Below are 115,343 nucleotides of genomic sequence, written 5' to 3' on the forward strand. Positions count from 1 at the left end.
CTTAAGCCTGCCGGAACCGTCGCATCGATAGTCATCTGGCCGACTTCGGCCAGCAACGCCTCATCGCGTGCAATGACTTTCGGCAGGTGTGTGCGCAAGAATTCAACCCATGTCCGTGTCTTCGCGTCGATAAACTTGCGTGACGGATACAGCGCGTAAACATTCATCTTCTGTAGCGTATATTCGGGTAAAACACGCAATAACGTGCCGTCACGCAATCCCGAAATCGCCGCGTAAAGCGGCACCATGCCGATCCCCATTCCCTCTCGAATCGCCACAATCAGCGATTCGGCGATGTTGACATGCACCGGCCCATTCACTTCCATCATCTCGCTGCCATTCGGGCCGTCGAGCAGCCAATCGTGAGGCGGAAATGCCGGCGTGTGCAGAATCAGACACTCGTGATGCGCGAGGTCTGCAGGCTTCTGCGGCGCGCCATGCGTGCGCACATAACCCGGCGACGCGCACAAAATGCTAAAAGTCGTCCCCAGCGGTAGCGACACGAGATCCGAATTGGGTAGCGTCGACGCACCGATCACCGCGACGTCGGCACTGCCTTCGAACAGATCCGGCATGCGCTGCGACAACGTCAACTCGACGGTCACCTCCGGATATTGCGCGCGATAGCGCGAAATGGCCGGCAGCACGTAGTGTTGGCCGATGCTGGCAAAACTATGCATGCGTAGCGCGCCGCTTGGTCGTTCGTGTGCGCAACTCGCTTCTTCTTCTGCAGTGCCGACATCGGCGAGTATCTGCTGACATCGTGTCAGATAACGCTCGCCGGCCGTGGTGAGGGCGAGTCGTCGCGTCGAACGGTTTAGCAAGCGGGTGCGTAGGTGAGCTTCGAGTTCCGAGACCGCGCGCGACATCGCGCCGGTCGTCGAATTAAGCGACTGCGCGGCGCCGGTAAAACTACCAGCTTCGACCACGCGTACGAACACTCGCATATTTTGTAACGTATCCATCGATCCTTCTATTTCACGGCTGAGGCCGTATTGTCCGCCTGCCGGGCAAGCGCATTGTTGTTCGTTCTGGAAGGGACGTTTAGCCGCAGTCCTCTTAATGTGCGCATTGCATGCTCCTACAATCGGCGCCTGGCTTGCCGGTGCGCATCTGCATCATCCTGTTCACCGGCGCTTCTCTTTGTGGCAAACCGGAGCGCACAGCTTTCCGATGAAACGTCAACATGCGATCAGACCGACGGCGGACTTCCGCCGGCAGTGGAACGTCATGTTGCACAGGCTTAGTCCGGCGCTTCGCGATTGGGCAAACAGCGACGGTCTGATCTGGCTGCATCTGCTGAAAACGGTCACCGCGGGTCTGTTGGCGCTGGGCATTGCGATGCTGCTGGATCTGCCGCAACCGCGCATTGCCATGACGACGGTGTTCGTGCTGATGCAACCGTTCAGCGGCATGGTGCTCGCGAAGAGTTTCTACCGGATTCTCGGCACCGCGGTGGGCACGCTCGCCGCGCTGGCGCTCGGCGCGCTGTTCGTCCAGCAGCCCGAGTTGTACATGCTCGGCATGATCGGCTGGGTAAGCGCGTGTATCGCGGCGGCGGTCCGGTATCGGCATTTCAGGTGGTACGGCTTCGTGCTGGCGGGTTATACCGCCGCGCTGATCGGTATTCCGAACGTCACGGCGCCGCATGATCTGTTTCTGGCGGCGCTCACGCGCGCGGCGGAGGTGGCGGTTGGCATTGTGTGTTCGAGCGCGGTGAGCGCGTTGATCGTGCCGCAGCGATCCAGTCTCGCGCTGCGTCGCGCGCTGCAAACCCGCTACGCAAATTTTACTGCGTTCGCCGCCGATGTGCTGAATCGCGGCATCGAGCGAGGTCAGTTCGAGCGGCGTTTTGCGGACCTCGTCGACGAAATCGTCGGCTTCGAAGCGACCCGCACGTTCGCCACTTTCGAAGATCCGGCGATGCGTTCACGCAGTCAGCATCTCGGCCGTTTGAACGGCGAATTCATGGACGCCTGCGCTCGTCTGCATGCCCTACATCAACTGCTTAAACGTCTGCGAGCCAATGGTTCGGAGTCGAAAGTCGGCGCGATAAAGCCGTATTTCGATGAGCTGGCCGGACTCCTTTCGCCGCCCTCCGGGACACTCGCCATGGCCGATGCGACCGGCGTCGCTAGCCGTTTGCGGCGCTTTCAGGCGACCTTGCCACGTCGCGTGCGTGAAACGAGACGGCCGCTGGAGGCCGCGCCCACGGAATCGCTGGCGGACTTCGATACGTCGGCGGAACTGTTGTACCGCTTCGTCGACGAATGGATCCGCTATTCGGAGACTTACGCGTCGTTAGCCGCGCGGCGCAAACCGGCGGAGACGCGGCAACGCAACGCTAGCCGCTACGTGAGCCGGACGAACGGCTTTGTCGTCGCGTTCACGTTTATCCGCTCCGCCGCGGTCATGGCGATCGTCGGCTGGTTCTGGATCGAGACCGATTGGCCGAGCGGCGGTCTTGCCGTGATCGGCGCGGCATTGGCTTGCGCGCTGACGTCCACTGCGCCGAATGCATCGAAGATGGCCATGCAGATGGCGGCCGGCGCCGTGCTGGCGACCATGACGGGTTACCTCTTCACGTGCTACGTGTATCCGAATATCGACGGCTTTCCGCTGCTCTGCGCGATGCTCGCGCCCGTGCTGGCGCTCGGTGCGTTCATCGCGACGCGCAAGCGCGCGGCGGGGTACGGCATCGGCTTTTCGGTGTTCTTCTGTCTGCTTGCCGGACCGGACAATGTCGTGACGTACGCGCCGGATCTGCTGATCAACAACGGCATCGCGTTGACAGCGTCGATGCTGGTCGCGGCGTTGGCTTTTGCGGTGATTTTTCCCGCCGATATGCCCTGGCTCGTTGAACGGATCATGGGCGATTTGCGCGCGCAGGTCGTGTCCGCATGCAAGGACGAATTGCCCGGTCTCAACCAGCGGTTTCAGTCGAGCACGCATGACCTGACCGCCCAGTTGCGCATGCTGCTGACGCGGCGTTCGAGGCGTCGACGGGATGCGTTGCGCTGGATGCTCGCCACGCTCGAAGTAGGCCACGCGGTCATCGATCTGCGCAACGAAACGGCGCGTGCTGCTTATGCGGCGGCGCTTCATCCGCGCTGGAACGCTTCCCTCGAGCGTACTTGCGACGATCTCGCGCGGCTCTTCGCGCGTCCGAACGCGCAGGCGCTCGAACGTGCGCTGGTGTCTGTCCGCGCGGCGACCTGGATCGCGCAGGATGTTCTAGGCATCGTGCATGTCGAGCGCGATAAACGTCATGACGTGCAGCGGATTCTGAGCTGTCTGCACTTCATTCGTACGGCATTGCTCGATAAGGACGCGCCTTTCAATGCGTGATGATTGCGGCGCGTAGTTCGCGCGGTTTAACGGTGTGCATCGGTACACAGGGTACTGTCAGCGCTCAGCGAGACAACCTCCGCGACACAACGCCAACCACACGCATCGCCACGAGCCCGCTTCGATCCTTCCACCAGATGGAAATATCACTTCCGCCTAGCCCCGTTTATCTACAGGGACCGCAGCCATATAGTTTGATCACTGCCACGCAGTCACCACAAGTCACCGCCGAGCAGTAACCGTAAGCCCTGGAGAACGAAATGAACGTGTTGAAGATTGCCCTGATTGCCTGCTCTTTGTCCGCAGTTGTCGCCCAAGCACAAACGGCGCCGGCCGCCCCCGAACAACAGCTTGCCCAAGCGAGCGCCCAGCGCGCGAACGGCGTCGCCGAGCAAGGCCGCGTCGCGGTGCCGGCCGCTAAAGCGAATGTCAGGGCCGAAGAGTGCGTCGGCCCCGTGAGCTTCTGCAATCTCTACTTCGGCAGCTAAACAGCGCCACGTGCAACACACGCCGTACCTGCAAGACCCGTCGCGCGATTGATCGAGCGACAAAAAGCCTGACCGCGACGCCGTTGCACCTTGACGCCGCGGTCGGTGCGACAATCCGGCTACCGAGCGGAGCGTACCGCAGATGTACGCACCGGTAGACTGGACTGGTGACTATGGAGAGACTCAGTTTCATGTACCAAGACCGGATTCGTTGTGCCGCGTTGCGCGGAAAAATCACGTCGGCGGCTGAGGCAGCGCTGCTGATCAAGGACGGCATGCGCGTCGGCGCCAGCGGCTTCACGCGCGCGGGCGACGCGAAGGCCGTTCCCGTTGCGCTCGCCGAGCGGGTGCGCCAGGAAGGCAAGCCGCTGCAGATCACGTTGATGACCGGCGCATCGCTCGGTCACGACGTGGACCGCATGCTCACCGAGGCGCACGTGCTGGCGCGTCGCTTGCCGTTCCAGGTGGACAAGACCTTGCGCGACGCGATCAATCGCGGCGAAGTCATGTTCGTTGATCAGCATCTATCCGAAACCGTCGAGATGCTGCGCGCGAACCAGCTCGGCAAACTCGACCTCGCCATTATCGAAGCCGCCGCGATCACCGAGACCGGCGGCATTGTGCCGACCACCTCGGTCGGCAATTCGGCGAGCTTCGCGATCCTCGCGGACAAGGTGATCGTCGAACTCAATCTCGCGCAGCCGCTCGCGCTCGAGGGCTTGCACGACATCTGGATTCCGGGCCGCCGGCCGCACCGAGAGCCGCTGCCGATCATGTCTCCGCGAGACCGGGTCGGCACGCCGGCTATCGAGATTCCGTTCGAAAAAATCGCGGCAATCGTCATCACCAACATGGCCGACAGTCCGTCCACCGTGCTGCCGGCTGACCAGGAAACCGAGCTGATCGCCGGTCATCTGATCGAATTTTTCCAGCACGAAGTGGCGCTTGGGCGCATGCCCAAAAACCTGCCGCCGTTGCAGGCCGGTATCGGCACGATTGCGAACTCGGTGCTGGCCGGTTTCGTCGACGCACCGTTTGAGCCGTTCGAAATCTACTCGGAAGTGCTGCAGGATTCCACCTTCGATCTGATGGACGCCGGCAAGGTCACCTTTGCGTCCGGCGCGTCGATCACGTTGTCGGCCGCGCGCCAGGCGCAGGTGTTCGGCGAGCTCGAACGTTATCGCGACCGTCTCGTCCTGCGTCCGCAGGAAGTCAGCAACCACCCCGAAGTGATTCGTCGGCTCGGTTTGATCGCGTTGAACACCGCGCTGGAATTCGACATTTACGGCAACGTGAATTCGACCCATGTGGGCGGCACGCACATGATGAACGGCATAGGCGGTTCGGGCGACTTCTCGCGCAATGCGTCGTGCGCGATCTTCGCCACCAAGTCGATGGCGAAAGGCGGCCGCATTTCCAGCGTCGTGCCGATGGTGCCGCATTGCGATCACAACGAGCATGACGTCGACGTCGTCGTGACGGAGCAGGGCCTCGCCGATCTGCGCGGATTGGCGCCGCGGGAACGGGCGGTGTTGATTATCGAGAACTGTACGCATCCGCTCTATCGCGATCTGCTGCGCGACTACTATCGGGACGCTTTGAAGCGGGGGGGACAAACGCCGCACCAGTTGGACCAGACATTTGCCTGGCATATCCGGCTGCGCGATACCGGCTCGATGTTGCCAGCGGAAGAGGCGGGACTTTAAATCAGTTGGCCTGGCTAACTTTGCAAGCCATGTCGGCGTCAGACGGCTTTCGCCGCTGACGCCGTTATGTCAGATGCGCAGATGCGGTACTCAGGTGCCGCGTCGGATGAGCCGGATAAGAAACAGCAGAATGACCGCGCCGATCACCGCCGTGATGATCGAACCGATCCAGCCACCGCCCAGCGAAATATGCAGCACGCCGGCGAGCCAGCCGCCGATAAACGCGCCGACAATCCCGACGATGATGTCGACGATCAGGCCGAAGCCGCCGCCCTTGACGAGCACGCCTGCCAGCCAGCCAGCGATCGCGCCGATGATGAGCCATGCAATGATGCCGTGTTCCATAATCGAGACTCCCTAGTTGAGTGTGAAAAATTCACGGTGACAGAGCTTAGTCGAAGCTTATGGGACAGTCCATATTCAGGACGCGGAATTAACATTGTCTGAATCTATTGCAAGCTAAGTGTAGACGATGCGCGCGAATATGGGGGACTTACACGCGGCGCTCATTCAGGCCGCTCATTCAGGCGTCGGCTCCGCTTCCCTGGCGGTCCAACTGACGCTGGACACGCTCTTTTCCATGCTGATGCGGCTGGCCATCTGTTCGAGCTTCGACTGATCTTTAGGATGCAGCTTGACGATCGCGGTGACGCGAATGCGTTGTGAATCGTCGTCGACGTCTTCGCTCGTCAGGCTTTGAAACGAGAGCGGCGTCGAATACATCGAGTTGGAGACGGCGGTGCGAATGTGGATCTCATCGGCTTCGCGACAGACGATTGTCAGCACATACTCGCGCACCAGATCCGCGTTGGACACCGGCGTGGCGTTGATCATGCGGCTCACTTCGCGCAACACCGTGTTGGTCAGCAGCACGACCGCCGTGCCGGCCAGCGCCGGTCCGTAATGACCCGCGCCGCACAGCACGCCGACCGCGGCCGAGCACCATAAGGTCGCCGCGGTGTTGATCCCCTGAATGGAACCCTTGTCGCGCATGATCACGCCGCCGCCGAGAAAACCGACGCCGGACACGACATACGCCGCGATCTGCGTAATACCGGCCGTGCCGTTGCCGGTCAGCACGCCGAGCGTAACGAACAGGCACGCGCCGCTCGCGACCAGCGTGATGGTGCGCAGGCCGGCATTGCGCTGCCGCATCTGCCGCTCGAGGCCGATCGCGACGCCGCAGGCGAAAGCGGCGAAGAGCCGCCAGACGAATTCAATTGTCATCGTAAAGAAAGGTTGAGGCGCGTGTTCGCACAGTGTGAACCCAACGCATGACAGCAGCACGCTTTCCTCGATGGAATGCGGCGGCGGACAGGCGTGACGAAGCACGCAAGCGAGGCTTGCGGCGCTGTAATGCATCCGTGTCGGCATGGCGTCGAGCCACGCGACACTTCACTGGCAGTACGAGGGTATCAACGCGAGAATATCAACGCGAGGGTATCAACGCGAGGGTATCAACGCGAGGGTATCAACGACGTGCACCGTCGGCCCGAAGGCAAGACGGCGACAGAAAAAGACTGACGCGGAAATCTTGCCGATCAGGCGATCGGGCGAATCGAAGCTCGACTGGTACAACTGCTACTGTCCAAGATCGTGATTCCGGTTAGATGAACTGGCCGAATTTTAGGCAGCTCTGCAAAGTTAAGTCAAGCTGTGACGACGTGTGATGGAGAACGTTTTGTCGTGGGCCTGGGAAGAGTGGGGTGGTGTGTGCGGAATTATCCATGCATCAATACGGACTCCGAATATTGACGGAAGCCGTCCTGGAAAACAGACTATTCGCTCGCTTCGAAACGAGTCGTGCTCGCGCCGTGCTCGCGTCGCGCAATGGCGACGGCGCAATCCATCCGCACGGCGTTGCCCGTTAATCGCCCTTCACCCCAATCGAGGAATCTATGAAAGCTAAAGCTCTTGGCGTCATTGCCGGTGCGTTGATCGCAGCCGCTCCGCTCGTGTCGTTCGCCGCCGGTCTGCCCGCGCCGTTTGAAGGCAGCAGCACGCTGCAGGCGGACGGTCTCGTGAAATCGGTCGACCAGGTGAAACATTCGGTGACCGTGCTCGACGCGCAAGGCGGCGAAGCGTCGTTCGATATCACCGACCCGGCGAACCTCGCGCAGATCAGACAGGGCGGCAAGGTCCACATCCGTATGGTGCGCAATGCGGTGGTCAGCGTGACGCGCGGTGCGGACGGTCACAGCGCCGGCGCGCAAAGCGCGCAGCCGAACACGGTTCACAACGTGACGGCCGAGGTCCAAAGCATCGACCATGCGTCCGGCATCATGGCGCTGAAAAGCCCGAACGGCGCGGTGTTTCATATCCAGGGCCGCGAACCGGCCAATGTCGCCGGTGTGACGCCGGGCATGCAGGTAATGGTGGCGTTCGCGCAGCAGGTCGACGTGGCGGTCGCGCCCGCGCAGTAATCGACGGGCGACGTGTTAGTCCGGCTCGCCGGGCACGAGGCGCAGGCGTGTGATTTCAGACGGTGCGCCTAAGCGCTTCGGCGGGCCCCAGTAGCCGGTGCCGCGACTCGTGTAGACCCATAGACCGTTCAGGCGGGCGAGGCCGGCGGTGAACGGCTGCTGGAACCGCACGAAGAAGTTCCATGGGAAGAACTGGCCGCCGTGCGTATGCCCCGACAGTTGCAGCGTAAAACCCGCGGCGGCCGCGGCTTCGGCTGAACGTGGCTGGTGAGCGAGCAGCACCTTGATCAGTACATCGCCTGGTGCGCCGGCTAGCGCCGCAACCGGGTCGCTACGATGCAACGGATCGTGATGTCCCGCCGAATAGTCGGTCACGCCGGCAATCACGGCGCGTGCGCCGTCGTGATCCACGATTACGTGCTCGTTGAGCAGCACCTTGAGGCCAAGGCGCCGGAACTCGGCGATCCACGCGTTCGCGCCGGCGTAGTACTCGTGATTGCCGGTCACGAGGAACGCGCCATGACGCGCGCTGAGACGTGACAACGGCTGGGTGTGCCGGGTCAGTTGCGGCACGCTGCCGTCCACCACATCACCGGTCACGGCGATCAGATCCGGCTTCAACCGATTCACCGCGTCGACGATCGCATCGACATAGCGGTGCTTGATGGTCGGACCAACGTGAATGTCGCTGATCTGGACGATCGTGAAGCCGTCGAGCGCGGGCGGCAAATCGTCGATCGGTACGTCGATCGTCACGACTTTCGCGCGGCGGCGGGCGTTGAAGAGACCGACTAGCGTCGAGAGCAGGGCGAGCAAGGGCACGGCCGCCGCCGAGCCCGTACGCCAATGCGCAATGCTGATGGTGTACGGCCAGATCGCATCGACGGTGAGCAGCGAGGCGAGCATCAGATCGCGGGCGAAGGTCAGCACCAGCAGCGACGAGAAGAAACCCATCGCCAGCAGGCCGACCCAGGCGAGCCGGTCGCCGAGCGGCTGGCGTTTGATCGTGCGCGCCAGCATGCCGAGCGGAATCAGAAAGATCGACAGCACGAGCCACAGCGCGCACAACCAGCGGCCGGTGGTGTCGACCGGCATGTCCGGAATCAGACGCAAGCCGACGTAGATATGCAGCAGGATGCCAATCAGGATGATGCGGACAAGAAACGATGAGCGGCGCATAGGGACCACGGAGGCGGGAAGGGGCCGGCACGAGCAGAGGACCGGCGGCGACTCGTGGGCCGCGGTAACGCCATGCCGAACGAGTCGAATCATTCTACCGGCATGCGCAGCGGTTTGCCGGCGGTGCCAAATTCACCGCTACAGCGCCTCGGTCGCCGTTTCCGGATACGGTCCAAACGCCTGGCGCATTGCAGCATTCGCGGCGCTTCCTTAGCGGGATCTGATTGCCGTGGCAACCTAATTAAATGGGCTTTGAATTGTGTCCGCGCGTGGACTATGCTCAAAAAGAACCGTCTTGTAACAGGGCGACCGCGCGCGCAGACGCGGCCATGCGGCGGTTTGCGTCCGTTGGGTGGGGCGCCGGAAGAGGGCAAAGCGGGAGGGGCATCATGAGACTACTCAGATCAGACAACGAGTTGCATCACGGGCACCACGCCCATCATGTCGGCCGTGAGGGCAAGCGCGTGATGCTGCCGCTCGTCGTCATCTCGCTGATGGCGATCGGCCTGTACTACAGCGTGCGCGGTATCGACTTCTCGGAGCTGGGCAGGAGCGCGCTGTTCGATGTCGTGATGCTCTGCGTGGCGCTGGGTATCGCGGGGTTGTTCGGCGTCGTCGGCGCATGGGTGCGTTCGAATGGCGACGACGCCGGCGAAGGCTTCTGCTTCGTCGGCGCGTTGATCGGCGCCGTGGTGTTCTACGTCGCGCTCTTCAGTTGAGCGCGACGGCGCTCGGTACGTATCAGACGATCTGGGCGGCTTCGTCGAAAGCAAAGCGCGGGCTGCGCGCGAACAGTTTCGACGGGTCGCCATAGCCCAGATTGATCAGGAAGTTCGACTTGACGGTCGTCCCGGCGAAGAAGGCTTCGTCGACCTTGGCGGCGTCGAACCCGGACATCGCGCCCGTGTCCAGACCGAGCGCCCGCGCGGCGAGAATCAGGTAGCCGCCTTGCAGCGTCGAATTGCGAAAGGCGGTGTCCGCGATCGACTTGTCGTTGCCGACGAACCAGCTGCGCGCGTCCGCGTGCGGAAACAGTTTCGGCAGATGCTCGTAAAACGCCATATCCATCCCGACGATCACCGTGACCGGCGCGGCCATGGTCTTGTCAAGATTGCCCGCCGACAACGCCGGGCGCAGCTTTTCCTTAGCCTCCGGCGTTTTGACGAACACGAAGCGGCCGGGGCTCGAATTCGCCGAGGTCGGGCCGAGCAGCACCAGTTCGGTCAGTTGTTTGAGCACGGCATCGTCGACCGGTTTCGCCTGCCAGCCGTTATGCGTGCGCGCTTCGCGAAAGAGTTGATCGAGTGCCTGGTCGGATAGCGTCATGGTGAAGTCCTTGAAAGGTCTAAGAATTTAAAGGCATGAACCGAAAAGTCCGGATGAAGCCGCCGGATGACAGCGCAAGCCGCGCGTATCAACGACGTCTTCGGTGCCGCCATAATAGCCAAGGTTTCCACCCGCGCGCTTCGCGTACGCCATCGTTTCAGCTTCATTCAGCATTCGCATTGGTATCAGACCATCTCATGACGGATCTTTTCGCGGGTTCTGCCGATGACCTGCCGACGCCCGACGTCGACTGGTATCCCGACTGGCTGACGCCCGCCCTCGCGGCGCAGGTTTTGACGCAACTGATCGACGAAGTCGCCTGGCGTCAGGACGTGATCGGCACACCCGCCGGTCGCGTGCCGTTGCCGCGCTTGACGGCCTGGCAGGGCGAGCCGGATGCCGTCTATGTCTACTCGGGCATTCGCAACGTGCCGCAGCCGTGGACGTCGACCGTCGCCGAACTCAAGGCCTCGGTGGAAGCCGTCTGCGAGACGCGCTTTAATAGCGTGCTGCTCAACCGCTATCGCAGCGGCGCCGACAGCATGGGTTGGCACGCGGATCGCGAGCCTGAACTCGGCGTGCGTCCGGTGATCGCGTCGGTGAGCCTGGGCGTCGCGCGCACATTCGATTTGCGCCACAACAAAACCGGTGTCGTGCAGTCGTTCTCGCTGAAGGGCGGCAGCCTGCTCGTAATGAAGGGCGACACGCAGGCGGACTGGCGGCACCGGGTGCCGAAGGAGCCGCGCGCGGCCGGGGAGCGGGTCAATTTGACGTTTCGCTGGGTGACGCCGCGGTGAGGTGCCGCTCCACTGGGCGGGCTCGCTGCGCCTGCTGCTAAGGCGAGCAATTGGCGGCAGCGTGTCTGGCTGCGGCCATTCGGCAAACATTCGGCAAATACTCGGAAAACCCCACCAACCGGCCTCGAACCCGATCCCGTCGCTCATACCAAAATTGGTATCGCGAACGCGAATCATAGGATTGGACGGTTAACGCCCCACACACTACGCTACATCACGATCCACGCACCGTGAGGGCCGCAAACACCGGCCGGTTCGATGGGTCGTCGACACTACAACGATCAGGAGACAGTCATGGCGAATACACGACGCGCCGCATGTCGTGCGTTGGGCGCGCTCGCACTCTGCGCGGGCATCGGTACGCTAACGCTGACCGCGCCGGGCGCTTACGCGCAAGACAAACAGATCACCCTCGGTTTCGCGCAGGTCGGCGCGGAAAGCGCATGGCGAACCGCCAACACCGAGTCCGTGAAGTCCGCGGCGGCGGACGCGAAGATCAAGCTCAAATTCTCGGATGCCCAGCAGAAGCAGGAAAACCAGATCAAGGCGATCCGCTCTTATATCGCGCAAAAAGTCGATGTGATCGCGTTCTCGCCGGTCGTCGAATCCGGCTGGGAACCGGTGCTGCTGGAAGCGAAAGCCGCGAAGATTCCGGTGATCCTGACCGACCGCAATATCGACGTGAAAGACACCTCGCTCTACGTGACCATGATCGGCTCCGACTTCATGGAAGAAGGACGTCGCGGCGGACATTGGCTCGAAGATCACTATAAAAGCGAACAAGGCCCTATCAACATCGCCGAACTGCAGGGAACGGTCGGCTCGGCGCCTGCCAATGACCGGCATTCCGGCTTGCTGGAAGTGATCAAAAACGATCCGAAATTTAAGATCATCGCGTCGCAAAGCGGGGATTTCACGCTGGCCGGCGGCAAGCAGGTCATGGAAGCGTTTATAAAAACTTATGGAAATAAAATAAATGTAGTTTATGCGCATAACGACGATATGGCGCTCGGCGCGATCCAGGCGATGGAGGAGGCCGGTATGCATCCGGGCAAGGACATCACCGTCGTTTCGTTCGATGCCACCAAGGGTGGCTTCCAGGCGATGGCCGCGGGCAAGATGAACGTCGACGTGGAGTGCAGTCCGTTGCTGGGACCGCAGTTGATGTCGGCGGTGAAAGATGTCGTGGCCGGCAAGCCGTTGCCCAAGCGCATTCTCACGCAGGAGACGGTGTTCCCGATGAGTGTCGCGGCGCAGACGCTGCCGACGCGTAAGTACTGAGGCCGATGCCACAAAGTACTCAGGGTTACTGAGGAAACGGCGGGGCATGGCGAGTGAAGTTCGGATTGAGCGACAAGGTTTCTCCAGCGGTGCCTGGCCGCCCGGTTGCTTCGGCAGCGGGCGGTCTATTTTCCGGTGAGGGTTGCTGGAGGCCGCCGAGTGACGCCAAATGCCGCTGACCGCCGTTGCCTATCACCGGGCGCTTCGAGATTTAGAAGCGACGCAGCAAGCCACAGGCGTCCATCGAACGCTGTACCACCGATCGAGCGAGGTCTATGACGCATCCCGCTTCCGAACCGAATCCGCAGGCTATGGGCGCAGCCGCTCATCGAGCGGGCGATGCAACCAGGGCGGCCAACGCGAGCAACGCCGACGCCCGCGCCCCCATCCTCGCCACCACCGCGGTCACCAAGACCTTCCCCGGCGTCAAAGCGCTGCAGCGGGTCGATTTTCGTCTGTTCCCCGGCGAGATCCACACGTTGATGGGGCAGAACGGCGCGGGCAAATCCACCTTGATCAACGTGCTGACCGGCGTGGTCGCGCCTGACGCCGGCACGATCCGTCTCGGCGGTGAGGTCGTGGCGTTTGCTTCGCCGCAGGAAGCGGAAGCGGCCGGCGTGCGCACCTTGTACCAGGAAGTGAACCTGTGCCCGAACCTCTCCGTGGCGGAGAACATTTTCGCGGGGCGGCAGCCGCGCCGCTTCGGTGCGATCGACTGGCCCACTATCAAGCGCCGTGCGCAGGCTGCGCTTGCGCGCCTTGACGTGTCGCTCGACGTCACCCGTTCGCTCGACGCCTACCCGATCGCGGTGCAACAGATGGTGGCGATCGCGCGGGCGTTGTCGGTCGACGCGCGCGTACTGATTCTCGATGAACCGACTTCGAGTCTCGACGATGGTGAAGTGAGCCAGCTTTTCAAAATACTTCGTCATCTTAAGCAGTCGGGTATCGCGATTCTGTTCGTCACGCATTTTATCGAACAGACGTATGCCATTTCCGACCGCATCACGGTCATGCGCAATGGCGAGCGAGAAGGCGAGTATCTGGCGCGTGATCTGCCTGCGGATCAACTGGTCGCGAAGATGGTCGGCCACGAGCGCATGAGCGCGCGCTTGCGCGAAGCCGCGCATGAAGGTCATGGGAGTTACGAGGGCCAAGAGGGCCAAGAGGGCCACGACAGGCCGCTGGTCAGACAGCAGACCGTAAACGCAACCCAAGCAACCGAGGCAACGCAGCCAACCGAGGCAACGCAGCCAACCCAGGCAACGCAGCCAACCCAGGCAACGCAGCCAACCCAGGCCACCCCAACCACCCACCCCTTCATCGAACTCCAAGGCGTCGGCCGCCGCGGCACGCTGCAGCCGATTGACCTCGACCTGCAACGAGGCCAGATCCTGGGACTCGCCGGCCTGCTCGGCTCGGGCCGCACGGAAACAGCGCGATTGCTTTTCGGCGCAGATCGCACCGACAGCGGCGTGATCCTCATCGAAGGCCGCGCCGTGAAACTACGCTCGCCGCGCGATGCGGTCCGTCACGGCATCGGCTATTGCGCGGAAGACCGCAAGAAGGAAGGCATCGTCGCCGAACTGTCGATCCGCGAAAACATTCTGCTGGCGCTGCAAGCAAGGCGCGGCTGGTGGCGCAAGATCAGCCGGCAACGTGCGCGCGAGTTGGCCGACCTATGGATCGAGCGGCTCGGCATCAAGGCCGCGGACGCCGAGCAACCGATCGGCTTGCTGTCCGGTGGCAACCAGCAGAAAGCGCTGCTGGCGCGCTGGCTCGCCACCGATCCCACCCTGCTGATCCTCGACGAACCCACGCGCGGCATCGACGTCGCCGCCAAGTTCGACATCATGGACCGGCTGCTGGCGCTGTGCGCGAGCGGTCTGAGCATCCTGTTCATTTCGTCGGAGATCAGCGAGGTGCTGCGCGTCAGCCATCGCGTCGTGGTGTTGCGCGACCGTCGCAAGATCGCCGAGGTCGCGGGCAAGGCCTCGAACGAAGACAACATCTATCGACTCATCGCGGGGAGCGGCGAATGAAACTCGCGAACTGGTTCGTACGCGACGGCGCCGAGCGTCCGTTGATCTGGCCGTGCGTCACGCTGGTGTTGTTGTGCGGCCTGAACCTGTGGGTCAATCCGCACTTTCTGTCGCTGCGCATGCTCGACGGTCACCTGTTCGGCGCGCCCATCGACGTGCTGAATCGCGCCGCGCCGCTGGCGCTGGTGGCCACCGGCATGACGCTGGTGATCGCCACGCGCGGCATCGACATTTCGGTCGGCGCGGTGGTGGCGATTGCGGGCGCCGCGGCGGCCACGATACTCGCGACGCAACCCGAGCCGAGCGCGCAGCTCGTCGCAGAGGCGTTGGCGGCGGCGTTGTTCGTCGGCGTGTTGAGCGGCATGTGGAACGGCTTGCTGGTGTCGTTCGTCGGCATGCAGCCGATCATCGCAACCTTGATTCTGATGGTGGCCGGCCGCGGCGTCGCGCAATTGCTGACGGCCGGGCAGATCATTCCGATCGGCGCGCCGGGCTATCTGTTCGTCGGCGGCGGGTATTGGCTGGGCGTGCCGTGCTCGGTCTGGATCGCCACCGTCGCGGTACTCGCCACCGCGGCGCTCGTGGAAGGCACCGCGCTCGGCCTGTTCATTCGCGCGATCGGCATCAATCCGGTTGCGACGCGTCTGGTCGGGCTGCGCTCCAAAGCGCTGGTTTTCGCGGTCTATGGGTTCTCGGGATTGACCGCGGCCATGGCGGGCATTCTCATCAGCTCGAACGTGCGCAGCGCCGACGGCAACAACGCCGGCCTGCTGCTCGAACTCGACGCGATTCTCGCGGTGACACTTGGCGGCACCTCGCTGCTCGGCGGCCGCTTCAGTTTCGCGGGCACCGTACTGGGCGCGTTGATCATTCAGACGCTCACGTACACCACGTATTCGATCGGCGTGCCGCCGGAGGCGACGCTGGTCGTCAAGGCGGCCGTGGTGCTCGCGGTGAGCGTGATCCAGTCGCCGGCGGCGCGCGCGCTTGCCGTGTCGTTCGGCAGATCGCTGCTCAGGCAACGCGGGGTGGCGCGATGAGGCGACTCTTCGACGCGTTGGCTCATCTGGTCGATCCGCGCACGCTGCCGATCGCCGTCACGATTCTGCTGTTCTGCGCGCTATTCGGTTTCGGCTCGGTGATGTACACCGGTTTCTTCTCGTGGCAGGTACTGCTCGATCTGCTGATCGACAACGCGTTTCTGCTGATCGTCGCGATCGGTATGACGTTCGTGATCGTGTCCGGCGGGATCGATCTGTCGGTGGGCTCCGTCGTTGCATTGACCACTATCGTCGAAGCGGTGCTGTCCGAACATCTGCATCTATCCGTCTGGCTCATCGTGCCGATCGTACTGCTGATGGGCACGGTGTTCGGCGCGGTGCAGGGCGCGCTGATTCACTTCTTCCGTTTGCAGGCGTTTATCGTGACGCTGGCGGGCATGTTCTTCGCGCGCGGGTTGTGCTTTCTGATCACGACGCAGTCGATCACGATCACCGATCCGACCTTCCAGAAAATCTCCGCGTTCCGGCTCGATATCGGCGTGGGCTCGGTCACGGCGAACGTGCTGATTGCGTTGGTCGCGCTGCTGGCGGCGATTTATGTCGCGCATTTCACGCGTTTTGGCCGCAACGTGTACGCGGTCGGCGGCAATGCGCGTTCGGCGTTGCTGATGGGCTTGCCGGTCGCGCGCACACGCATCGGCGTGTACGCGTTGAGCGGTTTCTGCTCGGCGCTCGGCGGCGCGGTGTTTACGTTCTACGTGCTGTCGGGCTATGGCTTGCAAGGGCAGGGCATGGAACTCGATGCGATCGCGGCGACGGTGATCGGCGGCACGCTGCTGACGGGCGGCGTGGGCTATGTGATCGGCTCGCTGTTCGGTGTCGGCATTCTCGGCACGATTCAGACGCTGATCACGTTCGACGGCACACTTAGCTCGTGGTGGACCCGTATCGTGATCGGCGCGCTGCTGTGCGCGTTCTGCCTGCTGCAGCGGCTGATCGAGCGGCACGCGAAATCGGTGCGGCGGCCTGGCGGCACCGATGCGGCGGTGGTCACGGCGGGACGTGAACGTGGACATAGCGACGGACCGGCGTCGTCGGATTCCCATGTGATTGGCCGCGCGCCGGAGCAGGCTTGAATCAGGCCGCAAGCTCCCGCCCTTTGGTCTCGGGCAACGTCAGCGCGGCGAGAATCACCACCCCGTACGCCGCCGCGGCGAACACGCCGATCGCGTGACCGAGCGTCATGGTTTGCGATACGTAGCCGATCAAAAACGGAAAGGTCGCGCCGACCGCCCGGCCGACGTTATAGCAAAATCCCTGACCGGAGCCGCGAATCCGCGTGGGAAACAACTCGGTGAGAAAGGCGCCCATACCCGAGAAAATGCCCGATGCGCAAAACCCGAGCGGAAAGCCGAGCACGAGCATCGACAGATTATCGAGCGGCAGTTGCGTGTAAAGCAGCGCGATCGCGCAAGACGCCAGTGCAAAGCCGATGAACGCACGCTTACGGCCGAACCGGTCGCTGACATACGCGCCCGTCAGATAGCCGCAATACGAGCCGACGATCACCACGCCGAGATAGCTGCCGGTGCCGATCACGCTCAGATGCCGTTCGGTTTTCAGATACGTCGGCAGCCAGGTGGTGACCGCGTAGTAACCGCCTTGCACGCCGGTCGCGAGCACCGACGCGCGCAGCGTCGTCCAGACGATCTCGCCGCGAAAGATATCGAGCAACGAGGTACGCGTTTGCGTGGCGGCCTGTGCCGCTTTCTGTTGCCGATGCACGTCCGGCTCGTCGACGAAGCGGCGAATCCAGATGACGAACGGCGCCGGCGCAATGCCGATCGCGAACAGCACACGCCACGCGTAGTCGGCCGGCACGAGTGAGAAAACGGCCATGAACAGCAGCGTCGCGATGCCCCAGCCGATCGCCCAGCCGGCCTGCACGAGGCCCACGGCCTTGCCGCGGTCGCGCGCGCGGATCACCTCGCCGATCAGCACCGCGCCCGCCGTCCATTCACCGCCGAAGCCGAGCCCCATCAAGCCGCGCGCCCACAGCAGCTGCGAAAAATTTTGCGCCAGCGCGCAAGCCAGCGTGAAAATCGCGAACCAGAGAATCGTGATCTGCAAGGTCTTCACCCGGCCGATGCGATCCGACAGCACACCCGCCGCCCAGCCGCCCACTGCGGAACTCAATAGCGTGACCGTGCCGATCAGACCGGCGTCGCCGCGTGTGATGCCCCATGTCGCGATCAGCGTCGGGATCACGAAGCTGAGGAACTGCGTGTCCATCGCGTCGAGCACGTAGCCGATCTTGCAGCTCCAGAACGCGCGCTTCTCGCTCGCGGAGGTCTGCCGATACCACGCGAACGGGCCTTTCCCTGTGCCGGATGCGTCGTAGCGCTCGGCGTCTGCGGTCAACTGCGCTTCGGTTTCCATGCTTGAACTCCGGTCGTCATGGTTGGCCGCGCGTTGTGCTGGCGCGCGGCTTGGGGTTGAGGCGATCAGGCCGATGGGGCCAATGGGGCCAACAAAACGCCGCGCTTACAGCACCGCGAGCGAGGTGTTGGGAATGTCGGTCACGAGCATGTGCCCAGGCTTGTGTGCGATCGCGAACGGCAAGCGCGCGCTTTCGATCGCGACTTGCGGCGTCACACCGCAAGCCCAGAACACCGGCAGTTCATCGCTGCGCACCTCGACTGCGTCGCCGAAATCGGGCCGCGCCAGATCGCGAATACCAATCAGCGACGGGTCGCCGATATGAACCGGCGCGCCGTGCACCGCGGGGAAGCGGCTGGTGATCTGGATCGCGCGGATCGCGTCGACGGCTTTCATCGGCCGCATCGAGACGACGCGGTTGCCGCCGAACACGCCGGCCGGCACGTTGCGTTCGCGCGTGCGATACATCGGCACGTTGACCTGTTGTTCGATGTGGCGCAGCGCGATGCCTTCGCGTCGCAGCATTTCTTCGAAGGAGAACGAGCAGCCGATCGCGAACACCACCAGATCATCGCGCCACAATTCGTCGAGGCTGCGGACTTCCTCGGCGCGTTCGCCGTGGCGGTACACGTAAAACGCGGGTACGTCGTTGCGGATATCCAGACCGGCGCCGAGCGCGGGCACGCGCCAGTCGCCCGATTCGCCGATGCCGAGCAGCGGACATGCTTTCGGGTTGAGCATGCAGAAGCGCAGGAAGTCGCCGGCGGACTCGCTTGGGAGGATCGCGAGATTGGCTTGCGCGTAGTCGCCGCAATAGCCGGCGGTCGGGCCGGACAGGCGCCGCGTGCGAATCTGCTGACGAAACTCGGATGGGGTGTAAGGCATGGACGTGCTGGCTCCAGGTCGATGACGTCGCCGATTTGGCCCGATCAATGGGCCAGCGATAGAGCCAGATTAGTAACGTCAAAAATATCCTTCCAGCGAGTTTTTATTGCGTTTCGTTAAATTAAACTTAACGCCATCGGCATGACTCGCGGCGTGTTTGCGGCGATGATCGCGTGCCCGATCGTCGCTAACTGGAGAGCGTCCGCAATGAATACCCGCTTCGTCGAAACGTTTCTGACGCTCGCCCGGCTGGGCAGTTTTCGCGCGACCGCGGCAGCGATGCACGCCACGCCCGCGGCAATTTCGCTACGTATCAAAACGCTGGAGGCCGAGCTGGGTGTCGAGTTGATCGAACGCGAGGCGGCGGAGTTTCGGCTCACGCCGAACGGCGAGCGGCTGCTCGCGCATGCGCGCTCCGTGGTGCAGGCCACGCGCTCGCTGCAACTGGCCGCGCAGGACGAAACGCAACTGGCCACGCGGCTTCGGCTCGGCGTCATTGAAACGGTGGTGCATAGCTGGCTGCCGGACTACATACGGATGCTGAACGCGGAGTATCACCGTATCGTCGTGGACCTCACCGTCGATTCGAGCGCGGTGCTCGGTCCACGACTGCGGGCGGGCGAACTGGATCTCGTCATTCAGGTGGAGGAAACCGCCGAGCACGAAACGTCGATCGTGTCGGCGTTGCTGGCGAGCTACCCGGTGCGCTGGATTGCGCGCCGCGACCTGATTCCCGCCGGCCGCGCGAAACACGTTCAGACGCTGTTGAGCAAACCGGTGCTGACGTTCGGTCGAGGCACGGCGCCGCAACTCGCGGTCGAAGCGATCGTGCAGATGCTCGCGAAGCGGGCGGGAGTGCCGCTCGCCGGGACGCAGGTGACGTGCATGCCGTCGGTGGCGGTGATCGTGAAGTTGCTACGCGATGGCTATGGGATTGCCGCGGTGCCGGCGCTGTTCGTCGAGCCTTACCTGAGTAGCGGCGAGCTGGCGCAGTTGCAGGTGCGCCCGTTGCCGCCGCCGATCAACGTGGCGATGTATTACCGCGACGATGCGGATGTCGGCGTGCTGGCGGCGTCACGGGTGGCGCGAAGCGCGTGCGATCGGTACGCGAAGGCGATGGGGCGGCAGTTGATCGAGAAGCGGTGAGGCAAGGGAGCATTGCGACAGCGGGCATCCACGCTCGACTCAACGCATTTCCATCCGCCGCCGCGCGGTTGCCACCAGTCGTTCGAACGAAAAACCGCTTGCCGCAAGCGCCGCGCTATCCGGAAAGTACTCGCGCACGATATCCGTTGATACCTGCCCGGGCGGCGCTTCGATCAGCACGCGGGCGCCCATTTCCTGCATCACGGTCAGCGCGTCGAACCAGCGCACGGTGTGGCGCATATTGGTCGCGAGATCGTCGCGGATGGCGTCCGCTGTGTGCAGCGAACGCGCGCCGCGATTGCCGATGTAAGTGCTGCGCGGCGCGTGAAACGGCACCTGCTGTGCGTAGGTCACCAGTTCATCCGTGGCATGGGCGAGCAACTCGCAATGCGACGGCACGCTCACCGCGAGCCGGGTGGCTTTGCGCGCGCCTGCCGCGAGCGCGCGCTCAATGAACCGGTCCAGCGCGTCGTTCGCGCCCGCCATCACGATCTGGCGCGGCGCGTTGACGTTGCCGATATACACGCGTTGTTGCGCTTCGTCCGCGTGCTGCGCGGCGAGTGTTTCCAGTTGGTGCTCGGTCAAGCCCGATACCGCCGCGAGACCGTAGCCCGACGGGTACGCCGTTTCCATCAATTCGGCGCGTCGTCGCACCATCTTCAACGCGTCGTCGAAGCGCACCGCGCCGCAACTCACCGCCGCCGCATAAGCGCCGACCGACAAACCCGCGCTGATTTCAGGGGCGAGCTGTTCGGCGGCTAACGCACGGGTGACGGCCACGCCCGCGATCGTCAAACCGATCTGCACGGCGACCGTCGAGCGCAATGCGTCCGGTGTGTCGAGCGTCAGCACATCGGCATCGAGCACGTGGGAAGCTTCGTCGAGCGTGTCGCGTACGGCAGGATGCGACGGCAGACGGTGCAGGAATCCGTCGGTTTGCGCGCCCTGGCCGGGGAAGATCAGCGCGAGCATCAGGCAAGCTCGCCGCGATGAGCGACGCTCCACGGATCGGCGATCAGGTGCGGGCCGCTTGCATGACGCGCCATCACGCGGGGTTTGTCGGTTGCCCATTCGGCTAGCGCGACACCGCCAGCGGGAGTGTCGAGTTGTGCATCCACGCGAATGCCGGCGTTTTTCGCGTGCGTTTGCAATTGAGTCAGCAACGCAAGCGCGTGGTCTCGCGTGAGCGACTCCGGCGTGCGGATCAGCAGATCCAGATCGCTCGAAGCGGTCACCGTGGGCACTTGCGTCGCCAGTTCAAATCCGGCGCTGCCTGTCGGGCCCCAGACGAATCCGTGCAGCGGACCCGCCGCATCGCATTGCAACGCGGCGAGCGCGACGAAAGCAGCCAGATCGCCTCGCACGGCAAGCGGTTTGGATTGCGCAAGCGCCTCCGGCGGCACCGCCGTTTCGATGTCCGCGACGCGCGCCCACGTGCCATAACGCTGCGCGCGTCCTACACCCCGTACACCGATTGCGACGAAACCGTCAGCCGCCAGCGCTCGTCTCACGACCGCAACCGGCGCGCGTGCGAACGCTTCGCGGACCCACGGCGGTTCATCGTCGACGCTCTGCAAATGGCGCAGGCGCAACAGATCGTGCGGCTGCCATCGCGTATCGCACGACAACGCGTGTTCGATGGCGAAAGGCGGGGCCGCGAACGTCTGCATCAGGCGGCATCCCATTGTTCGGCGAGACGCCGACGCACTTCGATCGACGCCGCGCGATTCTTCTGCGCCGCCGCCGATTCCAGCCGATGCGACAGGCCCTTGCTCCGATCGTTGCGCGCGCTACGAATCTGTTCGCTCAACACCTGGCGTACGTGTTCGATTTGCGCGGCGTCCGGCGCATCGGCATCGACGCCGTCTATCAGTTGATCGAGCAGGCCGAGTTTCGCGAACGACGCCATCGAATACGACATCGGTACGATGGTTTCGCCGAGCTTGTCGAGCTCTTCGACGGTACGACGCGTGACGCGCGCGGCCGCTTCCTTGCCCATGGCGTGGACCATCGTGCCGGGCGCGTCGAGCGCGACGATGCGGTTGGCCTGATAGCCGTGCGCGAGAAATGCGCCCGACATGGCCGGCCCGACGATCAGCGCAACCACGGGATGCCCCGCGTCGCGAGCCGTTGCGTACGCATCGACACCGGCCGCGCAGGCGAGCTGAATGCCGAGCATTTCTTCACGATAGCCATACGCCTGGCTTTTCACGTCGACGATCGCGACGATCGGGCGGCGCGTACCGCTCGCCGCGTCTTGCGCGATCGCTTCGCGTACGGCACGTGCAAGCAGCCAGCCCTGTTCGAGACCGACGACGTTATCCGTCGCGCGCGGGAAGCGGTTGGCGGGATCGGGCACGACGGTCACGAAGCGCGCGGTCTCGCCGCCGAGCGACGCGTCGCCGCTCCACACGGGCGCGGCACTGGACGGTTCGCCGGCCAGCGCGTGAAACCAGCGCGCGCCGCGGCTCAACGGGGTGAGAGTGGTATCGCTCATGCTTGCTCCTTGCGCGGCTCGGTCGCGGCCTGCTGGTTGAAGACCTCGCGCATGCTTTCCGGCGTGACGCTGGCGGGATCGATTTGCGCGAGGCGGTTCAGAAACAGGTCGACCTGTTCACTGCGATGCGCGGCCGGCACGCCTTGAACGAACGCGGCATGCACCGCGGCGCGCACGGCGTCGGCATCGTCTTCGACCAGTTGATCGGCGAGCGCGGTCGCCGCGCGTTGTTCACCGCCGATCAGTTGCCACACGCGGCGGCGATCGCTCGCATCGAGTTCGTCGATGCCGGCTTCCTGTTCGATCACTTCGGGGCCGTTCATGCCGAGTCGCCCCTGCTTCGTGACGACCAGATACGAACACAGCGACGCCGCGAGCGACATGCCGCCGAAGCAGCCGACCATGCCCGCGATCACGCCGACCACCGGCACATGCCGGCGCAACGCGACGATCGCCGCCTGCATTTCGGCGATCACCGCGAGGCCGAGATTGGCTTCCTGAAGCCGCACGCCGCCGGTTTCGAACAGCACGACCGGGCGCACGATCTTGCCGCGCTCGCAGTCGCGCAGCGCCAGTTCGAGCGCGGCGGCGATCTTGCTGCCCGATACTTCGCCGATGCTGCCGCCCTGGAACGCGGACTCGATCGCGGCGACCACGGCGGGCTCGCCGTCAATGGTGCCGCGCGCGATCACGCAGCCGTCGTCGGCCTGGCAGACGACGCCTTGCAGCGGCAGCCACGGCGATTCGATCCGGTCGAACGGGCCGAGCAGTTCGCGGAAGCTGCCGGCATCCAGCAGCGAGCGCGCGCGTTCGCGCGCCGGCAGTTCGATGAAACTGTCGCGCAACATCGGCGCGGGTTGAAGATTCGCGACGGTATTCATGCGGCGTCTCCTTCTTCGGCGGCTTCGACGGCTTCCGCGAGTCTTAACGCGACCACGCCGGGCGTCGCGCCGAAGTCGTTGATTTCGATTTGCGCGGCGCCGTCGTAGCGGGTGAAGAAGCGGTCGAGTACGCTTTTCCAGATGTGGCTGTAGCCGTCGACGCTAGTGCGCACCACCACATGCGCACTCAACGCGGCCGCGGCCGCGGAGGAATCGGCGGGCGACAGCAGCACTTCCAGATCGCCCGAACCCACCACGCCGACATGCGCGCGGGTCGTGACGGCGCGTTGCGCCGGATAGTCGAAGGTCAGATGTTCCATGAGTCCTGGCTCCCGCCGGCTTCGTGATGCGCCAGCATGTCGAGAAAAAGGGTGGCGGCGAGCAGATCGGCTGCGCCGCCGGGCGATGCGTTGAGGGACAGCAATTCGTGTTCGAGCGCGGCGAGGGCGGCACGGCCTGCCGGCGCGGAACTGCCGCCGGCGTTTAGCACGCGTTGCGCGCCACGCTGGCCGGCGTGCAAGCCCGGCAAACCCGCGCGATGCAGCAGGCAGGTGTCGTCGAGCGAGGCCATGATCGCGAGCAGTGCGTCGACACGCGCGGCGTTTTCGTCGACGCCTCGCGCGCGCGCCGCGAGCAAGGCGGGCAGGCCGACGTCGATCACATGCGGGAAACCGTCCTGCGCTTCGCGGCGCGCGCCGCCTACCTGATAGCGTTGGCGTGCGCGTTCGCCGTGACTGTCGGAGGGCGCGGCGAAGCGGTCCGGAAAGCAGGCGATTTGCGCGGCGTTTGTGCAGATTTGCGAGGCTTGCGGCCGGGTCGTTTCGCCGCCGCTGATCGTCATCGTTGCGCCCGCAACCAGCAGGCCGACGATCCAGATCGCGCCGCGATGCGCGTTGCTGCCGCCGGTGGCCTGGAGCATGTCCTGCTCGCCGCTGCGGCCGATCTGCGCCAGTTCGGCGCGCAACAACGCGGACGGCTCGCCGCGGCGGCGCGCCGCGTGCGCGAGCGCCGCGAAGGTCGGTTCGAGCGAGTGCGCCGAGCGCAGCATGAGCGCGAGATCGAGGTCGCGATGCGCGCCGCTGCCGCGCTGATCCACCAGCGCGGGCTTGGGCGTGAGCTGGACTTCATCGATCAGCGCGTTGACTGCGTAACGGGCGAGTTGCGCATCGGAAGGGAATGCGTGGAGCAATGCGGCGCGCGATTCGGCACGCGCGGCGGGCGGGGACGATACGTCGACGCATCCGAATCGTGCGCCGCGCTCCCGCACGGCAACCCGCGCGGACGACCGCTCGACACGCTTCAACAACGCAGCGGGCGCCATGCTTACCAGCTCCTGAAGCGTGCCGGCGGCGTGTACAGACCGCCCGACCACGTCACCAGATCGTCGATGCTGCGCGCCGCCAGCAGCGAACGCTTCGCTTCGCCGCGTCGAATGCCGAGGTCCTCGGGATACGCGACGATGCCGCGCCGGCGCAACTCCGCCGTCTTCTCCGGCTTCGCGCGCAGCCCGATGGGCGTAACGCCGGCCACGGCGGCAATCGCCGCGCGCCGCTCGTCGATGCCTTCGGCCTTGTGCAGATGCGCGATACCTTCCTCGGTGACCACATGGCTGACGTCGTCGCCGTAGATCATCACCGGCGCGATCGGCATGCCGCTTTTCGCGCCGACCGCGACCGCGTCGAGTTCATCGACGAAGGTCGGCTCGCCGCCTTTCTTGTACGTCTCGGCCATTTGCACGACGAGCTTCTGCCCGCGCGACACCGGGCCCTGATCTTTCAGCAGTTTGAGCCAGGCTTCGCTCGAATGACGCCGGCCGCGCGGATCGTGGCCCATGTTCGGCGCGCCGCCGAAACCGGCCAGACGGCCGCGCGTCACGGTGGATGAATTCGCGTCCGCATCGATCTGCAAGGTCGAGCCGATGAACAGGTCGACGCCGTATTGCCCGGCCAGTTGGCACAGCACGCGGTTCGAGCGCAGGCTGCCGTCGTTGCCGGTGAAGAACACGTCGGGACGCGCTTCGATATACGCCTCCATGCCCACTTCGCTGCCGAAGCAATGGATGCTGTCGACCCAGCCCGATTCGATTGCCGGAATCATGGTGGGATGCGGATTGAGCGTCCAGTTGCGGCAGATCTTGCCCTTCAGGCCGAGCGCTTCGCCATACGTGGGCAGCAGCAGTTCGATCGCGGCGGTGTCGAAGCCGATGCCGTGATTCAGCGACGTCACGCCATACGGCTCGTAGATGCCGCGGATCACCATCATCGCGGTCAACACCTGCAGGTCGCCGATATGGCGCGGATCGCGCGTGAACAATGGCTCGACGGCGAACGGCCGGTCGGCCTGCACGACCACGTCGATCCACGAACCGGGAATGTCGACGCGCGGCAGTTCGTCGACGATCTCGTTGACCTGCACGATCACGATGCCATGCCGGAACGCGGCGGCCTCGGCAATGGTGGGGGTGTCTTCGGTATTCGCGCCGGTGTACAGATTGCCGTGACGGTCGGCCTTTTCCGCGCACAGCAGCGCGACGTGCGGCGTCAGATCCACGAACATGCGCGCGTACAACTCGACGTAGGTGTAGATCGAGCCGATCTCGAGCTGGCCGTCTTCGAGCAGTTGCGCGACCCGCAGACTCTGCGGCCCGGCGAACGAGAAGTCGACCTTGTGCGCGATGCCGCGCTCGAACAGCGTCAGATGCTCAGGGCGCCCAATGCTCGAAATCAGCAGATGCACGTCGTGAATTTTTTGCGGATCGACCTGCGCGAACGAACGCGACAGGAAGTCGGCCTGTTTCTGGTTGTCGCCTTCCAGCGCAACGCGGTCGCCGGGCTGGATCAGCGTTTCGAGGGCATCGACGATGCGGTCGGTGGGCAGTACGCCGTCTTGCAGCCAGGGCGCGATGGCCGCGAGGCGGCGGTTCTTTTCGTCGCGGCGCGTGGTCCACGAGCGTGCGGCAGGCGGCGATGCAGCGGCTGAAGCAGCAGTGATTTCGGCAGGTCGGTTCATCGGCTCAGTCAACTCCCGGTGGCAAGACGCGGGCGTCGGCCGCGCGGCTTGGGTTGATTTGCGAGCGCGGCTTCGGCCTGCGCACGTTCGGTCAGAAAACGGTGAAGCAGGTCGCCGGTGCCGAGCAGATGCGCGACGACCTGTGCCTGCGCGGCGGGAATATCGCGGCGCTGCACGGCGTCGAGCAGGGCGGTGTGCTCATGGTCCGATTCGCCCTTGCGCGACGGCAAGTCCAGCTTCAGCCGCAGATAGCGTTCGCCGCGCCGATGCAACGTGCCGATCATGTCCTCGAGTTGCGGACGGGCGGCAGGCGCATACAGGCTCATATGGAACGCGACGTTGCGCGCCACGTACAGCGCCGGGTCCGGTTCGCGTTCGGCGGCGCGGCACAGCTTCGCAGATTCGCGCAGCGTGGCGGCCGTGTGATGGGGAATCGCGAGACCGATGGCCAGGCTCTCCAGTGCCGAACGGATCTCGTAGATTTCGCGCGCTTCATCCGCCGACAATGGTGCGACCGTCGCGCCTTTGTGCATGGCGGCTTTCGCCCAGCCTTCGGTTTCGAGCAGGCGCAAGGCCTCGCGCACGGGAATTGCGCTGACCGAGAAATGCCGCGCGATTGCGTCCTGCCGCAGCGGCGCGCCAGGCGCCAGCGTGCCGTCGACAATCGCGGCGCGCAGCGCCTCCGCGATCATGCGGGACGTGCTCTCACGGGGCGCCGCCGCCGGTAAAAGCGGGCTGCGCGCGGAGGCGTCCAGGGGAAAACCATCTATTGCGTCGCTCATAATATTGAATATTATATATAAAAAAGCGCACTTATAGACGGGCAAATCCGGAAAGTTTTTCCCGGCTCGCCGCGCACCGTTCCTCTGTGTTGTATGAGGACGGCGCGGTTCGTTCAAGCCGCCGCGCGTCGTTTCATCGATTCCCTTTATGGACGCCAACCCGTACGTCAACTGCAGGGCCGGAGGAGCATGATGAATTCACTAACCGATCGCACGTCGGTCACGCGGCGGCGCACGCCGCTCAATCGTTCGCAGATCGCTGGGTTTTGGGGCGCGTGGGCAGGCTGGACGCTTGACGGCATGGACTCGTTCATCTACGCGCTCGTGCTGACACCCGCCTTGACCGAGTTGTTGCCGCGTTCCGGTTACGCGGCCACGCCGGCGAACGTCGGCCTCGCCGGGTCGATTCTGTTCGCGCTGTTTCTGGTCGGCTGGGGCCTGTCGTTCATCTGGGGGCCGCTGGCGGATCGCTTCGGCCGCACCAAGGTGCTGGCCGGCACGATCTTCACGTTCGCGATCTTTACCGGGCTCGCCGCGACGTCGCATAACGTGTGGGAACTGGGTATCTACCGCTTCATCGCGGGGGTGGGGATTGGCGGCGAGTGGGCGCTGGCCGGCACCTATGTGGCGGAATCCTGGCCGGAAGACCGCCGCAAGATGGGCGCGGGTTATCTGCAGACGGGGTATTACGCCGGGTTCTTCCTTGCGGCTGCGCTCAACTATACGGTCGGCGTGCACTACGGCTGGCGCGTGATGTTCCTGACCGGCGCGGTGCCGGTGGTGGTCGCGATTCTGGTGTTGCTGCGCGTGAAGGAAACGGACAAGTGGCAGAAGGCCGAAGCCGGCGCGGCGCGTGCGAGGCCGCTGCGCGAAATCATGGGGCCGGCGTACCGGCGTCGCACGTGGGTGGCGTGCATGCTGCTGACGATTGCGATTATCGGTTTGTGGGCCGGCGCGGTGTATGAGCCGTCTGCGGTGATTCAACTGGCGACCAAGGCCGGCATGGCGAAGAACGACGCGATCAGAACCGCTTCGCTCGCCACGGGGCTGCTGTCTATCGCGACGATTCTCGGCTGTCTCGCGTTGCCGCCGATGGCCGAACGGATCGGTCGCAAGAAGACGCTGGCGGTGTACTTCGCGGGGATGGCGATCGCGATCGTCGGCAGTTTCGGCTGGGCCTTCTATCTGCCGAACGGACTCGCGCCGTTTATTGCGTGGCTCTTCGTGCTGGGTTTCTTCGGCGGTAATTTTGCGCTGTTCAGCTTGTGGCTGCCGGAGCAATTCGAAACCCGTGTGCGGGCTACAGCGTTCGCGTTCTGCACGTCGTTCGGGCGTTTTGTCGGGGCGGGGGTCAACTTTCTGCTCGGCGCGGCGGTGTTGCATATGCATACGCTCGGCGTGCCGGTGGCGTTGACGGCGCTCGCGTTCGTGATCGGGCTGTTCATCATTCCGTTCGCGCCGGAGACGAAGGGGGAGGTGTTGCCGCAGTGATCGCCTGCCGCTTCCACTACGACGATTAAACAAAAAAACCAGCGCCTCTCCCGAAGCGCTGGTTTTTTCATTCTCACCCTCGGCGCGCCCAGCGCGCCGACCCCCTTACATCTTCCATCTCACCGACGCCGTCAGCGTGCGCGGTGCGCCCGGCATGTTGTACATATCCGCATTGCCGTGCGCCGCGATGAAGTACTTGCGGTCGAACAGGTTATCCAGCGTCAACGCGACGTCGACGTTCTTGCCGTGATAACCCGCGCCGAGATCGAAGGTCACGAACGACGGCAACGTCACCGCGTCGCTAGCCGACGTATAACGCGCCGACTGGAATTGCGCGCCGCCGGCCGCATAGAAACCGTATTTCAGATCGCGCTTGATCCACACGCTCGCGCTGTGACGCGGCATCAGCCCCGGCGTGTTCTGGTTCAGTAGCAGCCCGGCCGAACTCGCTTGCGGCGAGCCATCCACATTGCCGTTCAGGTACGCGTAGCCTGCGTAGACGGACCACTTCGGCGCGATTTCGCCTGTCATCGACAGCTCCAGGCCGCGTGTGTGCTGCGTGCCGCTCGGCAGCGCGTAGGTCGGGTTGGCCGGATCGGCGATCTGCTGATTGGTCTGCTTCATATCGAACAGCGCGACGCTCGCGCTCGCGCGGCCCAGGTCGAATTTCGAGCCGACTTCGAAGGCGGTGGTCTTTTGCGGCGCCAGCGCCGAACCGTTCGCGAACGCGCCGCTGCTGATCAGCGTATCGGCGAGCGGCGAGAACGACTGGCTATACGACGCGTACAGCGACACCCAGTCGAGCGGCTCGTAAATCAAACCGACGCGCGGACTCCACGCGCGATCCGTACGGTCCAGATTGACGTGCGCCGACGTGTAGTCGTTGCGCGTCTGCGTCAGATAGTCGAAGCGCAGGCCGGCGAGAATCTTCCAGTGCTCGGTCAGCGAGATCAGGTCCTGCGCGTAGACGCCGGCCAGCCCCAACACCGTCGCCGCATTCGTCTTGGCCGGCACACCCGGCGTTACGCCCGGCAGATTCACCAACTGCGGGTTGTACAGGTTGTAGGTCGCGACCTTGGTGGTCGAGTAGATGGTGTCGAACTTCTGCTGTTGCGAGAGCTCGACGCCATACAGCAGCTCGTGCTTCATGCCGAACAGCGTGGTTTTCTGCGTCAACTCGAACAGACCGTCCACGCCGTGATCCTGACGGAAGCGGGTACTCTGATCGAGCGTCACGACCGGATTCAGCGCGGTCTTGATCGGCTCATACGTGACGTAGTTTTTGCGTTCGAGCGAAAAGTCGTACGCGCGTACGGCGGTGTGCAGCGACAACGAATCGTTGAAGCGATGATCGAGCGACGCGGTCGCGCTCTTCGCATCGACATCGTTATACGACGTGTTCGCCGCATTCGACGAGCCGTAATACGTGTTGATCGGCACGTTGACCGGGCGGCCGAGATAGGCCGGCAAGCCCTGATCCGACGTGCGGCGATCGTGCAGATAGTCGGCTTCGAGATTGAGGGTTGTGTCTTTATCGATCCGGAATTGCACCGACGGCGCCACGGCCTGACGATTCAACTGGAACTGGTCGCGAAAGCTGTTCGAGTTCTCGGCCGCGCCCGTGATGCGAAAACGCGCGGCGTCGTTCGCATTCCAGCCGAGATCGAATTCACCGCGCCGTTCGCCTTCGGTGCCGAGCGTCACGCCGACCGACTGCTTGGGATTCGCGCCCGGTTTCTTCAACACGCGATTGATCAGGCCGCCGGCCGAGCCGCGTCCATAGAGCACGGCGGCCGGTCCCTTCAACACGTCGATGCGTTCCACGTTCGACAGATCGCGGTAGTAGAGCGCATCGTCGCGAATACCGTCGACGTATTGATCGGTGATGTTGTTGAAGCCGCGCAACGTGATCTGGTCGCGCTGGCCGTCGCCGACGGAAAAGCCGATGCCCGGTACGTTGCGCAACGCGTCCTGCAACGAGGTCGCGTTCTGCTCGTCGAGCAGCGCGCGCGGCACGACGTTGACGGTTTGCGGCACGTCCATCAGCGACATGTTCATCTTCGTCGCGGTGTTCGACGTGCTGCTGTCGTACGAGCGATCGGCGGCGGCCTTGACGGCGATCGCGGGCAGCGTGTTGTCGGCCGGGCCGGCGACGGGTGCGGCTTCCTGAGCCAGCAAAGGCCGGGCGCTGGCAAGCGAGGTAGCGAGCAGCAGCGCGCGGTAAGTTTTCTTTTTGACGTTCATGAAGACGTTCTTGGCGTGTGGATCGGTGGAGTTATCGATTTGGGGTACAGCAAAAGCGCACGCATAAGCGCGCGCGCACGGCAAAGCAGCCCGTCGTGTGGTCGGTCAATTAAAACGAAGGTGGTGAATTCCCCTGAAGCGATCGGATGAGTTCGAAATTGAAACGGCCGGGGCGCCGTGCGTCAGCGCACGAAGGGTGCGGACGTGACATCGGCTGCCTCGGAATGGCATGTCGATGTGGGGTTGGGAGATACAGCAGAAGCCGGATCAGTGTCCGTGTCCGGCTTGTAATATCCTGAAATTATAAACGAGAACGATTCTCGACTGTGCTAATTGAATGGAAAAACACAGGTTTTTGTAATTTCAATCCGCATGGCGCCGCGCTCGCGCGCCGGGCCGCAGCAACGTCAGCAGCGGCCAGCCGAGATTAACCCCCAGACTCGCGACGACGATCAACACCATGCCCGCCAGTTGCGGCATCGACAGCGCGCGTCCGTAGACGACCGCATCGACCACGATCGCGGTCAGCGGATAGACGAACAGCAGCACGGCGATGATCGGTGTGGTCAGCTTCGGCAGCGCGCCGTAGATCAGCACGTACGAGAGTCCCGTATGCAGCACGCCCATGCCCACCAGCCAGAACCATTGCATCGGACCGATATGCACAGCGGTGAGCGGCGCGATAAACGGCAGGCACACCACGCCGACCGCGCACTGCGCGAGCGTCAGCAGATGCGGGCGCAACTCGCCGAGTCCTTTGGCGATCAACGTGACGCTCGCATAGAGCACGGAGCCCGCGAGCGCCTCGCCGATCCCGATCAGATAGCTCGTATGGCCTTGCAGATTCTCCGTGGCCGCCACGCCCGACGCGAGCACGAGTCCGACGAAAGCCGTCGCGATCCAGCCGAGCCGGTCGATGCCGAGACGCTCGTTGAACAGGGCGGCGCCGATCAGCACGACCCAGAACGGCTGCACGTGAAACACCACGGTCGCGACCGCAATGCTGGTGCGATGGATCGCGTCGAAGAAGCCGACCCACTGCGTGACCATCAGCACGCCGGAGATCAGCGCCAGCACGACGGTGCGGCGCGTGAAATGCGCGCGCGTGAAATAGCCTTTCCACGCGCAATACGCGGCGAGCGACAGAAAGCCGAACAGGCAGCGAAAGAACACCAGGGTCAGCGCACCGAGCCGCGCTTCCTCGACGAAGACACCGATCGTGCCCATCAGAAGCCCGCCGCTGGCCAGCGTAATGGCGCCTTGTTGACGTTGGGTGAGGGACATGCGAAGGGGTCTCCATGAGTTGATGCCGTCAAGTATTGCGCGGCTTGCATGGCACCGACAAACGAATTAAATTGAGCAATTCCATAAGCTGGATTGATAAATCATGCATCCCGAATTCGACGTCGATTTGCTGCGCAGTTTTATCGCGGTGGTGGAAACGGGCAGTTTCACGAAGGCGTCGGCGACGGTGCACCGTTCGCAGGCGGCCGTCAGCATGCAGATCAAGCGCCTCGAAACCATGCTCGGCACCACGCTGTTCGCCCGCAACACGCGCAATCTGTCGCTGACGCGGCCCGGCAATACGCTGCTCGAATACGCGCGGCGCGTGCTGGCTTTGCATGAGGAGGCGTGGTCGGCGATCGTGCGGCCCGAGGTGAGCGGGCGCGTGGTGCTCGGCGCGCCGGACGACTATGTGTCGTCGCTGCTGTCGCCGGTGTTGCGGCGCTTTTCGACGCTGTATCCGCATGTGGAGATCGAAATTGTCTGCGCGCAGAGCACGTCGCTCGCGCCGATGCTGGCGGACAACAAGATCGATCTCGCGTTCGTCACGCGCGACCGCAAACTGCGCGGCGAATTCGTGCGCAGCGAGCCGATGGTGTGGGTGGGGGCGTCGGTGGATACGCCGGTGCTGGCGGCGTCGCCGTTACCGGTGGGGCTGTACGAGCCCGGCTGTGTGGCGCGGCAGCATACGCTGGCCGCGCTCGATGGCGCGCGAATCCGCTATCGCGCGGCGTTCAGCAGCGCGAGTTTGATGGGGCTGGTGGCGACCGTGGATGCGGGTTTGTCGGTGATCGCGGTCACGCGTTGCAGCGTGCCGTCGCGGCTGGCGATTCTCGGCGAAGCGCAAGGCTTGCCGAAGATCGCGCCGCTGGAAATCGTAGTGGCCCGCAGCGCCAAATCGGATCGGCCGACCTGCGATTATCTGGCCGCGCAGATGATGCAGGATTTGTCGCTGGGGTCACAGACGCAATCGCCGACGCCGAACCCTTCGCAGTCGCGCTCGAAGGGTTCAACCGCGGCGCAGGCTTAAGCGCGCGGGTAGGCCGTCACTTCGCCGTCCACCGACAGCCGCACGCGTTCGCCGGGTTGCGGCGACAGGTAGCCCGGCACGCGGGCGCGCACCATGGTTCGCGTGCCGGACTGCATTTGCAGCGCAACACCGGCGTCCTGCCCCTGGAACGTCACTTCGGTGACGATAGCGTCGTAAGCCCGGGTGTCGTTGACCAGCCGATCTTCGTCGCGAAACAGGCGGATCTGCTCGGGCCGCACCATCACGTCCACGGCGCCCTGGCCGATCGGCGTGGACAACGGCAGATCGCCGAGTTCGCAACTCACCCGATCCTGGGTGACCGTGCCCGGCAGCAACACCGCTTCGCCGACAAACGAAGCCAGCTCCCGCGTGACCGGCAGCCGGTACAAGATCTGCGGCGTCGCCGTCTGAATCAGGCGACCGTTCCACAGCACCGCGACCTCGTGGCCCAGCGACAAAGCCTCGGATTGATCGTGCGTGACCAGCACCGCCGTGGCGCCGGTCGCGGCCAGCGCGCTCGCCACCGCCTGGCGGGTTTCGAGCCGCAACGCAGCGTCGAGCGAGGAAAACGGTTCGTCGAGCATCACCAACGTAGGCGACGGCGCGAGCGCGCGGGCCAGCGCGACGCGCTGCTGCTGACCGCCCGACAACTGCTGCGGCGCACGCGTGCCGAAGTCCGCCGGCAAGCCGACCAGTTCCAGCAACTCGGCCACACGATGACGCGCGCGCCGTTGCGTACGCGGCAAGCCGAACACGATGTTGTCCGCTACCGACAGATGCGGAAACAGCGCGCCTTCCTGCGGCACATAACCAATGCGTCGCTGTTCCGACGGCACATGCAGGTTATCGCCGACCACGCTGCGGCCGTCGATTTCGACGCTGCCGCCATCCGCGCGTTCGAAGCCGCACAACAGACGCAGCAGCGTGGTCTTGCCGCTGCCGGACGGGCCCAGCAGCGCGAGCAGGGTGCCGCGCTCGACCGAGAGATCGATGCCGTGCAGCACCGGGTGACCGTCGAACGATTTTTGCAGTCCGCGGATACGAAGTTCGCTCATGAAAATCCGATGATTAAAGCAGGTAGAGCATGGGCATCAGCATGGAATCAGCCGCGTTCGCCGAGCAGCGCCGATTTGCCGAGCAGCGCGAACAGCAGGCCCGACGCGAACAGCGAAATGCCGGTGAGCAGCGCAGCATAAGGCGCGGCGGCGGCGAACGCCATGGTCGACGTGTCGGCCCAGACCTGGGTGGCGAGCGTTTGCGTGTCGAGGGGGGAGAGCAGCAACGTCGCGTTCAGCTCGGTGACGACCGAAATGAACACCATCGACGCGGCGGCCCCGAGTCCCGGACCCGCCAACGGCAGCACCACGCGGAACAGCGTCTGCGACCAGTTCAGGCCGAGCGCACGCGCGGTTTCTTCGAGGCGCGGCTGCGCCTGCATGAAGGCGGCGCGTACGCTGACCAGCGCGACCGGCATGAACAGCATTGCGTAGGCGACCACCAGCAGCGTCGCGCTTTGATAGAGCGGCTGCAACGCATGCACCGCGAGCGACACGATCGCCAGCGCGATCACCAGACCCGGCACGCCTTGCGCGAGAAACACGGTGCGCTCGAACAGCGTCGCGAAACGGGTCGGGTAGCGCACCAGCAGGAACGCGAGCGGGATCACCAGCAAGGTGGTCAGCGCGGCCGCAGCGAGGCCGAAGCCGACCGACGACAACGTTGCGTTGAACAGCAGTTCAGGCGACACGTCGGCCGGTGTGACGGCCGCCGCACCCGGCTGCGTGAGCCAGTAGCCGATCATGCCGAGCGGCACGCCGAGCGTGGTCATCGTCAGCAGCGCAAAGCCGGCGACGACGATCCAGCGCCACGCGCCGAGGTCGTAGCGCAGCACCGCGCGACGTGTGCCGCGATCGACGCGTTCATAACGCGCCGCGCCGCGCACGCGAAACTCGAACGCGAGCACGATCAGGCAGATCACGATCAGCAGGCAGGCAAGCAGCGAGGCGCCGCCGCCGTCGAAACTGGTGCGGAATTCCGCGTAGATCTGTGTTGTGAAGGTGTGAAAGCGCAGCAGCGTGAACGCGCCGAATTCGGACAGCACGCCGAGCGCTACCAGCAGCATGCCGCCGAGCAGCGCCGGCCGCAGTTGCGGCAGCACCACCCGCACGAAGCTGCTCCAGCGGCTGCAGCCGAGCGCGCGCGCGCTTTCTTCGAGCGCCGGGTCCATGCTGCGCAGCGCGGCGGCCACCGGCAGATAGACGAGCGGGAAATATCCACAGGTCAATACCAGCAGCGCACCGTTGAAGTCCTGCAAATCCTGGCTCAACGACACCCATGCATAGCTCGAGATGAACGCGGGCATGGCGAGCGGCGCGGCGGTGAGCACGGCCCACACGCGACGGCCAGGCACATGCGTGCGCTCGACGAACCACGCGGCCGCCGTGCCGAGCACCGCGGACACCAGCGTGGTCGAGACGGTGATCAGCACGGTGTTGACCAGCAGTTCGCCGACCAGCGGGCGGAAGATCAGATCGACCGCTTCACCCGCGCCGAAGCTCGCGGCGCGCCAGAACGTAAACGCAATCGGCAGCAGAACCAGCAAAGCGCTGATTGCTGCTGCCGCGAACAAACCGCGCGGCGCGCGCGAACGGGCGCGCGCCGTGACGGTAGATACAGCCGGTGGACCGGCTGACAAGGCTTCACTCATTTACAGCAGGCCTGCCTGACGCAACAGTTTGCCGGCCTGGCTGTCGTCGCCGAGCTGCTCGATGGTCAGCGCCGGCGGCTTCAGTTCGGTGAACGGCTTGAGGATCGGGTCCGACGCGACACCTGCGCGCAGCGGATATTCGAACATCACGTGGCTATTCGCCATCAGTTGTTGCGCGCGATCGCTGACCAGATACGCGAGGAACTTCTGTGCGCCGTCCGCGTTGTGCGCGGACTTCAACACCGCCGCGCCCGACACGTTCACCGCTGCACCGGCGTCGCCGTTGCTGAAGTGATAGATCGCGCTGCGGGTCTTGCCGTCGCCGATTTCAGCGTGCAGGCGAGCCCAGTAGTAGTTGTTGATCAGACCGGTCGCGACACCGCCGCGATTGACGGCGGCCACCACGCCTTCGTCGTCGTCGAAAAGTTGCGCGTTGGCTTTCAGGCCCTTGAGCCATTGCACGGTTTGCGCTTCACCCTTCAGCGCGAGCACGGCGCTCACCAGCGGCAGGAAGTCGCCGTCGCTCGGTGCGATACCGACCTTGCCTTTCCATTCCGGCTTGGCGAGATCGAACAGCGATTGCGGCAGTTGCGACGGTTGCAGCTTGGTGGTGTTGTAAGCCAGCACGTTTTCACGCGCGGTGACCGCAACCCATGAGCCTGTGGGCGAGCTGAAGCGTGCCGGCACGGTGGCGAGCGTGGCGCTGTCCACCTTGTTCAGCAGGCCCTTCTCTTCGAGCAGCATCAGCTCGGGCGAGTTTTCCGTGAAGTACACGTCGGCCGGCGTGGCCGGGCCTTCCGCGAGGATCTGCGCGGCCATGGCCGGGCCTTCGCCGTTGCGGATCTTGACCGAGATGCCCGACTGTTTTTCGAAGTCTTTGGCGAGCAGGTTGACGACCTGTTCGTGCTGCGCGTTATAGACCGTGATCGACGCAGCTTGCGCCGCCGAAGGCACCGTCGCGAAAGCCGCGAGCGTGAGCGCTGCTGCGCTGCTGATAAGGCGCACGCGGGTGCCAAACCATGATTGAGCCATGATCCTGTGTTCCGTTGGTGATGTTGTTGTTGATCTTTCGATGCGTCGCTTGCTTGTTCGCCGTGCCGGCGGTCCGCCGGCACGGCATGCTACCCGGCCTTTATTACGCCTCGAACAGCCCGGCGCCGATATACGAACCCGGCTTCGCGCCCGGCGGCACCGCGAACACCGCGCTGCCTACGTGGGTCGTGAACTGGTTCATCATGTCGAACTTCGCGAGCCTGTCGTTGATCGGAATGAAGCCCTTGCGCGGGTCGCTCTGGTGAGCGACAAAAATCAGCCCCGCGTCGTACTCCGTTTCCTGACGCCATGGCGGCCAGCGCTCGATGTAGAAATCCGTGCTGTCGTTGTATGAATACGAGCGGCGCAGAATCTGCGCACCGTTGTTGCTGGCCTGATTCGACAGACGCACGTGCGAGTTCTCCGGAATCACCGGATTGCCGTCCTTGTCTTCTTCCTTCAGGTCGACCGCGTCGAACTCGCTCTTCTTGCCGATCGGCGCACCGCTGTACTTGTGACGGCCGAACACCTGTTCCTGGAAGTCCACCTCGGTGTTGTCCCAGTGTTCCAGCGTGATACGGATTCGTCGCACGACGGTGTAGGTGCCGCCTTCCATCCACGGCGCGTCCGCGGTGGCGCCGGCCCACACGAACTCGTTCATCAACTGCGGCTTCGCGGTGGACGGGTTGTTGGTGCCGTCCTTGAAGCCCATCAGATTGCGCGGCGTCTGACCGCGCGGACCCGACAGGAAACCCGCCTGGCCCCAACGCATGGCGGCGGTGCCGTAAGCGAGGCGCGCCAATTGGCGGACCGCGTGAAACGCGACCTGCTGATCGTTCGCGCACGCCTGGATGAACAGGTCGCCGCCGGTTTTCTGCTCGATCAGTTGATCGCCGTTGAAACGCGGCAGATCGACGAGCGCGGCGGGGCGGCGCGCGGCGAGGCCGTAGCGGTCCTTGCCGTCTTTCGTGAACAGGCCCGGGCCGAAGCCGAACGTGATCGTCAGGCCGCAAGGGCCGAGACCGAGCACGTCGCCGGAATCGGGCGCGGCTTTCGCGTTGACCGGGCTGTAGGCGCTGCCGTCGTCTTTAGCGCCGGATTTGCCGTTGGACGCGCTGTTGGCCGTGTTTTCGACCATGCCGTCGGCCTGCGCGGCTTTGGCCGTCGAGGTGGTCGACAGCGGGGCGGCCGTGTTGCCTTGCGTCAAACGCGCGGCTGCGTCGGTCCAGGCGCGCAGCAGCGCGATCACGTCGTCGCGTTTCTCGGTCGTCAGATCGAGCGCGGCGACGTACGTGTGACTCTGCTGCGCCGTGACGACGCCGCCTTGATGCAAACCGTAAAACGGCTCGACGGCCAGTTGCGGATCGGCGCTGTGCGCCGGTGTTCTGGCGAGCGCGGCCTGAGCGACCTGCGCCGCACCGAGACTCGCGCCGGCGGCGACCGCGGCGCCGCCCGCCTTCAGAAATCCGCGCCGTGAGGGCCGCGGGGGTTGATCGTGTGCCATGGCTACTTCACCTTCATTACGCTGTGGGGTGTTTTGCTTACTTCGCGAGAACCAGCGTGTTCACGTCGTCCTGCACGTAGTAGAAACCGTCGCCTTCGGGCGTCAACGCGAGACCGAACAGGTCGCCGTTGCCCGGGGGCGATTGTGCCTTGTCCGTGTCGATCCAGCGAGCGTAAATCTGCTTGCCGGTGGCCGGGTCGATCTCGACGATCTGACCGTTCAGCGCGTTCGTGACCAGCAGGTGGCCGTTAGGCGCGGTGAGCATCGCGAGCGGGCGGTGCAGCAGGCCGTCGGCGGTCAGTTGGCGGCCCACGCCGGCGCTGGTGTCGCGCGTCATCGGTTCGTCGATTTCCGTCACGCGGTTGCCGATCGCGTCGGACACGTACAGCAGTTTCTGGTCGCCCGAGAGCGCGAGGCCAGTCGGACCGACGAGGAACACGCCCTTGTCCGCCTGCGCGCCGAAGCCGCTGCCCACCACGGTTTCCTTCTTCACGACCGGCGGTTTGTCGGCCGGCACGTCGAGGTCCAGACGCAACACGGTGGCCTGCTTGAACACCGGCGGTTCGCCCGCCGCGCTACCCACGCCGAAGCCGGCGTTGCTGACGAACAGCGTGGCGGTCGAGCCGTTGTCGACGACCGCCATGTTGCCCCACGGGTCGTTGATGTTCGGGCTCGTGATGGTCGAGGCGACCTTGCCCTGCGGATCGATCACGATCAGGCAGCCGGCGCCCTTGGTGCCGGTGGTGCCGTCATTGCTCGGCGTGCTGCCGACGATCACGTAGCCGGACTTCAGCATGGTCATTGCCGTGGACAGGCCGATGCCGCCGGGGCACGCTTTCAGATCGCGCGGCACCGTCGCGAACACCGTCATCTCCTTGGTGTCCGGATGGTAGTTGATGATCGTGCTGCCGGTGCCTTGCAGGTTGGTCGAGTTGTTGAAGTTGCCGACCAGCACGTCGCCCTTCTTGACGGTGCCGACGCTGACCGGCGCGACCACGACCGCGTACGGGTTCTGGTCGCCGTTGCCCGGCACGGTGTTGATCAACGTGGTGTGGTGCTTGATGGTTTCCAGGAAACCTTGCGGCTCGGCATAGGCGCCGGCGGCGGTTGTCAGAGCGGCGGCGGCGATCAGGGCCCGCGCGGCGCGCGGCGAGAACTTGCGCGTGGGTTGGTTCATGATTGGATCTCCGTGCGGGCGCACAAAGCATTGATTGCGGTCATGATCGAAAGCATGGGATTCGATTTGTCGGTAGCGTGTAAGTTAGGCGAGCGCGGCATCAGAACGTGATGTTGGTCCGCACGCCGATGACGAACGTGTTGCGCAGCGGCTGCGTCGGGTCGCTCGGGTTCTGGCCGGCGCCGGCGTTGAACGTGTATTGTGCATCCGCCTGCAGTTGCCACCACGGATTGACCTGATACTGATAGGTGGCTTCGAGCGTGGTTTCGCTGGTGCGCACGCCGTACGGGCCGCCGCTGAACGCCTGATTGTCCTGATCGAGACCGTTCACGTGGTTGCCGATCTTGATGTACGTCAGCGCGATGCCGGCGCTGTCGTTGTCGCGGCCGGCGAACGGTGCCTTCAGCACGACACCCAGGTTCGCGGCCACGCTGACCAGATTGCGGTCGCCGGGCGCGCCCATCACGCGGGCAAACACGTTCAGGCTGCGCGGTTCGTCCGGATCCGGGCGCCAGATCATCTGGTCGGCGACCGCGTAGAAGCTGTAGTCGCCATGATGATTCTGGGCAATGCCGCTGGAGGCCGGATTCGCGAGCGACAGACCGGTGTTGTCGAAACGCTGGTCGGCGAAGCTCTGGTTGTTGTACCAGAGGCCGAGCTTGTAGGTACCCGGCAAGCCGCCGCCGCCCGCGCCGACCATTTCGCCGTCAGACGGCTGGTTGATCGCGTACTGCAACTCGCCGATGAACAGCGTGCCGTTGTGCAGGTTGAAGTTGGTGCCGCTCTTGTTGTTCGGGCTATTGCCGAGCGGATCGCCGTCGAAGACACCGGCGAGCGCCGTAAACGAAGGCGTGATCTGGCCGCGCACGCGCACGCCGAGATCGGCCAGCGGATACGCCGGGCCGCCCGACGGCATGTCGTACGAAGGCAGCGCGGGCCAGCCGAACATCGTGTTGACGAACAGCGCCGAGTTCGTGCTGGTGATGAATTCCTGGTCGATACTTTGCTGACCGATCTTCACGTCGATACGCTTGTTCAGGAACGACTGCTGGTACCACAACTCCCACAGGCGGGTGGTGTCCTGCGCTTCGATACCGCTCGCCGTGTTCAGCGTGCCGAGCTTGTTGGCGCTCAGGTTGGCGCCGTGAATCTGCAGCGCGCTCACGTTGAACAGACCGCCCGGCAGACCGAAGGCCTTCTGCGTATCCATCTGCACGGTGGCGGTCGTCAGGCCGTCGTAGTCCGCGCCTTTCGAGAGGCCGCCGCGCACGTTGGCCAGCACTTCGCTGGTTTCCGTGAGCTGCAGGGTCACGCCGTATTTGCCGAGCCACGGACGCAGACCGCCGATATCGCCGAGCAGCGTCGCGCGATTCCAGACACCCGTCCACTGATTGGTCTGGGTGGCCTGAATGTTCAGGTCGGCCTCAGGGGCTTCCGGGGTCGCGTCGGGATTGGTTTCAGCCATGGCAACGCCGGCTGTCATCGAGGCCCAGGCCAATGCCGTGAAGAGCGCGGCGCGCCGCAAGGAGGGCAGACGCGAGCGGCTGATAACGCCGGCACGCCTGGCGGAATCGCGAAGCGGACGCGCTTGAACAGCGGGTCCGTTGAGTTGGGCGAACTTCATCGAAATCCTTGTTTGTGTTGTATCGACTGAATTGATCACCGCGGTATGACGTTGCTGTCACGACTGCGATTTGCTGTGACGGGTCGCGACGCCGGGCACAGCAGATGGCGAGATCGTACGCATGCGAAATGGGTGCGTCAACACAAATGAGAACGATTCGCATCAATATTACTGACATGTAACTTTGATCTTTACGGACTGCTATTAATGGCTATTTGCGCGTAATGAAAAGCGAATTAAAACGTAATTAAAACGTAGGGTTGTGGTCTTATCGAATGCGTTTGCAATAACACAGGTCGGCGTGCTTAAGCGTTGCGATTGCTCAACCGTTATGATCTTTTTCCGAAGCCGCCTCGCGGCACAAAATCGATCAACGTTCAGCGCCTCAGACCTAACCGGGACCATGCCGATGTCAAACACCGTGAATCTGGACCATTACTTCACCCGTATCGGCTACGACGGCCCGCGCGCGGCCACGCTGGAGGTGCTGCAGGCGCTGCACCGGCTGCATCCGCGCGCCATTCCGTTCGAGAACCTGAACCCGTTCACGCGCCGCGCGGTGAAGCTCGACCTCGAATCGGTCGAGCGCAAACTCGTCACGAATCATCGCGGCGGTTACTGCTTCGAGCAGAACGCGCTGCTCGCGAACGTGCTGATGCAACTGGGCTTCAAGGTCACGCCGCTGCTCGCCCGCGTACTGTGGGGCCGTGAGTCCGACGAGGTGCCGCCGCGCACCCATATGGTTCTGCGGATCGACCTCGAGAACGAGGCGTGGATCGTCGACGTCGGTTTCGGCAGCGTTACGCTGACCGCGCCGTTGCGTCTCGCCGCGGGCCTCGCGCAGCGCACGCCGCTGGGCACGTTCCGCCTTGCCGATGCCTCGCACAACGCGCTTTACCTCGACGTGCAGGCGCGCGACGAAAGCTGGACGCGCGTCTATCGCTTCGATCTGCACGCGGTCGAGTGGGTCGACTATGAAACCTCGAACTGGTACACGTCGACGGCGCCGGAATCGATTTTTGCCACCACGCTGATTGTTTGCCGCGTGCTCGACGACACCCGGCTCACGCTGCGCAACGACCAGTTGAACGAACGCGGCGCCGACGGCGAGATCGTCAGCGAACGGCAACTCGCCAGCGCGGACGAACTCGCGGCCTGCCTGCGCGATCAGTTCGGCCTGAATACCGGCGACATCGATCTCGTCGAGGTGTTCAACCGCGTGCACACACCGGCGCACAGCGCTTAGACACTGGCCCGCATGATCACGCGTCTCCTTCTGCAAACGACGCTCTGGCTCGCCGCCATGGGCGTGCTGCTGTTCGGCGCGGCCGGCACGCTCGCGTGGCCCGCTGCGTGGTGGTATCTGATCGAGACGGGCGCGCTGAGTCTGTGGGTCGGGCTGTGGCTCGCGCGGCACGATCCGGGACTGCTGGCCGAGCGGCTCGCGCCGATCGTGCAGGCGCAACAAAGCCGTTGGGACCGCGTGTTCATGGTGAGCGTGTCGCTGGTGTGGAGTGCGTGGCTGGTCCTGATGGGCGTCGACGCCGTACGCCTGCATTGGTCGCCGCCGGTGCCGGTGGCGCTCGTGAGTCTCGGGTCGCTGTGCATCGTCGTTTGTCTGGTGATGTGCCGCGCCGTGTTTCGCGCTAACAGCTATGCCGCGCCCGTCGTGAAGATCCAGGCGAGTCGTGGCCACAAGGTGATCGACAGCGGTCCCTATGCGTACGTGCGTCATCCGATGTACGCCGCCGCGCTGTTTCTGTTTGTCGGCACGCCCTTGCTGCTCGGCTCGTGGTGGGGACTTGCCTGCGTGCCGATCATGGTGCTCGGCATCGGCTGGCGCGCGGTACGTGAAGAGCGCCTGCTGAACGCCGAACTCGACGGTTATCCCGCCTACACCTCCCGCGTTAAATACCGCTTCGTACCGCGCATCTGGTAGCGCTGGCTCGTGAGTCGTCGCTCGATGCGTGAGGTCAGGCGCGGCTCACGCGCGTGTCCGCATCTCCCACCTTGGTTCATCACGCACCAACCTGTCTAGACAAAGCGCATCACGCTGACGCGCGCATTCCATGCGTCACGACGCTTCTGTAATCAACGTTCTGTCCCGCAGAACCCCGCCAGAAGGCATTGGTAGGGGCTTACCCGATGATCTGCGGATTTTCCCGCCGAACCCCTTGCGACGGCTTTTTGACTCATGCAGACTTGTCTATACAAATTCAGCGATGGTTAGAACATCCAGTTCGACGGTTTCCTCAATCAAAGGAGTTTCGACGTGAAAGTGAAGCACACGACGTTAGCAAAAGCATTGATGGGCGCCGTGCTCGGCGCGGCGACAATTTTCGCGGCACCGGTGCAGGCTAAAGACTGGAAGACCGTGACCATCGCGCTGGAAGGCGGTTACGCGCCGTGGAACCTGACCTTGCCGGGCGGCAAGCTGGGCGGCTTCGAACCGGAGCTGGTCGCGAATCTGTGCGAGCGCATCAAGCTGCAATGCAACCTCGTGGCGCAAGACTGGGACGGCATGATCCCGGGTCTGCAAGCGGGCAAGTTCGACGTGTTGATGGACGCGATTTCGATCACGCCGGAACGTGAAAAGATCATTGCCTTCTCGAAGCCGTACGCCGCCACGCCGGCCACCTTCGCGGTGGCCGACGCGAAGGTGCTGCCCAAGGCAGCGCCGGGCGCGGGCGTGGTCAAACTGTCGGGCGATCCGAAAACCGATCAGCCGACCGTCGACGCACTGCGCAAGCAACTGAAGGGTAAGACAATCGGCATCCAGTCGGGCACGGTCTACACCAAGTTCATCAACGACGGCTTCAAGGACGTCGCCACGATCCGCGTCTACAAGACCTCGCCCGAGCGCGATCTGGATCTGGCCAACGGCCGCATCGACGCGTCGTTCGACGACGTGACGTACTACGCCGCCAACATCGACAAGAAAGAAACCGCGTCGATCGTGATGGCCGGTCCGAAGATCGGCGGCCCGATCTGGGGTCCGGGCGAAGGCCTCGCGTTCCGCAAACAGGACGCCGATCTGAAAGCGAAGTTCGACACCGCGATCAGCGCGGCGCTCGCCGACGGCACCGTCAAGAAGCTCTCCGCCAAGTGGTTCAAGACCGACGTCACGCCTTGATTCGCTGAGCGCTCAGTGAGTCCCGCCGGTCTTGCATCGCGGAAGTGATGCAAGGTCCTTCGCAGGGATTCTCCGAGTACGGCCTGCGCGGCGTGTGTGACCCACGCGCCGCGCACGTCCACGGATTCGATCCGACGTCATGGATGAGGGGTAGGGAATGGCACTGATACAGATGCTCGGCTTCGGGCCGGATGGCTGGGGCGGCGTGATATTGCTCGCGGCCTTGATGACAGTCGCGCTGACGCTCGCCGCGCTCGCGGTCGGCGCCGTATTCGGCGGCCTGATCGCGACGGCCAAGCTGTCGCGGTTTCGCACGTTGCGCGTGATCGGCGATATCTACACCACGGTGTTTCGCGGCGTGCCCGAACTGCTCGTGATCTATCTGTTCTATTTCGGCGGCTCCACGCTGGTGACGACCATCGGCCAGTGGTTCGGCGCGGACGGTTTCGTCGGCGTGCCGCCGTTCGTGATCGGCGCGCTCGCGGTCGGCATGATCTCCGGCGCGTACCAGGCCGAGGTGTACCGCGCCGCAGTGCTGGCGGTGTCGCGCGGCGAACTCGAAGCCGCGCGCTCGATCGGCATGCCGACGCTGACCATGGCGCGCCGCATTCTGATTCCGCAAGTGCTGCGCTTCGCGCTGCCGGGCATCGGCAATGTCTGGCAACTGAGCCTGAAGGATTCGGCGCTGATCTCCGTCACGGGGCTCGCCGAACTGCTGCGCACCAGCCAGGTGGCGGCGGGCTCCACCCATCAGTACTTCACGTTCTTCGTGGTGGGCGGCGCGCTGTACCTGGTCATGACCAGCATCTCGAACCGGGTTTTCAACCGCGCCGAAGCGCGCGTGGGCCGGTCCTTCAAGCGCAACTTCGCGCGCAACTGACGAGGACGGTCATCATGCATTTCGATTTCGACTTCCTGTTCGACACGCTCAAGCAACTGCTGGCCGCCGTGCCGACCACGCTCGGGCTGTTCTTCTGTTCGCTGATTCTGGGCGGCCTGCTGTCGCTCGTGATCGTCACGATGCGGGTGTCGCCGCACTGGCTGCCGAACCGTTTCGCGCGCGCTTATATCCTCGTGTTTCGCGGATCGCCGCTGCTGATCCAGATGTTCCTCGTGTACTACGGCATGGGTCAGTTCGGCGTGATCCGCGAGAGCTTTTTGTGGCCGGTGCTGCGCGAGCCTTACCTGTGCGCCGTTTTATCGCTGGCTTTGTGTACGGCCGGCTATACCGCTGAAATCATTCGCGGCGGATTGATAGCCGTGCCGGTCGGACAGATCGAGGCGGGCTATTCGATCGGTCTGTCGGGCTTCGCGCTGTTGCGCCGCGTGATCGGGCCGATCGCGTTGCGCCAGTGTCTGCCGGCGTATTCGACCGAAGCCGTGCTGCTCGTCAAATCGACCGCGCTCGCGAGCCTCGTGACCGTGTGGGAAGTGACCGGCGTCGCGCAGCAGATCATCCAGCAAACCTATCGCACGACCGAAGTATTCATCTGCGCCGCGCTGATCTATCTGTTCCTGAACTTCGTCATCGTGCGCCTGCTCGGCATGCTGGAGACGCGTCTGTCGCGCCATCTGCGCGCCGCGCCCGCGCAAGCCGCGCCGAATCGCGCGGTGTCCGCGAAATCCGAAGCACGTCGCGCCGCGTCCTGAGCGGCCGGCCATCCCGAATGAATCTGGAGAATTCCATGAACGCTACGGCTCCCGTCGCACTGTCGGTCAAGAACATTCACAAGTCGTTCGGCGAGCACCACGTGCTCAAAGGCATTTCGCTCGACGCGCATCAGGGCGACGTGATCTCGATTCTCGGCGCGAGCGGCTCGGGCAAGAGCACGTTTCTGCGCTGCCTGAACCTGCTCGAAACGCCCGACGACGGATCGGTCGCGCTGGGCGGCGAAGAGTTGAAAATGAAGCGCCGCGGCGACGGCAAGCTGCAACCGAGCGACCGCCGCCAGGTGGACCGCGTGCGGTCGCAACTCGGCATGGTGTTTCAGAACTTCAACCTGTGGTCGCATATGACCGTGCTGGAGAATCTGATCGAAGGGCCGATGCGCGTGCAAAAGCGCAGCCGCGCGGAATCGGTCGAAGAGGCCGAAGCGTTGCTCGCAAAAGTCGGCCTCGCGGAAAAACGCGGCCACTATCCGGCGCATCTGTCGGGCGGTCAGCAGCAGCGTGTGGCGATTGCGCGCGCGTTGGCCATGCATCCGAAAGTGATGCTGTTCGACGAACCGACTTCGGCGCTCGATCCGGAACTGGTGGGCGAAGTGTTGCGCGTGATGCGTTCGCTCGCGGAAGAAGGCCGCACCATGCTGGTCGTCACGCACGAAATGGGTTTCGCGCGCCACGTATCGAATCGCGTGATGTTCCTGCATCAAGGCCAGGTGGAAGCCGACGGCACGCCGGACGAAGTGTTCGTCGAGTGCAAGTCGGATCGCTTCCGGCAATTCGTGTCGAGCCATCAGGACCGCACTACCAATTGAGCCGCATTGCCGGGCGGCGTCGCCCGGTTGCGTGAGCATGCTGTATTCGCCCGGCCGCGTCGCCGGGCTCACCACTGAGCAGAGCACTACCATGGCCGTGATCCGTTCCGATCGTCCTCTCGACTGGGCTCAGGTGGCGGCTGTCGCCGCCGGCGAACCGCTCGAACTTGCCACCGGCGCCCGCGCGCGCATCGCCGCGGCGCGCGTGCTCGTCGAGCAGATCGTCGCGCGCGGCATTCGCGCGTATGGCGTGAACACGGGTGTGGGCGCGTTGTGCGACGTGATCGTCTCGCCGGCCGAACAGCGCAGCTTGTCGCGCAACATTCTGATGAGCCACGCGGTCGGCGTCGGCGCGCCGCTCGGTGTCGCCGAGACACGCGCGATCATGGCCGCGGCCGTCAACAACTTCGCGCATGGGCACTCCGGCATTCGCCTCGAAGTGGCGGATCAACTGGTGGCCCTGCTCAATGCCGATTGTTTGCCGGAAGTGCCGGCGTTCGGCTCGGTCGGTTATCTGAGTCATATGGCGCATATCGCGCTCGTTTGCATTGGTGAAGGACACGTGCGCTATCGCGGCGAACGGCTCACGGGACGCGACGCGTTGCAGCGGCTCGGGCTCGAACCGCTGGTGCTCGAAGCGAAAGAAGGCTTGAGTCTCGTCAACGGCACGCCGTGCGTCGCGGGTCTGGCCGCGTTGGCGCTGGCGCGCGCGGCGCGTCTGCTCGACTGGACCGATCTGGTCGCTGCGATGAGCTTCGAGAATCTGCGCGGCCAACTCGCCGCGTTCGATGAAGACTCGCTCGCCTTGCGCATTTCGCCGGGCTTGACCCAGGTGGGCGAACGCATGCGCACCGCGCTCGCCGACAGCGGCATTCTGGCGGCGGTGGTCGGCCAGCGCACCCAGGACCCGTTGAGCATGCGGACCATTCCGCACGTGCACGGCGCCGCGCGCGACGTGCTCGCCGCGACCGCCGACGTGGTCAATCGCGAACTCGCTTCGATTACCGATAACCCGATCGTCGCCGGGACACCGGACGCGCCGCGCGTCTATTCGCAGGCGCATGCGGTGGGCGCGTCGATCGCGCTGGCCATGGACAGCCTCGCCACCGCGATCGCGCAAGTCGCGGCCATGGCCGAGCGGCGCCTCGACCGCCTCGTCAATCCGCTGGTGAGCGGCTTGCCGGCGTTTCTCGCGCAGCCGGGCGGCTCGTGTTCCGGCTTCATGATCGCGCAGTACACGGCGGCTTCGCTGGTCGCGCAGAACCGGCGTCTGGCATTGCCGGCGAGTCTCGACGGCGGCATCACCTCGGGCTTGCAGGAAGATCACCTGTGCCACGCCACGCCGGCTGCGCTGAAGGCGCTGGAAATCGTCGACAACGCCGGGCGCATCGTCGCGATCGAATTGCTGGCGGCCGCGCAAGCGTACGACCTGCAAAGCATCGACGCGCCGCGCGCGCCGCACACCGAGGCGCTATGGCAACGCGTGCGGCGCGTCGTGCCGACCTATCGCGACGACCGGCCGCTCGCGCACGACATGAGCGTTGCGTTTCGCCTGATCGCCGATCAGACGCCGCCACCGCTGCCGAACCCGGGTAACATTGGGCCTCGGCCGGTCACGTCGGCGGAGGGCGCGAATCTGGTTGCGCCTGCAACCGTCACGAATCTGGCGGCGGCGGGCAAGGTGCGCGCCGCCGCGAACGTTGCGAACGTCCCGCTCATGTCGCTCGACAACGGGCACGGCGGGGCGCGTACGGCTTGATCAACCCGCGTACCACCCACGAGGTCGCAGTGAACACAACGATAAACGCGCAACCCGCAGAGACGCAGGAACGCTGTCAGGAGACGCCGGCGAAGGCCATGCCCGCGTATGAACAGATCAAGCGCTACGTGATCCGGCGCATTAGCGAAGGCGACTGGAAACCGGGCGGCCTGATTCCGTCCGAAACCGAACTCGTCAAGGAATTCGGCGTGGCGCGCATGACGGTCTCGCGCGCACTGCGCGAACTGACCACCGAACGCGTGCTGACGCGCGTGCAAGGGTCCGGCACTTTCGTCGCGCCGCAGCGCTACGAGTCGACCGTGCTGGAGATCCGCAATATCGCCGACGAAATCGCCGCACGCGGGCATCGTCATTCGGCGCGCGTGCTGACGCTCGAACCGAGCGACGACCCGGAGGCGCTCGAAGCGCTCGGCCTCGCCGGCGGCCCGGCATTTCATTCGTGCATCGTGCACAGCGAAGAGGGTGAGCCGATCCAGTACGAGGACCGCTACGTCAACCCGAAGGTGTTCCCCGAGTACCTGCAACAGGACTTCACCGTCGAGACGCCGAACCACTACATGGTGCGGCTCGCGCCGATCCAGCGCGCGGAATTCCGCATCTATGCGCAGAAGCCCGACGCGTACGTGCGCCGTCATCTGATGATGGATATCGGCGAGCCGTGTTTGCAGCTATGGCGACGGACGTGGGTGGGTGACCATGTCGCGACGTCGGTGCAGTTGTGGCACCCGGCGTCGCGTTTTCATCTGGCGGGGAACGTTTAGCGCGCTTGGGGCGCTTTGAGTGTTTTCAGCGCCTGGCGTCCTGCATCTGACGTCTTGCGTCTTGCATTAGCCCTGGCGCTGCGACAGATCCGGCGAAAACCGGCAACCCAGCCGGTAGCGCGAACCCGGATGCACGAAGCGCGCGAAGGTCACCGCCACGCCGCTCGTCCACGTTCGGCGCATTAGCGTAAGACAGGGTTCTTCGGCGCGCATTTCGAGCAGTTCGGCTTCGGCGCGCGTCGGCAGACCCGCGTCGACAACGTGCTCGACGTCGTGCGCCGGCACCACGGCATACAGATACTCGGACGGCCTGACCGTGGCGAAATCCTGCTGCAAGAATTCGGGCGCGGTCGCGGGATTCACGTAGCGGTCTTCCAGTTGCACCGGCAAGCCGTTCTCGCGGTGCACGCAGATCACATGAAACACCGACGCGCCAGGCGCGAGCCCCAGCGCGTTCGACACCATCACCGACGCCGTTTCGCGTTGCGACAGCACCGTGTCGTAGCGGTATTCGTGACCCCGTGAACGGATTTCGTCGCCGATATGGGCGATCATCAGCAGCGTGGATTGCGGCTTGGTTTGCGCGACGAATGTGCCGACGCCGGATACGCGCGTCACGAGCCCTTCGTCGGCGAGTTCGCGCAGCGCGCGATTCACCGTCATGCGCGACACGCTGAGCGTCGCGACCAGATCCAGTTCGGAGGGCAGCCGGTCGCCCGCCTGGCGCTCACCCGATTCGATGATGCGGCGAATGTGATGCTTGACCTGTTCGTAGCGCGCGGCCGGCGCCGTGGCAGCGCGCGTGTTCATGGCGTCGGCGCGTCGTCGGGACCGCGCGCCCAGAACGCGTTGCGGTCGAAGTAGTTTTGCAGGAACTGCCGCAAGCGCGGCTGGCCCGCGTCGTGAAAGACTTCGCGTGGCGCGCCCTGCACGGCGATGCGGCCTTGATCGATGAACATGACCTTGTCGGCGACCTGCGCGGCAAAGCCCATTTCGTGCGTGACCACGGCCATCGTCATGCCGTCGCGCGCGAGCTGCTTCATCACCTGCAGCACTTCGCCCACCAGCTCCGGATCGAGCGCCGAGGTCGGTTCGTCGAACAACATGATGTGCGGCTCCATGGCCAGCGCGCGCGCAATCGCCACGCGTTGCTGCTGACCGCCCGAGAGTTTCGCCGGGTAGGCGTCGCCCTTGTGCGCGAGGCCGACGGTGTCGAGCATCGCATTGGCGCGGCGGCGCGCTTCGTCGCGCGATAGATGCCGAACGCGCAGCAGCGCTTCCATCACGTTGCCGAGCGCTGTCATGTGCGGCCACAGATTGAACTGCTGAAACACCATGCCGACGTTGCGCCGCACGCGATTGATCTCGCCTTGCGAGGCTCGCACGCGTTTGCCGTTGCGCTCGCTATAGCCGAGCAATTCGCCTTCTATCCGCACGTCGCCCTGATCGTAAGTCTCGAGTGCGGCGAGGCAGCGCAGCAGCGTGCTTTTTCCCGAACCCGACGGCCCGATGATGCACACCACTTCGGAGCGCGCGATATCGAGATCGACGCCGCGCAGTACCTGGACTTCACCGAAGCGTTTGCGCAGGTCGCGCACTTCGATCAGCGGCGCGGCTGCGCTTGTTGCCGTGGTGGCGGAGGACGTGGAGGAGGGCATGTCGGCGATAGCGTTCATCAGGGAGTCCGGAGTGCGTTCATGCCATGAAACGTGCGACGCGGGTCTCGGCCCACATGCCCGCGCGCGAGGTCAGCTCGACCAGCGCGAGATAACACACGCACAGCGCCAGCAAGGTTTCGACGAAAGCGAAAGTAGCCGAGCCGATGCCGGTCAGCACGAAGGTGAGTTCGGGCACGGTGACGATGGACAGCACCGCCGTCTCCTTGCTCAGCACGATGATCAGGTTGGTCAGCGCGGGCACGATCAGCACCAGCATTTGCGGCGCCTGAATGCGCAGCACCGCTTGCCAGCGCGTGAGCCCGAGACACGACGCCGCTTCGAGATGACCCGGCGGCACCGACTGAAATCCGGAGCGGAACGCCTCGGCGAAATACGCGCTGCCGTAGAGACCGAGACCCAGTACGCCGGCGGTCATCGGTTCGAGCGTGAGGCCGAACGACGGGCCGCCGTAGTAGAGCAGAAACAGTTGCACGAGAAACGGCGTGCCGCGAAACAGTTCGATATAGAAGCGCAATAGGCCGCGCACCCAGCGTCCGCAAAAGAGTTGCAGCACGGCGATCAGAAAGCCGATCAGCAGGCCAAGCACGACGCCCGCGATCCACGTGCCGAGCGTCGTCGCGAAGCCCGCGGCGATCGGCTGAAGGTTGTGCGTGATGACGGTCGGATCGAACTGTTGCATGACGTGGGTCCGGAGTCGGTCAGGCGTGTTGCAGCCGGTATTCGGCGGCATGCGCGACGAGCGCGAGCGTGCCGCAGATCGCGAAGTAGATCAGCCCGGCGGCCAGATACGCTTCGAGCGGCCGGTACGTGCTGGCGGCAATGTTCTGCGCGGTGCGCGTCAACTCGGCCACACCCACCACCGAGATCAGCGAAGAAGCCTTGATCAGCAGCACCATTTCGTTGACGAGCGAAGGCAGCGTCAAACGAATGGCTTGCGGCACGAGAATGCGCCGCAGCATGTCGAACGGCGAAAGGCCGAGCATGCGCGCGGCTTCGAGATGACCGGGCGGAATACTGAGGAAACCGCCGCGCAGGATTTCGGCGATATACGACGCGGAGCACAGCGACACGGCGCTGATCGCGGCGACGATCGGCGACACGTTGATGCCCGCGAACGGCAGCAGGTAGTACACCAGCAGCAGTTGCACCAGCATCGGCACGCCGCGAAAGAAGAACACGTAGGCGCCGCCGAACAGGCGGGCGGCGCGCTTCGGCGAGAGTCGCGCGGCGCATACGCCGATCGCGACGAAGAAGCCGATCAGGAGCCCCGTCAGCGAAATGCCGATGGTGGCGAGCGCCGCGTGCAACAGCAGCGGCAAGCCCTGAACGAAGACGGTCGTGCTGAACATAAGCGTCGCACTCTCACGCGATCAATAGTTCGGCATCGGCATCGTGGTCGGCGCATCCATCGCCACGCCGAACCATTTCTTCTGCAACGCCGCGAGGCGGCCGTCGTTGTGCATTTTCACGAGCGCGGCGTTGAACGCGTCGGCGAGCGGCTTGCTGTCCGCGTCTTTACGCAGGCAGTAGGCAAAGTACACCTTTGCACCGAACGGCGGCTGCACCACGGCGAACGTCTCCGGGCGCTGCTTGGCCACATACGCAATGTTGGTCATGGAGTTCGCGACCGCTGCGATCCGGCCGGCGGCGAGGTCGGCGTAAGCCTGATTGTTGTCGACGTATTCGCGGATTTCAGGCGGTTTCGGCAGCGTCGCGACGTAGGTCTTCAGCTGGTCGAGCTGCGCCGAGCCCTTGCCCGCGCCGACCGTCTTGCCGGCGATATCCGACGATTGTTTGAGCGCGGTGTCGTTCGCGCGTTTGAGCAGCGCGTCGGTGGCGTCGGCGATGGGCAGCGTGTACGTATAGCGTTCCATGCGCGCCTTGGTGACCGTCAGCGGGCCGCCCACCATGTCGAATTTTCCCGCTTCCAGACCCGGCAGCACGCTCGGCCACGGCAGGTCGATAAAGCGCACCTTCACGCCCATTTCCTTGCCGACCTCGGCGAACAGATCTTTATTGAAGCCGGATTGCTGACCGTTTTCGAGGAAGTCGAACGGCGCGAACTGCATCTCGGTGCCGACCACCAGTTCGCCGGCTTTCTTCACTTTGGCGAGTTGATCTTCCGCGTGCGCGGTGACGCTTGCCGCGCACAACGCCAACATCAACAGACGACACTTCCAGCCTGCAAGGATACTCATGGGATTCTCCGGTGGGCAAAGCGGTGTCGCGCGAAATCGGTGAGCGATGAGCGGTCAGCGTTCAAGCCCGGCGCGAGTCATGCGAGGCAGTATATACCGCGTTTTTCCCGCGAAAAAAATAAACCGGCGACTAGAGAAAAGCCCTAACCCAGCGCATTGCAACGCAACTTGCGGGGGTGCTTTTGGCGGTATATACAACTGCACATGCACGAAGCGCGCGGCGCTTTTTCGTCGGTATTTTCGTCAGTAGATTGCAACGGCCTTTCAGGGAGCCACGCGATGCCTGTGACCCGCATTCCGATCATCGATCTTGCCGGCGTTCGCGCGGGCGACCCGCAGGCCTTGCAGCGCGTGGCGGGTGAAATTCACGAGGCGTGTACGACGATCGGCTTCTTTTACATCATCAATCATGGCGTGCCGCAAACGTCGATCGATGCCGCGGAACAGGCGGCGCGCGAATTCTTCGCGTTCCCCGTGGAGACCAAACGGCGCGCGGCGGTCAATCATCGGCATCGCGGGTTCAATGCGTTGGGCGATGCGACCATGTACCAGGCCAAACGTCCCGACTACAAGGAGTTTTTCAGCATCGGTCTCGAACTGCCGGAGGACGATCCCGACGTGCTCGCCGGTCAGGCGCTGCGTGGCCCGAATAACTGGCCGGACTTCATGCCTGAACTGCGTCCCGCGTTGTACGGCTACTACGAGTCGGTTGCGGCCTGCGGCGCCGATCTGCTGCGCGCGGTCGCGGTGAGCCTCGGCGTCGACGAGCATTTCTTCGCGCCGCGTTATACCAAGCGGATGCAGCGCACGCAGATGGTCTACTATCCGCCGCAACCGCCCCAGTCGGACGCGGATCAGTTCGGCGTCGCGCCGCATACCGACTACGGCTGTATCACGTTGCTGTGGCAGGATCAGGTGGGCGGCCTGCAGGTGCGCGAAATCGCCAACGATACGTGGGTCGACGCGCCGCCGGTGGAGGGGAGCTTCGTGGTGAATGTGGGCGATCTGCTGGCGCGCTGGACCAACGACCGCTTTCGCTCCACCTTGCACCGCGTGATCAATGCGTCGGGTCGCGAGCGCTATTCGATCGCAACGTTCTATGATCCGACTTACGGCGCGAGCGTCGATCCGCGCGAACTCGGCGCTAACGAAGCCGAGATCGGCTATCAGCCGGTCGCCGCGGGCGACTATATTCTCGGGCGCATTAACGATTCGATGGGCTATCGAAAGAAACGCGCGGAAGAAGCGCAAAGCTGAAGGCGCGCAAGGAACTCCTGCATGACAGATAACGGAAAGACAAACGACTCGGCGCCGCTGGCGTCGACACTCGACGCACTGCGCGCCGCGTTAGGCGACGACGCGGTCCGCGTGGGCGAGCAGATCGGCGAACGCGCATTGACCGACTGGACGCGTCACGACCCAACGCGCCCGGCAGCGTTGCTGCTGCCGCGTACTACCGAAGACGTATCGCACGCGCTGGCCATTTGCCACGCGGCGCATCAGCCGGTGGTGCCGCAGGGTGGCATGACGGGCCTCGCGGGCGGGGCGATTGCGCGGGCCACGGATATCGCGTTGTCGCTGGAACGATTGAACGGTGTCGAGGAAATCGACGCCGCGTCGGCCACGCTGACCGTGCGCGCCGGCACCACCTTGCAAACGGCTCAGGAAGCCGCGGCGGAAGCCGGCTTCGAACTCGCGCTCGATCTCGGCGCGCGCGGCTCGTGCCAGATCGGCGGCAATCTCGCGACGAATGCGGGCGGCAATCGCGTGATCCAGTCCGGCACCGCGCGCGATCAGGTGCTGGGGCTCGAGGTTGTGCTTGCCAATGGCGATGTGCTGACGTCGCTCGGCAAGATGGTGAAGAACAACACCGGCTATGACCTGAAGCACTGGTTTATCGGCTCGGAAGGCACGCTCGGTGTGATCACGCGCGCGGTGTTGCGGCTGCATCCGCCGCGCGCCGCGCGTCATACGGCGCTGGTCGCGCTCGACGATTACGACGCCGCAGTGAGCCTGCTGCGCCGTCTATCGACGCGTTTCGGCAACGACATCGGCGCGTTCGAAATCATGTGGCCGGATTTCTACGACTTTGGCGTGAAGCTGACGGGTACACGTTCGCCGTTCGCCGAGTCTCATCCGCTGTACGCGTTGATCGAGCATGCGAGTTTCGATGCCGGCGACGACGGCGAGCGTTTCGCCGCCGTGCTGACCGAAGCGCTCGATGAAGGCGCAATTCGCGATGCGGTGATCGCGCAATCGGTGGCCGACGTGCGCGCGTTATGGGCGATCCGCGAATGCACGGCGGAGTTTCCGGTGCGGCTCGACGCGATCAATTTCGATGTGAGTCTGCCGATCGGCGGCATCGGCGCGTTCGTCGACCGGTGCCGCGCCGCGCTCGATCAGCGCTGGCCCGGCAATGAATCGTATTTCTTCGGGCATATCGGCGATTCGAATCTGCATGTGACCGTCGACGGTCATTCGATTCCCGGCGTCACGCATCATGCGGTGTACGCGTTCGTCTACGAGATGCTCGGGCCGTTGCACGGCTCGGTGTCGGCGGAACACGGAATCGGTTTGCTCAAGCGCGAGTTCTTGCCGATCTCGCGCTCGCCGGCGGAGCTGGCGGCCATGGCCGCGATCAAACATGCGCTGGACCCGCACGGGATTCTGAATCCGGGCAAGCTGTTTTGATGGGATAAGTTGCGGGTTGAGTGGGTGAGGGCGCAATGAGCGCCCCCGGCCCACCGTGGCGTCAGGAATGACCTCAGTGCGCGGGCACCGAATCCATGCCGGTCGACCTGACCGCCGCCTGCGCATCCGGCGACGCCAGATACTCGAGCAGCGCTTTCGCTTCCTGCGGATGCGGCGCGCCGACAGGAATACCCGCGGCATAGCGCGTGACGGATTGCACCGATTCCGGAATCTTGCCGACGAACGTGGCGCCCGCCACCGGCAGCAACTCGCTGACCTGCTGAAAGCCGACTTCATAGTCGCCATTGGCGACGACCGACGCGACCGGGATCTTCGGAATCATCTTCGCTTTGGCCTTCACCTGGTCCTCGATGCCCAGCCGCTTGAAGAGTTCGCGCTCGATATAGACGCCGCTCGCGCTATCCGAATAGGCAATCGACTTTGCGTGCAGCAGGGTGTTTTTCAGCCCCTCGACCGAACCGATATCCGGCTTGGGCGCACCGTCGCGCACGGCCATGCCGATCCGCGAATCCGCCAGTTCGACACGCGAGCCGGGTATCACCTTGCCTTGCTTGATCAGATCGTCGAGCGCGTAGCCGACCATGATGACCACGTCGGCGGGTTCGCCGCGTGCGAGGCGGTTGGGAATGGCTTCCGGCGATTGACCCATCGACGGTCCGAGGATCGTGTCGAGCGTATTGCCGGTCGATGCGGTGAACTTTGGACCGAGCAGCTTGTAGGCGGCGGTGAAGCCGCCGGAACTCATGACCTTGAGTTCGGCCGCCTGGACGTTGGCGGCGGCCACGGTGCTGCCCAGCAGCCCGGCGGTGAACATGGCGAGAAAGAAGGATCTCATCGGCATCGGCATTGAAATGACAGTGTGCAGTGTTGGGAGGATGACGGGGTGAAGCGTGTCATCGCCCCGTCATCCGTACCATACCTGAACGAGCCCCTGTCGTGCCGCGCTCGCTCGCCGTCAATGCGCGTCGAGATACTTCGCGATCACCGGGTACACATCCACCACGGCATCCTTGCCGAAAATGCAGTCGATATGTCCATAGTCGGGAATCAGATGCCGTTCGTAAGGCTGCTCGGGAAAGGCGCGCGTCAGCATGTCGAACGTGAGCTGCGTACTTTCGGGCAGATAGGTTTCGTTTCGCTCGCCGTGAATGAAACCGAGCGGCAGACGCATTCCCTCCAGTCCCTTCGAGCCGTCCGTTCCGCCCAGATAAACATCGCGGCCTTCGGCATCGACAACCTGGCCGGCCCGCACCATCGCGGCGAGATGTTTGAATACCTCCATGTCGTGAATGCCGAACAGTTCCTGCAGGTTCTGATGCAGCGTCTCGTTCAGTTTCGCGTGTTCGTAGAGCAGGCCGTAGAGAAACGTCGCGCGATGGCAGATCGGGTTGCCGCAGCCTTCGTCGTGATCGAGCGGGTAGAACTTGAGCGCTTCGTCGAACAGGTTCTTCGGCCATGAACGGTGCTGCGTGTACGCGGTCAGATCGCGCACGCCGAGATGCTGCATGATGCCGGGAATATGCAGGCCGGCCTTGATCTTCTGCAACGTGCCCGGCACCGGATGCGTCGACACCTGGGAAATCACCGCCGAGCGCACGCCTTCGAGGCCATATAGCAGCGACATGCTCAACGCCAGGCCGCCCATGCAGTGGCCGAGCACCTGAATCTTGGGCACGCCGCTCACTTCGCGTATTTTGGCGATGGCGGCCGGAATGTCTTCGCGCGCGACCTTGTCGACATTGGTCGGCACCAGCACGCTGGGTAACTCGATACTGACGCGCAGATCGACGAGCCACACGTCATAGCCGCAAGCGCACAGATATTCGACGAGGTTGGTCGCGATCAGGTCGGTGGAAAAGATCCGGCTGGAAACGCCCGAGCCGTGAATCAGCAGCAACGGGCGCGAGGTTTTATTCGCCGGATCGAAGTAACGGGTCAGCCGCAAGGTCGTGCCGTCGGGCGTATCGAAGTACATGATCTGCGGCGCGGGCGCGCGCAATGCCCGCTTCAGACGCGGCGCGGCCTTGGTGTCGAAGAATTCCAGTGGCGCGGCCACGCCGCCGTATTCGGTGAACAGCACGCCCGCAAAAAACTTGCCGAACTTCAGCGTCCATTCGAGGCGCGTTTCCAGGTCGGGCGTGTTGGTGACTTCAAGTGTGCGTTGCTGCTTGAGGAAGTTCTCAGGCGTGATGATCAGCGTTGCTTTGCCGAGCACGGGTCCGGTGGTTTGCGCGCCCGCGCGAATCTCGGCGTACAGCGTGTTGGTCTGCGCCCAGAGATTGATCGGCGAGGTGCGCGTGATGATTTTTTGCCCCGTCAGGCAGTACGTATTGCCTTCGGTGGAGGCAAGCGTCATCCGGTAGTTCATGTTGCGTTCGTCCACATCGGACTCGCTGACCACGAACAGATTGAACGTGCCGTCGACGATCGTCAGCGGTTGCGCGGAAAGCGCGGGACAGGTCAGCGTGCCGGCGGTGTGAGCCAGGTGTTGCGGGTTGCTGAGCATGTCGGCGAGATCGTCGGATTCGACAGTCAGCGTGAATTCGATCGGACTCGTAGCGGCTTGTCCCGCGATCGCGACTGCCGGCGTGTACGTGCCGATCATCGTCTCCGTGAAGCGCAAGCCGATCTTTGGCGCGGGCGGCGTGGCGGCCGTGCCCTTGGCCGTATAGTCGATCTGCCGGTCGCGCGACGCGGCGAGCAGCGCACAGTTACGCTCGGCCAGCGCGGAAATGGTCAGCAGCGGATTGACGCCGAGCGAGATCGGCATGACGGCGCCGTCCATCACATAGAGGCCTTCGTGCACCGCCGTGCCCGCCGCGCCATTGAAAACGCGGCCCAGGTGATCGACCACGCCGTGCTCCGCATCTTCGCCCATGCCGCAGCCGCCAAGCGGATGCACGGTGACGGTGCGATTGCCGGCAATGTCGGTGGAAATCGGATTGCGCAGATATTTGCCGCCGAGCGGCACCGTTGCCTGTTCGAGGGTTTGCTCGACCGTTGCAAAGATCGGCTGCTTGCCGGCGTTTTTCCATACGATGCGCGGCTGGCCCTTGTCGTCGACGTGAATCTGACCGCTTTCGTCGTCGTGCGCCATCACGAGATAGCTTTGCGTGTGGTTCAGCGCGCCACGATACGGACCGCGCAGAAAGCTTTCGAGCACGCGGGCGTCGTACGCGAGTTGTCGCTCGGCGCTCGGCGCGCCGCCAACATCCACGCCTTCGAGCGGCGCGGCGGCGCCGAGCAGGCCGACGAGCGCCGCGCCGACCGGGCCGGCGAGCGAGCCTTCTTCGATCACGAAACCGTCTCTCACATTCGCGGTATCGCGATGATCGATCAGGCCGGTAATGGTCGGCCCGACCGGCGGAATTTGCCCCGGCGTGTGCGTGCCCCAGCCAACGCCGTTGATGATGTCGTCGGTGTTGTACGCGAAGGAGAGCACGTCGCCGTTGCCGGTGAAATGTTCGCCGAGCAGGGCCGACACGCTCAGGCCCGCTTCACGCGAGCGCAACAGCAGCGCGGTCGAACCGATCGTGCCGGCCGACACGATGACGAGATCGGCGCTGACGAACAGATCGGGCGCGCCGTAACTTTCGCGGCCGAGACTCACCAGCTGATAGCGCACCGTCCATTGCTGCGTGGCCGCGTCGCGCAACACCGAATGCACGGCGGCGCCCGTGAAAATCTGCGCGCCGTGCGCAACGGCATCGGGCAGATAGTTCATATGCGTCGAATTTTTCGCGTCGTAATTGCAGCCCGAATTGCAATCGCCGCAGCCCACGCAGGCCTTCTGTTCAACGCCCGCGGCGTTCACGCGATTCTCGAACGTGACGGTGATCGGCGGGCGGCTGAAGCGGTCCGCCATGCCGAGCGCCCGGGCCGATTTTTCGAGCGCCTGCAGTTTCGGCAACGCCGGATAACTGCCGGGCACCGGCGACGGTTGCAGCATCGCGCGCGCGAGCGCATAGCCGTGCTCGCGGCCCGCCGCATCGTCGCGCAGCGCCTTCGGCCAGCGCGGATCGTCCCACAGGCGCGGATCGGCTTCGAGCGCGACATTCGCGTTGATCAGCGAGGTGCCGCCCAGACCGCAGCCGACCACCGCGTTGACATCGTCGTTCACGTGCACTTCAAGCAGCGCGAGCGGCGAGCCGACGTGCGCGAGGGCCGTGTTGTACTGCACCTCTTCGGCGCCCTGAAACGGTGTGCGAGGGTACTCGCCCGCCATGAATTCGCGCCCGCGTTCCAGCACGCAGACGCTGAGTCCGGCGCGCGCCATGCGGCTCGCGGCGATCGCGCCGCCGTAGCCCGAACCCACTACCACTACGTCGTAATGCGCTTTCATCGCCGTTACGGCGCTCGATAAGCGATTCATCAAGACCACCTCGTCAGGAACGGAATGCGGGGAAGGGCGGGCAGCGTGCGCAATTACGCGGCTGCTTCATTCATTTCGCTGTCGCTCGATTCGGCTGCCAGCAGGTTCAGTGCAAGCAGAATCGCCGAGCGGTTCTCGATCTCGATCTCGATGCCGAGTTGGTCCGTCAACCAGCGGCCGATCTTGGTATTGGAAAATTCGTCGGCGCCGGCCGTCTTTTTCATGGTGACGCCGAGTTTGACGGCGCGATAGTGATAAGAGGGCACCCGATGCTGAGCCGCAACCGCCGACAGACCGCCTTTCCCTTCCGAACACCAGCCGAGACTGCCGGCCAGTACGATCCGCTCGGGCTCGTCGAGCCCCTCGATGAACGCGCGCGCGGCGCTGCGCACGCGTTGCTCGTCGAGGCCGTATTGCAGCAGCACGCTAGCCACCGGATCTTCCAGCGCCTGTGCGTGCAGATCGATTTCGTGCGCCATGCCTTCGTTTTCCATCGACACGTTGCGCTGATGGCCGGCGCTGCGCAGGCAATCGATCAGATAACGGCGGAAATACGCGCACAATGCGTAACCGTTGGACGGCGCGCTCTCGGCGCACGCGTTGGTTTCCGTGTGACCTGGCGCGAGCCGCAGCACCTTGGCGTAAATGAACTGGGCGACCAGTTCTTCCTTATCGTCGCCGAGCGCCTGCAACTCCAGCGGATGATAGGTCCGCAAAGCCCGCTTGACCAGTTCGACCATCGACACCATTTCGTCGGCGGACAACTGGGTGCGCCGGCGCCACAGATCGGGCAGGACCGCGTCGTCGAGTGTGCGGACGAACGCGTGGCTCGGAACTACGCCCATAACAACCTCCGTAGGGGGTAAGGCAAGGAGCGCGGTGAGCCCTGACAACAGGCGGAGAAGCGAAAACCGGGAAGGTGAAGCCGCGCTGGAATGTGAAGCCAGTATGGTTTCCGGCGACGGCTTCGCCTATATGGATTAAGTGGTAGCTGATGGGTAAACTGCCGGGTAAACCATCCGGCATAAAAACGCGATTCGGCATGACACGCTTGTCATTCATCTGAAGAAACGGAGACCGCACGATGCGGGCCGACCCTATCCAGCGTGCGATCGACGAAGACCTTGTGCGCGTGCTTTACGCGCAGGATCCGATCGCCTTTTTTTCGCACTGGTTTTCGATCGCGGTGCTGGTGGCGATCTACTGGCCGGCGATTCCGTCGCCGCCGCTGTTCGTCGCGTGTTTCGGGTTCTATGCGGCGGCCAATTGCGGCAGCCTCGCGTTATGGATCTGCAATCGCCGCTATCCGCATCTTGCGTCGCCGCGTGGCTGGATCGTGCTGCATGCGGTGCGCGGCATGTTGCTGTACAGCGCGCCGGGTTTCGCGATCTGGTTCGCGTTTCATAGCCCGCAGATGGATTTGCCGCTGCTGCATACGGTAATGCTCGTGACGCTGGCGGCCGGCGTGTTCATGTCGAACGGCTTCGACCTGCTGAACTTTTCCACCGCGATTCCGTTCCTGCTGTTTCCGTCGATCGTGCTGCATTTCGGCACGCATACGTTCGACCGCACGATTCTCGCGATCGTCCTCGCGTTTTTCTTTTGCGCGATCAACGTCTACGCGATGAGTTACCGCAAGCTGTTTCGCCAGGTCGTGCAGGCACGGGTCGATCAGCAATATCTGGCGGAGTCGCTGGCGGCGCAGAAGCATGTTGCCGAAGAAGCGAGTCTCGCGAAAACGCGCTTTTTCGCGGCTGCCAGCCACGATTTGCGGCAGCCTCTGCATGCGATCGGTTTGCTCGCGGCGTCGCTCAACGACACGGCGGCAACCCCCGCGCAGCACGCGAAGACCGCCGAACATATCGTCTACAACGTCGAGGCGTTGAATCAGCTGTTCAACCAGGTGCTCGATCTCGCGCGGCTCGAAAGCGGCGTGACACAGGTGATCCGGCTACATTTCCGGCTGGCCGAACTGTTCGAGCGGGTCGGCAGCCAGTATCGTCCGCAGGCGGCGGCCAAAGGTCTCGCGCTGCGGATCGCGCCGACCACGATGATCGTGCACGACGATCCGGTGTTGCTGGAGCGCGTGCTGAGCAATCTGCTGTCCAACGCGGTGCGTTATACCGAGGACGGCGCGATCTGGTTGGGCTTTCGGCGCGCGGGACGCGAGTCGGGCGGCTTTGTCGAGGTGCGCGATTCGGGCATCGGCATTCCGGCGGAGGAGCACGAGCAGGTCTTCGAAGAGTTCTATCAGGTCGCCAATCCGCAGCGCGACGCGCGCCAGGGGCATGGGCTCGGCCTGCCGACGGTGAAGCGGCTGGTCGAAATGCTCGGCGGCGAACTGCGTTTGCGTTCGGCGCCGGGGCGCGGGTCCGTGTTTCGTTTTTCGGTGCAGGCGGGCGAGGCGGGCGGGATTGTCGCGAGCCTGAACGAAACGGTGGCGGGCGGTCCTTCGGCGCAGGGGCGGCGCGTGCTGTGCATCGACGACGATCCGTCGATCCTCGAAGGCCTCGCCAGTCTGCTCGCGCGCTGGGGTTGCGACGTGCGCGGCACTCGCGACGAGGTCGACGCGCTCGCGGTGCTCGAAACGGGTTTCGTGCCGGATGCGGTGCTGTGCGATTACCAGTTGGCGAATCACCGCACCGGCGCGCAGGCGCTGACTGCCGTGCGGCATGTGCTGGCGCGCGCGGGGCACGACAACATCGTGACTTTGCTGATCACGGGGGATATGGCGTCGGCGGAACTGGCGGCGTTGGCGCTGCAGGGGATTCCGGTGTTGCATAAGCCGGTGACCCCCGCGCGCTTGCGGCGCACGCTGGAAATGCTGTGGCAGCAGGCGGAACTGGATAAGGGGCGGGCGACGGCCGCGCGGGCGTTGCGCGCGGACGGCATGGACGAGGTGGATGGACTGGCCGTTAAAGCAGAGAGCTGGAGCGCCAACGGCGCGATACGGGAGGCGGCGAACGGTCCGCCGGACGAAGCGAGGATCTGAAGGCCTGCAGCTCGCTGCGACACGCTGCAAGTCAAACACTACATAGCAAACGGGCGGCGCAAGCGCCGCCCGTCGTCAGTTCGTCACCGTCAGGCTCTGCTACAACGTTTTCCCCGCTTCCAGCCAGCCGTTGATCACCGCGATCGCCGTCGACCGGTTATGCACGCCGAGCGCCCGGAAGATCACCGACAGATGCACCTTCACCGTGCCTTCGGCGACGCCCAGATCGCGCGCGATCATCTTGTTGGTCCAGCCGCGATGCACGAGCCGCATGATGTCCTGCTGACGCGGCGACAGGTTCTCCAGCAAATGCTGCTGATGCGGTTGCAGCGACGGGATCTGCGTGATCGGTTCCGTGACGCCGGAGACGCCGGACGTTGGCGCGGCAGCCTGAGCGACTGACGACGCAGCGGCGCCTTGCAGCGCCATCTCGGCCGACGCATCGGCATGCACCGGGCTCGCCTTGGTCTCGCGCGAACCGAGCAGGCTCAGCGCTTCCATCGGCACATACGCGCCGCCCGACAGCACCAGTTCGATTGCCTTGAGCATCACGCTGGCAGGCTGCCGCTTCGGCACGAAACCGAGCGCGCCGGCGGCCAGCACCGCGCGCATTTCGTCGGGCGATTCTTCGGCGGACAGCACGACCACCGGCAACGCGGGGTTCGCCTTCAACAGCACCTCGAGCGACGACGCGCCGCTCATGCCGGGCATATGCAGATCGACGATCGCGAGATCGTGATCGGCGTCGGGACGCGCGGCGGTGGCGAGGGTTTCCCAGCTATCGGCTTCGTCGAACTGGGCGTCGGGGTCGAGCCCCCGCAGCATGCCTTTGACGCCTTGCCTGATCAGTTCATGGTCGTCGGCCACAAGAAACTTCATGATGTCTCCGCGAGTCGGGCCTGCGCGTGATGGACTACCGCCGTGGTCGGGTTTCGTTTTACTTCTATTGTCGTGAATCGCATCATTGCCGGCTATCCCGCGATCATAAGCCCGCCGGCGGCGCGCGGCGTGTTCCGCCGTGCCGCGCCGCCAACTTTCTATTTGTAGGATCGCCGGGTGCGCCCATGCACCGCGTTTTGTATGAGGCTGGTCTCCCGCGCATCGGTTCCGGCTTGCTAGGTAGACGAGCAGGTCACGCCATTTTTTAAGCAAAGCAGGCAGGATGCCGAAGGTTATGCGCATCGGCTTAACCTGCGCGAATAGGGCTTCTATTTGACGGCGAACAGCGTCGCATTCATCAGAAGCTTGAACGCGAAACCGAGCGACATCGCCGAGCCCACGCCGAAGCACCACAGCGCGACGAACCACAGCCAGCCGGGCAGTGTGCGCGCCGCCGGCCGCCGGCTTGCGGCAATGCCGCTGTCGTCGTTGCCGGCATTGCCAATGCTGCCGGCCTGTAGCCGCTTAGTGATAGTGATGTTGGTCGCCATGACTCACCTTGCCGCGAAATACCCAGTAACCCAGCGTCGTATAGCCGAGGATGATCGGCAGAATCACCGCCGCGCCGACCAGCGTGAACATCTGGCTCGAACGCGGGGCGGCCGCTTCCCACAACGTCATGCTCGACGGAATCGCATACGGCCACAGGCTCACCAGCAGCCCCACGTAGCCGAGCAGCACCAGCAGCAGCGCCAGCGCGAACGGCGTGTTGTGATGCCGGTCGCGCACCGCGCGATACATGAAGAACGCGCACACCGCCACGAGGAACGGCACCGGCAGCAGACGGTAGAACAGGTTGTCGTGGAACCAGCGCTGCGCGATGGTCGGGTCCTGCAGCGGCGTCCACAGACTGACCATCGCGATGAAGCCGAGCAGCACCAGCGTCAGCGGCCACACCACGCGATGCAGACGGCGTTGCAGATCGCCTTCGGTCTTCGCCACCAGCCAGCAGCAGCCGAGCAGCGCATAGGTCACCACCAGTCCGAGACCCGTCAGCAGGCTGAATGGCGTGAGCCAGCCGAAGGCGTCGCCGGCATAGGCGCCGTCGATCACCGGAATGCCTTGCAGGAACGCGCCCAGCGCGATGCCCTGGAAGAACGTCGCGCCCGCCGAACCGCCGATGAACGCGAGATCCCACAGGTGCTTGGTGCGATTCGCCTTGGCGCGGATCTCGAACGACACGCCGCGGAAGATCAGACACACCAGCATGAAGATCAGCGGCAGATAGAGCGCGGACAGCACGGTCGAATACACCGCCGGAAACACCGCGAACAAACCGGCGCCGCCGAGCACCAGCCAGGTTTCATTGCCGTCCCACACCGGCGCGACGGTGTTCATCATCAGGTCGCGCTCTTTCTCGTCGGGAAAGAACGGGAAGATGATGCCGATCCCCAGATCGAAGCCGTCCAGCACCACATACATGAACAGGCCCAGCGCGATGATCGCGGCCCACACTACGGTTACGTCCATTGTCTTTCTCGCTTTTGGTGTCGCAAATGATGCGTGAAGGTCGGGCTCAGGCGGCGTCGATCATCTGATCGACGGCGGAGAGCGGGCGGCGCGCGGTCTGATTCGGCGTGGGATACGGCACGCCGTTCGGTGTCTGGCCAGGCAGCGCCGGACCCGAGCGCATCAGCTTGAGCATGTAGTAGACGCCGGTGCCGAACACGAGGAAGTACACGACCACGAAGGTCATCAGCGAAATGCCGACCTGCTGGGTGGTCAACGGCGAGACGGCCTGCGACGTGCGCATCACGCCGTACACGACCCACGGCTGACGTCCGGCTTCGGTGGTGACCCAGCCGGCCAGCAGCGAAATAAAGCCGGTCGGGCCCATGGCGAGCACGCAACGCTGGAACCACTTCGATTCGAACAGGCGTTCACGGCGGCGCAGCACCCACGCGACGATCGACATCAGAATCATCAGCGTGCCGAGGCCGGCCATGATCCGGAAACTCCAGAACACCACTGTCGAGTTCGGCCGGTCTTGCGGCGGGAATTCCTTGAGGCCGCGAATTTCGCCGTCCCAGCTATGCGTGAGGATCAGGCTGCCCAGATGCGGAATCGACACCGCGTAGCGCGTGGTTTCGGCCTGCATGTCGGGAATGCCGAACAGGTTCAGCGCGGTGCCGCCTTTCTCGGTTTCCCACAGACCTTCGATCGCCGCGATCTTGGCCGGCTGATACTTGCGCGTATTCAGGCCGTGCTGATCGCCGACCACCGCCTGAATCGGCGTGAGGATCAGCAGCAGCCACAGTGCCATCGAGAACATCTTTTTGACGGCCGGATCGCGCCGGCCGCGCAGCAGGTGCCACGCACCCACGGCCGCCACCACCAGCCCGGCGACGATGAACGCGGCGAGCGCCATATGCGCAAGCCGGTACGGGAACGACGGATTGAAAATGATCTTGAACCAGTCGAGCGGCACGACGCGGCCGTTGACGACTTCGAAGCCTTGCGGCGTTTGCATCCAGCTATTGGACGCGAGAATCCAGAAGGTCGAGATCAGCGTGCCGACTGCCACCATCAGCGTGGCGCCGAAGTGGGCGCGCGGACTCACGCGCTGCCAGCCGAACAGCATGATGCCGAGGAAGCCCGCTTCGAGGAAGAACGCGGTCATGACCTCGTACATCAGCAGCGGCCCGGTGACGGGGCCGGCGAAACTGGAGAAGCCCGACCAGTTGGTGCCGAACTGATAGCTCATCACCACGCCGGAGACGACGCCCATACCGAAGGCGACTGCGAAGATCTTCGACCAGAACAGGCAAAGATCTTTGTAGTACGCCTTGCCGGTTTTGAGCCAGCGCCATTCGAGCACGGCAATGAAGCTGGCGAGGCCGATGCTGAGCGCCGGGAACACGATGTGAAACGAGACGGTAAACGCAAACTGGATGCGGGCGAGATCGAATGCCGATATTGCGGAGTTCATGAGCGTGAAGGGCGTGAGGCCCGCGGAGGCGGACTACGCGCGTCGACCGGTGTCGGTGCGCACTGCTGGGCAGATGGGCGAAGCGTAGGGGATCGGCAGATTTCGTGCTGCGATGCGACATGCGTCAAAAAACCACCTTGTTTTACGGCGATTTTCAATTTTGAGACAGCAAGTTATTGATAGGTATCAAGTTTTCCTGAATGTGCCGGGAGGCGCGTTTTGACGCGCCGTCGTGAAACTGCGGCAATCGACCGCGCTGCAGCAGGCGGTGAATGCGGCGGCGCGCTGAGGCAAGCGCCCCAGGTGTTTCCCCGCAGCCGGCTTGACTTCAATAATTCTTGAGCATAAAGTTTTATTCATGCACAGGAATTAATCGCCACTGCCTTCAGCGGTCATTCAGGAGACAAGCCTTGCTCAATCTCACGCCGGGTTCACTCGCGGGACTTCGCGTTATCGATCTGTCACGCGTGCTGGGCGGTCCGTACTGCACGCAGATCCTCGCTGACCACGGCGCCGAGGTGATCAAGGTCGAGCCGCCCGACGGCGACGAAACGCGCACCTGGGGGCCGCCGTTCGAAGGCGACACGGCGTCGTATTTCATCGGCGTGAATCGCAACAAGCTGGGCGTGGCGCTCGATCTGCGCCAGCCCGCCGAGCGCGACAAGCTGCTGCACTTACTCGAAACCGCCGACGTGCTGGTCGAGAACTTCAAGATCGGCACGCTGGAGCGCTGGGGGCTCGGCTACGAGACGTTGCGCGCGCGCTTTCCGCGGCTCGTGCATTGCCGGGTGTCCGGTTTTGGCGCCGATGGTCCGCTCGGCGCGTTGCCGGGCTACGACGCGGCGGTCCAGGCGCTGACCGGTCTGATGAGCGTGAACGGCGAGGCGGGCGGCGCGCCGTTGCGCGTCGGCGTGCCGATCGTCGATCTCGTCACCGGCCTGAATGCGGCGCTCGGCATCCTGATGGCGTTGCGTGAGCGCGAGACGAGCGGGCAGGGCCAGTTCGTCGAGTCGACGCTGTTCGACAGCGCGTTGTCGATCCTGCATCCGCATACGCCGAACTGGTTCTACTCGGGCCAGGAGCCGCAGCGCACCGGTAACGCGCATCCGAACATCACGCCGTACGACATGTTCCATACGGGTAGCGTCGATATCTTTCTGGCGGTGGGCAATAACGCGCAATTCGCGGGACTGTGCGCGGTGATCGATGCGCAGGCGCTGGTCGACGATCCGCGTTTTGCCAGCAACCGCGAGCGCAGTGCGCACCGGCGTGAATTGCGCGCGGAGCTGGAGCAGCGCTTCGCGTCGTGGCAAGGGGAATTGCTCGCCGATACGCTGATCCGGCGCGGCGTGCCGTGCGCGCCGGTGCTCGGACTCGGCGCGGCGCTGGAGCATCCGCACACCGCGCATCGGGCGATGCGGGTGGAGCTCGGCTCGTACCGTGGCATTGCGTCGCCGATCAAGCTGAGCCGCACGCCGGCCACTTATCGCAGCACGCCGCCCGGGTTGAACGAACACGCTGAGCAGGTGTTCGGCAAACCGCACGCCGACGATTGAGGTCGCCACTTCATTCGCGTTTCGCTTTACCCGCGCTTCACCCGCGCTTCATCTGAAGCCATTCCCGTCGAAACCATAAAGAGCGGCCGCGTGCCGCCAAGGAGACAGCATGTGCACGAATCGCGCAGGACGGCGCTCGCCGCCGGCTTTTAACGCTTCCTCGATTGCGCCGACTGCGAGCGCGTTCCGTGCGCGAGGAGCCGCGTCATGCTCGCGCTGATCGGCACCGTCGCGATCGTCGCGCTGTTCGGCCTGATCATCACGAAGCGCCTGTCGCCGCTCGTCGCGTTGATCGTCGTGCCGATCGTGGCGGCGCTCGCGGCAGGCTTCGGGCTCTCGACCGCCAAATACATCGTGCACGGCGTGCAGAACATCGGGCCGGTGGCCGGCATGTTCGTGTTCGCGATTCTGTTTTTCGGGATCCTGACCGATGCCGGCATGCTCGATCCGATCATCAACGGCGTGTTGCGGGTGGTCGGCTGTCACCCCACGCGGATCGTGATGGGCTCCGCGTTGCTTGCGCTGCTGATTCACCTCGACGGTTCCGGCGCGGTGACGTTTCTCGTCACGCTGCCCGCGATGCTGCCGCTCTACACGCGCCTCGGCATCGATAAACGGATTCTGGCCTGCGTCGCGTCGATGGCGGCGGGCGTGAATTTTCTGCCCTGGGTCGGGCCGATGCTGCGCGCGTCCGCCGCCTTGCATATTCCCGGCACGGCGATTTTTTATCCGATGCTGCCGGTGCAGATCGTCGGGCTGGTGTTCGTATTCGGCAGCGCGTACTGGCTCGGCAAACGCGAGGAAAAGCGCCTCGGGCTCGACCGCGCGAGCGCTGCAGCGGTGGCGGTAACGCCGCGTGAACTGAGCGCCGAAGAGCAGGTGTTGCGCCGGCCGGGCCGCTTCTGGATCAACCTCGCACTGACACTGTTCGTGCTGGTCACGCTGGTGTCGGGCATTGTCGATCCGATGGTGATGTTCATGCTCGGCACGGTAGCCGCACTGATCATCAATTATCCGGACGTCAAGCAACAGCGCGAGCGCATCGACGCCCACGCCAAAGCTGCGCTGATGATGGCCAGCGTGCTGCTCGCGGCGGGCGCGTTCACCGGCATCATGTCCGGCACCGGCATGCTCACCGCGATGGCGCAGGTGCTCGTGCAACAGGTGCCGGTCGAACACGCGCGCCATATGCCGTTCGTGCTCGGGCTCGTGTCGATGCCGCTCAGCCTGCTATTCGATCCCGACTCGTTCTATTTCGGCATCCTGCCGGTGCTCGCCGAGAGCGGCAAGCTGCTCGGCGTGCCGCCCGTGCAGATGGCGCAGGCCGCCTTGCTCGGACAGATGACCACCGGTTTCCCGGTCAGTCCGCTCACGCCGGCCACGTTTCTGATTGTCGGCCTGACCGGCGTCGAACTCGCCGAACATCAGAAATTCACCATTCCCTTTCTCTTCGCCGCCACGGTCATCATGGTGTTCACCGCGGTGCTGGTCGGCGTGTTTCCGCTCTGAGCCGGCTGCTCGAAGGGCGGCGGCTTAAAGGGTTTTACCAAGGACGTTGATATGAATTTCGATCTCACCGAAGACCAGCTCTCGATCCAGGCCGCGATCGAAAAGCTCTGCGAAAAATACGATGACGAGTACTGGCTCGCGCGCGATCGCGACGGCGGCTTTCCGCACGACTTTCATCGCACGCTGGCCGACGCGGGCTGGCTCGGCATTGCGATGTCGCCGGACTACGGCGGCTCGGGCCTCGGCATGACCGAAGCGGCGCTGATGATGCGCACCATCAGCGGCTCGGGCGCGGGGTTGTCGGGGGCGTCGGCGGTGCATATGAATATCTTCGGCTTGAACCCCGTGCAGGTATTCGGCAACGACGCGCAGAAGCGCCGCTTCCTGCCGCCGCTGATCGACGGCCGCGACAAGGCCTGCTTCGCGGTCACCGAACCGGACGCTGGTCTCGACACCACGCATCTGAAAACCCAGGCCGTGCGCGACGGCGACCACTACGTGCTGACCGGCCGCAAGATCTGGATCTCGACCGCGCAGGTGGCGAGCAAGATGCTGATCATCGCGCGCACTACGCCATTGGAGCAGTGCGCGAAACCGACCGACGGCCTCACGCTGTTCTATACGGATCTGGATCGCGAGCGCGTGGAAGTGCGCGAGATCGAGAAGATGGGCCGCAAGGCGGTCGATTCGAACATGCTGTTCATCGACAATCTGCGGGTGCCGGTTGAAGACCGTATCGGCGACGAAGGCGCGGGCTTTCGCTATCTGTTGCACGGCCTGAACCCGGAGCGGATTCTGATCGCCGCCGAAGCGATCGGCCTCGGTCAGGCGGCACTGAAGCGCGCCACGCAATATGCGAAGGAGCGCGTGGTGTTCGGACGGCCGATCGGCCAGAACCAGGGCATTCAGCATCCGCTCGCGCAGGCATGGATGCAACTCGAAGCGGCCAATCTGATGGTGTTCAAGGCGGCCGCGTTGTACGACGCCGGTCAGCCGTGCGGCGCAGAAGCCAACGCCGCCAAATACCTCGCCGCCGAAGCCGCGTTCCAGTCGTGTCAGACGGCGATCGCCACGCTCGGCGGGATGGGTTACGCGAAGGAATATCACGTCGAACGCTATCTGCGGGAGTGTATGATTCCGAGGCTCGCGCCCGTGAGTCCGCAGATGATTCTGTGTTTCATCGCGGAGAAAGTCCTGGGCCTGCCGAAGTCGTATTGAAGTCTCTCCCAATCGCCATGGATGTCAAACTCGTTGCCCGCACGCTGGACCTGTTCGAACTGTTTGCTGTCGAGCAACGGCCGCTGCCGCTCACCGAGCTGGCGCGTTTGCTGAACGTACCGATGTCGAGCTGCCTCGCGCTGGCTCGCACGCTGGTGAGCCGCGGCTATCTCTACGAAGTCAGAAAGCGCGGCGGCTACTATCCGACCCGGCGTTTGCAGATGCTTGCGAGCGCAATCAACGCGGTCGATCCGATTGTCGAGATGGTGCATCCGCGGCTGGTTCAATTGCGCGACGCAAGCGGTGAGACTACCGTGCTCGGCAAGATTCAAGGCACGGCGGTGGTGTATCTCGACGTGGTGGAATCCACCAAGGCGATTCGCTATACGCGTGCGCCCGGCGAGTTGCGGCCCTTGCATGCGAACTCGATCGGCAAGGCGATTTTCGGCGAACTGGATGCGGCGGCGCAGCAGGCGCTCGGCGCGCAATTGTCGTTCGACCACTTCACCGCCGCGACGGTCGCCGATCTGCCCGCGCTGATTGCGCAGGCCGCGGCGGCCAAAGCGCAAGGCTGGTGCGCCAATCTCGGCGAAAGCGCGCCGGAGTTGTCGGCGGTGGCCGTGGCAGTGACGATAGGCGGCGACCTGTACGGGTTGTCGGTGGTGGGTCCGACCGAGCGCATCCAGAAAGATCAGAACGCCCACGCCGCGGAATTGATGCGCGTGAAACAGGCGATCGAAGCGCAGGAGTCGGAGCCGCAGGAACCCCAGGCGTAGCCCGCTTCGTCTTCAACCGACAATCACACCACCCGAACCGACTTTCTGCCTGGCCGCGCGGTAGTCAATGCGGCCGTTTACCTCTACCATGCAGGCAGCCAAACGGCAGCGTTCCTCCGTTGAACGCGCGCTCCGCAATTCATGAGCGTGACGCCGTGGCGATTCCACCATCGATTCCCGTTATTCGCTTCGAATAGTCATGTCGAGGCGCCCTTGAGATTCATCGGCGCTTCGCGCATCCGTCATAGAACTGTAGGGCGCGGGGCATACGGTGCCGGTAAGGGCATCGCGTCGGCGCGCCGCACGAACGGTTTGAACGAGCACGCTTCATCCCCCTGCCGGCAACGGCAGACTTCACCAAAAGGAGTCAGCAGATGAGCACGATCAAGACGAAAGACGGTACGGACATTTTCTACAAGGATTGGGGCAAGGGCCGCCCGGTTGTGTTCTCGCACGGCTGGCCGTTGACGGCGGACGCGTGGGACGCGCAAATGCTGTTTCTCGGCAGCAAAGGGTTCCGCGTGATCGCGCACGACCGCCGCGGTCATGGCCGTTCGGCGCAACCGTGGGACGGCAACGACATGGACACCTACGCCGACGACCTCGCGGCGCTGATCGAGCATCTCGACCTGCAGGACGCGACGCTCGTCGGCCATTCGACCGGCGGTGGGGAAGTGGCGCATTACATCGGCCGGCATGGCACGCAGCGGGTGGCGAAGGCCGTGCTGATCGGCGCGGTGCCGCCGCTGATGCTGAAAACGGAAGGCAATCCTATCGGCCTGCCGATCGATGTGTTCGACGGTATCCGCAAAGGCGTGGTGGACGACCGCTCGCAGTTTTTCAAGGATCTGGCGGTGCCGTTCCACGGCTATAACCGTCCGAACGCGAAGGTCTCGCAAGGCGTGATCGATTCGTTCTGGCGTCAAGGCATGGCCGGTTCGATCAAAGGCCTGTACGACTGCATCAAGCAGTTCTCCGAAGTCGATTACACGGAAGACCTGAAGAAGATCGACGTGCCGACGCTGGTGCTGCATGGCGACGACGACCAGATCGTGCCGATCGACGCGGCGGGACGGCAGACGGCGAAGATCGTGAAGAACGCCACGCTGAAGGTGTATGCGGGCGGACAGCACGGTATGTGTGTCGTCGAGGCCGATAAGGTGAATGCCGATTTGCTGGAGTTTATCGGCTCGTAAGTGCGGAGAAGCGGGCGCGGGGTTGTGGGGCCGCGTCCGCGGAGTTTGCTGGTTTCAGCGGCCGATCAACGGCTCATGTCCCGGCACCCCTGCGTGCTGGTTCGCACGGACAGCCGCTCAGCCGCTCAGACCGTCGGCCAGCCAATACGCGCCGCGCGCCGCAGCGAAGAGCGCACCACCAGGCGGTGAAACGGCGCGATCGCGAGAATATAAAAACGCCCGAGGCCGTTGTGGCAATGCACGACGGTCGAGAGGATCAGATAGCGCGACTGAGCGCCGTCCGACTCGCGCGTTTGCTGCAGCACGGACACCCGGAAATCCAGATGGTTGTCGTTCTCGCCGAGAATGATCTCGCTCGCGCTGCGCGTGTAGATTCTGAAAAATTCGACGCGTTCGCACGAGCCCGGCGAGGTCTCGGTGCGCAACTGCCGCGTCGTCTTGAGCCCGAAGCGGCCAACGATCGCATCGCGCAAGCTCATCAACTTGCCCACCCAGCCCGCCTGATGCTCGAACAGAAAGCGCGCGAGCAGTTCGGGATCGTCGATGGCGTTGTCCGGCAGGCGGACCGCGTACGCGTCGGCGAGGTCCGGCGTGTGGTACAGACCGCTGACGGCGGATTCCACCGGCACGGCGACGGGGAGCACAGAGCTAAGGGCGTTGGGCATGGTGACGTGCTGCGCTGAAAAGTAGTCGGGCGCGAAGGGCGCGTTTGCTCCCGCGGCGGTGTATTGCGCGTTGCGCAACACAGGGCGGTCTTGCTTGAGCGCACTCAGTCTACTCGCGGTTGCGTGCCGCCGGCTTGAACCGAAACGACATGAGGCGGGCAGGTGGTGGATTTTTGCCGAAAAATCACCGCCTTAGTTATATGACGTCACATAAATTGATTGAACGTATCTCGTTGTTTATCAAATAGAAATTCTTGTTGTCTATAGCAGAATAAGGGTAAGTGCCTGGTTGAAATCTGGTCTCCGTTCGTCGATAGTACGTTATCGTACAACTAAGACGAAGATTCGTAGGCGAAACAGCCGCGCTTCTACCGCAGGTTGTCATCCAGCCAGATCGCGCGCGGCGCAGTAAAGGAACCTTATGAAGAAGATTGCCCTGAGTGGCGCCGGTGGTCAGCTAGGCGCCGTGGTGCGCGCGGCGTGGGTCGCACGCGGTACGCCGTTGCGTTCGGCCGCGGGCTCGAAGCCGCTTACGCCGCTGCTGGATGGCGAGGACGTGATGCACGGCGATCTGCGCGACCCGGCGATCGTCGATCGTCTGCTGGACGGTGTGGATGTGCTGATTCATTTCGCGGGGACCAGCGTGGAGCGTCCGCTGCCCGAAATCATCGACAACAATCTGCGCGCGCTGGTCGAAGTCTACGAAGGCGCGCGCCGCCAAGGCGTGCGGCGCATCGTGTTCGCCAGTTCGAATCACGCGATCGGCATGTACCCGGTCACCGAGCATCTCGAACTCGACTGCGCGCTGCGTCCGGACGGTTTCTACGGCCTGAGCAAGGTGTGGGGCGAAGCGCTGGCGCGCATGTACTGGGACAAGCACGGTATCGAAAGCATTTGCGTGCGGATCGGCAGTTGCCTCGAGCGGCCGACCGAGCCGCGCCATCTGAGCACCTGGTTCGGTCATCGCGATCTGCTGCATTTTCTCGACCGTTGCGTCGACGCGGAAGAGGTCGGCTTCCTGACGATCTGGGGCGTGTCCGCCAACACGCGTAGCTGGTGGGACAACAGCGGCGCCGAGCGTCTGGGCTATCAGCCGACGCAGGACGCCGAAGCCTTCGCCGAACAGATTCTCGCGCGTCCGAATCCGCTCGATGCGTTGGGTCAGCGCTTCCAGGGCGGTAGCTTCGTCGGTATCGACTATTCGCGCAAGGACGAGGGCGCCGGTTCCGATCGTTCCGGTTCGGCCGCGTCAGCAGCCCGGCCCGTTTGAGCGGTCAGAGAGTCGAGGAGACGTAGTCATGAAAATCAAGGGCATCCGCTGGTGGATGGTCAGTCTGGTCGCGGCCGGACTCATCATCAATTACCTCGCGCGCAATACGTTGTCGGTAGCGGCGCCGACGTTGATGAAGGATCTCAACATCACCACCGCGCAGTACGCGAACGTGGTGGTCGCGTGGCAGCTCTGTTACGCGTTCATGCAGCCGGTCGCGGGCTTCGTGCTCGATACCGTCGGCACCAAACTTGGTTTCGCGGTGTTCGCGCTGGCGTGGTCGCTGGCATGCGCCGCGGCGGCGTGGTCGACCGGTTGGCGCAGCCTGGCGTTCTTTCGCGGCGTGCTCGGTCTGGCCGAGGCGGCCGGCATTCCGGCTGGCGTGAAGGCAACCAGCGAATGGTTTCCCGCCAAAGAACGCTCAGTCGCGATCGGCTGGTTCAACATCGGTTCGTCGATCGGTGCGCTGCTGGCGCCGCCGCTGGTGGTGTGGGCGTTGTTGCACGGCGAGTGGCAACTGGCGTTCGTGATCGTCGGCGTGGCGGGGATCGTCTGGAGCGTACTGTGGATGGTGCTCTACAAGCATCCGCGCCAGCAGAAGCTGCTGGGCGATGCGGAACGCGACTACATTCTGAGCGGCCAGGAAGCGAAGCATAGCGACGATGTCGGCGCCGTGAAGCGCAGCCGCTTCGCGATGCTCGGCAGCCGCGATTTCTGGGCGATCGGCATTCCGCGCATTCTGTCCGAGCCGGCATGGCAGACCTTCAACGCATGGATTCCGCTGTACATGATGACCGAGCGTCACATGAACCTGAAGGAAGTCGCGCTGTATGCGTGGATGCCGTTCCTCGCCGCGGATATCGGTTGCGTGCTCGGCGGCTATCTGAGCCCGCTGTTTCACAAGTACGCGAAGGTCTCGCTGTTCACGTCGCGCAAGCTGGTGTTCGTGGTCGGCGCGCTGTGCATGATCGGACCGGCGTGCGTGGGTCTGGTCGCGAGTCCTTACGCGGCGGTGGCGTTGCTGTGCGTTGGTGGCTTCGCGCATCAGACCTTGTCGGGTGCGCTGTACGCGATCACGTCGGATATGTTTGGCAAGAACGAAGTCGCTACTGCAACCGGCATGGGCGGCATGGCGGGCTATCTCGGCGCCGCAGCGTTTACCGCGCTGTTCGGTGTGCTGGTGACCCGGATCGGTTACAGCCCGTTGTTCGTCGTGCTGGCGGTGTTCGATATCGTGGCCGCCGGTGTGGTTTGCCTGCTGGCGAAGAGCCCCGAAAAAGCGCCGCCCGAGCCGCATTGGGCGGCCGCGGGAGCGGTGGCGAAGTGATTTACGTGCGGAAGTAAAAAATGGGACGCCAGAAGGCGTCCCATTTTTTTTGCCGTAGCGGCGAGTTGAACCGGTTGAGCGGGAGGCGGGAGGCGGGGTGCGGGGTGCGGGGTGCGGTGAAGCCAACACGTTGCGCCCGCATCGAAACAACATGCGGTCCGCGGCAGCCTGCACGCCGCGGACCGCGTAATCGTCAGCCTGTCAGCGCGCCGTTATACGTCACACCGGCGATCACCACGTTGCTCAACGTGATGGATTTCACGTTGTCCACGAAGAGCGGTCCCGGCACGGTGGCCGATACCGGTCCTGTGCAGATCGGCGTGCCGAGGTTGCAGTTCGAGATGGTCACGCCGGTGATTGGCGGTACGGTGGGGATGGGCAACGGACCGTTGTAGTCCGCGGCCACCGGACCCTGTGCGACGATCGCCTGAAAGCACGAACCCGACGTCGCCGTGAAGCCCGACGTCAACGCGTAGCTCACCGCACCCGACGTATTGGTCGCGTTCACGTTCGAGATGTTGACGTTGTTGATCGTCGCCGGGTTCCAGCGCACCGCGTCGCCTGAGGGGCTGTAATCGCAGTCGAACGTGATCAGGCCGCCTTGGCCCGTCGACGGGTTGGCCGCGAGACCGACCGTGCCGGTGCCGGCGACCGAACCCGGATACGCCGCGCCGAGCGCGCCGCCGCCGTATTTGCCGGTCAGATTCACGCCGTTGGGCAGCGTGACGCCGTTGATCCACACGTTGTTGATAAACCCGCCACGGTTCATGTTGGTCTTGAAGCGAAGCGCGATGTTCAGCGGATTGCTCGCCCAGTTCGCGTTCTGCATGGTCAGATTGCGGGCGTAGACGTTCTGCACGCCCGCGCTCATTTCGCTGCCGATCGTGAGACCGCCATGGCCGCTTTGCATCGTGCAGTTCTGGACCACGATGTTCTGCATCGGCCCGTACTGCGTGTCGAGACACTTGCCGGACTTGATCGCGATGCAGTCGTCGCCGGTATTGAACTGGACGTTCTGCACCAGCACGTAGTTGCAGGCGTCCGGATCGAAACCGTCGTTGTTCGGGCCGATACTGTCCGCGAACACGCCGTCGATCAGCACGTTCGTGCAATCGGTCGGATGATGCTGCCAGAACGGCGTGTTCTGCGTGTGATAGTTCTGCAGCAACACGTTCGTGCAACCGATGAACTCGACCATGCACGGCCGCAGAAAATGGCCGAGACCGAAGACGCGATTCAGCACCGGCACACCGAGTTCCGACAGCGCCGGCAAATAGTTCTGATCCTGATTCCAGCCGGACGCGGTGAGCAGCGTCATCAGCGTCGTCGTGGTGCCGTCCTGATTCGTGAACGAGACGTTGGCCTGCGGATTCGTGATCTGCGCGGCGGGTAAACTCGTCAGCGCGGTGTTGCCCGGATAGGTGGCGCCGTTGGCCGAGTAGGCGGTGGTGCCCGTATTCGCGTCGGCTTGCGAAACCGGTGCGCCGCCCGAAGCCGGTTTCACGTAACCGTACTCGCCGCTGGTGCCTTTGAAGGTCCACCAGCACGATGTGGGCGCCTTGGTGCTCAACTGCATCGGCGTCATCGACTGACCGTTGAGGACGCAGGTGTTGTCGTCGGCGGTCAGTGCGATGTTGGTCTGCTGGTACGCATAGATCGGCGCACCGAAGTTCAGGCAGTCGTTGGCCTGCCAGCGCGACCAGTACAGATTGCCGTTCGCCGTCGTGTACGGACCGCTCTTCGCATAGTCGACCGGGTTGGGGCTGAAATAGATCGTGCAACCCGAGCTCAGATGGAAATTCACGTTGCTCAGCAGCACGATCGGGCCGCCGCAATACCAGTTGCCGGCCGGCACCACGACGCGGCCGCCGCCGGCCGCATGCGCCGCCTGAATCGCGGCATTGAACGCGGCGTACGAATCGTAGACCGTGTCCGTCATGTCGTACGGCACCATGATCGTCGAGCCCGGGCTTTGCGGCGAAGCCGCGGCCTGCGTACCGGTCACCCAGGGAATCGTGCCGCCTGGCCATGCGCTGGCCTGAATCAACGCGGACGCCTGCAGCGTGCGCGCGCCATAGCTCGTCACCTGGAAATCGACCGCCGGGAACATCGACGTCGTGATGCTGGCGAGCTTGTTGATGATCACGGTTGCCTGGCCGGTCGGCCCCCAGATCGGGTCCGCCGCCGCGACCGGTGCGCTCGACGCCGGTGTCGTGGAACCCAGCGAACCGCTGCCGCCGCCGCATCCGGGCAGGGTCGCGAACAGGCCCGCGCCCGCGGAAGTTCCTGCGAACACGAGAAATGAGCGTCGCTTGGGGGAATTCAGTGTGTCCTGTTCGCGGATTTTCGATGTCGCCGGGTCGCCGCTGTTTTTATCGTGGATGGCCACGGATGTCTCCTTGCCCTGTGCGGGCATCTGCTAGTCATGTTTGAGGGGATGAGGATCGTTGCTTCGGCGGAAGCGCTTTCTTGTTATCAGTGATCCTGACTAGTTGTTGTAAGAACGCTTTAGCGAAAAAAGCCGCGCGCACCGATCCATCCTGTCTATTGGCATAGAACAGGAGGAGCGGTGCTACGGGTCAGGACTTGCGGCTTAAGCGACCGGCTGGCCGATTTCGTGATTGGCCAGAATTTCGAGCGCGCGGACCATCGCGGAGTGGTCCCACGCCTTGCCGCCGTGCGCCACGCAGGCGTTGAACAACGCCTGGCAGGTGGCGGTATTGGGCAGCGACACACCGAGCGCCTGCGCGGTCGAAAGCGCGAGGTTCAGATCCTTCTGGTGCAGTTCGATCCGGAAGCCCGGGTCGAAGCTGCGTTTGGTCATGCGTTCGCCGTGCACTTCGAGAATGCGCGACGACGCGAAGCCGCCCATCAGCGCTTCGCGCACGCGCGCCGGATCGACGCCGGCTTTCGAGGCGAGCAGCAGCGCTTCGCCGACGGCTTCGATCGTTGCCGCGACGATCACCTGATTCGCCACCTTGCACACCTGGCCGGCGCCGACCGCGCCGATCAGCGTGACGTTCTTGCCCATCATGTCGAACAGCGGCTTGACGCTGTCGAAGCTCGCGCTTTCGCCGCCCACCATGATGGTCAGCGAGCCGGCCTTGGCGCCGACTTCGCCGCCCGACACCGGCGCGTCCAGATAGTCCGCGCCGCGCTCGCGCACGCAGGCCGCGAACTCGCGGGTGGCCATCGGCGAAATCGAGCTCATGTCGACCACGGTTTGTCCCGCGCGCAACGCGTCGGCGAGACCCTGTTCGCCGAACAGTACGCGTTCGACGTCCGGCGTATCCGGCACCATGATGAAAATCACGTCGGCCTGCGCGGCGACCGCGGCCGGGCTGTCACACGCGACGGCGCCGGCCTGGGCGAGATCGTCGGGCACGCCGCTGCGCGTGAAGGCGGCGAGTGGGACGCCGTTCTTGAGAAGGTTGGCGGCCATGGGCTTGCCCATGATGCCGAGTCCGATAAAGCCTGCTTTTTGCATGGAGTGCTCCCAAGAGGTCATGGCGGCCGTGGTTATGCCTGGCCTGCCTGTTTCTGCATGAAGTGGTGTTGAACCGTCTGCGCGGCGTTTTTCAGCAGCCCGATGTCCGCGCAGACCGCGATCACGCGGCAGCCCATCGCGAGATACCGTTCGGCGTCGGCCTGAGCCGGCGCGAGGATGCCGCTGGCTTTGCCCACGGCCTGCGCGCGTTCGAACACGTGCGCGATCGCCTGTTGCACGTCCGGATGGTTCGGGTTGCCGAGGTGGCCGTACGCGGCCGCGAGGTCGGACGGGCCGACGAACACGGCGTCGACGCCGTCGACCGCGAGAATCGCGTCGATCGCGTCGACGGCTTTGCGGCTTTCGATCTGCACGACGACGCAGACGTTGTCGTTGGCGATCTGGAAGTAGTCGGCCACGGTCGCGTAGCGATTGCCTCGCTGGCTCACCGACACGCCGCGAATGCCTTGCGGCGGATAACGCGTCGCGGCCACGGCGCGGGCCGCGTCGTCGGCGCTGTCGACGAACGGCACCAGGAAGTTCGAGAAGCCGCTGTCGAGCAGCCGTTTGATAAACACGCTGTCGTTAGCCGGCGGCCGCACGACCGGCGCGCTCGCGCTGTCCTTGAGCGCCATCAACTGGGGGATCAGCGTGAGGACGTCGTTGGGCGCGTGTTCGGCGTCCAGCAGCATCCAGTCGAAACCGATAATGCCGAGCAATTCCGTGACGACCGGACTCGCCAGCGACGCCCAGCAGCCGATCAGGGTGTCGCCTGCGCGAACGGCGCGGCGGAAACTGTTAGGTAAGGCCTGGTAGGGCGCGACGGCGGGCATGGGATATCTCCTGAAACGGCGATGAATCGGGCAAGCTCCGGCCAACGACCCGTCCAGTGAGCAGAACTCAGGCGATGCCGCTTGAGTTATAGGTCGTCGTATGTCTAAAAGCAGATTAGCATTGAGCCTCTATGTTGTAACGGCCACGTATACCCGAATTCGCCGGAGTAATGGTAGTTCCGGTTGCGTGCAACCCTCTCCATGTTGTAGGATAACTTATATCTACGGCAGTCTTTTAAGGAAAGCGAAATGTCCATTACCGGCGAAATGCTGATCGGTCGTCACGCCGTGCGCGGCGAGGAAAAGTCCCTGCATGCGTTCAATCCTGCCACGGGTGCCGACATCGCGGAGCCGGTTTTCGGCGGCGCTTCGGTGGCTGATGTCGGACGAGCCTGCGAACTCGCGCAACAGGCGTTCGAGCCGTACCGGCATTTGCCGCTGACGGTACGCGCCGAGTTTCTCGAACGCATTGCCGACGGCATCACGGCGCTGGGCGACGCGCTGATCGAGCGCGCGCAGCAGGAGTCGGGGCTGCCGAAGGCGCGTCTCGAAGGCGAGCGCGGCCGCACGACGGGTCAGCTCAAGCTGTTCGCGCAAGTGGTGCGTGCCGGGCAATGGCTTGACGCAACGCTCGATTCGCCGTTGCCGGAGCGCAAGCCGCTGCCGCGCTCCGATCTGCGGATGCAAAAGATTGCGCTCGGCCCGGTCGCGGTGTTCGGCGCCAGCAATTTCCCGTTGGCGTTTTCGGTGGCGGGTGGTGATACCGCGGCGGCGCTCGCGGCCGGTTGCCCGGTGGTGGTGAAGGCGCATCCGGCGCATCTGGGCACCTCGGAGATGGTCGGCCGGGTGATCCAGCGCGTCGCGCAGGACATGGAATTGCCCGAGGGCGTGTTCTCGCTGGTCGTCGGTGCGGGGAATGCGATCGGCGAAGCGCTGGTTGCGCATCCGGCGATCAAGGCCGTGGGCTTCACCGGTTCGCGCGCGGGCGGTGTGGCGCTGATGCGTATCGCGGCGGCGCGTGCGGAGCCGATTCCGGTCTACGCCGAAATGAGCAGCATCAACCCGGTGTTTCTGCTGTCGAACGCGCTGGCTGAGCGCGGCGAAAGCATCGCGCGTGGGTTTGTCGATTCGCTGGTGCTCGGCGCCGGGCAGTTTTGTACCAACCCGGGTCTGGCGATTGCCGTCGACGGCGACGCGCTCAAGAGTTTCGTCGCCACGGCGTCCAGCGCATTGAGCGGCAAGCCGGCGCAGACCATGCTCACGTCCGGCATTCATGCGGCTTATCAAGCAGGCGAAGGCAGGCTGGCGGGAACCCAGGGCGTGGAGGCCGTGGCGCATGGCGTCGACGCAACCGGCCCGACGCAGGCGTGCGCCGCGTTGTTCGTGACCGACGCGCAGACGTTCCTCGCCACCCCGGCGCTGGAAGACGAAGTGTTCGGACCCACCTCGACGATCGTGCGTTGCAAGGACGAGCAGGAAATGCTCGCCGTGGCCGAGCATGTGGAAGGACAACTGACGGCCACGTTGCAGATGGATCGCGCGGATCTCGCGGCGGCGCACAAGCTGGTGCCGATTCTGGAACGCAAGGCCGGGCGGATTCTGGTGAACGGTTTCCCGACCGGCGTCGAGGTCTCGCATGCCATGGTGCATGGCGGCCCGTTCCCGGCGACCTCGGATAGTCGCGCGACGTCGGTGGGCACGACGTCGATCGAACGATTCCTGCGGCCGGTGTGCTACCAGGATTTCCCGGCGGAATTGCTGCCTGAGGCATTGGCCGATGCGAATCCGCTGGATTTGTGGCGTCGCCGCGATGGGGAGATTACGCGGAGTTGAGCAGTTGGCGTCGGTGTTCTTGCCGCGGTCTCCGCGGCAAGTCGCCGACGCTAGCGCGGTCGCCCCTTATCGATCCACGCCTGCGTTTTCGTCATTGGCATGCGATAGCGGGCGCAGTTGTACGCCTCGAGGTGCGCCAGTTCGGTGTTCAACATGGCGTTGAACGCCGCGCTATCGATCTGGGGAATCCCCGCCGCTTCGATCGCCTGAGCGAGCGTGGAACCGAAAAAAACGATCTGCCGGATCGCCTCGCCCAGGTGTTCGCGATAACGGGCCCGCAACGGGTCCGGCCCACCCATCGACTCGACAATGACCTGATATTTGTCGATCGAGCGGCGGTAGGTCCAGTCGAACAATTCGACCGCGAGCGACGCATCGAGCCGTTCGTAGACGCCAAGCATCGCTAGCGCGTAGTCGGTTTGTTCCACGTCCAGAAACGACAGCGGCGCGCAGTTCGACAGCATGAGCGGCATGTTGGCGCTCAGGCGGCTGGTGCGCTTATTGCCGTCCACGAAGGGCTGCAGATACGCCAGGTTCACCCACAGAAAGAACGCGGCTTCGACCGGATTGTGAACGCGCGTTGCCTTGTCGACGATTTGCCGAAGCATCTCTTCCAGCAGGTTGGGAACCTGAGAGGGCAGATACACCGAGCCGTGAATGTTGACGATCTTGCTGCGGATCGCGCCAAGATCCGCCGGGTCCTGCAACAGATCGCGCATCAGCAGACTCTGCAGATTGCGCACGACGGGCACGGTCATGCCCTCGGTGGGCACCGCGTCCACCATGAATTCGATCGCTTCCTTGTGGTTCAGCAGCATGGTCGCGTCGCGGTCGTCGCTCTCGGAGCGGCCGCGTTCAAACAGTTCGCGGGTGTCCAGCCGGCTTTTGCGGTTCCCCTCCAACCGTGACGAGGACCAGGACAGGTCGATGAGCAATTGCTCCAGCACCTTGCGGGCATAGGTGCCGGCAGGTTGCTGATCCTTCGATTTGCCTTTTTCCTGAAGCTGCGCTGCCAGCGCCGCAGGGAGCAGGCTGCTCACGTTCGGCTGATAGCCGTCGACGAAAACGCGTTGATAGGAAACGGGCTTACGGGTGCCGAGGGGAGCGGACAGCGCAGCGACGAGTTCCGTGGACCGATAGCACCAGGCGGGTGAGTCTCGTGCCTCCTGCTGATCGTGCGCGATCGTGGGGGCGGGGGTGGAGCGGGGCGAAATCCGGTAGGTAACCGACCGGCCGGCCCCGTTCCGTTCGAGTACGCCCGTTGCGACGAGCCGTGCCAAGGCACGGTTCACGGTGGGCCTGGGACGGTTCACCTGCGCCTGGATGGCGCCGGCGGAAACGCCCGTCGCGCCCGCTTCGAGTTCTCGCGCAATGTATTCGACGATGAGGTTCAAGGACGGCTGGGCGGGCATGACGATGTGTAGGTGATAAGCTTATCAATATCTTATCACTTGAGTGATAAGAAAAGTTAATCTTGATAAGATATGCATAATCCTATCACTTGAGTGATGAGATTAATTCTGAGTGATAGGATTACGGGCAACCTTATCAACATCTTGATGTGATTTTGAGAAGCGTTGCTTGCGGGCCACCTTACGCGATCAAGCGACACCCCACACCGCCCGCCAAAACAAAAAGCCCGTGATTTCGTTGTCGAAATCACGGGCTTTTTTATCACCACCAGAGCCGCCAGAGCGAACGCCTCAGCTATTCGCCTCAGCCGTCTCATTTGCCCGTCGCAGCCGCTCGCGGCTGTTCGACAGATGCATACGCATTGCCGCGCGCGCGCCTTCCGCGTCGTGCCGGGTGATTGCTTCGAGAATGCTCTCGTGTTCGAGATTGACCAGCGACAGATACGCGTCCGGTTCCGCGCGAGCAATGCCCGCCGAGTCGAGGCGGTTGCGCGGAATCAGCGCGCTGCCCATCTGCGTCAGGATGTCGACGAAGTAGCGGTTGCCGGTGGCGCGTGCCACCGAGATATGAAACTGCAAGTCGGCGTCGACGCTATCCAACCCGTTGTGACGCGTGGCCTCGATTGCGTCGAGCGCGGTGCGCATGCGAGCGAGGTCGTCCGGTTTGGCGCGTTGCGCGGCCAGTCCGGCGCATTCCGTTTCCAGGCTGATACGCAGCTCCAGAATCGACAATACGTCGCGCAACGTCGTGGCGGGCACCATGTCGATGCCCAGCTTTTCGCGCTGCGGCTCCAGCACGAAGCTGCCGATACCGTGACGCGTTTCGATGACCTTGCCCGCCTGCAGGCGGGAAATCGCCTCGCGAATCACGGTGCGGCTCACGCTCAGCGTGACCATCAACTGCGATTCGGTCGGCAGTTTGTCGCCGGGCTTCAAGGCGTTGGACGCGATCTGCTCGGTGACGTAGCTGACGACGAACTCGGCCAGATTGCGAGCGCGTCGCGGCGGTGCCGCGGATGCCAGTGGTGTAGCCATCGAAAACGCCCCTTAAATCAGATAGTTGCAGATACTTGTACGTCTCATTATACCGTCGTCTGACGACTGATTATATAAACACCAGATCATTTTCGGAATCGCCGCCATCACCGCCGTCGAAGCTCGCTTTTTCAAGCCTGGCGGGGCGGCGGCGCGTATGACGCCGCCGCCGTGGAAGTACGATAACCGCCCGCCAGGCTAGCCCGGGCTCAACTCGACTCGCCGGATATCTTTCACGATCACCAGATAGCTGAACACGGTCAGCAGCGCATTCACGCCGACGAACACCAGCGCGCCGTTGAACGAGCCGGTCGTCGCCACGAGGTAGCCGATCACGATCGGCGTGACGATGCCCGCCACGTTGCCGAACATATTGAAGATCGCGCCCGACAGCCCGAGCGCTTCCTTCGGCGACGTATCCGCGACGACTGCCCAGCCGAGCGCGCCGATGCCTTTGCCGAAGAACGCGAGCGACATCAGCGCGACGACGATCCAGTCGGTCGACACATAGTTACAGCCGATGATGCACACCGACAGCAGCATGCCGCCCACAATCGGCACCTTGCGCGCGACGGTCAGCGAATGGCCGCGGCGGATCAGCCCGTCCGACAGAATGCCGCCGAGCACGCCGCCGGAGAAACCGCAGATCGCCGGCAACGACGCGACCAGACCCGCATGCAGAATCGTCATGCCGCGCGCCTGCACGAGGTAGATCGGAAACCACGTCAGGAAGAAGTAGGTCAGCACGTTGATGCAGTACTGCGCGAGATACACGCCAAGCAGCATGCGGTTGCTGAGCAGTTGACGCACCAGGAACCAGCCGCCGGCCTGGGCGAGATCGTCGGGCCGGGTTTTTTTGTGGCCGTTCACCACGCCGCCGCCTTGTTCGATGTAGTCGAGTTCGGCGCGCGACACGCGCGGATGGTCGGCCGGGTTCTTCATCACCTTCAGCCACGTGAGGGCGAGCAGCAGCCCGGTCACGCCCATCACGAGATACACCATGTGCCAGCCGAAGGCGTGGGTGAGCCACGCCATCAGCGGCGTGAACACGACCGCCGCGAAGTATTGCGCCGAATTGAAAATAGCCGACGCCGTGCCGCGTTCCGTGGTGGGGAACCAGCTCGCCACCACCTTCGCATTGGCCGGAAACGCCGGCGATTCCGCCACGCCCATCGCGAAGCGCAGCACGAACAGCGCGGTAATGGCGGCGGCCGCGCTGCCCAGCAAGCCGATCGTGCCTTGCAGCAGCGTGAAGAGCGACCAGAAGAAAATGCTCGCCGCGTAGACGCGCCGTGCGCCGAAGCGATCCAGCAGCCAGCCGGCCGGCAGTTGCGACAGCACATAGGCCCAACTGAACGCGGAGAAGATGTAACCCATCCGGATCGCGTCGAGGCCGAACTCGCCGCGCATCGCCGAGCCGGTGATCGACAGCGTCGCGCGGTCCGCGTAGTTGAAGGTGGTGATCAGAAAGATCAGCAGCAGGATCGCGTAGCGGACCTTCGTGCGTTTCGCGGCGTGGGCGGAACTCGCCATCCGGCTCATTTCCATCGTCATCTCCTGAATCGTTATGCGGGCGGCGCGCTGCCGCGCTATGAAAAACGCCCGGCGACGTTACCGTCCCGGGCGCTTCTGGCAATCGACAATCAAGCGCGCAATTACTGCGGGCCGAGCGTCTTGATCAGCGCGTCGAGCTTCGCCATTTCTTCTTCGTTCAGATCGGTCAGCGGTGCGCGCACCGGGCCGGCGCTGTGGCCGACGAGCTTCGCGCCCGCCTTCACAATGCTGACCGCGTAACCCGCGCGACGGTTGCGGATCGCCAGATACGGCAGGAAGAATTCGTCGATCAGCTTGCCGACGGTTGCGTGATCGTCCGTGGCGATCGCGCGGTAGAAGTCCATCGCGGTCTTCGGAATGAAGTTGAACACCGCCGACGAATACACCGGCACGCCCAGCGCCTTATAGGCCGCCGCATAGACTTCGGCGGTCGGCAGGCCGCCGAGGTACGAGAAACGGTCGCCCAGACGGCGGCGGATCGTCACCATGTTTTCGATCTCGCCCACGCCGTCCTTGAAGCCGATCAGGTTCGGGCAGCGCTCGGCCAGCCCTTCCAGCATGTCGGCGTTAAGCTTGGAGTTGGCGCGGTTGTAAATGATCACGCCCATGTTCGGCACGGACTTGCAGACCTCTTCGGCGTGCGCGGCGATGCCTTCCTGGCAGGCTTCGGTCAGGTAGTGCGGCATCAGCAGAACGCCGTTCGCGCCGTGACGTTCGGCTTCTTTCGCGTAAGCGATCGCGACGCGCGTCGGGCCGCCCGCGCCGGCCAGGATCGGCACCTTGCCTTTGCAGACTTCGGCGGCGGTGCGCACCACGTTCGAGTAATCGTCGTGCGTGAGCGAGAAGAATTCACCCGTGCCGCCGGCCACGAACAGCGCCGACGCGCCGTACGGCGCGAGCCATTCGAGGCGCTCGGCATAGGTGTCGGCGCGGAAATCGCCTTGTTCGTCGAAGTCGGTGACGGGGAAGGAGAGAAGGCCTTCCGAAACGATCTGCTTGAGTTCCTGCGGTGTCGTCATGATGAGTATCCAGGGCGGCGGTGTGAGGTTGATGTGTCGAAATGGAGATTTCTTATACGTCATCGTACAACAACAAATCGTCTAACTCAACGGGGTTTTCGCGGCATAATGCACGCCATAGGGTAAATACGGAACATCCACGCAATCTTTCATGTTGTAGGATGACGTATGAATAGCTGGCGCAGTGCGCGTGCAGCGCCATGAGGATCGATGCAATGGAACAATCTCCGCTCTACATTCGCGTTCACCCCAATGACAATGTCGCGATCGTCGTCAATGACGGCGGTCTGGGCGAGGGCGCCGTTTTCCCCGACGGCATTGCGTTGCGCGAACGCGTGCCGCAAGGCCATAAGGTCGCGCTGGCCGATCTGGCCGAAGGCGACGAGGTGATCCGCTATAACGTGGTGATCGGCTACGCGCTGAAGGCGTTGCCCAGGGGTAGCTGGATCAACGAGCACGTGATCCGCATGCCGAGCCCGCCCGGACTCGACGACCTGCCGATCGCCACCATCAAGGCGCCGGAGATGCCGCCGCTCGAAGGCTTCACGTTCGAGGGTTATCGCAATGCGGACGGCTCGGTCGGCTCGCGCAACATTCTGGCGATCACGACCACCGTGCAATGTGTGGCCGACGTGGTGCAGCATGCGGTCACGCGCATCAAGGCCGACTTGCTGCCGCGCTATCCGAATGTCGACGACGTGGTGAGCCTCGGCCATACCTACGGCTGCGGCGTCGCGATCGACGCGCCCGACGCGATGGTGCCGATCCGCACCGTGCGCAACATCAGCCTGAATCCGAACTTCGGCGGCGAGGTGATGATGGTCAGCCTCGGTTGCGAGAAGTTGCAGCCTGAACGTCTGATGCCGCCGGGCACGATTCCGATCGCGGCGGCCGCGAACGTCGCGGAAATCGCCGACATCGGCGACGTCGAGGCCGATCTGAACGGCGACGTCGTGGTGCTGCAGGACGACGCGCACGTCGGCTTCCAGTCGATGATCGACTCGATCATGAGAATGGCCGAGGGCCATCTGAAGCGCCTGAACAATCGCCGTCGCGAGACGTGTCCCGCGGCCGATCTGGTGATCGGCGTGCAGTGCGGCGGCAGCGACGCGTTCTCCGGGCTGACCGCGAATCCCGCCGTGGGCTTCGCGACCGACCTGCTGGTGCGAGCCGGCGCGACGGTGATGTTCTCCGAAGTCACCGAAGTGCGCGACGGCGTCGATCAACTGACGGCGCGCGCGGCCAATGCGGACGTGGCCGCGGCGATCATCCGCGAAATGCAGTGGTACGACGATTATCTGAAGCGCGGCGGCGCGGACCGCAGCGCCAACACCACGCCCGGCAACAAGAAGGGCGGGCTGTCGAACATCGTCGAAAAGGCGATGGGCTCGATCATCAAGTCGGGCAATTCGGCGATTTCCGGCGTGTTGTCGCCGGGCGAAAAGGTCCGCCAGAAAGGGCTGATTTACGCGGCCACGCCGGCCAGCGATTTCATCTGCGGCACGCTGCAGGTGGCCGCCGGTATCAATCTGCACGTGTTCACCACGGGCCGTGGCACGCCGTACAGCCTCGCCGAAGTGCCCGTCATCAAGGTCGCGACGCGCTCCGATCTGGCGCGCCGCTGGCACGATCTGATGGACATCAACGCCGGCACGATCGCCACCGGCGCGGCGAGTATCGAAGACGTGGGCTGGGAACTGTTCCGGCTGATGCTCGACGTCGCCAGCGGACGCAAGCAGACCTGCGCGGAAAAACTCAAGCTCCACAATGCGTTGACGCTGTTCAATCCGGCGCCGGTGACCTGAGCGGCCGGGCGTCGCCTGGCTGGCTTCAGCGCAATCACACTCCTATCAAGACATGACCGACTCGAATCCTGCTCACTCCGCCGCACAGAAACCCTTCCGCCGTCTGCTGTTGACCGGCGCCGCCGGCAACCTCGGCCAGCAGTTGCGCGGCGCGCTCGCCGCGTGGGCCGACGTCGTGCGCGTCACCGACATCGCGCCGCTCGGCGAGGTAGCGGCGCACGAAGAAGCGTCGATTGTCGATCTCGCCGACGAAGCCGCGGTACTCGCGCTGCTGGAAGGCGTCGACGCGGTGATTCATCTCGGCGGCATTTCCGTCGAGGCGCCGTTCGAAGATCTGCTCGAAGCGAATATTCGCGGCCTCTACAACCTGTATTCGGCGGCGCAGAAGCAGGGCGTGAAGCGCATCGTCTACGCAAGCTCGAATCACGCGGTGGGCTTTCATCCGGTGACCGAAGTGGTGGATATCGATGCGCCGCTGCGCCCCGATACCCTGTACGGCGTGACGAAGTGCTTCGGCGAATCGCTGTCGCGCTATTACTTCGATCGCTTCGGGCTCGAGACCGTGTGCCTGCGGATCGGTTCGTCGTTCGAGCAGCCGAAGAATCCGCGCATGCTCGTCACTTTTCTCAGCTATCGCGACTTTATCGAGCTGGTGCGCTGCTCGCTGTTCACCAATCGTGTGGGCCATGCGATCGTCTACGGCGTGTCGGATAACCGCACCAAGTGGGTCGACAACACGAAGGCCGCGTTCCTCGGTTTTCGGCCGCAGGACAGCTCGGTCGAATTCGAGCATCTGTTTCCGGTCAGCGCGCCGACCGCCGATCTCGACGATCCGACCCAGCGTTTCCAGGGCGGCGCGTTCATACTCGCCGGTCCAATGGAGCCGAAGCGATGAGCGCCACGGCGGCCAATCCCAACGTTGAGCGTGTCGAGGCAGCGGGCGAGGCGCCCGCGATGGTCGGCGAAAGTCCGGTGTGGCGGGCGGCGGAGCAGGCGCTGTACTGGGTCGATATCCCCGCGCAAAAGATCGTGCGCCTGGCGGTAGAGGCGGGCCAGCGCTCCGAGTGGTGCTTACCGGAGAAGGTCGCCTGTATCGCGTTCGATCGTCACGGCACCGTGCTGGCCGGTTGCGAGACGGGGCTGTTCGCCGTCACGCTGAGCGAAACCGCAACGGCCGACGGTCGATCGCTTCAGGTCGAAACGCGCCGGCTCGCCGCGCCTTCTTTCGCCTGCGGCGACATGCGTTTCAACGACGGCCGTTGTGATCGCCAGGGACGCTTCTGGTCGGGCACGATGGTGCAGGACATGTCGCTGGCGAATCCGGCCGGCGCGCTGTATCGCTTCGACGAGCACGGTGTGTTGTCCGCGCCGGTGATCGATGCGCTGATCACGCAAAACGGTCTGGCGTGGTCGCCGGATGGCGCGACCATGTACCTGTCGGACTCGCATCCGCTGCGCCGCCAGATCTGGGCATTCGATTACGACGTCGACGCCGGCGAGCCGCGCAACCGGCGCGTGTTCGCCGATCTGAATCACTACATGGGCCGTCCCGACGGCGCCGCGGTCGACGCCGACGGCTGCTACTGGATTTGCGCCAACGACGCGGGCCGGCTGTTGCGCTTCACGCCGCAAGGCAAGCTGGATCGCGAGATCGTCGTGCCGGCCATCAAGCCGGCCATGTGCGCGTTCGGCGGACGCGATCTCGATACGCTGTTCGTCACCTCGATCCGGCCCGCAACGGGCGCGAGCGAGCACGACGGCCACCTGTTCGCCGTGCGTCCCGGCGTCACCGGGCTGCCGGAACCGGAATACGCCGGCGTCCTGTAAGCGACACCGTAAGCGTGACGCGCCGGCATGACTCCATGCCGGCGCACTTCTCTGCACTCACTTCAATTCATCACTCGTCGTATAACTATGTGGCTTTGCTGCCACATTCGCGCCATATTCATTCCGCCTTTCCCTACGAAGAAACAGAGCGTCACGAGACGCCTTTCCGCCTTCGTCATCCCAGTCCCAGCACCCATAAGGCCTTGGCGTTGCGGTACTTGAGTCATCTCTGCCGGCTATCTCAATTCTGCGGGTAAATACCGTCTGTACAACTCAAACTGCGTTTTATAGACTTCGTATGTCGTCGTACAACATACAAGTCCAAACAAATTCCTTTCTCGAATTTAAGGACAACAGCGGGACAAGGCGGCCGCTGCGTGAACGATTCATCGCCACGAGCGGCGCGCCGATGCAGTCGAAGCAAAAGTAAAAGATGTCGAGTTGTCTGACAGGAGTGCTGAGATCGGTGCCGGGGAAACTGCACAGACCAGCACGGCGAAGCGTCCGCAGCCTGCACGGGTGAGCGAACGCGGAGCCGGGAGACGCAGTAAAGCCATATCGCATTCGTACTGGCCTTCCGCTAGCAGCCCTCCGCAATCGGCCAATCGATTGGATGGTCCATTTACAAGGAATGTCACGATGAACAAGAAGTTCGCCTCTTCCCGTGTTTCGATGATCGTTGCAGCGTCGGTGCTGGCCTTCAGTGCCGCGTCGGCGGAAGCACGCGTGTTCCGCGTGTCGGACGTGCACGGCGACACCTACCCGACCAATATGGCCGTGAAATACATGGGTGACGAGATCAGCAAGGCCACGGGCGGCAAGGACACCGTCAAGGTGTTCGGCAACAGCGCGCTCGGCTCCGAAAACGACACGGTCGATCAGGTGCGCATCGGCGCGCTCGACATGGCGCGCGCCAACGGCGCCGCGTTCAACGAGATCGTTCCCGAGTCGATGATTCCGTCGCTGCCGTTCCTGTTCCGCGACATCGACCATTTCCGCAAGGTGATGTACGGCCCGGAAGGCCAGAAGATTCTCGACGCCTTCAAGGCGAAGGGCATGATCGCGCTGACGTTCTACGAGAGCGGCGCGCGTTCGATCTACGCGAAGAAGGCGATCCATTCGCCGGCCGACATGAAAGGCCTGAAGGTGCGCGTGCAACCTTCCGATCTGATGGTCGACGAGATTCGCGCAATGGGCGGCACGCCGACGCCGATGCCGTTCGCCGAAGTCTATACGGGCCTGAAGACGGGTCTGGTGGACGCCGCGGAAAACAATCTGCCGTCGTACGAAGAGACCAAGCACTTCGAAGTCGCGAACGTCTACTCCGAAACCCAGCATTCCATGACGCCGGAAGTGCTGGTGTTCTCGAAGAAGGTGTGGGACACGCTGACGCCGCAAGAGCAGGACATCATCAAGAAGGCCGCGGCCGACTCGGTGCCGTACTACCAGAAGCTGTGGACCGCGCGTGAGAACGACGCGGCGAAGACGGTCACCAAGGGCGGCGCGACCATCATCCCGGCTGCGCAGATCGATCGCGCCGCGTTCGTGAAGGCGATGCAACCGGTCTGGGCCAAGTACGAAAAGACCCCGCAAATGAAGCAGATCGTCGACGAGATTCAGGCCATCAAATAAGGCTTGCGGCTTGGATGTTGCGCGGAGCTTGACGGTCACAGTGGGAAAAGCCTGGCAGAAGAATCTGCTGGGCATTTCCACCGTCCGCGCACGTCACGTCACGTCACGCCGTGCCGCGTGAAAGCAGTCGACATGAATGGCTGATTTACTAAAGACAGGTCCGCGGTAAAAGGATGGGGTCAATGAGATTCATAAAGCGCCCAAATGATTTTCTGTTTCACGCGCTGGTTATCGTGGCGTCGGTGAGTCTTGCCGTGCTCAGCCTGCTCGTGATCTATAGCGTCGTGATGCGCTACGTTTTCAACGACGCACCCGATTTCGTCGAGCCCATCGCGCTGCTGCTGGTGATCGTCATCGCCATGTTCGGCGCCGCGCTGAAAGTGCGCGAGGGCGGCCACATCGGGCTCGATTCGCTGGTCACGAAGCTGCCGCCGAAAGGGCAGGTCATGGCGGCCGCGTTTCAACATCTTTGTCTGATCGCATTGGCCGTGGCGATTTTCTTCGGCTGTCTGCAAATGGCCGAAACCACCATGGAAGACCGGATTCCGATTCTCGGTTTGCCCGAAGGCGTGCGCTACTGCATTCCGGTCGTTGCCAGCGTTTGCATTGCCTTGTTCTCGCTCGAGAACCTGCTCGCGCTTTTCGTCAAGAAACACAACTAGAGCAATCATGGAACTTGCCATTCTCGCCGTCAGTTTCCTCGTCTTTCTCGTTCTCGGGGTTCCTGTTTCGTTCGCGTTGGGACTCTCGTGCGTCCTGACTTATCTGTACGAAGGCCTGCCCGCGGCCACCGCCATGCAGGCGATGATTTCGGGCATCAACGGCTTTTCGTTTCTCGCGGTGCCGTTCTTCATTCTGTCCGGTGAGTTGATGCTGCACGGCGGCATCGCCGACCGCATCCTGCGTTTCGCGCAAGCGGCCGTCGGGCATTTCCGCGGCGGCCTCGGTATGGCCAACGTGGTGGCCTGCACGCTGTTCGGCGGGGTGTCCGGTTCTCCGTCGGCGGATACGTCGGCCATGGGCGGCGTGGTCATTCCGTTGATGAAGCGCGAAGGCTACAGCGCGGCCTATGCGGTCAACGTGACGACCCATTCGTCGCTGGTGGGCGCGTTGATGCCGACCTCGACGAACATGATCATCTACGCGTTCGCGGCCCAGGGCATTACGGGCACGTTGAACGGTCACCAGATGAGCGGCGTGTCGATCGGCGATCTGCTGTTCTCCGGTCTGCTGCCGGTGCTGTGGGTGATGGGCTTCGTGCTGCTCGCCGCGTACTGGCAAGCGGTCAAGTACGGTTATCCGCGCCGTCCCGACGGTTCGACCGAACTGCAGAAATTCCCCGGCTGGTACGCGGTGGGCCGAACCTTCGTCGGCGCCGTGCCCGGCTTGATGGTGATCGCGATCATTCTGTTCTGCGTCGCCAAGGGCATTGCGACCGCGACCGAAGCCGCGGCGATCGCCGTGTTCTATTCGCTGGTGCTGACCGTCGTCGTGTATCGCTCGATGACGATGAAGAAGCTCTTCCACGCACTCTCGAAAGCGGCGAAGACGACCGGCGTGGTGCTGCTGCTGATCGGCGTGTCGAACATGCTGCGTTACCAGATGGCCTATCTGGAGATTCCGGACGCGATCGAACGCATGCTCGACGGCGCGACCAGCATGCCGTGGCTGATGCTGCTGTACATCAACCTGCTGCAGGTTTTCCTGGGCACGTTCGTCGATATGGCGGCGCACATCCTGATCACGACGCCGCTGTTCCTGCCGATGGCGATGCATGCCGGCGTGGGGCCGGTGCAGTTCGGCATCATGATTCTGCTGAACTGTTCGTTGGGCCTCGTGCATCCGCCGATCGGCTCTGTGCAGTTCATCGGCTGCGCGATCGGCAACGTGTCGATCGGCGAGACCACCAAGGTGGCGTGGCCGTACTACCTGGCCATTTTCAGCGCGATCAACATCGTCACCTACGTACCGATGTTTTCCACCTGGCTGCCGAGCCTGATCAATGGCCATCCGGTGTTCTGAGCAGACTCACATTCACACTCAGCGGCGCCCGCGCGGCGCCGCGAATCAAAAAATAATTTTCAACAGAGGAGCACACATGAAAAAGGCACTAGCAACTTCTGCACTTGGGTTGGTCGCCCTTGGCGCGCACGCTCAGAGCAGCGTGACGTTGTACGGGATCGTCGATACCGGAATCGGTTATCAGAGCAGTCAGACGTCGCTCGGGTCGACCTCGGGCGGCCGCTCGGCGGTCAAGATGGTCAACGGGATCTGGGCGGGTAGCCGCTTCGGTTTGAAGGGCGGCGAGGATCTGGGCGGCGGCACCAAGGCGATCTTCCAGCTGGAAGAGGGCTTCAACAGCGCGACCGGCGCGCAGAGCGTTTCCGGTCTGGCGTTCAACCGCCAGGCTTATGTGGGCGTCGCCAACGCCACCTACGGTACGTTGACGGCCGGCCGCCAGTACACCTCGTACTACACGCTGCTGTCGCCGTATAGCCCGACCACGTGGCTGACCGGCGCCTACGGCGCGCACCCGGGCGATATCGATTCGCTCGACACGTTGTACCGCGCGAACAATTCGCTGGTGTACACGTCGCCGAATTTCTACGGGTTCACGGCGAGCGGTTCGTACTCGCTGGGCGGCGTGGCAGGCAGCCTGAATGCCGGTTCGACGTGGAGCGCGGCGCTGCAATATATTACCGGTCCGTTCGGTATCGCGGTGGGCTTCCAGCGCATCAACAACTCGACGCCGGGCGGCGGTGCGTGGGGCGCGGATTCCACGACGTCGAACGCGGGCGCGCAGGCGGGTGTGTCGGGCATCAACAACGGCTACCAGAAATCGGCGGCGCAGCAGCGCGTGGCCGTGACCGGCGGTTACGCGTTCAGCTCGTCATGGGACGTGTCGTTCTCGTACTCGAACGTGCAGTACGTGGCGGGCATCAACTCGCCGTTCCACACCACCGCGATCTTCAATACGGGCGGCGCGGTGCTGCACTACCGTCCGGTGACGGCGCTGGATCTGGCCGCTGGCTATAGCTACACGCGCGCCACGCAGGCGAACGGCATTACGAGTTCGGCGCGTTATCAGCAGTTCAACCTGTCGCAGTACTACAGCCTCTCCAAGCGCACCGGCCTGTACGCGCTCGAGGCGTATCAGCGCGCGGCCGGCCAGACGCTGGCGACGAACGGCACCAGCATCATCAACGCAACGGCCGATATCGGCGACGGTCAGAACGGCGCGCCGTCGTCGTCACGCAGCCAGTTCGCTGCGGGCGTGGGTATCATCCACAAGTTCTAAATGGGTTGGGTGATTGCGGCGTAGGGGCGTAGTGATTTTACGTTTCACGCCGCTGCGGCGACGCGTGTCAGACACGCGTCGCCGCGCTGTATTGACTGCGCGTGCAATGCGCGCGGAATTCTGGACGACGGCTCAGGTGCTCACGCAACCTTCACGCATCCGCGTCCGACCACAAACGACCCCCCGTTGCCCAGTTTTCGCGTTTCACGTCGGTCAAAATAATGTCCACCGAATTCGGCTCGACGTTGAGCGACTCGCAGGTCGCCTTCGTGATGGCTTCGACGAACTGGCGTTTCTGTTCCACTGTGCGGCCTTCGAAAAGTTCGATATGAAACGTGGGCATGACATGACTCCGTTAAAGAATTGAGTTGACGCGGGCGGCTTGGCGCTATTTTCGTGGTGATTTCAGCGGCGACTTCAGTGCCGACTTCAGTGCCGATAAGCGCGATCGATTCGGTCGAGCTTGCGCAGTAACGCCGGCCATTCAAGCGCGCCTTCAATCGCGCCGCCGTCGTAGAGTTGCTCGGCCGTACGCGCGGCGACCGCATCGCTCGGCACCACGAGTTCCGCGCCGCATGCTTGCGCCTGCAACTGGATTTCGCATGCCTTGAGCAGTGTCGCCATCAGCACATAAGCTTCGGCCACGGTGCGGCCGGCGGTCAGCGTGCCGTGGTTGCGCAACAGCATGGCGGGTTTGTCGGCGAGATGCGCGACGAGACGCTCGCCCTCGGCCGGTGAGAACGCGAGGCCTTCGTAGTCGTGGTAAGCGAGCTGCCCGTAAAAGCGCAGCGCATGCTGCGACGCGGGCAGCAAGCCGGCCGGCTGCGTCGACACCGCCACGCCGGCCGTATTGTGCAGATGCATCACGCAGAACGCGTCGGCGCGCGCCGCGTGGACGGCGGCGTGCAGCGCGAAGCCGGTCGCATTCACCGGATGCTCGCTCGTGCCGATAATGTTGCCGTCGATATCGATCTTCACGAGGTTCGACGCGCACACTTCGTCGAACGCGAGGCCGAACGGGTTGATCAGAAAGTGGCCCGGTTCGCCGGGCACGCTGGCCGAGATATGCGTGTAGATCAGATCGTCCCAGCCGTTGAGGGCGGCGAGACGATAGGCGGCAGCGAGGTCGACGCGAGTCTGTTGCTCCGCGTCGGACAGCGGTCCTGTTTCGGCGAGACGGCCCGCGGGGGCATGAGTGAAAGACATGTTTGTCTCCAGTCCCATTCAAGAGAGTTGCTGAGAGGGATCGATGCGTTCCATCGCTTTTCGCGCCATGACACGCCGCGTGAAGCGATGCCGGAACCCCTGCACGCTCCAGCTCGCGAGCACGAACGGCGCCGTCATGGCCGGCCAGCCGAAATAGCTCGCGACCGCCTGCAACAGCACCGCGACGCCCACGCCGCTCAGCGTTGCCGCGGCGCCGCAATCGGCCAGCGCGATCGCGGTCAGCGCGCCGTTGAATCCTAACAGGCCCGCGTCGAGCGAACTCGCCGTGGCGCCGAGCAACACGTGCGCCATGCTGGCGAGCGCGCCGCCGATCAGCGCCCACAGCGCGTGCCTGCGTGACGCCGCGGCGATCCCGATCAGCACGAGCAGGCCCGCTAATGCGCCGGAGCCGAAGCCGGGTTGTGCGAGCGCGCCGAGTAGGCCGTTGATCCATTGCGTCGCGATGAACGGTTGCGCGAGCGCCTGGGTCGCGACGGGTGTGGCGCTCGTCATCATCGGCAGCCAAAGCCATGTGACGATCAGAAACGGGCTGGAGAACACGCCTAAGCCGTGCGCGCGCAGCCGGCGCGACCAGGGTTCGAGACACCACGCTGTCGCCGTGGCGGCGAGAATCGCCACCGCGGTGGCGGTCGCGTTGTCGGCGATGAAATTGAACGCGGCGAGACCCGCCAGCGCGCCGTTGAAGCCGTGCAGCCCGTCGCGCGTATCGGCTTCACGATAGCCTGCCAGCACGGCGCTCACGTTGGCCGCGGTCGCGCCCATCAGCGCTGCGCAGGCGAGGCGCGGGTCGGCCAGCAGCCACCCGGCGAGCAGACACGCACCGGTGAACGCATTCGGCTGCAGCACGATCTGGCCGAGGCTGCGCAACAGTGTGCGCAGAGCGGCGGATTTTGCTTGGGTCGAGGCGGCGTGCATGGTTTGAGAGCGGTATGAAGTCGACGACGCGCGCGACACGACGCTTGAGCGTCAGGTGCGAGCCAGGCCGGTAAGGAGCGGAACCGCGAGCATAGGCTAGCCGCGGCGCTGCGGGCATCGCGAGGCGTTGATAGTGGCTATTTGCGACACCTCGCCCGGTGTGTGGGCGCGTGGCGAGTTGTGTCGGCGAACCGAAAGCTTTCGCGCTAGGATAAGCAACCCCAGAACCCGGCGAGTACGTGGCCAATACACGGCGCAAACCCCACGCATGCGGGCCAGGCCGTTTCACGAGGAGACAGACAATGCGCGAATTACGATGGACGTCGGAAGAGGACGAAGGAATCGAACATCTAACGTTCGACGCCCGCGACGACGGCTTCGCGGTGGAAAGCGTGGTGGTGGGACAGCGCTACGGCAAGGCATACGGATTGCACTACACGGTGCGCTGCGACGCGCAATGGCGCACCACGCATGCGTGGCTGAAGATCGTCGGCGGCGGCGAACTGGAATTGCACGGCGACGGCCAGGGCCGTTGGCGCGACGGTCACGGCCTCGTGCTGAGCGCACTCGACGGTTGCATCGACATCGACATTGCGGCCACGCCGTACACCAATACGCTGCCGATCCGCCGTCTGCAATTGGCGCAAGGCGAGCGTCAGCCGATTTCGGTGGCGTATATCTCGACGCCGGATTTGCAGGTCACGCGCGCCGAGCAGGCGTATTCGTGCATCGCGTTGAACAAGGCGTATCGCTACGAAGGCCTGTTCCGCAACTTCACGGCGAACCTGACGGTGGACGAAGACGGCCTCGTGATCGACTATCCGACGCTGTTCACACGCCTGCCGCGCGAGCATTGACCGTCGCGCTGGGTGTCTCGTTGAGCGTCTCGTCAAGGCCGAGGCCGGTGCGCTGCTGCGCGACAAAGCTTTCGATAATCGCGGCGATCCGTTCGGGCTCGCGCAGCACGACCCAATGGCCCGCATCGATCTCCGTGCGCCGATACGAGCCGAGCCATCCCTCCAGCCCGAGCGATAGCGCCGGCCCGACATAGCGGTCGCGCAACGGCACGATGAAATGCACCGGCGCACGCGCATGGCGCGAGCGCGGCCGCAGCAGCTTGTCGATGAAATTCGCGCGATACAGATTCAGACCGTTGAGCGCGTTGCGCATTTGCGCGGGATCGCGCTCAGGGCGCACGCGTTCGGTCACGCGCAGCCACAGCGGCCAGCAGCGTGCGCCACCCGCGCGCCACACCAGTTCCGGCAGCCATGGCAGATGGAAAAAGAAAATGTACCAGGACTTGAGCGTTTGCCGCACACCGCTGCCGAACGGCCGCTTGACGGGTTGATGCGCCGGTTGATCCGTCAACTGCTGCGTTAACTGCTGTGTTAACTGCGCACCATCGCCCCCGCGCAAGCCGAGCGACGCGTGATCGAGGCACGGCCCGGAGATCGACGTATACGACGCGATACGGCCTTTGAACGCCGGATCGGTCACCGCCTCCCAGCTCTGAATCGATCCCCAGTCGTGGCCGACCAGATGAAACGGCCGCGTGCCGCAGGTTGCGTCGGCAACCGCCGCCAGATCCGCGGCCAGCCGTTCGAGCCGGTAAGCGCCGCGCGTGGCCGGCGCCTCGGAGGCGCCCGCGCCGCGCACGTCGTAGCTGATGACGCGGTAGCGCGCATCCAGTTGCGCGCGCACCGGTTCCCATACCGCGGCCGAATCGGGATAGCCGTGCACCAGCACGATCGGCGGTGCGTCGCGCGGCCCGCTGACGTAGACCGCGAGCCGCACGTCGCCGGCCACGACCGACAGCGTGTCGCGTATCACGCGGCCGCCTGCGCGGCGCGTCGCGCGGCCTTGCGGGTGCTCGGGCGCTTGCATTGGTGGCGTCGACGGCGGCGACGAGACCGTCGATCCGCGCCAGTTGCGCGCGATTGTCGTGATCCCACGGATGGAAGCCGGGCCGGAAAAAGCTCAGCCATTCGCCGGCAATACGCGGAAACACGCCATGACGTGGACCGTACAGATATTTGACGACGCGCCACATGCCGCGAAGGTGGCCGCCGCGTTTGCGGTCGGCGATCAGCAGGCGCAGATGGAAATCGAACACGATCAGCCAGAACGTGAAGGTGGTGGCCAGCATGGTGCCGGTGCGCAGCAGATAACGGCCGAGGCCCGGTTTAAGCACGGTGTTCCACACGTCGTACGAAACGGCCTTGTGCTCGGTTTCTTCCAGCGCGTGCCAGGTCCACATCTGCGCATAGCCTTCCACCGAGCCGCCGACGCGCGTCGCGTCTTCCAGCAGCAGGGCCGCCAGCATCGCGGTGTAGTGTTCGAGGCAGACGGTGACGGCGAGCTGATACGAATGTGGCAGCACTTTGCGGCCGAAATTGAGGATCGCCCACAGCCGCTTGTCGAGCTTGTGCGCCGGCAGCCCGGCTTCCTGCAGCAGGTCGTTGTATTCGATGTGCTCGCGCGTATGCATGGCTTCCTGGCCGATGAAGCCGAGCACCTGTTTTTTCAGCACGGGGTCGTCGATCTGGTCGCGATAGTTGCGCACGCTATCCATGAAGAAACGCTCGCCCGCCGGGAATAGCAGCGACAGCGCGTTGAAGAAGTGTGTCACATGCGAGCCTTGCACATGCCAGTCGCAGGCACGTTCCGGCGGCAGATTGAAACGAAGGTCGCGGCGAACCGGCATCATGGCCTTTCTCCTTGTGATCCTGGGTTTGCTGTCGAAGCGGTTGATGGGGTAACGCGCGTCATACACGCTTGCCGTCGATCTGCGCGGCGCGGCGCGCGCGTTTTTCCGCGATGCGCTTCATCCGGCGCGCCTGCATGACGACCAGCGCCTGATACGCCGCCGGCAAGGTGCGCGCGAGCCAGTCGGCGGCGCGCGCGTCGCGCCCGATCAGCACGCGCCGCTTGTTCTTGCGCACGCCGTCGAGAATCACGCGGGCGGCTTCGTCGGCGGTGGTGATGAAGAACTTCTCGAAGTCGTCCTTGCCTTGCTGTTCGTTTTCCAGCATGAAGCCGACCATGTTGGGCGCGATCCGGCTCGATTGCGCGATGCCCGTGTGAATGCCGCCGGGATGCACGCAGGTCGCCGACACGCCGCACTTCATCAGATCGAGTTCCTGGCGCAGCGATTCGGTAAAACCGCGCACCGCGAATTTGGTGGCGTTGTAGCCGCTCATGCCCGGCTGCGCGAACAACCCGAATACGCTCGACGTATTGACGATATGGCCCGCGCCCGACGCCTTGATATACGGCAGAAACGCTTTCGTGCCGTGCACCACGCCCCAGAAGTTGACGCCGACGATCCACTCGAGATCGGCGTAATCCATGCCTTCGATCGTGCTCGACAGCGCCACGCCCGCGTTGTTGAACACGAGATTGACGCGCCGATGCTGCGCGGCCGTTTCCGCGGCCCAGTCGAGCATCGCGGCGCGGTCCGCGACGTCGAGCACGCGCGTGGTGATGAGTAGCGGCGCGCCGACAATCTGCGGCGCGGCGGCTTGCGCGAGTTGCGCGGTTTCGGCGAGGCTCGCGGCATTGCGGTCGGCGAGGGCGAGATGGCAGCCTTCGCGCGCCAGTTGAATCGCGAGCGAGCGGCCCATGCCCGAGCCTGCGCCGGTGATGGCGGCGACCCTGTCGGTGAAGTTCTTCATTGGCTTATCTCCTGTGGGCCGAGCCGGCGTTTCGGCGCTGACCTGAGTCCCATGCAAGCTGGTTTGTCGTTGTCGTTGTCGTTGTCGCTGTCGCTGTCGCTGTCGCTGTGTCGCTCAGGTCGCTTCCGCCGACGCGGCAACCGGCGCATTCTTCGGCGTTTGCATCGGCTCGTGCGTCGGCGTATGCATCGCCACACCAACCGGCTGCTGCGCCGGCGCATACGCGACGTAATCGTCCATGCTGAAGGTGCTCGTGGCCTGGCGGAATTTGTACGCAAACCCCGGCCACAGCGTGGTGTTCTTGCCGGTCTTCGGATCGAGATACCAGCTCTTGCAGCCGCCGGTCGACCAGATCGCGCGGCCGAGCTTCTGCTGGATGCGCTCGTTATAGGCGCGCTCCACCTGCGGGCGCACTTCGATCGCGGCGGCGCGTTCGGCGTTCATCGTCTTCAGCGCGCGCAGGATGTACTCGACCTGCGACTCGATCATGAACACCATCGAGTTGTGGCCGAGGCCGGTGTTCGGACCCACCACCATGAAGAAGTTCGGATAGCCCGGCAACGCCGTGCCCAGATACGCATGCGCGCCGTCGCGCCATGTATCGACGATATCGACGCCGCCACGCCCGAGCACCACGCCCGGCGGAAACGGATCGGCGACCTGGAAGCCGGTGCCGAAGATCAGGCAGTCGGCCGGGTGGAGCGCGCCATCTGTCGTGATCACCGCGTCTTCCTCGATCCGGGCGATGCCGGTGGTGGTCACCGCCACGTTCTGGCGCGACAGCGCGGGGAAGTAGTCGTTGGAAATCAGCACGCGCTTGCAGCCCATCGTGTAGTTCGGCGTCAGCGTGGCGCGCAGTTGCGGGTCGGGCACCTGGCGGCGCAGATGTCGTTCGGCGACTTTCTGCGCGGTTTTCATCAGCGACGGATGAATCGCGAAACCGAGCGCCCGCGATTCGAGCATGCAGTACAGCGCCGAGCGCATGATTTTCTGCGTGAACGGCAGATGTCTGAAGAGCCACTGTTCGAGCGGCTTCACCGGACGGTCGGCCTTCGGCATGATCCACGGCGGCGTGCGCTGGAACAGTTCCAGATGCGCGACGCGCGGCGCGATCTGCGGCACGAACTGGATCGCGCTCGCGCCGGTGCCGATCACGGCGACACGTTTGCCGTCGAGCGGATAACCGTGGTCCCATTGCTGCGAATGGAACGTCTTGCCGCGAAATTTTTCGATCCCCGGAATGTCGGGCAGGGCCGCGCGCGAGAGGCCGCCCATCGCCGAAATCAGCACGCGCGCGGACCATTGCTGGCCGTTCGCGAAGCTCAGTTGCCAGCGGTGGCGCGTCTCGTCGTAGATCGCGCTCGCCAGTTCATGGCCAAAGCGCAAATGACGCTGAACGCCGAAGCGCTGCGCGCATTCTTCCATGTATCCGCGAATTTCCGGCTGGCGCGCGAACATGCGGGTCCAGTGCGGATTCGGGGCGAAGGAGAACGAATAGACGTGCGATTGGACGTCGCAGGCGCAACCGGGATAGTGGTTGTCGCGCCAGGTGCCGCCGACCGACGCGGCCTTTTCCGCGATGATGAAATCGGTCAGGCCGGCTTGCCGCAGGCGAATCGCCATGCCGAGCCCCGCAAAGCCGGAGCCGATGATGGCGATGTCGGTATCGACCGGCGCGGATGGGTCAACGGCGGCTTCGTGGGGCGTCATGCGTGCGTTCATCCGATCCGTCTCCTTTTTACCGTCTTAACTGTTACATTGGTTGATGTAACAATAGAGGCTGGTAACGGATGACGCAAGAAGCCGGTTAGATGTCCGGCTCTAGGAGCGGCCGCACGCCGCGCTCGATGGGTCTATTTCGCCGCGAGCGCCGCCGTGGCAACGGGGTTCTGCCAGACGGCGTCCTTCACGACGATTTTTTGCGGGATCAGGTGAGCGCCGTAGAAGGCATCCGCGACGCCTTGCTGCGAGCGGACGATGTCGTCGGTGACGACCGTGGTGCCGTACGGATAGCGGCGCACCCAGGTTTCGACCAGCTTCTGATCGAGGCCGACCTTCGGCGCGATCAGCGCGGCGGTTTCCACCGGATGCGCGTTGACCCACAGGCTGGCCGCGCGCAATTGCCCGAGAATCGCGCCGACCACCTCGGGGTGCTGCTGGGCGAAGTCGCGGGTGGTTTCGTAGAAGTTGTAGGGGCCGTTGAGACCCGCGTAGTCCGCCAGCGTGCGCGCCTTCAACGCCTGCTGCGCGGACGCGTAGTACGGGTCCCAGATTACCCACGCATCGACGCTGCCGCTTTCGAACGCCGCGCGCGCGTCGGCGGGGGCCAGGTAGACCGGACGAACGTCTTCGTAACGCAGGCCGGCTTTTTTCAGCGCTTCGAGCAGCAGGTAGTTCGAGCTTGATCCTTTCTGCAGCGCGACCCGTTTGCCTTTGAGATCGGCAACGTTGCGCAGCGTCGAATCGCTTCTCACCAGAATCGCTTCCGCGTGCTCGCCGGACGGCTCCGCGCCGACATAGACGAAGCGCACGCCGCCGGCCTGTGCGAACACCGGCGGTGGCGCGCCGGTATAGCCGAAGTCGACGCTGTTCGAGTTCAGCGCTTCGAGCAGTTGCGGCCCCGCCGGAAATTCGAACCACTTGATGCTGTAGCCGAGCGGCTTGAGCCGTTCGTCGAGCGAGCCCTGGGCTTTCAGTATCGCGAGCAGGCCGGACTTCTGGTAGCCGATGCGCAGGACCCTGGCGGTGTCGTTGCCGACCGGCTGCGCGGCGGCGTTAAAGGTGGTGAAGGTGGTGAATGCCGTCAGCAACGCGGCGGCGACGTGAAGCGGAAAACGGGCGTGACGGGGCATGCGGCGAATCTCCATGTCTTGCGATTGTGATGTCGCCGGCCGTGCGTCGTCAGCGTGGTCCGCGCGCACGCGAGTCATCTGACAGCAGGTGACGTGACGTGCAGGGACGCGCAAGCGCTGGGAAACACGTCGCGGCGACGGTCAAGGATCGTCGCATGGACGCGGCGCGCTACCAACGAAGCAATGGAGATTTGAATATGACGCGCGAGGCACCGAGGTGGTGAGGCCGCACATAGCGTGTGACGTGCGGCGTGCAGTTACTTTTTCGGCTTGTCCGCTTTCCCAGCGGCGCCGTCGGCGGGATGGCCCAGCTTCTTTTCCATGATCGCCGCGACGCGGTCGCCGAGGTAGTCGCCGGAGGCGTCTTCGAGCGCGCGGTTCATTTCGCTTTCCACCAGCACCATGGCGAGCGGCCGCACGCGCCAGATCGCGTCGACCAGCGCGGGCACGTCGGCGGGCGGCGGCAACGCGTCGGCGTCGTAGCGATCCAGTTGGTGGACCACCAGATCCACCAGCGCTTTGGCGACCGCCTGAAAATGCGGCCGGGCGATGCCGACGGCGTCGAGCAGATCGGCGAGCGGAATGCCTTCCTTCGCCATGGTGGCGCCGGCGGCCAGCGCCGTGGGATTGCCCGACACGAACGAGAGGCCGTGACGTTCCAGCAGACCGAGTTCGACCGCTTTGCCGAGCGCGCTCGGCGTGGCCTTGTCGCCGAACATTTGCAGCAGTTCGATCAGCGAGTATTTCTTCGGACGCTCACGCGACCAGCGGCCGCCGATCGCGGTTTCCAGACCGAGGATCGAACGCAGATCGTGGCCTTCGTCGACGGCCATGATCAGGTCTTGAATGTTCGCCAGCGTGTAGCCGCGAGTCAGCAGGTGATTGATCAGCTTCAGACGCGACACGTGGGTGTCGTCGTACACGCCGACCCGGCCGCGCTTTTCCGGCGGCGCGAGCAGGCCCCGGTCCTGATAGGCGCGCACGTTGCGCACCGTGGTGTCGGTGACGCGCGCGAGTTCGTCGACGGTGTATTCGTTGCGCGGCGCTGGGCTGGCCGCGACGTTGGCGTCGGCGGGCGAGGGCGGGACGGAGGGCGGCGTGTTGGGCATGGGCGGATTTTAACGCGGCCGTCGGCGCGGCCGCCAGCGTGGCAGTGCGTCATGTTGTGTCATGGCGCGTGATGGCGCGTGATGGGAGCGAGCGGCGCGCGTTTGTGGCGACGCTTACTCCAGGTAGGATCGAATCAGTTTTTCATTGGCGTCGGAGTAGTCATAGCAATTGGATCGTAAATCGACCGGCGCCGCGAGCATGATCGTTTCGCACCACCAGCCGTTGTATCGGACTTCGGCGTTTTCATGGGTTGCGCTCAGCATGTGGCCGAATTCGTGGGCGAGAGTTTGACGGCTGCTAGCACTTGCAATGCCGTAGTCGCCGCCCTGCAGGGCTATTCCTGCCGTGCTGCTGCTTATCAGATTGTGCGTGAAGAGGAGGAATTTGCTATCGACGTCGATCTCCTGCGGGATCTGGGCGCGCACGAGTGCCAGCCACTCGAGGAGTTTCCTGCTGGGGTCGTCGCCCGCATAGGCAAAGTCGGTGATGCCGGGAAGGTTGCGGCGAATATCGACGGTCATGGTGCGCCCAGCAGGCAGCAAGGCTTCAATGAGCCCAATCCACCAGCTCAGGTGATCGTTGAGCGCGACGTTTTTGGCGTCGTCGTGAACGAAGATGACGAAATACCATTCAAGGGTGTCGCGAATGCCGCTCCTCGCCTTCGGACGGTCGCCGGTAGTCGATTCCGGTGTGGTTTCAATCGGTGCAAGCACGATGTCGCGAACGGTTTCGCTCGTGGCCGGCTGCGTGAGAACGCGTATCTCGGGGTGGGGTTTTGGGGTGGCGTAGCTGATGGTGTACGCGTCGGAGTGGGGCGCCGCGTTGACAAAAATATCCAGGCGGTCCGCGTAGCGGGTAAAGATCGCCGGATAGCCGTCGACCTTGCCGCGGTACAGCGCGGCCTCGCTATCGTCCGAATAAATCAGCTTGACCGGCATGCGCGTGTCGACATGCATGATCGCGGCGGCGCGCGTCGCATCGGTACGCGCGGCGCTCTGAGCCGGCAGCTCGCCGCGTAACCCGACCGGCAATCCACGAGCGACCGCGCCGTCGAAGTCCGTTACCGTGGACGCGACGCTGTTTCCCGCCGCAGCCAGCAGGCACATCAGCAGCAAAAACACGAGAGCCGCCGCGAAGCGTGAACGACGTGCGTCGACGCTGGGCGTCGAGCGCATCGGATGCTGGCATAAAAAAGGGAGATGGGGCACGGCGCGCTCCTGAATGTCGAGGTCACGTCGATTCCTTTGAAGCGGAAATCGACCCTCGCGCGCGCTGCTTCTCGTTGGCGCCGCGAGTCACCTCGAAATTAGGCGCAGCGATGCCATGCGTCCAGTGACAAGGCGACGCGAGCGCTTCAGCTGCCCCTACGCGACGTCGTCCGGCGCCGTCGAATCGCCCACGCCGAGCTTGCGCTGCATCAGCGTGGTATCGAGCCAGCGGCCATGCTTGAAGCCGACCGCCTTCAATGTGCCGGTCAATTCGAATCCCAACTGCGTATGCAGCGACAACGAGCCGCCGCTGCCGCCGTCGGCGATCACGGCGACCATCTGACGCCATGGCCCGGTTTCGCAGCGCTCGATCAGCGCTTCGAGCAGGATGCGACCGAGGCCTCGGCCGCGATACGCGTCGTTCACATAGATCGAATCTTCGATCGTGTTGCGATATGCGGCGCGCGGCCGGTAAGGCGTCGCGTAGCAATAGCCGGCGACTTCGCCGTCGATCTCGGCAACCATATACGGCAGCCCGTGACTGCGCACCGACGTGAGCCGCGTGCGCAGATCGTCGACGGAAGGCGGCGTTTCTTCGAACGAGGCGACGCCGGTCAGTACATGGTGCGCGTAGATCGCCTGAATCGCGGGCAGATCGGCTTCGGTGGCGTCGCGAATCAGCGGTGCGTTCAATGGTGCATTCGGCGGCGCGGTCGCATCCGATGCGGCAGGCGTGGAGGGCGCGGGGCGGGTGGTGCTCATACGAGTTCCTGTCGTGGCCGTTGGAATGTAATACGTTTGACTATGCCCGCCGCGCGCGCGGATTTGAAGCGAGTCAAAAATCGCGATCGCGTATGGCCGCTATACGTGTGGCGATAACCGTCAGTTATGCGAGTACGTGTCCGGCTGTTTCACATGGCCACGATGACGCTTCTGATGTTGAGTCTTGTGCTTCGGGCTGGTCCTGGATTGCGCGGCGGCGCCATGGTCGTTACCGGCCGGCAACGAGCTCTGGCCTTCGCCGAAGCGGAAAGTTTGCGAGGTTTGAGCGTACGCGCCGGCGGACAGCGTCAACGCGGCGACGAGGCAAAGCGACAATTTCATGAATCCTCCTTCGGAACGAGCCGCAGAGGATACCCGGTTTGCAACGGACCGGTCGATTCGGTCGGGTCGGTTGATTGACCGCAACACGCGCGAATACCCGCGAATACGCGCCAATACGCCGAACACGTCAAAGATCGAACTGGTCGAATTCGCTTTGCAGTTCGCGGTTACGGGCGACGCGCTCGTCGATACCCGGCCCGAGCCGTTCGACGATCGCCGAAATCAGCAGATTGAACAGGCACGTGAGCGGCGCGAGCGAATCCCAGAACTGACCGACATCGGTTTTCACCTGCAGCAGGTCGCCGTCGAATTCGCGCGCCCACGGACAATAGATATCGGTGACCAGCGCGAACGGCAAACCGCGTCGCGTGGCCGCTTCGCAATAGCGGCGCGCGACCTTCGAATAGGCGCGCGTGTCGGTGACGATCAGATACGGCGATTTGAAATCCGAGTTCAGCGAATCGACATACGAGCCCGACATGCCGTCGGAATAGAACACGCGCGGGCGCAGATATTCGAGGTAGCTATAGAACGCGTTGCTGATACCGCGCGTGGATTGAATGCCGAGAATGTAGACGGCGTCAGCGGTTGCGATGCGATCGGCGACCCGCGCGAAGGCGGGTGATTGCGCGAGCTGGTAGACATGCTGGATCGCGCCGACTTCGAGTTCGAGCGAATGGGCGAGCGCCGGGTTCGGCGTTGCAGGACTACTCGTGTGCGGCGCGGCTTCGTCGTGCTGGCCGGCGCCGCGGCGGAACGCGTCGAGCCGGTCGGTGATCAGCCACGGACGCTCCTGCGCGCCGCGCAGTTCGCGTTTCAGATCGTCGAGGTTCTGATAGCCGATGCTGCGCAGAAAGCGCCCACCGAAATGCCGCTGGTGCCGGCTTGCTGGGCGATCTGATCGGCGGTTTCGAGGCCGAGCCGGTCGAGATTGGCCAGCATATAACTGGCGACGCGTTTGGAGGTCGGCGTGAGTTCGGCAAAGCGGGCTTCGACGGTTTGGGTAAAAGCGGTCGGCATCGTGGTTGCGGCGCAAGGCGGTGGTGGGTCGGTCGCCGGAATGATGACATAGTCGACCGGCCGCCGGCATCGCATTGCGTCGATTCGCGGGGGCTCCCGTCAGACCGCGGGCCGCGCCGGCGCAGCTCGCGCGAAGCGCCGGGCGCCCGCCACGCAGGCCACCACCACGACGGTGACGAGGATCATCGCGAGCGGGACCTCTTCATGCAACAGCAAGCCGGCCAGCAGCAGGCCGAAGAACGGCTGCAGCAGTTGCAGCTGACCGACGCCGGCAATGCCGCCGAGCGCGAGGCCGCGATACCAGAACACGAAACCGATCAGCATGCTGAACAGCGACACATACGCGAGGCCCCACAGCGCGGCGTGACTGACGCCGTTGAACGACGCGGGCCGCGTCCACCACGCGAGCGGCAGCATCAGCGGCAACGACAGCACCAGCGCCCAGGAAATCACCTGCCAGCCGCCGAGGTGGCGCGACAGGCGCGCGCCTTCGGCATAGCCTAGCCCGCAGACGATGATCGCGGCCAGCATCAGCGCATCGCCGACCGGCGACGCGTCGATGCCGTGACGCAACGCGAATGCCACCACCGCGCTGCTACCGAGCGCGGAGAAGACCCAGAACGCCGGCTGCGGACGCTCGCCGCCGCGCAGCACGCCGAAGATCGCGGTAGCGAGCGGCAGCAGGCCGACGAACACCACTGCATGCGCCGCGTTCACGTGACGCAGCGCGAGCGCCGTCAGCAACGGAAAGCCGACCACCACGCCGAGCGCGACGACCACCAGCGGAATCAGATCGCGACGTGCGGGGCGGGACTGGCGGAACACCAGCAATAACAGCAGACCGAGCGTACCCGCAATGGTCGCGCGGGCAACGGTCAGGAACACCGGGTCGAGACCTTGCACGGCGATGCGGGTGGCCGGCAGCGAGCCGCTGAAGATCAGCACGCCGATCATGCCGCTTAGCCAGCCGTTGGTTGTCTTGTCCATCGAAAGTATCCGTGCAAAGGCGAATGAAGGACATAGCATCCGCTTTTGCGCCGTAAAGGGTAAGCTACGCATCAGTACAATTCGTACAAACTGTACTTACTGTGGAGCAGTACAGATGGCGGAAAGCGAGAGTAACCGTGCGGCCTCGGGCACGCGTGTCGGCACGGTGATGGACAGTCTGCGCGAGCGTATTGCGAGCCGCTCGCTGATGCCGGGCGCGCGCGTGCCGTCGATCCGCGCGATGACGGAAACGCTCGGCGTGTCGAAGTCGACGGTGGTGGAGGCCTACGACCGGCTGGTCGCGGAAGGCGCGATCGTCGCGCGGCGCGGCTCGGGGTTTTTCGTGTCGGGTCACGCGCCGCCGCTCGCGCTCGCCGATCTCGGGCCGCGTCTCGATCGCGAGGTCGATCCGCTGTGGCTCACGCGTCAGTCGTTGCAAGCGGGTGCGAAGGTACTGAAGCCGGGTTGCGGCTGGATGCCGCCGTCCTGGTTGCCGGAAGACGGCGTGCGCCGCGCGTTGCGGGCCGTGGCGCGCGATCCGCAGGCGCCGCTGGCCGAATACGCCAGTCCGTACGGCCTGCCGGCGCTGCGTCAGCAACTGGCGTGGCGGCTCGCGCAGCATGGCGTCGACGCGCCGCCGGAGCAGATCGTACTGACCGACAGCGGCACGCACTCGCTCGATCTGGTGTGCCGGTTCCTGCTCGAACCGGGCGACACCGTGCTGATCGACGACCCGTGCTACTTCAACTTCCAGGCATTGTTGCGCGCGCACCGTGCGCGGATCGTCGGCGTGCCTTATACGCCGTCCGGTCCCGATCTGGCGGCGTTCGAGCGGGCGCTGATCGAGCATCGCCCGCGGCTCTATGTGACCAATTCGGCGATCCACAATCCAACCGGCGCGACGCTGGCGCCGGCCGTCGCGCACCGGGTGCTGAAGCTGGCGGGCGAACACGATCTGCTGATCGTCGAGGACGACATCTTCGCCGATTTCGAAGACGAAGCCGCGCCGCGGCTTGCCGCGTTCGACGGGCTCGCGCGGGTGGTGTCGATCGGCAGTTTTTCGAAGACGCTGTCCGCGGCGGCGCGTTGCGGCTACATCGCCGCGCGCCCCGAATGGGTGGAATCGTTGATCGATCTGAAGCTGGCTACCTCGTTCGGGAATGGCCAACTCAACGCGAGCGTCGTGCACCGGTTGCTGGTGGACGGAACGTACCGGCGTCATCTGGAGTCGATGCGTGCGAAGCTTGCCGATGCGATGGGCGAGACGATCCGGCGGCTCGGCTACGCGGGCCTCGATATCTGGACCCGGCCACGCGCCGGCATGTTTGCGTGGGCGCGTCTGCCCGATGCGCTCGACGCGGCCGATATCGCGCGTCATGCGCTGGAGGCGGGGGTGGTGTTCGCGCCGGGCAATGTGTTCAGCGCGTCCCAATCGGCGGCCGGGTTTTTGCGCTTTAACGTGTCACAGTGCAATCGCCCGAAGGTCTACGAAGTGCTGCAACGCGCGATGGAAGCCACGTCCGTTTCCCGGCAGCAAGCGCTCGCCTGATTCGCGTGCGCGCCGCGCCGCTGCGTTTCGTTTCGCCCAGCCCGCTACTTGCACAGCAGAAGCAGGCGCTCCTGATCCGTGCAGGTAGAGCGCGGTTTCTGCACGGCCTGCGTCGCCGCCGCGTTCATCGCCGCGCTCTTGTTGGTGAGACACGCGCGCAAATGCTTCTCGACCGGCGCGTAGTATTTCCATCCGCGCACGAGGGTGGGCAGTTCGAGCTTCACCTGCTTCCACTTGGGATGCCCGTGTTCCTGCAGATTGTCGAAGTTCGCGCACAGCGAATCGGCGAAGCGGTTCAGATTGACGACGGTATCGCGCAGCCCGTAGTCGTAGGTGACGAGAAACGCCTTGACGGTCAGCGTGGGCGTATCTTCTTTAATCCAGTTCGGGTAGCTGCTGGCGCGGATCGTCGCGGGGAAGTAGGTCTGTTTGGCGCGCGCGGTCTCCGGCGCGGCGGGATCGGCGCGCAGCAGGCGGAGCTGGTTCAGCAACTCGGGATTCATGTCGTTGAACAGTTTCGCCGGCTGTCCGACCACGATGATCGCCACATCCACTTTCTTGACGATCAGCGCGGCCAGCGCGTCTTCGTTGCTCAGGTGCTGGATGTTCTGCTCGGGAATCGGCTGGCCGAACATCAGGTGATAGAGCGTGGTGGCCGATTGCGCGGTGCCGCTGCCGAGCAGGCCGACGCTGATGGTTTTGTCCTTGATGTCGGCGAAGGTTTTCATCGGCGAATCCGCCCGCACCACGACGTTAATTTCTTCGTCGTAGAGCGGCATGATGAGGCGCAGCGGCCGGATCGCGGTGCCGGCGTCGGCATTGCCCGCGTTGGCCATGTCGAGGTACGCCTGATACACGTCGGACTGCACCAGCGCGAGCTTCACGCCGGACTCGAAGCGCATGCGCTGCACGTTCTCGGCCGAACCCTTCGACGCCATCACTTCCAGGTCGATGCCCGCCGGCTGCGCCACCCATTTCGACAGATCCTGACCGATCTGGATATACGTGCCGCGCTCCGGACCGGTGACGATCTTGTAGTGCGTGGGCTCCGCGCAAACCAGAGAAGACATGACCAGCAGCGCCAGCCCCAGCCATCCCGCCAGAAGTCTCTTCAGCATGGTCTCTCTACCTATCGGTCAGATTCGTCCCGCTTCCCGCGTCGGCGCGCGTGAAGCACCATTGAGCCGGTTTGCCCTGGCATGATCGCTGCATCGCGCGGGTCGTGTCCGTCTGTTGCCGCTCAGAGCGGCGCGATCCAGCGACTGCCTGGCAGTGAAGGGTGGCAGTGAAGTCCACCGTGTCTTTCGGTATCCCAACGATTCGTTACTGGGTAGCGGTCGCAGCGTGCGAATTCAGCGGCGCCCAGCCGGTCTCCCGAATCACGCGCTCAAGGATGATCTTCGCCGTGTCGTTGCCGGTGTCGATGGTGAGCGCCTCGTTGGCATGCTGACGCGCGCAAGGCCAGGACTGTTGAGCGACGCAGGTTTGCGCTGCCTGCAAGGCGGCGTCGCGGCGCGCGGTCAGCGGGCGCAATTCGGTCGCGAGATCCTGGGCGTCGGCGTTGCCCGGCTGCAGCGTTTGCGCGGCGCCGAGCGCGGCTTGTGCCGTCGACAGGTCGTTGGCGCGGAAGGCGAGGCGCGCCGCCTGCACGGCTTGCGTGGCGTCGCGGAACTGCGGCGCCGGTTTGACGGGCGCCGCGGCGAGCGGCTGCGCAGCCGGTGCGGTCGGAAAGATCTGGGTGGATCGGACGTTGGCGCCTGGTGCGGCGGGCGTGTTCGCGGCGCTCGGTTGGGCCGGTTTGGCCGGTTGCGGCGTATAAGGCGCGATCGTGCCGGTTGTGGTTCTGGCGTCCTGCGTTGCGTCGGCGCTTTGATCGTTGCCGCCGTTTTGCGAATCGCGATTGTCGCCGAATAGTGCATACGCGCCAGCCACCAGGCCGATGACGACAAGCACGCCGACGATGAGTAAAGTGGTTCGGCGATTGGGCAGCGCGGCGCTGCGCTTCGACTCGGGCAAATCGGTCAGCGGCGGCGCCGGCGGATGCGTGGCCACGATCGCCGGGGTGTGCATCGCGGCTTCGCCGGGCAGCGATCCGCTCGCGCTCGCGCTGTGCGCGGCGAGATCCGGTTCAGCCGATGCGGCCGGGTCGAAACCGTTTTTCTGCACCACCTTATTCATTGCGCTCGCGCGGCTGCCGGGAATCACGGCACGCTTGTGCGGACCGCCTTCGAGCGGGTGCACCGCGCCGCAATACGGGCAATAGTCGACTTGCCGGTACAGTGCGCCGCCGCAGCGTTTGCACGGTGTCGGAAAACTGTGGCCGGTGACGGTCTGGGTGGCCATGCTGAGGACCCACCTGAGGAAAACGATGCCGTTACGGCATGCTCCGGATCGTATTGAAGCGGCAGCCAGATCCGCGGAAATCACGATCCACATGCGCCGGAGAGTCTAGGGCCGCAAACTCGCGCTTGCGCTGCCGCTGCTCGCAATATGTGGCGTTTTAAATGGCACGTCAATCGACGTTCGCACCTATCCTGTGTGCGTTAGCGAACATTTGTAGGTACGACGAAATACCGTGCATGTTGGCAGGACGAACGGGCGCGTAGTTTTTTCATTTTAGGAGCGCGCTGAAGATCAGTGCTTGCGCAACGGATGATCCTTCAGCAACCACGCCAACGCGAAGGCCAGCACCACCACGCACGCCGCCGACAGATACACCGTATGCAACGCGCCGGCAAACGCCTGCAGATAATCTTCGCGCAATGCGGTGGGCAATTGATGGATCACGGCGGGCCCGAGTGCGTGCGGCAATTCGGTGTCGGGCGGCATCAATTTTTCGAGGCGCGCGGCGAGGCCGTTCGAGAATACCGCACCGAACGCGGCGACCCCGATCGAGCCGCCGATCGAGCGGAACAACGTCGCGCCCGATGTGGCCACGCCCATGTGTTTGAACTCGACCGTGTTCTGCACGGCGAGAATCAGCACCTGCATCACCATGCCGAGACCGCAGCCGAGAATGCCCATGTCGATATACATCACATGAATCGGCGTGTCGATCTGCAGGCGGGCGAGCAACGTCATCGCGACGGCCGCGAGGAGAGTGCCCATGATCGGGAAGATGCGGTACTTGCCGATCTTGCTGATGATGCG

Annotated in this window: 99 protein-coding genes and 2 pseudogenes (2 of these 101 cut by a window edge); 41 read left to right on the top strand and 60 right to left on the bottom strand. The window is 64.0% G+C overall.

From position 1 onward, the window contains the following. Positions 1-965, bottom strand: the 5' portion of a protein-coding gene (locus tag FA94_RS25445; protein WP_035556399.1) for a LysR family transcriptional regulator. It extends 28 nt beyond the left edge of the window; 965 of the gene's 993 nt are visible here — the first part of the coding sequence; its start codon is at positions 963-965; the stop codon falls past the left edge of the window. A gap of 208 nt (positions 966-1,173) precedes the next feature. Between FA94_RS25445 and FA94_RS25450 the strand changes: the two genes are divergently transcribed. The 3 genes from FA94_RS25450 to scpC all read left to right on the top strand — a co-directional run bounded on the left by FA94_RS25450 (position 1,174) and on the right by scpC (position 5,542). Then, positions 1,174-3,348 carry an FUSC family protein gene (locus FA94_RS25450; protein WP_035556401.1) on the top strand — a complete coding sequence of 725 codons (2,175 nt, stop codon included), beginning with the start codon at positions 1,174-1,176 and terminating at the stop codon, positions 3,346-3,348. A gap of 260 nt (positions 3,349-3,608) precedes the next feature. Further along, positions 3,609-3,836 (top strand): hypothetical protein, encoded by a 228-nt coding sequence (locus FA94_RS25455; RefSeq protein ID WP_035556403.1) that lies wholly within the window; start codon positions 3,609-3,611, stop codon positions 3,834-3,836. A gap of 191 nt (positions 3,837-4,027) precedes the next feature. Beyond that, positions 4,028-5,542, top strand: a complete 1,515-nt coding sequence (gene scpC / locus FA94_RS25460; RefSeq protein WP_035556405.1) for a succinyl-CoA:acetate CoA-transferase ScpC — start codon at positions 4,028-4,030, stop codon at positions 5,540-5,542. Positions 5,543-5,632: 90 nt separating this feature from the next. Here the strand turns inward: scpC and FA94_RS25465 are convergent, their stop codons facing one another. Both FA94_RS25465 and FA94_RS25470 read right to left on the bottom strand, forming a co-directional pair. Further along, positions 5,633-5,887, bottom strand: coding sequence for a GlsB/YeaQ/YmgE family stress response membrane protein (locus FA94_RS25465; protein ID WP_007176844.1), 255 nt, complete (start codon positions 5,885-5,887; stop codon positions 5,633-5,635). Between the two features lie 174 nt (positions 5,888-6,061). Beyond that, positions 6,062-6,769 carry an MgtC/SapB family protein gene (locus FA94_RS25470; protein ID WP_035563008.1) on the bottom strand — a complete coding sequence of 236 codons (708 nt, stop codon included), beginning with the start codon at positions 6,767-6,769 and terminating at the stop codon, positions 6,062-6,064. A gap of 671 nt (positions 6,770-7,440) precedes the next feature. On the opposite strand from FA94_RS25470, the gene FA94_RS25475 reads away from it, so the two are divergent. Then, on the top strand, positions 7,441-7,965 hold the full coding sequence (locus FA94_RS25475) for a hypothetical protein (RefSeq protein ID WP_035556408.1): 525 nt from the start codon (positions 7,441-7,443) through the stop codon (positions 7,963-7,965). Between the two features lie 15 nt (positions 7,966-7,980). Here FA94_RS25475 and FA94_RS25480 read toward each other — a convergent pair whose 3' ends face one another. After that, entirely contained in the window at positions 7,981-9,144 is a 1,164-nt protein-coding gene (locus FA94_RS25480; RefSeq protein WP_035556411.1) for a metallophosphoesterase, read from the bottom strand. 389 nt (positions 9,145-9,533) lie between these two features. On the opposite strand from FA94_RS25480, the gene FA94_RS25485 reads away from it, so the two are divergent. Then, positions 9,534-9,863: a hypothetical protein gene (locus FA94_RS25485; RefSeq protein ID WP_035556413.1), complete on the top strand. Its 330-nt coding sequence runs from the start codon at positions 9,534-9,536 to the stop codon at positions 9,861-9,863. A 22-nt stretch (positions 9,864-9,885) separates the two neighbouring features. On the opposite strand, the gene FA94_RS25490 is transcribed toward FA94_RS25485, so the two are convergent. Then, positions 9,886-10,470 carry a malonic semialdehyde reductase gene (locus FA94_RS25490; protein ID WP_035556416.1) on the bottom strand — a complete coding sequence of 195 codons (585 nt, stop codon included), beginning with the start codon at positions 10,468-10,470 and terminating at the stop codon, positions 9,886-9,888. Positions 10,471-10,667: 197 nt separating this feature from the next. Here FA94_RS25490 and FA94_RS25495 point away from each other — a divergent pair, with 197 nt between their 5' ends. The 5 genes from FA94_RS25495 (at position 10,668) to yjfF (ending at position 16,727) form a co-directional block, all read left to right on the top strand. After that, positions 10,668-11,267 (top strand): alpha-ketoglutarate-dependent dioxygenase AlkB family protein, encoded by a 600-nt coding sequence (locus FA94_RS25495; protein WP_035556418.1) that lies wholly within the window; start codon positions 10,668-10,670, stop codon positions 11,265-11,267. Positions 11,268-11,561: 294 nt separating this feature from the next. Next, positions 11,562-12,548 carry an ABC transporter substrate-binding protein gene (locus FA94_RS25500; protein ID WP_035556420.1) on the top strand — a complete coding sequence of 329 codons (987 nt, stop codon included), beginning with the start codon at positions 11,562-11,564 and terminating at the stop codon, positions 12,546-12,548. A gap of 275 nt (positions 12,549-12,823) precedes the next feature. Then, positions 12,824-14,590: a sugar ABC transporter ATP-binding protein gene (locus FA94_RS25505; RefSeq protein WP_035556422.1), complete on the top strand. Its 1,767-nt coding sequence runs from the start codon at positions 12,824-12,826 to the stop codon at positions 14,588-14,590. Further along, on the top strand, positions 14,587-15,630 hold the full coding sequence (locus tag FA94_RS25510) for an ABC transporter permease (RefSeq protein WP_035556424.1): 1,044 nt from the start codon (positions 14,587-14,589) through the stop codon (positions 15,628-15,630). The genes FA94_RS25505 and FA94_RS25510 overlap by 4 nt, the downstream gene beginning before the upstream one ends. Continuing rightward, on the top strand, positions 15,627-16,727 hold the full coding sequence (yjfF, locus tag FA94_RS25515; RefSeq protein ID WP_035556425.1) for a galactofuranose ABC transporter, permease protein YjfF: 1,101 nt from the start codon (positions 15,627-15,629) through the stop codon (positions 16,725-16,727). The genes FA94_RS25510 and yjfF overlap by 4 nt, the downstream gene beginning before the upstream one ends. Position 16,728: 1 nt before the next feature. On the opposite strand, the gene FA94_RS25520 is transcribed toward yjfF, so the two are convergent. Continuing rightward, a complete protein-coding gene (locus tag FA94_RS25520; RefSeq protein ID WP_035556427.1) occupies positions 16,729-18,030 on the bottom strand; it encodes an MFS transporter in 1,302 nt (433 codons plus the stop codon). A 105-nt stretch (positions 18,031-18,135) separates the two neighbouring features. Further along, positions 18,136-18,915 (bottom strand): putative hydro-lyase, encoded by a 780-nt coding sequence (locus tag FA94_RS25525; protein WP_035556428.1) that lies wholly within the window; start codon positions 18,913-18,915, stop codon positions 18,136-18,138. A 207-nt stretch (positions 18,916-19,122) separates the two neighbouring features. On the opposite strand from FA94_RS25525, the gene FA94_RS25530 reads away from it, so the two are divergent. Then, positions 19,123-20,061: a LysR family transcriptional regulator gene (locus tag FA94_RS25530; RefSeq protein ID WP_035556431.1), complete on the top strand. Its 939-nt coding sequence runs from the start codon at positions 19,123-19,125 to the stop codon at positions 20,059-20,061. Between the two features lie 39 nt (positions 20,062-20,100). Here the strand turns inward: FA94_RS25530 and mdcH are convergent, their stop codons facing one another. Genes mdcH through FA94_RS25570 form a run of 8 tightly spaced genes read right to left on the bottom strand, consistent with a single transcriptional unit; the run spans position 20,101 to position 27,230 of the window. After that, entirely contained in the window at positions 20,101-21,033 is a 933-nt protein-coding gene (gene mdcH / locus FA94_RS25535) for a malonate decarboxylase subunit epsilon (RefSeq protein ID WP_035556432.1), read from the bottom strand. Next, entirely contained in the window at positions 21,033-21,731 is a 699-nt protein-coding gene (locus FA94_RS25540) for a malonate decarboxylase holo-ACP synthase (RefSeq protein WP_035563011.1), read from the bottom strand. The genes mdcH and FA94_RS25540 overlap by 1 nt, the downstream gene beginning before the upstream one ends. Next, positions 21,731-22,558, bottom strand: coding sequence for a biotin-independent malonate decarboxylase subunit gamma (gene mdcE, locus FA94_RS25545; protein ID WP_035556435.1), 828 nt, complete (start codon positions 22,556-22,558; stop codon positions 21,731-21,733). Before mdcE ends, FA94_RS25540 begins: the two co-directional genes overlap by 1 nt. Further along, positions 22,555-23,439 (bottom strand): biotin-independent malonate decarboxylase subunit beta, encoded by an 885-nt coding sequence (locus FA94_RS25550; RefSeq protein ID WP_035556437.1) that lies wholly within the window; start codon positions 23,437-23,439, stop codon positions 22,555-22,557. Before FA94_RS25550 ends, mdcE begins: the two co-directional genes overlap by 4 nt. Then, positions 23,436-23,759, bottom strand: a complete 324-nt coding sequence (locus FA94_RS25555; RefSeq protein ID WP_035556439.1) for a malonate decarboxylase subunit delta — start codon at positions 23,757-23,759, stop codon at positions 23,436-23,438. The genes FA94_RS25550 and FA94_RS25555 overlap by 4 nt, the downstream gene beginning before the upstream one ends. Next, complete coding sequence (locus tag FA94_RS25560) at positions 23,747-24,760, bottom strand: triphosphoribosyl-dephospho-CoA synthase (RefSeq protein ID WP_081936102.1); 1,014 nt, start codon at positions 24,758-24,760, stop codon at positions 23,747-23,749. The genes FA94_RS25555 and FA94_RS25560 overlap by 13 nt, the downstream gene beginning before the upstream one ends. Positions 24,761-24,762: 2 nt before the next feature. Beyond that, positions 24,763-26,448 (bottom strand): malonate decarboxylase subunit alpha, encoded by a 1,686-nt coding sequence (gene mdcA / locus FA94_RS25565; protein WP_035556444.1) that lies wholly within the window; start codon positions 26,446-26,448, stop codon positions 24,763-24,765. Between the two features lie 8 nt (positions 26,449-26,456). Further along, on the bottom strand, positions 26,457-27,230 hold the full coding sequence (locus tag FA94_RS25570) for a GntR family transcriptional regulator (RefSeq protein ID WP_035556446.1): 774 nt from the start codon (positions 27,228-27,230) through the stop codon (positions 26,457-26,459). A 192-nt stretch (positions 27,231-27,422) separates the two neighbouring features. Here FA94_RS25570 and FA94_RS25575 point away from each other — a divergent pair, with 192 nt between their 5' ends. Continuing rightward, positions 27,423-28,721 carry an MFS transporter gene (locus FA94_RS25575; protein WP_197070300.1) on the top strand — a complete coding sequence of 433 codons (1,299 nt, stop codon included), beginning with the start codon at positions 27,423-27,425 and terminating at the stop codon, positions 28,719-28,721. A 105-nt stretch (positions 28,722-28,826) separates the two neighbouring features. On the opposite strand, the gene FA94_RS25580 is transcribed toward FA94_RS25575, so the two are convergent. After that, positions 28,827-30,965, bottom strand: a complete 2,139-nt coding sequence (locus tag FA94_RS25580) for a TonB-dependent receptor (RefSeq protein ID WP_035556450.1) — start codon at positions 30,963-30,965, stop codon at positions 28,827-28,829. A gap of 363 nt (positions 30,966-31,328) precedes the next feature. Then, entirely contained in the window at positions 31,329-32,249 is a 921-nt protein-coding gene (locus tag FA94_RS25585; RefSeq protein WP_035556452.1) for a DMT family transporter, read from the bottom strand. A gap of 103 nt (positions 32,250-32,352) precedes the next feature. Between FA94_RS25585 and FA94_RS25590 the strand changes: the two genes are divergently transcribed. Further along, on the top strand, positions 32,353-33,279 hold the full coding sequence (locus FA94_RS25590; RefSeq protein WP_035556454.1) for a LysR substrate-binding domain-containing protein: 927 nt from the start codon (positions 32,353-32,355) through the stop codon (positions 33,277-33,279). On the opposite strand, the gene FA94_RS25595 is transcribed toward FA94_RS25590, so the two are convergent. The 6 genes from FA94_RS25595 to FA94_RS25620 form a co-directional block, all read right to left on the bottom strand. Then, positions 33,276-34,334 (bottom strand): ABC transporter ATP-binding protein, encoded by a 1,059-nt coding sequence (locus FA94_RS25595; protein WP_035556456.1) that lies wholly within the window; start codon positions 34,332-34,334, stop codon positions 33,276-33,278. The two genes, FA94_RS25590 and FA94_RS25595, sit on opposite strands and share 4 nt — an antisense overlap. A gap of 47 nt (positions 34,335-34,381) precedes the next feature. Beyond that, positions 34,382-35,986, bottom strand: coding sequence for an ABC transporter permease (locus FA94_RS25600; RefSeq protein WP_035556457.1), 1,605 nt, complete (start codon positions 35,984-35,986; stop codon positions 34,382-34,384). Next, on the bottom strand, positions 35,987-37,018 hold the full coding sequence (locus FA94_RS25605) for an iron ABC transporter substrate-binding protein (protein ID WP_035556459.1): 1,032 nt from the start codon (positions 37,016-37,018) through the stop codon (positions 35,987-35,989). Positions 37,019-37,121: 103 nt separating this feature from the next. Beyond that, on the bottom strand, positions 37,122-38,522 hold the full coding sequence (locus tag FA94_RS25610; RefSeq protein ID WP_035556462.1) for a Dyp-type peroxidase: 1,401 nt from the start codon (positions 38,520-38,522) through the stop codon (positions 37,122-37,124). Positions 38,523-38,559: 37 nt separating this feature from the next. After that, positions 38,560-39,699 (bottom strand): NHL repeat-containing protein, encoded by a 1,140-nt coding sequence (locus FA94_RS25615; RefSeq protein WP_035556464.1) that lies wholly within the window; start codon positions 39,697-39,699, stop codon positions 38,560-38,562. Positions 39,700-39,799: 100 nt separating this feature from the next. Further along, complete coding sequence (locus tag FA94_RS25620; RefSeq protein WP_035556467.1) at positions 39,800-41,323, bottom strand: carbohydrate porin; 1,524 nt, start codon at positions 41,321-41,323, stop codon at positions 39,800-39,802. Positions 41,324-41,732: 409 nt separating this feature from the next. Here FA94_RS25620 and FA94_RS25625 point away from each other — a divergent pair, with 409 nt between their 5' ends. From FA94_RS25625 to hutC (FA94_RS25660), 8 genes are all read left to right on the top strand, one after another. Further along, complete coding sequence (locus FA94_RS25625) at positions 41,733-42,569, top strand: arylamine N-acetyltransferase family protein (protein ID WP_035563014.1); 837 nt, start codon at positions 41,733-41,735, stop codon at positions 42,567-42,569. A gap of 12 nt (positions 42,570-42,581) precedes the next feature. Next, positions 42,582-43,262, top strand: coding sequence for a methyltransferase family protein (locus FA94_RS25630; protein WP_035556469.1), 681 nt, complete (start codon positions 42,582-42,584; stop codon positions 43,260-43,262). Positions 43,263-43,631: 369 nt separating this feature from the next. After that, positions 43,632-44,456, top strand: coding sequence for a transporter substrate-binding domain-containing protein (locus tag FA94_RS25635; protein ID WP_408306954.1), 825 nt, complete (start codon positions 43,632-43,634; stop codon positions 44,454-44,456). Between the two features lie 157 nt (positions 44,457-44,613). After that, positions 44,614-45,336, top strand: a complete 723-nt coding sequence (locus tag FA94_RS25640) for an ABC transporter permease (RefSeq protein WP_035556473.1) — start codon at positions 44,614-44,616, stop codon at positions 45,334-45,336. Between the two features lie 14 nt (positions 45,337-45,350). Continuing rightward, positions 45,351-46,106 (top strand): ABC transporter permease, encoded by a 756-nt coding sequence (locus FA94_RS25645; RefSeq protein ID WP_035556475.1) that lies wholly within the window; start codon positions 45,351-45,353, stop codon positions 46,104-46,106. A 35-nt stretch (positions 46,107-46,141) separates the two neighbouring features. Further along, the gene (locus tag FA94_RS25650) at positions 46,142-46,933 is read left to right on the top strand and encodes an ABC transporter ATP-binding protein (RefSeq protein WP_035556477.1); all 792 of its coding nucleotides are present in this window, start codon (positions 46,142-46,144) and stop codon (positions 46,931-46,933) included. A 91-nt stretch (positions 46,934-47,024) separates the two neighbouring features. Beyond that, the gene (locus FA94_RS25655; protein ID WP_035563019.1) at positions 47,025-48,692 is read left to right on the top strand and encodes an HAL/PAL/TAL family ammonia-lyase; all 1,668 of its coding nucleotides are present in this window, start codon (positions 47,025-47,027) and stop codon (positions 48,690-48,692) included. A gap of 98 nt (positions 48,693-48,790) precedes the next feature. Further along, positions 48,791-49,474, top strand: a complete 684-nt coding sequence (gene hutC, locus FA94_RS25660; protein WP_176060780.1) for a histidine utilization transcriptional repressor HutC — start codon at positions 48,791-48,793, stop codon at positions 49,472-49,474. A gap of 66 nt (positions 49,475-49,540) precedes the next feature. On the opposite strand, the gene hutC (FA94_RS25665) is transcribed toward hutC (FA94_RS25660), so the two are convergent. From hutC (FA94_RS25665) to FA94_RS25685, 5 genes are read right to left on the bottom strand one after another with little or no spacing between them, the layout of a single operon-like run. Continuing rightward, positions 49,541-50,284: a histidine utilization transcriptional repressor HutC gene (hutC, locus tag FA94_RS25665; protein WP_156126705.1), complete on the bottom strand. Its 744-nt coding sequence runs from the start codon at positions 50,282-50,284 to the stop codon at positions 49,541-49,543. Then, on the bottom strand, positions 50,281-51,150 hold the full coding sequence (locus FA94_RS25670) for an amino acid ABC transporter ATP-binding protein (RefSeq protein ID WP_035556482.1): 870 nt from the start codon (positions 51,148-51,150) through the stop codon (positions 50,281-50,283). Before FA94_RS25670 ends, hutC (FA94_RS25665) begins: the two co-directional genes overlap by 4 nt. Positions 51,151-51,169: 19 nt before the next feature. Further along, on the bottom strand, positions 51,170-51,832 hold the full coding sequence (locus FA94_RS25675) for an amino acid ABC transporter permease (protein ID WP_035556484.1): 663 nt from the start codon (positions 51,830-51,832) through the stop codon (positions 51,170-51,172). Positions 51,833-51,851: 19 nt separating this feature from the next. After that, entirely contained in the window at positions 51,852-52,502 is a 651-nt protein-coding gene (locus FA94_RS25680) for an amino acid ABC transporter permease (RefSeq protein ID WP_035556486.1), read from the bottom strand. 21 nt (positions 52,503-52,523) lie between these two features. Continuing rightward, positions 52,524-53,351: a transporter substrate-binding domain-containing protein gene (locus FA94_RS25685; RefSeq protein WP_035556488.1), complete on the bottom strand. Its 828-nt coding sequence runs from the start codon at positions 53,349-53,351 to the stop codon at positions 52,524-52,526. Between the two features lie 279 nt (positions 53,352-53,630). Between FA94_RS25685 and FA94_RS25690 the strand changes: the two genes are divergently transcribed. Beyond that, the gene (locus FA94_RS25690; RefSeq protein WP_035556491.1) at positions 53,631-54,608 is read left to right on the top strand and encodes an isopenicillin N synthase family dioxygenase; all 978 of its coding nucleotides are present in this window, start codon (positions 53,631-53,633) and stop codon (positions 54,606-54,608) included. 21 nt (positions 54,609-54,629) lie between these two features. Beyond that, complete coding sequence (locus tag FA94_RS25695) at positions 54,630-56,042, top strand: FAD-binding oxidoreductase (RefSeq protein ID WP_035556492.1); 1,413 nt, start codon at positions 54,630-54,632, stop codon at positions 56,040-56,042. 73 nt (positions 56,043-56,115) lie between these two features. Here the strand turns inward: FA94_RS25695 and FA94_RS25700 are convergent, their stop codons facing one another. The 3 genes from FA94_RS25700 to FA94_RS25710 all read right to left on the bottom strand — a co-directional run bounded on the left by FA94_RS25700 (position 56,116) and on the right by FA94_RS25710 (position 61,280). After that, complete coding sequence (locus FA94_RS25700; protein WP_035563025.1) at positions 56,116-56,898, bottom strand: substrate-binding domain-containing protein; 783 nt, start codon at positions 56,896-56,898, stop codon at positions 56,116-56,118. 120 nt (positions 56,899-57,018) lie between these two features. Beyond that, the gene (locus tag FA94_RS25705; RefSeq protein ID WP_035556494.1) at positions 57,019-60,435 is read right to left on the bottom strand and encodes an alpha/beta fold hydrolase; all 3,417 of its coding nucleotides are present in this window, start codon (positions 60,433-60,435) and stop codon (positions 57,019-57,021) included. A 53-nt stretch (positions 60,436-60,488) separates the two neighbouring features. Beyond that, on the bottom strand, positions 60,489-61,280 hold the full coding sequence (locus FA94_RS25710) for a hypothetical protein (RefSeq protein WP_035556495.1): 792 nt from the start codon (positions 61,278-61,280) through the stop codon (positions 60,489-60,491). 239 nt (positions 61,281-61,519) lie between these two features. Here FA94_RS25710 and FA94_RS25715 point away from each other — a divergent pair, with 239 nt between their 5' ends. Beyond that, positions 61,520-63,427, top strand: a complete 1,908-nt coding sequence (locus tag FA94_RS25715; RefSeq protein WP_035556496.1) for an ATP-binding response regulator — start codon at positions 61,520-61,522, stop codon at positions 63,425-63,427. Between the two features lie 99 nt (positions 63,428-63,526). Here FA94_RS25715 and FA94_RS25720 read toward each other — a convergent pair whose 3' ends face one another. The 4 genes from FA94_RS25720 to FA94_RS25735 form a co-directional block, all read right to left on the bottom strand. Then, on the bottom strand, positions 63,527-64,306 hold the full coding sequence (locus FA94_RS25720; protein WP_035556498.1) for a response regulator transcription factor: 780 nt from the start codon (positions 64,304-64,306) through the stop codon (positions 63,527-63,529). A 329-nt stretch (positions 64,307-64,635) separates the two neighbouring features. Next, entirely contained in the window at positions 64,636-64,857 is a 222-nt protein-coding gene (locus FA94_RS25725; RefSeq protein ID WP_035556499.1) for a hypothetical protein, read from the bottom strand. Next, positions 64,832-65,836 carry a cytochrome d ubiquinol oxidase subunit II gene (gene cydB / locus FA94_RS25730; protein WP_035556501.1) on the bottom strand — a complete coding sequence of 335 codons (1,005 nt, stop codon included), beginning with the start codon at positions 65,834-65,836 and terminating at the stop codon, positions 64,832-64,834. Before cydB ends, FA94_RS25725 begins: the two co-directional genes overlap by 26 nt. Before the next feature lie 46 nt (positions 65,837-65,882). Further along, positions 65,883-67,295, bottom strand: a complete 1,413-nt coding sequence (locus tag FA94_RS25735) for a cytochrome ubiquinol oxidase subunit I (RefSeq protein ID WP_035556502.1) — start codon at positions 67,293-67,295, stop codon at positions 65,883-65,885. A gap of 410 nt (positions 67,296-67,705) precedes the next feature. On the opposite strand from FA94_RS25735, the gene FA94_RS25740 reads away from it, so the two are divergent. The 5 genes from FA94_RS25740 to FA94_RS25760 all read left to right on the top strand — a co-directional run bounded on the left by FA94_RS25740 (position 67,706) and on the right by FA94_RS25760 (position 73,550). After that, positions 67,706-68,851, top strand: coding sequence for a CaiB/BaiF CoA transferase family protein (locus FA94_RS25740; RefSeq protein ID WP_035556503.1), 1,146 nt, complete (start codon positions 67,706-67,708; stop codon positions 68,849-68,851). A 207-nt stretch (positions 68,852-69,058) separates the two neighbouring features. After that, positions 69,059-70,360, top strand: coding sequence for a CitMHS family transporter (locus tag FA94_RS25745; RefSeq protein WP_035556505.1), 1,302 nt, complete (start codon positions 69,059-69,061; stop codon positions 70,358-70,360). Positions 70,361-70,411: 51 nt separating this feature from the next. Beyond that, positions 70,412-71,578: an acyl-CoA dehydrogenase family protein gene (locus FA94_RS25750; protein ID WP_035556508.1), complete on the top strand. Its 1,167-nt coding sequence runs from the start codon at positions 70,412-70,414 to the stop codon at positions 71,576-71,578. A 17-nt stretch (positions 71,579-71,595) separates the two neighbouring features. After that, positions 71,596-72,354, top strand: coding sequence for an IclR family transcriptional regulator (locus FA94_RS25755; RefSeq protein WP_035556510.1), 759 nt, complete (start codon positions 71,596-71,598; stop codon positions 72,352-72,354). Positions 72,355-72,728: 374 nt separating this feature from the next. Next, positions 72,729-73,550 carry an alpha/beta fold hydrolase gene (locus FA94_RS25760; protein ID WP_035556512.1) on the top strand — a complete coding sequence of 274 codons (822 nt, stop codon included), beginning with the start codon at positions 72,729-72,731 and terminating at the stop codon, positions 73,548-73,550. Positions 73,551-73,675: 125 nt separating this feature from the next. On the opposite strand, the gene FA94_RS25765 is transcribed toward FA94_RS25760, so the two are convergent. After that, the gene (locus FA94_RS25765) at positions 73,676-74,215 is read right to left on the bottom strand and encodes a DUF2867 domain-containing protein (protein WP_035563028.1); all 540 of its coding nucleotides are present in this window, start codon (positions 74,213-74,215) and stop codon (positions 73,676-73,678) included. A gap of 421 nt (positions 74,216-74,636) precedes the next feature. Between FA94_RS25765 and FA94_RS25770 the strand changes: the two genes are divergently transcribed. Together FA94_RS25770 and FA94_RS25775 are read left to right on the top strand one after the other, a co-directional pair. After that, complete coding sequence (locus FA94_RS25770) at positions 74,637-75,485, top strand: NAD-dependent epimerase/dehydratase family protein (protein ID WP_035556515.1); 849 nt, start codon at positions 74,637-74,639, stop codon at positions 75,483-75,485. A gap of 28 nt (positions 75,486-75,513) precedes the next feature. Then, on the top strand, positions 75,514-76,812 hold the full coding sequence (locus FA94_RS25775) for an MFS transporter (RefSeq protein WP_035556516.1): 1,299 nt from the start codon (positions 75,514-75,516) through the stop codon (positions 76,810-76,812). A 193-nt stretch (positions 76,813-77,005) separates the two neighbouring features. Here FA94_RS25775 and FA94_RS25780 read toward each other — a convergent pair whose 3' ends face one another. The 3 genes from FA94_RS25780 to garL all read right to left on the bottom strand — a co-directional run bounded on the left by FA94_RS25780 (position 77,006) and on the right by garL (position 81,132). Beyond that, positions 77,006-79,201: a glycoside hydrolase family 28 protein gene (locus tag FA94_RS25780; RefSeq protein ID WP_051980740.1), complete on the bottom strand. Its 2,196-nt coding sequence runs from the start codon at positions 79,199-79,201 to the stop codon at positions 77,006-77,008. Positions 79,202-79,405: 204 nt separating this feature from the next. Continuing rightward, on the bottom strand, positions 79,406-80,320 hold the full coding sequence (locus FA94_RS25785) for a 2-hydroxy-3-oxopropionate reductase (RefSeq protein WP_081936106.1): 915 nt from the start codon (positions 80,318-80,320) through the stop codon (positions 79,406-79,408). 11 nt (positions 80,321-80,331) lie between these two features. Further along, a complete protein-coding gene (gene garL / locus FA94_RS25790) occupies positions 80,332-81,132 on the bottom strand; it encodes a 2-dehydro-3-deoxyglucarate aldolase (RefSeq protein ID WP_035556520.1) in 801 nt (266 codons plus the stop codon). Between the two features lie 249 nt (positions 81,133-81,381). On the opposite strand from garL, the gene FA94_RS25795 reads away from it, so the two are divergent. Further along, positions 81,382-82,965: an aldehyde dehydrogenase (NADP(+)) gene (locus FA94_RS25795; RefSeq protein WP_035556523.1), complete on the top strand. Its 1,584-nt coding sequence runs from the start codon at positions 81,382-81,384 to the stop codon at positions 82,963-82,965. 50 nt (positions 82,966-83,015) lie between these two features. Here FA94_RS25795 and FA94_RS25800 read toward each other — a convergent pair whose 3' ends face one another. The 4 genes from FA94_RS25800 to kdgD all read right to left on the bottom strand — a co-directional run bounded on the left by FA94_RS25800 (position 83,016) and on the right by kdgD (position 87,985). Continuing rightward, positions 83,016-84,359, bottom strand: a complete 1,344-nt coding sequence (locus tag FA94_RS25800; protein WP_231585030.1) for a Fic family protein — start codon at positions 84,357-84,359, stop codon at positions 83,016-83,018. 309 nt (positions 84,360-84,668) lie between these two features. Further along, the gene (locus FA94_RS25805; protein WP_035556526.1) at positions 84,669-85,412 is read right to left on the bottom strand and encodes a FadR/GntR family transcriptional regulator; all 744 of its coding nucleotides are present in this window, start codon (positions 85,410-85,412) and stop codon (positions 84,669-84,671) included. A gap of 198 nt (positions 85,413-85,610) precedes the next feature. Then, the gene (locus FA94_RS25810; protein WP_035556528.1) at positions 85,611-86,960 is read right to left on the bottom strand and encodes an MFS transporter; all 1,350 of its coding nucleotides are present in this window, start codon (positions 86,958-86,960) and stop codon (positions 85,611-85,613) included. 107 nt (positions 86,961-87,067) lie between these two features. Beyond that, positions 87,068-87,985 carry a 5-dehydro-4-deoxyglucarate dehydratase gene (kdgD, locus tag FA94_RS25815; RefSeq protein ID WP_035556530.1) on the bottom strand — a complete coding sequence of 306 codons (918 nt, stop codon included), beginning with the start codon at positions 87,983-87,985 and terminating at the stop codon, positions 87,068-87,070. 215 nt (positions 87,986-88,200) lie between these two features. Between kdgD and garD the strand changes: the two genes are divergently transcribed. The 7 genes from garD to FA94_RS25850 all read left to right on the top strand — a co-directional run bounded on the left by garD (position 88,201) and on the right by FA94_RS25850 (position 96,547). Next, positions 88,201-89,790: a galactarate dehydratase gene (garD, locus tag FA94_RS25820; RefSeq protein WP_035556532.1), complete on the top strand. Its 1,590-nt coding sequence runs from the start codon at positions 88,201-88,203 to the stop codon at positions 89,788-89,790. A gap of 52 nt (positions 89,791-89,842) precedes the next feature. Then, positions 89,843-90,685, top strand: coding sequence for an NAD-dependent epimerase/dehydratase family protein (locus FA94_RS25825; protein ID WP_035556535.1), 843 nt, complete (start codon positions 89,843-89,845; stop codon positions 90,683-90,685). Continuing rightward, positions 90,682-91,617, top strand: a complete 936-nt coding sequence (locus tag FA94_RS25830) for an SMP-30/gluconolactonase/LRE family protein (protein ID WP_035556538.1) — start codon at positions 90,682-90,684, stop codon at positions 91,615-91,617. Before FA94_RS25825 ends, FA94_RS25830 begins: the two co-directional genes overlap by 4 nt. 639 nt (positions 91,618-92,256) lie before the next feature. Further along, complete coding sequence (locus tag FA94_RS25835) at positions 92,257-93,249, top strand: TRAP transporter substrate-binding protein (protein WP_035556540.1); 993 nt, start codon at positions 92,257-92,259, stop codon at positions 93,247-93,249. A gap of 182 nt (positions 93,250-93,431) precedes the next feature. After that, positions 93,432-93,911: a TRAP transporter small permease gene (locus tag FA94_RS25840; RefSeq protein WP_035556542.1), complete on the top strand. Its 480-nt coding sequence runs from the start codon at positions 93,432-93,434 to the stop codon at positions 93,909-93,911. A 7-nt stretch (positions 93,912-93,918) separates the two neighbouring features. After that, on the top strand, positions 93,919-95,271 hold the full coding sequence (locus tag FA94_RS25845) for a TRAP transporter large permease (protein ID WP_035556544.1): 1,353 nt from the start codon (positions 93,919-93,921) through the stop codon (positions 95,269-95,271). Positions 95,272-95,347: 76 nt separating this feature from the next. After that, positions 95,348-96,547, top strand: coding sequence for a porin (locus FA94_RS25850; RefSeq protein WP_035556547.1), 1,200 nt, complete (start codon positions 95,348-95,350; stop codon positions 96,545-96,547). Between the two features lie 151 nt (positions 96,548-96,698). Here the strand turns inward: FA94_RS25850 and FA94_RS25855 are convergent, their stop codons facing one another. The 3 genes from FA94_RS25855 to FA94_RS25865 form a co-directional block, all read right to left on the bottom strand. Continuing rightward, complete coding sequence (locus tag FA94_RS25855) at positions 96,699-96,890, bottom strand: 4-oxalocrotonate tautomerase (RefSeq protein ID WP_035556550.1); 192 nt, start codon at positions 96,888-96,890, stop codon at positions 96,699-96,701. Positions 96,891-96,976: 86 nt separating this feature from the next. Continuing rightward, positions 96,977-97,753, bottom strand: coding sequence for a class II aldolase/adducin family protein (locus FA94_RS25860; protein WP_035556552.1), 777 nt, complete (start codon positions 97,751-97,753; stop codon positions 96,977-96,979). A gap of 18 nt (positions 97,754-97,771) precedes the next feature. Continuing rightward, positions 97,772-98,689 carry an urea transporter gene (locus FA94_RS25865; protein WP_051980742.1) on the bottom strand — a complete coding sequence of 306 codons (918 nt, stop codon included), beginning with the start codon at positions 98,687-98,689 and terminating at the stop codon, positions 97,772-97,774. 302 nt (positions 98,690-98,991) lie between these two features. Here FA94_RS25865 and FA94_RS25870 point away from each other — a divergent pair, with 302 nt between their 5' ends. Then, positions 98,992-99,546 (top strand): putative glycolipid-binding domain-containing protein, encoded by a 555-nt coding sequence (locus FA94_RS25870; RefSeq protein ID WP_035556554.1) that lies wholly within the window; start codon positions 98,992-98,994, stop codon positions 99,544-99,546. On the opposite strand, the gene FA94_RS25875 is transcribed toward FA94_RS25870, so the two are convergent. From FA94_RS25875 to FA94_RS25925, 11 genes and pseudogenes are all read right to left on the bottom strand, one after another. Continuing rightward, positions 99,521-100,519, bottom strand: a complete 999-nt coding sequence (locus tag FA94_RS25875) for an alpha/beta fold hydrolase (RefSeq protein WP_035563037.1) — start codon at positions 100,517-100,519, stop codon at positions 99,521-99,523. The genes FA94_RS25870 and FA94_RS25875 overlap by 26 nt on opposite strands. Before the next feature lie 13 nt (positions 100,520-100,532). Continuing rightward, a pseudogene (locus FA94_RS38195) lies at positions 100,533-101,396 on the bottom strand (metal-dependent hydrolase); the annotation flags it as partial. A gap of 58 nt (positions 101,397-101,454) precedes the next feature. Next, on the bottom strand, positions 101,455-102,363 hold the full coding sequence (locus FA94_RS25885; protein ID WP_035556559.1) for an SDR family NAD(P)-dependent oxidoreductase: 909 nt from the start codon (positions 102,361-102,363) through the stop codon (positions 101,455-101,457). Positions 102,364-102,477: 114 nt separating this feature from the next. Continuing rightward, positions 102,478-104,085, bottom strand: a complete 1,608-nt coding sequence (locus tag FA94_RS25890) for a flavin-containing monooxygenase (RefSeq protein ID WP_035556561.1) — start codon at positions 104,083-104,085, stop codon at positions 102,478-102,480. A 131-nt stretch (positions 104,086-104,216) separates the two neighbouring features. Next, a complete protein-coding gene (locus tag FA94_RS25895; protein WP_035556563.1) occupies positions 104,217-105,215 on the bottom strand; it encodes a sulfonate ABC transporter substrate-binding protein in 999 nt (332 codons plus the stop codon). A gap of 257 nt (positions 105,216-105,472) precedes the next feature. Next, positions 105,473-106,324: a MerR family transcriptional regulator gene (locus FA94_RS25900; protein WP_035556565.1), complete on the bottom strand. Its 852-nt coding sequence runs from the start codon at positions 106,322-106,324 to the stop codon at positions 105,473-105,475. Positions 106,325-106,438: 114 nt separating this feature from the next. Next, on the bottom strand, positions 106,439-107,533 hold the full coding sequence (locus FA94_RS37390; protein WP_156126706.1) for a zinc metalloprotease: 1,095 nt from the start codon (positions 107,531-107,533) through the stop codon (positions 106,439-106,441). A 156-nt stretch (positions 107,534-107,689) separates the two neighbouring features. Continuing rightward, positions 107,690-108,295, bottom strand: a complete 606-nt coding sequence (locus tag FA94_RS25910) for a GNAT family N-acetyltransferase (RefSeq protein ID WP_035556568.1) — start codon at positions 108,293-108,295, stop codon at positions 107,690-107,692. Between the two features lie 120 nt (positions 108,296-108,415). Further along, the gene (locus FA94_RS25915; protein WP_035556570.1) at positions 108,416-108,637 is read right to left on the bottom strand and encodes a hypothetical protein; all 222 of its coding nucleotides are present in this window, start codon (positions 108,635-108,637) and stop codon (positions 108,416-108,418) included. Positions 108,638-108,764: 127 nt separating this feature from the next. Then, positions 108,765-109,657 (bottom strand): annotated as a pseudogene (gene sapR, locus FA94_RS25920) (sap1 transcriptional regulator SapR). 99 nt (positions 109,658-109,756) lie between these two features. Continuing rightward, positions 109,757-110,644 (bottom strand): DMT family transporter, encoded by an 888-nt coding sequence (locus FA94_RS25925; protein ID WP_035556573.1) that lies wholly within the window; start codon positions 110,642-110,644, stop codon positions 109,757-109,759. Between the two features lie 115 nt (positions 110,645-110,759). Between FA94_RS25925 and FA94_RS25930 the strand changes: the two genes are divergently transcribed. Continuing rightward, positions 110,760-112,193 (top strand): aminotransferase-like domain-containing protein, encoded by a 1,434-nt coding sequence (locus tag FA94_RS25930; protein ID WP_035556575.1) that lies wholly within the window; start codon positions 110,760-110,762, stop codon positions 112,191-112,193. Positions 112,194-112,237: 44 nt separating this feature from the next. Here FA94_RS25930 and FA94_RS25935 read toward each other — a convergent pair whose 3' ends face one another. The 3 genes from FA94_RS25935 to FA94_RS25945 all read right to left on the bottom strand — a co-directional run. Then, complete coding sequence (locus FA94_RS25935) at positions 112,238-113,311, bottom strand: TAXI family TRAP transporter solute-binding subunit (protein WP_035556576.1); 1,074 nt, start codon at positions 113,309-113,311, stop codon at positions 112,238-112,240. A gap of 205 nt (positions 113,312-113,516) precedes the next feature. After that, positions 113,517-114,536 carry a hypothetical protein gene (locus FA94_RS25940; protein ID WP_035556579.1) on the bottom strand — a complete coding sequence of 340 codons (1,020 nt, stop codon included), beginning with the start codon at positions 114,534-114,536 and terminating at the stop codon, positions 113,517-113,519. Between the two features lie 291 nt (positions 114,537-114,827). After that, positions 114,828-115,343: the end of an MDR family MFS transporter gene (locus FA94_RS25945; RefSeq protein WP_035556583.1), read on the bottom strand. The gene runs 1,020 nt beyond the window's last position; 516 of the gene's 1,536 nt are visible here — the last part of the coding sequence; its start codon lies off the right edge, out of view; the stop codon is at positions 114,828-114,830.

Origin of the sequence: Burkholderia sp. 9120, assembly GCF_000745015.1 — a bacterium.
GTDB lineage: Bacteria > Pseudomonadota > Gammaproteobacteria > Burkholderiales > Burkholderiaceae > Paraburkholderia.

Coding starts and splice junctions, on each gene's coding strand:
- FA94_RS25450 (WP_035556401.1), top strand. CDS start 1,174: ATGAAACGTCAACATGCGATCAGACCGACGGCGGACTTCCGCCGGCAG.
- FA94_RS25455 (WP_035556403.1), top strand. CDS start 3,609: ATGAACGTGTTGAAGATTGCCCTGATTGCCTGCTCTTTGTCCGCAGTT.
- scpC (WP_035556405.1), top strand. CDS start 4,028: ATGTACCAAGACCGGATTCGTTGTGCCGCGTTGCGCGGAAAAATCACG.
- FA94_RS25465 (WP_007176844.1), bottom strand. CDS start 5,887: ATGGAACACGGCATCATTGCATGGCTCATCATCGGCGCGATCGCTGGC.
- FA94_RS25470 (WP_035563008.1), bottom strand. CDS start 6,769: ATGACAATTGAATTCGTCTGGCGGCTCTTCGCCGCTTTCGCCTGCGGC.
- FA94_RS25475 (WP_035556408.1), top strand. CDS start 7,441: ATGAAAGCTAAAGCTCTTGGCGTCATTGCCGGTGCGTTGATCGCAGCC.
- FA94_RS25480 (WP_035556411.1), bottom strand. CDS start 9,144: ATGCGCCGCTCATCGTTTCTTGTCCGCATCATCCTGATTGGCATCCTG.
- FA94_RS25485 (WP_035556413.1), top strand. CDS start 9,534: ATGAGACTACTCAGATCAGACAACGAGTTGCATCACGGGCACCACGCC.
- FA94_RS25490 (WP_035556416.1), bottom strand. CDS start 10,470: ATGACGCTATCCGACCAGGCACTCGATCAACTCTTTCGCGAAGCGCGC.
- FA94_RS25495 (WP_035556418.1), top strand. CDS start 10,668: ATGACGGATCTTTTCGCGGGTTCTGCCGATGACCTGCCGACGCCCGAC.
- FA94_RS25500 (WP_035556420.1), top strand. CDS start 11,562: ATGGCGAATACACGACGCGCCGCATGTCGTGCGTTGGGCGCGCTCGCA.
- FA94_RS25505 (WP_035556422.1), top strand. CDS start 12,824: ATGACGCATCCCGCTTCCGAACCGAATCCGCAGGCTATGGGCGCAGCC.
- FA94_RS25510 (WP_035556424.1), top strand. CDS start 14,587: ATGAAACTCGCGAACTGGTTCGTACGCGACGGCGCCGAGCGTCCGTTG.
- yjfF (WP_035556425.1), top strand. CDS start 15,627: ATGAGGCGACTCTTCGACGCGTTGGCTCATCTGGTCGATCCGCGCACG.
- FA94_RS25520 (WP_035556427.1), bottom strand. CDS start 18,030: ATGGAAACCGAAGCGCAGTTGACCGCAGACGCCGAGCGCTACGACGCA.
- FA94_RS25525 (WP_035556428.1), bottom strand. CDS start 18,915: ATGCCTTACACCCCATCCGAGTTTCGTCAGCAGATTCGCACGCGGCGC.
- FA94_RS25530 (WP_035556431.1), top strand. CDS start 19,123: ATGAATACCCGCTTCGTCGAAACGTTTCTGACGCTCGCCCGGCTGGGC.
- mdcH (WP_035556432.1), bottom strand. CDS start 21,033: ATGCTCGCGCTGATCTTCCCCGGCCAGGGCGCGCAAACCGACGGATTC.
- FA94_RS25540 (WP_035563011.1), bottom strand. CDS start 21,731: ATGCAGACGTTCGCGGCCCCGCCTTTCGCCATCGAACACGCGTTGTCG.
- mdcE (WP_035556435.1), bottom strand. CDS start 22,558: ATGAGCGATACCACTCTCACCCCGTTGAGCCGCGGCGCGCGCTGGTTT.
- FA94_RS25550 (WP_035556437.1), bottom strand. CDS start 23,439: ATGAATACCGTCGCGAATCTTCAACCCGCGCCGATGTTGCGCGACAGT.
- FA94_RS25555 (WP_035556439.1), bottom strand. CDS start 23,759: ATGGAACATCTGACCTTCGACTATCCGGCGCAACGCGCCGTCACGACC.
- FA94_RS25560 (WP_081936102.1), bottom strand. CDS start 24,760: ATGGCGCCCGCTGCGTTGTTGAAGCGTGTCGAGCGGTCGTCCGCGCGG.
- mdcA (WP_035556444.1), bottom strand. CDS start 26,448: ATGAACCGACCTGCCGAAATCACTGCTGCTTCAGCCGCTGCATCGCCG.
- FA94_RS25570 (WP_035556446.1), bottom strand. CDS start 27,230: ATGAGCGACGCAATAGATGGTTTTCCCCTGGACGCCTCCGCGCGCAGC.
- FA94_RS25575 (WP_197070300.1), top strand. CDS start 27,423: ATGAATTCACTAACCGATCGCACGTCGGTCACGCGGCGGCGCACGCCG.
- FA94_RS25580 (WP_035556450.1), bottom strand. CDS start 30,965: ATGAACGTCAAAAAGAAAACTTACCGCGCGCTGCTGCTCGCTACCTCG.
- FA94_RS25585 (WP_035556452.1), bottom strand. CDS start 32,249: ATGTCCCTCACCCAACGTCAACAAGGCGCCATTACGCTGGCCAGCGGC.
- FA94_RS25590 (WP_035556454.1), top strand. CDS start 32,353: ATGCATCCCGAATTCGACGTCGATTTGCTGCGCAGTTTTATCGCGGTG.
- FA94_RS25595 (WP_035556456.1), bottom strand. CDS start 34,334: ATGAGCGAACTTCGTATCCGCGGACTGCAAAAATCGTTCGACGGTCAC.
- FA94_RS25600 (WP_035556457.1), bottom strand. CDS start 35,986: ATGAGTGAAGCCTTGTCAGCCGGTCCACCGGCTGTATCTACCGTCACG.
- FA94_RS25605 (WP_035556459.1), bottom strand. CDS start 37,018: ATGGCTCAATCATGGTTTGGCACCCGCGTGCGCCTTATCAGCAGCGCA.
- FA94_RS25610 (WP_035556462.1), bottom strand. CDS start 38,522: ATGGCACACGATCAACCCCCGCGGCCCTCACGGCGCGGATTTCTGAAG.
- FA94_RS25615 (WP_035556464.1), bottom strand. CDS start 39,699: ATGAACCAACCCACGCGCAAGTTCTCGCCGCGCGCCGCGCGGGCCCTG.
- FA94_RS25620 (WP_035556467.1), bottom strand. CDS start 41,323: ATGAAGTTCGCCCAACTCAACGGACCCGCTGTTCAAGCGCGTCCGCTT.
- FA94_RS25625 (WP_035563014.1), top strand. CDS start 41,733: ATGTCAAACACCGTGAATCTGGACCATTACTTCACCCGTATCGGCTAC.
- FA94_RS25630 (WP_035556469.1), top strand. CDS start 42,582: ATGATCACGCGTCTCCTTCTGCAAACGACGCTCTGGCTCGCCGCCATG.
- FA94_RS25635 (WP_408306954.1), top strand. CDS start 43,632: ATGGGCGCCGTGCTCGGCGCGGCGACAATTTTCGCGGCACCGGTGCAG.
- FA94_RS25640 (WP_035556473.1), top strand. CDS start 44,614: ATGGCACTGATACAGATGCTCGGCTTCGGGCCGGATGGCTGGGGCGGC.
- FA94_RS25645 (WP_035556475.1), top strand. CDS start 45,351: ATGCATTTCGATTTCGACTTCCTGTTCGACACGCTCAAGCAACTGCTG.
- FA94_RS25650 (WP_035556477.1), top strand. CDS start 46,142: ATGAACGCTACGGCTCCCGTCGCACTGTCGGTCAAGAACATTCACAAG.
- FA94_RS25655 (WP_035563019.1), top strand. CDS start 47,025: ATGGCCGTGATCCGTTCCGATCGTCCTCTCGACTGGGCTCAGGTGGCG.
- hutC (WP_176060780.1), top strand. CDS start 48,791: ATGCCCGCGTATGAACAGATCAAGCGCTACGTGATCCGGCGCATTAGC.
- hutC (WP_156126705.1), bottom strand. CDS start 50,284: ATGAACACGCGCGCTGCCACGGCGCCGGCCGCGCGCTACGAACAGGTC.
- FA94_RS25670 (WP_035556482.1), bottom strand. CDS start 51,150: ATGAACGCTATCGCCGACATGCCCTCCTCCACGTCCTCCGCCACCACG.
- FA94_RS25675 (WP_035556484.1), bottom strand. CDS start 51,832: ATGCAACAGTTCGATCCGACCGTCATCACGCACAACCTTCAGCCGATC.
- FA94_RS25680 (WP_035556486.1), bottom strand. CDS start 52,502: ATGTTCAGCACGACCGTCTTCGTTCAGGGCTTGCCGCTGCTGTTGCAC.
- FA94_RS25685 (WP_035556488.1), bottom strand. CDS start 53,351: ATGAGTATCCTTGCAGGCTGGAAGTGTCGTCTGTTGATGTTGGCGTTG.
- FA94_RS25690 (WP_035556491.1), top strand. CDS start 53,631: ATGCCTGTGACCCGCATTCCGATCATCGATCTTGCCGGCGTTCGCGCG.
- FA94_RS25695 (WP_035556492.1), top strand. CDS start 54,630: ATGACAGATAACGGAAAGACAAACGACTCGGCGCCGCTGGCGTCGACA.
- FA94_RS25700 (WP_035563025.1), bottom strand. CDS start 56,898: ATGAGATCCTTCTTTCTCGCCATGTTCACCGCCGGGCTGCTGGGCAGC.
- FA94_RS25705 (WP_035556494.1), bottom strand. CDS start 60,435: ATGAATCGCTTATCGAGCGCCGTAACGGCGATGAAAGCGCATTACGAC.
- FA94_RS25710 (WP_035556495.1), bottom strand. CDS start 61,280: ATGGGCGTAGTTCCGAGCCACGCGTTCGTCCGCACACTCGACGACGCG.
- FA94_RS25715 (WP_035556496.1), top strand. CDS start 61,520: ATGCGGGCCGACCCTATCCAGCGTGCGATCGACGAAGACCTTGTGCGC.
- FA94_RS25720 (WP_035556498.1), bottom strand. CDS start 64,306: ATGAAGTTTCTTGTGGCCGACGACCATGAACTGATCAGGCAAGGCGTC.
- FA94_RS25725 (WP_035556499.1), bottom strand. CDS start 64,857: ATGGCGACCAACATCACTATCACTAAGCGGCTACAGGCCGGCAGCATT.
- cydB (WP_035556501.1), bottom strand. CDS start 65,836: ATGGACGTAACCGTAGTGTGGGCCGCGATCATCGCGCTGGGCCTGTTC.
- FA94_RS25735 (WP_035556502.1), bottom strand. CDS start 67,295: ATGAACTCCGCAATATCGGCATTCGATCTCGCCCGCATCCAGTTTGCG.
- FA94_RS25745 (WP_035556505.1), top strand. CDS start 69,059: ATGCTCGCGCTGATCGGCACCGTCGCGATCGTCGCGCTGTTCGGCCTG.
- FA94_RS25750 (WP_035556508.1), top strand. CDS start 70,412: ATGAATTTCGATCTCACCGAAGACCAGCTCTCGATCCAGGCCGCGATC.
- FA94_RS25755 (WP_035556510.1), top strand. CDS start 71,596: ATGGATGTCAAACTCGTTGCCCGCACGCTGGACCTGTTCGAACTGTTT.
- FA94_RS25760 (WP_035556512.1), top strand. CDS start 72,729: ATGAGCACGATCAAGACGAAAGACGGTACGGACATTTTCTACAAGGAT.
- FA94_RS25765 (WP_035563028.1), bottom strand. CDS start 74,215: ATGCCCAACGCCCTTAGCTCTGTGCTCCCCGTCGCCGTGCCGGTGGAA.
- FA94_RS25770 (WP_035556515.1), top strand. CDS start 74,637: ATGAAGAAGATTGCCCTGAGTGGCGCCGGTGGTCAGCTAGGCGCCGTG.
- FA94_RS25775 (WP_035556516.1), top strand. CDS start 75,514: ATGAAAATCAAGGGCATCCGCTGGTGGATGGTCAGTCTGGTCGCGGCC.
- FA94_RS25785 (WP_081936106.1), bottom strand. CDS start 80,320: ATGACCTCTTGGGAGCACTCCATGCAAAAAGCAGGCTTTATCGGACTC.
- garL (WP_035556520.1), bottom strand. CDS start 81,132: ATGCCCGCCGTCGCGCCCTACCAGGCCTTACCTAACAGTTTCCGCCGC.
- FA94_RS25795 (WP_035556523.1), top strand. CDS start 81,382: ATGTCCATTACCGGCGAAATGCTGATCGGTCGTCACGCCGTGCGCGGC.
- FA94_RS25805 (WP_035556526.1), bottom strand. CDS start 85,412: ATGGCTACACCACTGGCATCCGCGGCACCGCCGCGACGCGCTCGCAAT.
- FA94_RS25810 (WP_035556528.1), bottom strand. CDS start 86,960: ATGGAAATGAGCCGGATGGCGAGTTCCGCCCACGCCGCGAAACGCACG.
- kdgD (WP_035556530.1), bottom strand. CDS start 87,985: ATGACGACACCGCAGGAACTCAAGCAGATCGTTTCGGAAGGCCTTCTC.
- garD (WP_035556532.1), top strand. CDS start 88,201: ATGGAACAATCTCCGCTCTACATTCGCGTTCACCCCAATGACAATGTC.
- FA94_RS25825 (WP_035556535.1), top strand. CDS start 89,843: ATGACCGACTCGAATCCTGCTCACTCCGCCGCACAGAAACCCTTCCGC.
- FA94_RS25830 (WP_035556538.1), top strand. CDS start 90,682: ATGAGCGCCACGGCGGCCAATCCCAACGTTGAGCGTGTCGAGGCAGCG.
- FA94_RS25835 (WP_035556540.1), top strand. CDS start 92,257: ATGAACAAGAAGTTCGCCTCTTCCCGTGTTTCGATGATCGTTGCAGCG.
- FA94_RS25840 (WP_035556542.1), top strand. CDS start 93,432: ATGAGATTCATAAAGCGCCCAAATGATTTTCTGTTTCACGCGCTGGTT.
- FA94_RS25845 (WP_035556544.1), top strand. CDS start 93,919: ATGGAACTTGCCATTCTCGCCGTCAGTTTCCTCGTCTTTCTCGTTCTC.
- FA94_RS25850 (WP_035556547.1), top strand. CDS start 95,348: ATGAAAAAGGCACTAGCAACTTCTGCACTTGGGTTGGTCGCCCTTGGC.
- FA94_RS25855 (WP_035556550.1), bottom strand. CDS start 96,890: ATGCCCACGTTTCATATCGAACTTTTCGAAGGCCGCACAGTGGAACAG.
- FA94_RS25860 (WP_035556552.1), bottom strand. CDS start 97,753: ATGTCTTTCACTCATGCCCCCGCGGGCCGTCTCGCCGAAACAGGACCG.
- FA94_RS25865 (WP_051980742.1), bottom strand. CDS start 98,689: ATGCACGCCGCCTCGACCCAAGCAAAATCCGCCGCTCTGCGCACACTG.
- FA94_RS25870 (WP_035556554.1), top strand. CDS start 98,992: ATGCGCGAATTACGATGGACGTCGGAAGAGGACGAAGGAATCGAACAT.
- FA94_RS25885 (WP_035556559.1), bottom strand. CDS start 102,363: ATGAAGAACTTCACCGACAGGGTCGCCGCCATCACCGGCGCAGGCTCG.
- FA94_RS25890 (WP_035556561.1), bottom strand. CDS start 104,085: ATGAACGCACGCATGACGCCCCACGAAGCCGCCGTTGACCCATCCGCG.
- FA94_RS25895 (WP_035556563.1), bottom strand. CDS start 105,215: ATGCCCCGTCACGCCCGTTTTCCGCTTCACGTCGCCGCCGCGTTGCTG.
- FA94_RS25900 (WP_035556565.1), bottom strand. CDS start 106,324: ATGCCCAACACGCCGCCCTCCGTCCCGCCCTCGCCCGCCGACGCCAAC.
- FA94_RS25910 (WP_035556568.1), bottom strand. CDS start 108,295: ATGAGCACCACCCGCCCCGCGCCCTCCACGCCTGCCGCATCGGATGCG.
- FA94_RS25915 (WP_035556570.1), bottom strand. CDS start 108,637: ATGAAATTGTCGCTTTGCCTCGTCGCCGCGTTGACGCTGTCCGCCGGC.
- FA94_RS25925 (WP_035556573.1), bottom strand. CDS start 110,644: ATGGACAAGACAACCAACGGCTGGCTAAGCGGCATGATCGGCGTGCTG.
- FA94_RS25930 (WP_035556575.1), top strand. CDS start 110,760: ATGGCGGAAAGCGAGAGTAACCGTGCGGCCTCGGGCACGCGTGTCGGC.
- FA94_RS25935 (WP_035556576.1), bottom strand. CDS start 113,311: ATGCTGAAGAGACTTCTGGCGGGATGGCTGGGGCTGGCGCTGCTGGTC.
- FA94_RS25940 (WP_035556579.1), bottom strand. CDS start 114,536: ATGGCCACCCAGACCGTCACCGGCCACAGTTTTCCGACACCGTGCAAA.